The following is a 115,343-nucleotide window of genomic DNA, read 5'->3' on the forward strand; positions in this document are numbered from 1 at the left end:
TCAATCAACTCCTCTGCGCTCATCTGTAATATGGTTTGTGCCGCCTTATTTGATACCTTAACCTGTTCATCAGCATCGAGGATCAGTACCCCTTCTGAGGTGTTACTAAAGGCCTGAGCCAGCAACTTAACGTCATCCTCTAAGCGCCGCTGGGTGGTGATGTCAGTATAAATTCCAGCCACTTTCTTAATCGCACCACTAACAGGGTCAAATTCAAGCGGCTTGCCACTGACACGGGTCCAACCCCAAGTGCCATCGAGACGCCAATATCGATAGTCAACATCTAAACGGTCATCTTGTTGAGTAATTAAGCGTTGCCAGGCTTTAACCACTTTTGCGCGATCATCGTCATGAACAGGAAACTCCTTGATGCTGAGTAACAGCTGCTGTTCATGACTGGGGAAATTGCCACCGTGATTCTCCAAATTGAATAAACCATTATCACTGTGCCATTCCCATAATTCAGAGTCGCTGCCACGCAACGACTGCCGTAGACGGTCTTCACTTTCTCGCAGCGCGCGATTGACTCGTTTAAAGGCCGATAATTGCTTTTGCCTCACCATTAAAAAGCAGAATCCAATGGCGATCGCAGTCATAATAATCAAGGCTTTAAACCAGTCACTGGTCCACCAATAGTCTTGCACACTAAAAGAGTAAGAAAATGGCCTTGGTGACCAGATACCATTTTGCTCACTGAGAATATCTAGGGTGTAATGACCTTCGGGTAAGCCCGCAATATTGACCTGGGACTGCCCTTGCAACAACACATAGTTAGCGGGAGATTGGCCATTATCGCGCCGTAGGCGATACTGCAACTGCAAGGGTAAGTCTGTAAGATAATTTAAACTGGTGAGTTGAAAACTGATCATGTGAGCACCGGGCGCAACAACACTGTTGGGCTCAGGTAAAAGTGACCTTTCGGTGGTTTCATCAAAAAATACCGACATCGACTCCAGCATAATGCCATCAGCAGCCAAACGGTTGCTCAATTTGGAGACATCAATAAGTTCAACCCCATCAGGGCTGCCAATATACAAGCCAATTCCAGGCTCATAAAACGAGGCGCCATCGTTAAGCTCTTCGCTCAAAAGCCCATCTTGCTGCTCGATAACCAAGAGTTTTCCACTGGCTAAATCTTGGCGGATCAATGAAGTGTTGCAGCCCAACACCCGATAATCGGCTAGTTGCTCAATAAAATACACCGAGCCGCATTCAAGTTGCCAATCTTGGGTTAACGTATAATGCTGCCCTGTTTTAGGATAATATTCGACCAACCCATTAGGCGAGGTTCCCAGCCACAATACGTCCGAATCCACTTCACTGATATAACTAATATCGACCGCTCGCTCACCATCATCAATCACATCGCTGCGCGAATAGTAGATCCCCCGATTATCAACATAGCCAAAATGATCACCACCGCCCAACCAGAGCTTACCGTCACTGGCACGAAAAATAGCACGCAGGGGGCTTTGATATTGCTTTCCGTCTATATCTTGTAATGAAAAAGCGTACAGAGCTTGGCTACCTTGATCCCAGTAAAATAATCCTGTCGCCGTGACAAACCACCAACGATGGGTCAACAAGGGATCGTGGTACACCAAATAAATAATCTTATTTTCTAGCGACGATTGACCTCCAGTCCACTGCGCAAAACGTAACATCTGGTTATCATCGCGGTTATAGACAAACAAGCCATTGGTGGTGCCTAGCAAGAGGTGCGCCTCATCAAGTGGCTTAATGCTATATACACTATCACTGACCTCCATCGCATCAATGGAGATCAACTGGCTGCGGCGTTGCTCACGGTTGATTTCAATCAAGCCTTGATCTGTGCCTAGCCATAACCACTCTTGCTGAGCAAAAATACTCCACACCATATCATCGACAAGTTGGTAGGGGGGCTTACGCGTATAGCTCTCTATGACAAACTCGGCGGTATCGGCTAGGATAGCCAGCTCACTTCCTGAGCCACCGACCCAGACAAGATCGTTGCTATCAACCGCGATTTCATGCACATAGTTGAGATCGGCTACTAACTTAATCTGATCATCAAACAGCTTAAATAGCGCGGTATCGGGATGCCATTTTGCCAGTTCATCTCGACCCGCAAGCCACAAAAACCCACTTTTATCTTGGTCAATATCTGAGATATGAAATGAAGCCTGACTCATTTTTTCGACCGTTAACGAATCAGGATGCACACGATATAACCCGTTCGTCGACCCCAACCACACTCGCTGCTGGCTGTCTTCAAATAGGGTATTTATCTGCCCCATCGCTTCGGTCCAGGTAAATACTCCCTTTAGCATGCCTAAGCTGTCTCTTAGTTGCAGTTCTCTTTTCTTGGCAAAAATAAATTGGTTGTTAGCACTGGCCGATAACGTTAACCATCTTGAATCCGGATCGTGAGGAAGAGCGTTGACAAAGGTCAATGTCATGGCTTGATAATCAAAACGATACAGCTCTGCAACGTTATTAAGCAGCAGATAATTGCCGTCGCTTAATAAAGATAGACCACGTAAACCACTGCGACGTACATCGCTAAATAATGCGTCGCTACCAAATAGGCTAAACTCATCGGTGACCATATTGTACAGATAGGTGTTGGCATAGGTACTGACCAACAAGTGGGTGTCACTCAACGACTCTGTCAAAGTGATAAATTCGTCTGACAGGCGGATACCATCGATATTCTTATCGATTCTTCGTGCCTTGATATCGCTAATTCGATAAAGACCCTCTTCGGTCGACAGCCAGGTGTAACCATGCTTATCGAAAGTAATGTCATTAACCTTCGCATTTTGTAAACCATCACGGGCACTAAACACCCGCTGCACCAACTGATCACCATAAGCAGGCAATAGCAAGCCAACCCATAGAATAGGCAGTAAAAGTAGACGCAAGAGTAACGTCATATTCATAAAAAATGCAGCTCAGCCAGACGAACGGTGAACCATAATAGAGGTGTTGTTATCGCACTCAACCTTTTGTAAAAGAAATGATAAAAATAAAGGTGGAATTAGATTAACAAAAAAAAAGCGCTCAATGAGCGCTTTTTTTAATAACTTGAGGTTATTTTTTCTTCTTTGCCTTAGGATTAGGCAAATCAGTGATTGAACCTTCGTAGATTTCAGCGGCAAGACCCACTGACTCATGTAGGGTTGGGTGAGCATGGATCGTTAAGGCTAAATCTTCTGCGTCACAACCCATTTCGATTGCAAGACCAATTTCACCCAGTAGTTCGCCACCGTTAACACCCACGATAGCACCACCAATAACGCGATGAGTCTCTTTATCGAAAATCAGCTTAGTCATGCCGTCAGCGCAGTCTGAAGCGATTGCACGTCCACTGGCCGCCCATGGGAAAGTTGCCGTTTCGTAAGCAATGCCTTGCTCTTTAGCTTCTTTCTCGGTAACACCTACCCAAGCCACTTCTGGGTCTGTGTACGCAATTGATGGGATCACTTTTGGATCGAAGTAGTGCTTCATGCCCGCAATCACTTCAGCGGCAACATGGCCTTCATGCACACCTTTGTGAGCCAGCATTGGTTGACCCACGATATCGCCAATAGCGAAGATGTGCGGCACGTTAGTGCGTAGCTGCTTATCTACATTGATGAAACCACGCTCATCGATGTTAACACCCGCTTTATCAGCGTCGATTAACTTACCGTTTGGCGTACGACCAATGGCAACCAATACTGCGTCATAACGCACAGGCTCAGCCGGGGCTTTTTTGCCTTCCATTGACACATAGATACCATCTTCTTTGGCTTCTACTGCGGTCACTTTAGTTTCAAGAATAAGGTTAAACTTCTTCTTAATCTTCTTCGTGTACACGCGCACGATATCTTTATCGGCAGCAGGGATCACTTGGTCGAACATCTCAACCACGTCAATGTCACTACCCAGTGAAGAGTACACAGTACCCATCTCTAAACCGATGATACCGCCGCCCATAACCAGCAGCTTACCAGGAACTTCTTTCAGCTCTAGCGCGTCAGTTGAGTCCCAAATGCGTGGATCTTCATGAGGAATAAACGGTAACTGGATTGGACGAGAACCCGCAGCGATAATGGCTTTTTCAAAGTGGATCACTTTAACACCATCTTCACCGGCCACTTCAAGCGTGTTAGGACCAGTAAACTTACCTAGGCCATTAACGACGTCGACTTTACGCATCTTAGACATGCCGCCAAGACCGCCAGTCAACTGGCTAATGACGCTTTGCTTAAACTCACGTAGTTTATCAAGATCAATCTGTGGCTCGCCAAAGACCACACCGTGATGAGAAATCGCTTTCGCTTCTTCAATCACTTTAGATACATGCAACAGCGCTTTTGACGGGATACAGCCGACGTTTAGACATACACCACCAAGGGTGCTAAAACGCTCAACGATCACAGTCTCTAGCCCTAAGTCGGCAGCACGAAATGCCGCTGAATAGCCCGCAGGACCCGCCCCTAATACCACTACCTGAGTTTTGATTTCGTTACTCATGTTTTCCTCTATTCTTTTTCATTCCGTTGGGAGGAATCCCGGCCCAACGCTGTATGACGCCAGCTTTTGAACGTATGTTCTTGTAAGGTGGCCGCATTTTAACCTTTCAACGAGTTAAACAAAAGGCTACTCAACCTGAGTAGCCTTAATCATTACAAAATAAGTGTGCGTATGTCGGACAGCATACTTGACAGCGTCACACTGAAGCGTGCGGCCATAGCGCCATCGATAACGCGGTGATCATAAGATAAAGACAGCGGCAACATTAACTTAGGCTCGAAATCTTTACCATTCCACTTAGGTTTAATCTCTGACTTAGACACACCAAGAATCGCCACATCAGGGTAATTCACAATCGGTGTAAATGCTGTGCCACCAATACCGCCAAGGCTAGAGATGGTGAAACAGCTGCCCTGCATGTCGGTCGCTTTTAGCTTACCGTCACGGGCCTTGATAGAGATCTCCATCAGCTCGGCAGATAATTCAAGAATGCCTTTCTTATCGACATCACGTACAACCGGCACGACCAAACCGTTAGGCGTATCGACCGCCACACCGATGTGGTAGTACTTCTTCTTGATCAGCGACTCGCCATCAGGGCTCAAGCTAGCGTTGAACACTGGGAACTGTTGCAGTGTCTTAGCAACGGCTTTCATCATAAACACCAATGGGGTGATCTTGATGCCGCTCTTCTGCTTAGCCGCCAGCTCATTTTGCTGCTTACGGAACGCTTCCATCTCAGTGATATCGGCCTCATCAAACTGTGTCACATGCGGGATCGTGACCCAGTTACGGTGAAGGTTTGGACCCGAGATCTTCTGAATACGGCTCAGTGGTACTTCTTCCACTTCACCAAACTTAGCAAAATCAACCTTAGGTGCGGCAATCACATTCAGCCCACCAGCGCCACCCGCAACGGCTGTCGCCGCAGTGGCTTTTGGACGGCTTAGCTCATACTTGATAAACGCCTGAACGTCTTCCTTAAGAATACGTCCTTTACGTCCAGTACCAGTAACTAGGTTTAAGTCGGCACCAAATTCGCGTGCTAAACGGCGCACTGCAGGTGAGGCATGAACCGCGCCTGTCTTAGGCGTGCTACCGGCACTTGGGTGATGCGGTACTGGCGGCTTACTGGCCGCTGGAGCCTGTACAGGCGCAGCAGGAGCAACTGGCGCGGGCGCTGCGGCTGGTGTAGGTGCTGCAGCTGGCGCAGCAGACTGAGTTTCAACCGTAGCAATCACACTACCTTGAGACACTTTATCGCCCACCTTCACCGTTAACGACACCAGTTTACCGGCAAATGGCGCTGGCACTTCCATGGTCGCTTTATCGGTTTCAAGCGTGATAAGGCCTTGGTCGGCTTCAATCATATCGCCGACAGCCACCAACACTTCAATCACATCGACATCAGATGCATCGCCAATATCTGGCACGGCAATCTCTTTCACTTCAACCCTAGTTGTTGCTTGCGCGGCTGCAGGAGCTGGAGCAGCCTCTGCAACGGGTGCAGGCGCAGCGGCTTCACCACCAGCAACTTGCAGCATCAATACTAGCGAGCCTTGAGACACCTTATCACCCACAGCGACTTTCAGTTCAGTCACCACGCCTGCAGCAGGTGCAGGCACCTCCATGGTAGCTTTATCGGTTTCAAGGGTAATAAGCCCTGTATCCACGTCGATACTGTCGCCCACAGCCACTAATATTTCAATCACATCAACATCTGACGCATCACCGATATCAGGCACGGTCACTTCAATGATTTGTGACGCCGATGGCGCTGCAGCAGCTGGTGCGGCTACAGGAGTAGGCTCAGCAACCGGCGCGGCTGGTGCTGGCGTTTCCGCTGCTGGCGCAGGCGCTGCAGTCTCTGCCCCCGCGGCACTCATCATCGCAATCAAGGTGCCTTCTGACACGGTGTCGCCCACGGCCACTTTCAGCTCAGCAAGGGTACCCGCGAAAGGCGCAGGAATATCCATGGTCGCCTTATCGCTTTCTACTGTAATGATCGACTCTTCTGCTTCGATGCTGTCACCGACAGCAACGCAGATCTCGATAACTTGTACTTCATCCCCACCAATATCGGGGACTAACACTTCTTTTAATTCAGCCATTATCTGTCCCCTTACGCGTACTGTGGGTTGATCTTGTCAACGTCGATGCCATATTCAGCAATCGCTTTAGTCAACACATCCACTGGCAATTCATTGCGGTCAACAAGTGACTTAAGTGCAGCGATAACAATAAACTTAGCGTCCACTTCAAAGTGATGACGTAAGTTTTCGCGGCTGTCACTGCGGCCGAAACCGTCAGTACCGAGTACTTTGTAATCGGTTGGCACATACGCGCGCAGTTGCTCGCCGTATATCTTCATATAGTCGGTGGCCACAATCGCAGGAGCATCACTCGATAGCACTTGGCTAATGTAAGCCTGCTTTGGCGTTTCAGTTGGGTGCAGCATGTTGTAACGCTCGGCAGCCTGACCATCGCGAGTTAGCTCGTTAAAGCTAGTGACGCTAAAGACATCTGACGAAATACCGAAATCTTTTGCCAGCGCTTGCGCCGCTTTACGCACTTGCTCAAGGATGGTGCCACAGCCCATAAGCTGTACCTTACCCTTGCCGCTGCCCGAAACAGACTCAAGCTTGTAGATACCTTTAACGATACCTTCTTCGGCGCCTTCAGGCATTTCTGGCTGAACGTAGTTTTCGTTCATTGTGGTCAAGTAGTAGAAGATATCTTCTTGGTTTTCGCCATACATACGACGGATACCATCTTGAACCACAACCGCAATCTCATAACCGTAAGTTGGATCATAAGAGATACAGTTTGGAATTGTGTTGGCTAATACATGGCTGTGACCATCTTGATGCTGCAGACCTTCGCCGTTAAGCGTGGTACGCCCTGAGGTGCCACCGACCATAAAGCCGCGCGCACGCATATCGCCAGCCGCCCATGCCATATCGCCAATACGTTGGAAACCAAACATAGAGTAATAGATATAGAAAGGGATCGTTGGCATGTCGTTAACCGAATAACTGGTTGCCGCCGCGACCCAAGATGACATAGCACCTAGCTCGTTAATCCCTTCTTGCAGTACTTGGCCCGACTTATCTTCGCGGTAGTAAGCCACTTGATCAGAGTCTTGTGGGATATACTTCTGCCCTTCGTGAGCGTAAATACCCACTTGACGGAACAGGCCTTCCATACCGAAAGTACGTGCTTCATCAGGAATAATTGGCACGATCCGCTTACCGATCTTCTTGTCTTTGAGCAGTGCAGTCAAAATACGCACAAACGCCATGGTGCTTGAAATTTCACGCCCGTTTGAGCCTTTAAGCACTGAATCAAAAATCTTCAGTGATGGCACTTCTAGATCTTCTGAGAATTTAGAGCGACGCGCAGGCATTGCCCCATGCAGCTCTTCACGACGCGCTTTAAGGTACTTAACTTCTTCAGAATCAGCACCGGGATGATAGAAAGGAATCTCTTCTAATTGGTCATCGCTAATCGGAATATTGAAACGATCGCGGAAGTATTTAAGTGATTCAACACCCATCTTCTTCACGTTGTGAGCGATGTTTTTACCTTCACCCGCATCACCCATACCATAACCTTTTACGGTTTTGGCTAGGATAACCGTTGGACGACCTTTGGTGTTTTTAGCATGCTGCAGCGCAGCAAAAATCTTAACAGGATCATGACCACCACGGTTTAGACGCCAAATGTCATCGTCAGACATGTTAGCCACCATCTCGGCAGTCTCTGGGTACTTACCGAAGAAGTGCTCACGCGTGTACGCGCCGCCTTTGGCTTTACAGTTTTGGTATTCACCATCAACGGTTTCTTCCATCAACTGCAGTAGCTTACCGCTAGTATCACGCGCTAATAGTGGATCCCAGTAACGACCCCAAATCACTTTAACCGCTTCCCAGCCGGCGCCGCGGAACTCGCCTTCAAGCTCTTGGATGATCTTACCGTTACCACGCACAGGGCCATCGAGACGCTGTAAGTTACAGTTAACAATAAACACCAAGTTATCCAACTCTTCACGAGCAGCAAGGCCGATAGCACCTAATGTTTCTGGCTCATCACACTCACCATCACCCAAGAAGCAGTATACGGTTTGCTCAGAGCAATCTTTCAGACCACGGTCGGTAAGATACTTAAGGTAACGGGCTTGGTAAATCGCCTGGATAGGACCAAGACCCATAGAAACTGTAGGGAACTGCCAGTAGTCAGGCATTAACTTAGGGTGTGGGTATGAAGAGAGACCTTTACCATCAACTTCTTGACGGAAGTTGTTCATCTGATCTTCGGTAATACGCCCTTCAAGGAATGAACGCGAGTAGATACCCGGTGCAATATGACCTTGGAAATACACCAAATCGCCGCCATCTTTTTCATTAGGCGCACGGAAAAAGTGGTTAAAACACACATCGTAAATCGTGGCACTAGAGGCAAAACTGGAAATGTGACCACCTAGCTCAAGATCTTTTTTCGATCCGCGCAGTACCATAGCCAAGGCATTCCAACGTACGATAGCGCGGATACGACGCTCCATCTCTTGGTTGCCTGGCATGTGTGGCTCTTGGCCAGCAGGAATCGTATTTAAATACGCAGTCGTCGCTTTATAAGGTAGATGGGTGCCGTTACGACGCGCCTTATCGATTAGCTTTTCTAACAGATAGTGCGCGCGCTCTGGGCCTTCCTGCTCTAATACAGCTTGCAGTGAATCTACCCACTCTTGAGTCTCTAACGGATCTAAATCTTGTAGCATATGTTCAGACATTTCGCAGTCCTTCCCTATATACATGAATAATATGAATTAAGTGATAAAAAATGTTGCTAAGGACCTTTGCCTAAACACCACTCTTTAAGCGGCGCAGACTACGCTGCAACCGACTGTCTTCTTCCCGCACAGACAACATCACTTCCTCGATATAACTTAAATGTTCATTCGAGGCTTCTCTTGCTGCGTCGGGATCGCGGCGCACGATAGCGGCGAGTAGATCTCGCCGATGCTCATTTGCCATCTTAGAGGCGTCAGCTCTGCGCTTAAGCAACTCTAAGTTTTGCGCCACATTCTTATGCAGCACGGGAGATAAACTTAATACCAAGTGTAGCATCGCCACATTATGTGATGCCTCGGCAACCGCGCGATAAAAACACACGATTGCTTCAGCCTGCTCCTCAATATTAGGAGCGGCTTCTACCGCTTGGATTTTTTGTTTGATGTTTTGCATATCCGCATCGGTACCCCGAAGCGCCGCAAAATAAGCCATCATGCCTTCAGTGGCGTGACGAAACTCGAGTAGGTCGTATTGACTCTCAGAATCGCTGTGCATCAGCTCCACAATAGGATCTGCCAGGCTCTGCCAAAGTTGTTCTTTGACATAAGTGCCACCGCCTTGACGACGGAGCAACAATCCTTTTGCTTCTAACTTTTGAATGGCTTCACGAAGAGAGGGTCGAGAGACTTCAAATTGCAGTGCCAATTCACGCTCTGGCGGTAATTTTTGTCCCGGTTGCAGACTCCCTTCGAGGATCATCTGCTCCAACTGACCCATGATCACGTCAGAGATTTTTGGCTGGTTGATTTTGCTATAAGCCATATGGGCCTCAGCTCCTATTGTAAATTGGTCTTACCAATTTAATTGACTGAGCGCACTTTATCAAATCACATTTCAGATGTCTAGTTCGTGATCTGCTTCATACTGCCTCAGAATTTGTGAGGATAGCGGAAATTTTACGGCAAGGGGTCAGACCATTTACCACTCACAAGGCCGACCTTCATCCCCCTTTACCTTTCGACGACTATGCCACGACACCAAATATCGTTAACAAAGAAAGGCCCGTGACCAAGAGGATAAAATTACGCTTACTCAACTGTAGCAAAGAGATAGTCGATTGCACGCATATCGGTGTGGTCGATGAAGGCTCGATAGTTTCTGCCGCTAGGGCCACTTCGGTCAGTAGGGTTTTAGCTGGCATTTGCCACTGCAACGCCAAGCGACGCCAGCGACTAAAAGCAGCCGAAAAATGACCGCTCAAAACATAACCAAACGCGATCAAGCGACTCGGTAACCAATCAAGCACAGTCAACGCCGAGCCAACCAGCGGTAAGTGGATTTTTTGGCTAGCGGCCTCATCATAAAAATAACGCACGGTACAATAAAGCACGGCGCCAGCTGGCCCAAAGAAAATCAAATACAGCGCCACAGCGCCATAAAAACGGTAGTTAAGCCAAGCCACAGTCTGGCCGACTTTGGCGCCTAAGTCGGTTTCCGATATCGCATCGAGGCTAACACTGGGATCAAGCGCCTCGGCAAAGTGATAACATGCTTGCGCATCCCCTCGGCAGGCCGCTTGAATATATTGCTTAAAGACTTGCCGCTGCTTGAGATGACTAAAGCATAAAATGGCCACCACAGACCATAATAGTAAACTCACCACGCCCCAAAACACCCCAGTAACCAACCAGCTTAATACCAGCACACTCACTGCAGGCAATAACAGCGCAAGCAGCATCATTGGCTCACTTTTCAGCGATTTAGCTCCAAAGAAAGTTTTACTATATAAAGCCAACAACGTCTCTAGCTGCCAAGCTTGTGGCAACAGCTTTAACCGCTCAATCATAATCGCTATCAATAACGAAAACAGCGCCATCTCAGTCTCCTTACCCTGTCATTAATCGTCTTATTCGGCTTATCCGAGTAAACCCTTTTTATACCTAGACCAGTCAAAACTCGCGCCTCGCATCTGGTTCCGTTTTACGCCCAGGCGCTATATCACCTAAATAACAATACCTTGCCAATCAATCGGCTTATCCGAGTAGCCCCTGCTTATACCTAGACCAGTCAAAACTCGCACCAGGGTCGGTTTTACGCCCAGGCGCGATATCACTTAAATAACAATACCTTGCCAATCAATCGGCTTACCGGCTTACCCGAGTAAACCCTTTTTATACCTAGACCAGTCAAAACTTTCACCAGGGTCGGTTTTACGCCCTGGCGCGATATCACAGTGTCCTACTATTCGCTCGCCATTGAGCATAGGGTAGGCGTCAAACAAAGCTAAGGTTAATTGTTGTAATGTTGCATATTGGGCATCGGTGTAAGCAATATCATCTGTACCCTCTAACTCAATCCCAATGGCAAAATCATTACACCCTTCACGCCCCTGATAACACGACACCCCCGCATGCCAAGCTCTGTCATCACAGCTGACATACTGCACTAATTCCCCATCGCGGCGAATTAAAAAGTGGGCCGATACGGTTAATTGGGCCAACTCACAAAAACTGTCGTCGGCGCTCACATCAATACAGCCCTGAAACAGCTGATCAATATAGGGCAAACCGAATTGTCCTGCCGGTAAGCTAATGTTATGGATCACCAATAAACTCACCTCACCATAAGGACGCAGGTTAAAGTGCGGCGATACACATCGCCTTGCGTGGCTAACCCAGCCATCGCCTTGCATTGTTAGTTTACTCATCTTGCCTCGAATGGGGCTAGTTTGCCTCTCACGACTGTTATCTAAGTTGGCTACCGGCTTATGTCGCCATGGCGCATGCTAAACCAAGCTTAAGCCTAATCTATTAACCCAGCTCTATTAACCACAGGGCTGTATTAACCAAGAGCTCTATTAACTCAGGGCTATTCTCTAAGGACTATTAATTCAGAGCTATTAACACAGAGCTATAAGCGCCGATTAACCGCGCTCAACATAGCAAAAATAAACGCGAAATTCACTTTACCTGCATTTGCCTCACCTCGCTAGTTAAGCCGTCAGCGGAGTGCGGTAAACCCGGTATTAATCACCTCCAACGCTTCCGTTACCCTGCGCCCGCCGCTAGCGAGTCAGTTATTAGCATGATTCTTGATGACAAATCGCTCTTTTAGCGGCCATAAGCACTAAAATTCAATCTACAATTTACGCTGCTTTTTCAGATTCAGATTTGATATCATCGAGATACACAACAAGAGTGCTAGCAACGACTATACGAGTAACGAGTACGAGCCACAGGCATAACATCGCTAGGCATTGACGCCACCCGAATGATTCATCAACGGCACAAATGAGCCTAAGGCCGACAACCGTCACCCAAGACTGCTGCTCACAGAGGACAGAAACATGTTGGAAAATGATATAAGACTCGCGGTTAAAATCGCCCTCGAAGAAGATTTAGGCTACCAAGCGGACAGTAATTTGAGTGCCCAAGAGAAGCTAAGCGCCGACATTACCGCCCAACTGATCCCCAGCGATCGCTACGCACAGGCAACACTGATCACCCGTGAAGAGGGGGTATTTTGCGGTAAGGCGTGGGCAGAACAGGTCTTTAATCAGCTCGGTAGCGAAGTCGCCCTGCATTGGCATGTCGATGACGGCGATCTACTCGTGCCCAATCAAGTATTGTGTGAACTCTCCGGTCCGGCGCGCGCCATCTTAACCGGTGAGCGCACCGCCATGAACTTTATCCAAACCTTATCGGGCGTGGCCACCCTAACGAAACATTATGTCGATAGGATCGCTGGCACTCACTGTAAACTGCTCGATACCCGCAAAACCATCCCAGGGCTGCGCACCGCGCAAAAATACGCGGTCACCTGTGGTGGCGGACAAAATCATCGTATCGGCTTATACGATGCCTTTTTAATCAAAGAAAATCACATCATGGCCTGTGGCTCAATTGCCAACGCCATCAGCGCCGCCCGCCAACTGGCCAGCGATAAACTGGTCGAAGTTGAGGTCGAAAGCCTCGACGAGTTAATCCAAGCCTTAGACGCCCAAAGCGATATCGTGATGCTGGACAATTTCGACGTCACCATGATGTTACAGGCGGTCGAGCTTAATAACCGCTACCCCGAGGCCCTGCGCGCTAAGCTTGAGGTATCGGGTAACGTCACCTTAGACACCATCGGCGACTTTGCCAGCACAGGTGTCGATTACATCTCTGTCGGGGCGCTCACCAAACACCTCAAAGCACTGGATCTCTCCTTAAGATTAAAAGAGTAATCCTCCTTGCCTCGCTCCTAGGCCAAAAACCTAGGAGCAGCTAAAAGCTAAAATCAAGTAGCAAGCAGCTCAAGCCTAGCCCCCAACCCTTAGCCTTAGTACCGTCTCCCCCTTAGTACCAGTGTACGACTTACGACCGACAACAATTTGACTGACCTTTGCATCTGCGCAACAGACCCGCTCATTTAAGCAACACCATTTTTTTGACGGATCTTACCTAAGTGTCATTTCTTTAGGTAACGACAAAAAAATGTTAGAACTATTTTGACAAAACCATCGCCCTATTAGACAAATTTATCGCTAAATTAGTACTTTGTTGTCATAGGGAGTTCCATTTAGATTAACTTTGTAATAACGTTGACAGCAGGCGAGATGGCCATTTCGGCCAGCTCACCGCCAAGCTAGACTAATTACTCAGTCGAAAGTCGTAATTCGGCTAAGATAACGGCTAGCGACAGTGGTGTAGTTTGCCGAAACGACATACGATACACCCATGCAGTACAACTTATTAACATGCTAACTTTCACAAGGTGAACGCTGCAACACAGCAGTTATCGCTCAAGTTAACGGCAGTTAATTTAGGTGCGCTAGCTACCAACTAGTTATAAATAGCTATAAATAGTAAACAATAAGATAAAATTATCGTCCGACGGAGAGCGTAACAATGAAAGGTATCCAATTGAACAAACAAATGAACAACGCCAAGGGTTTCACCCTGATTGAATTGATGATCGTAGTCGCAATCATCGGTATTCTAGCCGCCATCGCACTGCCTGCTTATCAGAAATACACTCAAAAAGCTCAGTTTGCAAATATGAGAACAGCTGCTGGTGCTGCAAAAACTGCAGTAGAATTATGTGCACATAGTCTGAGCACCATTACAGGTTGTACTCAAAACACCAATGGTATACCAGCAACAATAACCGCCGGTGCAAAACTGTACGGCGTTACCACTGCAGATGGGGTTATCGATGTAGTTCCCGCGACAGATAACACCACATTAACTGCTATCAAAGCAACCTACAAATTAACGCCTGTAATAGATGCTTCTGGTGTTATAAAGTGGACACAAGCTTGTGTTCCCACAGACATGTGTCAATAATATTGAATAATAAATTTGAGGGGGCTATGCAACATAGTCCTCTTTATTTTACATCAATAATATAGGTCCAAATACGTGCCTACTTCAGGTCTTCACTTAGGATTATCCACCCTCTTTATTCGCAAGCACCTCCTAAGCGAAGCCCAAATTGCATCCGCAATCACCCGCTCGCGCCAAGCGAAACAATCCTTAGTCTCCACCATAGTCGCCGATAAGCTGATCTCCGCCCGTGAAATAGCCGAGCTCTGTTATGAAGAGTATGGCACGCCACTACTGGACCTGAATGAATTTGACCTAAGCAGCATCCCCGAAGACTTTCTCAATCGTAAACTCATCGAGAAACACCGCTGCCTGCCGCTGTTTAAGCGCGGTAACCGCCTCTATATTGGCACCTCTGATCCCACCAATATTGCCGCCTTAGAGGACTTTCAGTTTAGCGCCGGCCTGCACGCCGAGGCGATATTAGTCGAAGATGACAAACTCAGCAAAGCACTGGATAAAGTGCTCGAAGAGGATATCTCGGCGCTGGATTTAGACGGCATAGATGAAGACTCGCTCTCGGGTATCGAAATTACCGATACCGACAAGCGCCACGATGAGCCCACGGGGGACACCAGTGACGATGCCCCCATTGTTATCTACATCAATAAAATTTTGACCGATGCCATCCGTAAAGGGGCGTCGGACTTACACTTTGAGCCTTACGAGAAGCGCTATCGCATCCGTTTTCGCGTCGATGGCATATTGCATCAAGTCTCCGAGCCGCCGGTGAATCTCTCCGGTCGCATCTCCGCTCGCCTCAAGGTGATGTCAAAGCTGGATATTGCCGAGCGCCGCGTGCCCCAAGATGGCCGCATTAAGATGAAGCTGTCACGCACTAAATCTATCGATTTTCGGGTGAGCACCCTGCCCACCATCTGGGGCGAAAAAATCGTAATGCGTATCCTAGACTCCTCCTCGGCGCAGCTGGGCATCGAAAAGCTCGGCTATGAAGACGATCAGCGCGAGCTGTATGAGCAGATGCTCGCCAAACCCCAAGGCATGATCTTAGTCACCGGCCCCACTGGCTCGGGCAAAACCGTCTCCCTCTATACCGGGTTGAATATTCTCAACACCGAAGAGCGCAATATCTCCACCGCCGAAGATCCGGTCGAGATTAATCTTGAGGGCGTTAATCAGGTTCACATTAATTTAAAAGCCGGTCTCACCTTCGCCTCGGCGCTGCGCTCATTTTTACGCCAAGACCCCGACGTGGTAATGGTAGGGGAGATTCGCGATCTGGAAACCGCCGAAATCGCCATCAAGGCGGCGCAAACCGGTCACTTAGTGCTCTCGACCCTGCACACTAACTCGGCGGCCGAAACCTTAACCCGCTTGATCAATATGGGCGTACCCGGCTATAACATTGCCAGCTCGGTCAACTTGATTATTGCCCAGCGCCTTGCCAGACGCCTGTGCACCGAGTGCCGCGAGCCAGAAGCGGTGCCCGAACACGAGCTATTAAAACTTGGCTTTACCCAGCTGCAAATCGATGAGGGCTTTACCGTGTATAAGCCAGTGGGCTGCGAGCACTGCTCTGGTGGCTATAAAGGCCGCGTCGGTATTTATGAGGTGATGAAGATGTCAGATGAAATTGCCCGCACCATCATGGAAGGCGGTAATTCGCTGCAAATAGCCAGCCAAGCCAAGGAGCAAGGCATGCGTGACCTGCGCGGTTCTGGCCTGCGCAAGGTGATTGCCGGCGTCACCAGCATTGCCGAAATTAACCGTGTAACCAGCTTCTAGTGCCTATTCTCTAGCGCCTAGAAACTTAATCTAACAAGGATAACCCATGGCCAGCCCATCACTTGCCAAGTCAAAAAGCCCATCAAAAAGCAAAAAGAGCAAAACGGCTAAGGCGCAGCCCAAGGTCGTCACCTTCGAGTGGAAAGGCACCAATCGCGATGGAAAAAAAACCGGTGGCGAGCTGCGCGGCACCTCGGCTGCCGAAATTAAAGCCCAGCTAAAGTCCCAAGGGGTCAATCCTAAAGTCGTTAAGAAAAAAGCCGAATCGCTATTTAAGCGCGATCCTAAGATCACCGCCATGGATATCGCCATGATGACCCGCCAGATTGCCACCATGTTGGCTGCTGGCGTGCCCATTGTGACTACCTTGGAGATGCTCGGCCGCGGTCATGAAAAACCTAAAATGCGTGAACTGCTCGCCACCATTGTAGGCGATGTGCAGTCGGGCATCCCGCTGTCGGACTCACTCAGACCCCACCGCACATATTTCGACGACCTGTATGTCGACCTTGTGGCTGCGGGCGAGCACTCAGGCTCCCTCGATGCGGTGTTTGACAGAATCGCCACGTACCGCGAGAAAGCCGAGGCGCTCAAGTCTAAAATCAAAAAAGCGATGTTTTATCCGGCCGCCGTAGTGATAGTGGCAATTTTGGTTACCGCCTTACTGCTACTCTTTGTAGTGCCCCAGTTTGAAGATATCTTTAACGGTTTTGGCGCCGAGCTGCCCGCCTTTACTCAATTAATTATTGGCCTGTCTCGTTGGCTGCAAGGCTCATGGTATTTCTTTGTCATCGCCATCATTGTTGGGGTATGGGCATTCAAACGCGCCCACTTAACTTCAGAAACCTTTCGTAATCGCGTCGACGAGGCAGTATTAAAAATTCCAGCCATTGGTGACATTTTGCATAAAGGCGCCATGGCGCGTTTTGCCAGGACCTTAGCCACCACCTTCGCCGCGGGTGTGCCATTGATCGACGGTTTAGAATCGGCCGCCGGCGCATCGGGCAACTATGTGTATCGCAAGGCCCTGCTGAATGTGCGCCAAGAGGTGATGTCTGGCATGCAGATGAACGTTGCCATGCGCACTACTGGTTTATTTCCCGATATGCTGACCCAGATGGTGATGATTGGTGAAGAGTCTGGCGGCCTCGATGAGATGCTTAATAAGGTGGCTAATATTTACGAGATGCAGGTAGATGATGCCGTCGATGGCTTATCTAGCCTTATCGAACCCGTCATGATGGTAGTGATAGGTACCGTAGTGGGTGGCTTGATTGTCGGCATGTATTTACCCATCTTCGAAATGGGTAACGTGGTTGGCTGATATCATTGACTAAATCATAGGCTGACGACTGAGCATCATAGATGCCATTGGTCGTAACCATTTAATAGCAAGCAGAAATAGCAAGCAGATAAGTATAATAATGACTCAATTTATCGATTTAATGGCGCAGCACCCTTGGCTGTTTGCCGCCCTCAGTTTTGTGTTTGCCGCCAATATTGGCAGCTTTCTCAATGTGGTGATCCACCGTTTACCGGTGATGATGAAACGCGAGTGGCAGCAGGAATGCAACCACTACCTCAAGGAATACCATCAGCCCTTAATTGCCCCCATCGCCGAGAAACTCGATGCACCTATCGATGCCTTTCCGGCCAAATACAATTTGATTGTCCCTGGCTCATCTTGCCCTAAGTGCAATGCCGCCATCAAACCTTGGCATAATCTTCCCATAGTAGGTTGGTTAATGCTTAAAGGTCGCTGCGCCAGCTGCAGCATGCCAATTTCGGCCCGCTACCCGATAATTGAAGCGATAACCGGCCTTGCCGTGGCGTATTTAGCCCTGCACTTTGGTCCCACTTGGCAATTTGCCTTGGCAACATTGCTTACCTTCGCCCTGTTGGCATTGACCTTTATCGATCTCGACGAAATGCTACTGCCCGATCAAATCACCTTACCGCTACTCTGGTTAGGTTTACTCATTAACCTCAACGGTACCTTTGCCACAAGCACCGACGCCCTTATTGGCGCCGCGGCGGGTTATATGAGCCTATGGAGCGTCTTTTGGGGCTTTAAATTACTCACAGGCAAGGAAGGCATGGGCTACGGCGATTTTAAGCTGCTAGCCGTTTTTGGTGCCTGGTTAGGTTGGCAGATGCTGCCCTTGATCATATTGTTATCATCGGTAGTCGGTGCTTTAGTGGGCATAGCGATGATCGTCAATAAGAAAATTAACTCGGGTAACCCTATTCCGTTTGGCCCTTATATCGCTATTGCAGGTTGGATTGCCATGCTGTGGGGCGAACAAATAGTCAGCGCCTACTTGGCCACCCTTTAATCACGTACCTTTGTCTTTTACACTTCGTTGAGGGTTTACAGCCATGGCTAATTTTGTTGTCGGATTAACAGGTGGAATAGGCAGTGGCAAGACGACCGTGGCTAACCTGTTTGCCGAGCTAGGTGTCACCTTGGTTGATGCCGATATTGTCAGCCGAGACGTGGTCGCCAAAGGCAGTGAAGGATTAACTAAAATTGTCGAACACTTTGGCGAAACCATCTTACTCGATAATGGCGAACTTAACCGAGCAGCATTAAGACAACGTATTTTTAGTAACGCTGCCGAACGTGAATGGCTTAACGCACTGTTACACCCGCGAATTAGAGCAGAAATGCTAGCCCAATTAAAAAAAGCCAATTCACCCTACGCTATTTTAGTTGTGCCCTTGCTATTTGAGAACGGTTTAGATAGCTTAGTCAATTGCACCTTAGTGGTTGATATTTCGCCGGAACTACAAACCAAGCGAACCGTCGAGCGCGATGCAGTGAGTGCAGAGCAAGTGCAAAATATAATAAACAGTCAGGCCAGTAGAGCCGAAAAACTGTCAAAAGCTGATGATGTCATCGACAATCATGGAACGATATCAGCATTAAAAGGCAAGGTAGCTGTATTACATAATAAATACCTAACACTAGCCGGCCACACTTGATAATGTCATGAATGAATTGATCTATGAACAGCCACTCAACGAGAAGACTCGCAGCTATTTGCGACTCGAATTTCTTGCCAATCAGCTGCAAAGTAATCTAGATCAAGATCATCAACATCGATGTTTTTACCCATTGTTTTCCTTGTGTGCACTCACCGAGCGTTGTGACTATCGCGGTGAAATCATCAAAGATATCGATAAACAGCTGCAACATTTAAAACAGTGGCAAACGCAAAGCGATATAGATAAACAGCAGCTCACAGACTTTATCGATAGATTACAAGATGCCAGAAAATGTTTAATCCACTGTCAGCGCCCTGGACAAGCACTCAAACAAGACCGCTTTTTATCCGCACTGAGGCAACGATTTGGTATGCCGGGTGCGTGTTGTAACTTTGACCTGCCCCAACTGCATTTTTGGTTAGCAAAACCCTTCGAAACCCGTCAGCAAGAATATCGAGCCTGGATAGCACACTTCGACTGCTTACTGACTCCAATTAAACTACTGCTTGAGTTAACCCGTAAAACCACCCATTACACCACCACCACCGCAGTCGCAGGATTTTATCAAGGCAGTAGCGACCAAGCCCTATCATTGATTAGAGTGAAACTGGACGCCTCGCAAGGGTGCTACCCCACCATTAGCGGTAATCGCAACCGTTACGCTATCCACTTCGTCGGGTTTGAGCAACAAAAACATTCAGACCAAACCATCGACTTTATGTTGGCAACCTGCCGCTAAACTGATTACCATTGGCCTAATGCTAATCGACTGAACAGGATCGATTGGTATATTCAACGAGCGTCAATGGGAGCCTTTATGCCAACTGTAGTAAACTGTCCAACCTGCAAAACCGAGGTAGAATGGACTGCCACATCTAAATTTAAACCCTTCTGCAGCGAACGCTGCAAGTTAATCGATCTAGGCGACTGGGCATCAGAGAAACATGCCATTCCGGTTAAACCAGAATTCGATGCCGACTCCTTAGATGCACTCGGGTATGATGAAGCAGATTTTTTCAAGGACAACTAACCAATGAAACGCGTACATGTCGCCGTAGGTGTTGTCATTAATGCCGCCAACCAAGTATTGCTGGCCAAACGCCCAGACCATCTACATCAGGGCGGAAAATGGGAGTTTCCCGGTGGTAAGGTTGAAAATAACGAAACCACCTCACAAGCACTAATCAGAGAGTTGCAGGAAGAGGTTAACATTACAGTTAGCGATACAACGCCTCTAATGACAATTGCTCACGATTATCCCGACAAACAAGTCCTACTCGACATTCATCTAGTAAAAGCCTTCTCAGGAGAGCCTCGCGGCCTTGAAGGACAAGCTGTCACATGGGCAGAGTTCAATACATTAACAGAATATGACTTCCCCGCCGCTAACAGCCCTATCATAGAAAAACTTCTCTCTTTATAGTGCCATGTAGTCCAATATCTACAGATATTGGACTTTTCAAAGCCCCTACGTGGATGTAGAGAATGCAGCAGCTATTCACTGCCTATCACATGAATTGCAGCATGCTTTGCATGCGCTACTTAACGCCCATGTTCGAGTGGTCATTTCAATAGCGGTTAAACGAAAAAATCCCCAACACAAAATGCTGGGGATTTATCGATTCTCTTACGAGAAGTATTAGGCGCCTGTTATGGCCAGCTACGCTAAAGCTTCGCGCTCATATGCACATCGCTTACTATCACATGGGTTACACCTCACTACGTTCGGACTTTTTATTTCCCCATGTTCGAGTGGTTAGCTCCAGGCTAAAACGAAAAAAGCCCGTTGCATTAGCAACGGGCTTTATCGTATTAGGCGCCTGGAAATGACCTACTCTCACATGGGGAGACCCCACACTACCATCGGCGCGATTGCGTTTCACTTCTGAGTTCGGGATGGGATCAGGTGGTACCACAATGCTATGGTTTCCAGACAAATTTGGAAATTTGAAAAGCTGCTCTCAATCCTGTATTTCAAGAAGCAAGAGAGTTTAAAATTGAGTCACACTAAATCAAGTGGCGGTATTCTTTTACTAAAGTTAACCATTAACTGGAAACCCTTTTGGGTTGTATGGTTAAGCCTCACGGGTCATTAGTACAAGTTAGCTCAACGCCTCACAACGCTTACACACCTTGCCTATCAACGTAGTAGTCTCCTACGGCCCTTTAGAGGACTTAAAGTCCTAGGGATGACTCATCTTAGGGCTCGCTTCCCGCTTAGATGCTTTCAGCGGTTATCGATTCCGAACGTAGCTACCGGGCAATGCCATTGGCATGACAACCCGAACACCAGCGGTTCGTCCACTCCGGTCCTCTCGTACTAGGAGCAGCTCCCTTCAATCATCCAACGCCCACGGCAGATAGGGACCGAACTGTCTCACGACGTTCTGAACCCAGCTCGCGTACCACTTTAAATGGCGAACAGCCATACCCTTGGGACCGACTTCAGCCCCAGGATGTGATGAGCCGACATCGAGGTGCCAAACACCGCCGTCGATATGAACTCTTGGGCGGTATCAGCCTGTTATCCCCGGAGTACCTTTTATCCGTTGAGCGATGGCCCTTCCATTCAGAACCACCGGATCACTATGACCTGCTTTCGCACCTGCTCGACGTGTATGTCTCGCAGTTAAGCTGGCTTATGCCATTGCACTAACCGTACGATGTCCGACCGTACTTAGCCAACCTTCGTGCTCCTCCGTTACTCTTTGGGAGGAGACCGCCCCAGTCAAACTACCCACCAGGCACTGTCCTCAACCCCGATTCAGGGGCCAGAGTTAGAACATCAACACTACAAGGGTGGTATTTCAAGGTTGACTCCACAAGAACTGGCGTTCCTGCTTCAAAGTCTCCCACCTATCCTACACATGTAGGGTCAATGTTCAGTGCCAAGCTATAGTAAAGGTTCACGGGGTCTTTCCGTCTAGCCGCGGGTATACGGCATCTTCACCGCAATTTCAACTTCACTGAGTCTCGGCTGGAGACAGCGTGGCCATCATTACGCCATTCGTGCAGGTCGGAACTTACCCGACAAGGAATTTCGCTACCTTAGGACCGTTATAGTTACGGCCGCCGTTTACCGGGGCTTCGATCATGAGCTTCTCCGAAGATAACCCAATCAATTAACCTTCCGGCACCGGGCAGGCGTCACACCGTATACTTCCTCTTGCGAGTTTGCACAGTGCTGTGTTTTTGATAAACAGTTGCAGCCACCTGGTATCTGCGACTCCCGTCAGCTTAGAGAGCAAGTCTCATCACCAACAGGAGCGTACCTTCTCCCGAAGTTACGGTACCATTTTGCCTAGTTCCTTCAGCCGAGTTCTCTCAAGCGCCTTGGTATTCTCTACCCAACCACCTGTGTCGGTTTGGGGTACGATTCCTGCTAACCTGAAGCTTAGAAGATTTTCCTGGAAGCATGGCATCAACTACTTCAGTTCCGTAGAACCTCGTCGTCAACTCTCAGTGTATGTGCACCCGGATTTGCCTAAGTGCACCACCTACAGCCTTAAACGCGGACAACCAACGCCGCGCTAGCCTAGCCTTCTCCGTCTCTCCATCGCAGTTAGCAGAAGTACAGGAATATTAACCTGTTTCCCATCGACTACGCCTTTCGGCCTCGCCTTAGGGGTCGACTCACCCTGCCCTGATTAACATTGGACAGGAACCCTTGGTCTTTCGGCGAGGGGGTTTTTCACCCCCTTTATCGTTACTCATGTCAGCATTCGCACTTCTGATACCTCCAGCGTGGGTTACCCCTTCACCTTCAACGGCTTACAGAACGCTCCTCTACCGCACTAGCGCAAGCGCTAGTACCCATAGCTTCGGTGTATTGCTTAGCCCCGTTAAATCTTCCGCGCAGGCCGACTCGACTAGTGAGCTATTACGCTTTCTTTAAATGATGGCTGCTTCTAAGCCAACATCCTAGCTGTCTAAGCCTTCCCACATCGTTTCCCACTTAGCAATAACTTTGGGACCTTAGCTGATGGTCTGGGTTGTTTCCCTTTTCACGACGGACGTTAGCACCCGCCGTGTGTCTCCCGAGTAGTACTCATTGGTATTCGGAGTTTGCAAAGGGTTGGTAAGTCGGGATGACCCCCTAGCCTTAACAGTGCTCTACCCCCAATGGTATTCGCTCGAGGCGCTACCTAAATAGCTTTCGAGGAGAACCAGATATCTCCCGGTTTGATTGGCCTTTCACCCCCAGCCACAAGTCATCACCGCATTTTTCAACATACGTGTGTTCGGTCCTCCAGTTGATGTTACTCAACCTTCAACCTGCCCATGGCTAGATCACCGGGTTTCGGGTCTACACCTTGCAACTAAACGCGCAGTTAACACTCGGTTTCCCTACGGCTCCGCTATTCGCTTAACCTCGCTACAAAATGTAAGTCGCTGACCCATTATACAAAAGGTACGCAGTCACGGTCTCAAGAACCGCTCCCACTGCTTGTACGTATACGGTTTCAGGTTCTATTTCACTCCCCTCACAGGGGTTCTTTTCGCCTTTCCCTCACGGTACTGGTTCACTATCGGTCAGTCAGGAGTATTTAGCCTTGGAGGATGGTCCCCCCATGTTCAGACAAGATGTCACGTGTCCCGTCCTACTCGTTTTCACGTAAAGTTAGTTTTCATGTACGGGGCTATCACCCTGTGCCGCTGTGCTTTCCAACACATTCCACTAACACCCTCTACGCTTAAGGGCTAATCCCCGTTCGCTCGCCGCTACTAGGGGAATCTCGGTTGATTTCTTTTCCTCCGGGTACTTAGATGTTTCAGTTCCCCGGGTTCGCCTCACAACACTATGTATTCATGTTGTGATACATGCTTATGCATGTGGGTTTCCCCATTCGGACATCGTTAGCTCAAATGCTTGTTACTAGCTCGCCAACGCTTTTCGCAAGTTACTACGTCCTTCATCGCCTCTGACTGCCAAGGCATCCACCGTATACGCTTAGTCACTTAACCATACAACCCAAATGAGTTTCACAAGGAAACAAACTTTATCAAGCGGGTAAGCTTGATGTTGTATCGCAACTAATGGTGTTTACTTTCGCCAAAAGAATACTCATGAATCATCATTACAATGATTCGGCACTTGATTTAAGTGTTTGAGAACTCAATTTTAATTTTCGCGTCAATGCTACAAATAATCACGTACAAGTACGTCACTATCCCTTTCACATTAACACTATCAGCTTTCCAAATTTTTAAAGAACAAGCATCGCCGTTAAGACGTGCCACCTGCTCTAACAAGAACAAGTTATCTGTGTGAACACTCAACAAACATTAAGTTAGTCGTATAGGTAAGGAGGTGATCCAGCCCCAGGTTCCCCTAGGGCTACCTTGTTACGACTTCACCCCAGTCATGAACCACACCGTGGTAAACGCCCTCCCCGAAAGGTTAAGCTATCTACTTCTGGTGCAGCCCACTCCCATGGTGTGACGGGCGGTGTGTACAAGGCCCGGGAACGTATTCACCGTGGCATTCTGATCCACGATTACTAGCGATTCCGACTTCATGGAGTCGAGTTGCAGACTCCAATCCGGACTACGACAAGCTTTGTGAGATTAGCTCCACCTCGCGGCTTTGCAACCCTCTGTACTTGCCATTGTAGCACGTGTGTAGCCCTACTCGTAAGGGCCATGATGACTTGACGTCGTCCCCACCTTCCTCCGGTTTATCACCGGCAGTCTCCCTAAAGTTCCCACCATTACGTGCTGGCAAATAAGGATAAGGGTTGCGCTCGTTGCGGGACTTAACCCAACATTTCACAACACGAGCTGACGACAGCCATGCAGCACCTGTCTCAGAGTTCCCGAAGGCACTAAGCTATCTCTAGCGAATTCTCTGGATGTCAAGAGTAGGTAAGGTTCTTCGCGTTGCATCGAATTAAACCACATGCTCCACCGCTTGTGCGGGCCCCCGTCAATTCATTTGAGTTTTAACCTTGCGGCCGTACTCCCCAGGCGGTCTACTTAATGCGTTAGCTTGGGAACCCAGTGTTCAAGACACCAAATTCCGAGTAGACATCGTTTACGGCGTGGACTACCAGGGTATCTAATCCTGTTTGCTCCCCACGCTTTCGTACCTGAGCGTCAGTCTTTGTCCAGGGGGCCGCCTTCGCCACCGGTATTCCTTCAGATCTCTACGCATTTCACCGCTACACCTGAAATTCTACCCCCCTCTACAAGACTCTAGTCTGCCAGTTCGAAATGCAATTCCCAGGTTGAGCCCGGGGCTTTCACATCTCGCTTAACAAACCGCCTGCGTACGCTTTACGCCCAGTAATTCCGATTAACGCTTGGACCCCTCGTATTACCGCGGCTGCTGGCACGAAGTTAGCCGGTCCTTCTTCTGCGAGTAACGTCACACCTAAACGCTATTAACGTTTAAGCTTTCCTCCTCGCTGAAAGTGCTTTACAACCCGAAGGCCTTCTTCACACACGCGGCATGGCTGCATCAGGCTTGCGCCCATTGTGCAATATTCCCCACTGCTGCCTCCCGTAGGAGTCTGGGCCGTGTCTCAGTCCCAGTGTGGCTGATCATCCTCTCAGAACAGCTAGGGATCGTAGCCTTGGTGAGCCATTACCTCACCAACTAGCTAATCCCACCTAGGTACATCCAATCGCAGAAGGCCCGAAGGTCCCCTCTTTTCCCCCGTAGGGCGTATGCGGTATTAGCAGTCGTTTCCAACTGTTATCCCCCTCGACTGGGCAGTTCCCTAGGCATTACTCACCCGTCCGCCGCTCGTCAGCAAAGAAAGCAAGCTTTCTTCCTGTTACCGCTCGACTTGCATGTGTTAGGCCTGCCGCCAGCGTTCAATCTGAGCCATGATCAAACTCTTCAATTAAAGTTTTGGTGTTTGACTTACGTCAAACGGCTCAACGAATTCTGTTCGAACTAATCTTGCGATTAATTCTTTGTACATATTGCTATGAACACTCATCACCTCTCCTGAGAGAAAGTGAAAGAATAGGTTGATTTAATTCTTTGATTGCCAACCCGAAAGTTAGGCAATTTCGATTAACTCAACACCTGTGAGTGTCCACACAGATTTCTTGTTTCATCTTGTTAAAGAGCGTTGCTAGCATGAGAGAATCAATCTTTCATTTAGCCGCCGTTGACGCTAGGTCGTTGGCTTAGGGATGCGTATTTTACACTTCCCGTTGTTGGCGTCAAGTGCTTATTTTAAGAAGTTTTCCAAGCGATGTTTTCTTGAACAGAAGTCATCAATCGAAGCCCTTAAAAGCGCTTATCACCTGAGTTAATCTCCGAAGAGTTTAACTCGCCTCTCTTTGTTAAAAGAGAGGCTGACTTAGCTGCAAGTCCCGTACTACCTAGGTAGTTGGCCTGCTGTGCCGTGTCAGTGGATGCGCATTATAGGCAGTTCTCGGATGGGCGCAAGGGCTTTTTTCACTAAAAAAGCAATTAGTTTTTATACCTCACTTAAGCACATAGACCACACTGGTTATGCACAGACTTACCCACAAAATAACAACCTAACGCATAAACTAATCAAACTTATCACTGCTTCACGACGAAACTATCACAGCGAATAAGGTTCGCTTGGAACAACAAAATTACATAATCCCCCTATGGTCTAAACCTTTACGGGCTAACGAAGGTATTTAAAACAGCAGCAGCTTAAATATAGTTACTTATCGGTGCTGTACGAACATGTACAAAATAAAGTGAAGCCATAACATTCCTTTATAAATAATGCAGCAATGACACTTCGCTAATAGCACTTCACTTTAGGCAGATTTCACAAGCATCGCCCAACTGGACGTGACTCACTTGTCAGTACAGACGTACTTACTGGCATATAAGGCGACTCCAGCCCTTTAATCATTTCTCATTGCTCAAGCTTCCGCCCTACCCAGCATAACTAAACCTTAATTGCACAGTGTTGGCAGTGTCTTAACCAGAGTTCCTTATCTAGTAAGGTATTCTAAAATTTTGCTAACAGATTTGAGCAAATATCTGATGTAGAACACTGATATTTCTGTTCGAAATAGAGTCAGCAGCCACCTGTAATTGTCTTAAGCAATGTAGGTAAGTATAAAAACAATAAAGCCCTAGCCACTTCTTTCCATTCGAGATTTGCTAGGGCTTTTTCGAATCTCTTTCGAAAATAATTAGGTATCTGGAAATGGCAGGCTACGAGTAACCTCTTCGCGTTGACTCACATGGATGTGAGCAATGTCATAAACGCATGGATGTAGTTTCTGATCAAGCTCAGCCAGGTGGCGACCATCACTGATGGCGGAAGTGTCGATATTGAACGACGATAAGGATATAGGAAGTAACGTAACGCATGCAGTTGTTACCGAGGAGCTGCTATCGACCGACCTAGGGGTAGTGATTCATGCTTAGTTCGAGGCGGAGAGTTAAACATCTTACACATCCCCAAACGCAAAAAAGCCACCTTATTCAGGTGGCTTCTCTACTACTCTTTACGAGTAAAATAGGCGTCTGTCATGGTCAGCTTCGAGCTAGCTCTCCGCGTTCAGCTCCAGCATCAAGCTGCGCTTGATAAGCGCAGACGCTTCACCCTACTCTACATGGGTTTGAGCCTCACTACGTTCGGACTATTTACTTCCCCATGTTCGAGTGGTCATTTCAAAAACGGTTAAACGAAAAAATCCCCAACACGAAGTGCTGAGGATTTATCGTTTATTAGGCGTCTGGAAATGACCTACTCTCACATGGGGAGACCCCACACTACCATCGGCGCGATTGCGTTTCACTTCTGAGTTCGGGATGGGATCAGGTGGTACCACAATGCTATGGTTTCCAGACAAATTTTGTTGATACTGTGTATTTAAACTCAATATCTAAATAATGGTGCTGATACCCAGAATCGAACTGGGGACCTCATCCTTACCAAGGATGCGCTCTACCGACTGAGCCATATCAGCACAAAACTCTACGTGAATCAGATGTCTTACATAAAATTGCATCTTTCACTTAACTATTTCATTTTCATATCGAAAACAAATTAGGCGTCTGGAAATGACCTACTCTCACATGGGGAGACCCCACACTACCATCGGCGCGATTGCGTTTCACTTCTGAGTTCGGGATGGGATCAGGTGGGACCACAATGCTATGGTTTCCAGACAAATTTGGAAATTTAGAAAGCTGTTTTAAATTTGAGTACACTAAATCAAGTGTCGGTATTCTTTCGCTAAGTATTCACTTAGTTAGAAACCCTTTTGGGTTGTATGGTTAAGCCTCACGGGTCATTAGTACAAGTTAGCTCAACGCCTCACAACGCTTACACACCTTGCCTATCAACGTAGTAGTCTCCTACGGCCCTTTAGAGGACTTAAAGTCCTAGGGATGACTCATCTTAGGGCTCGCTTCCCGCTTAGATGCTTTCAGCGGTTATCGATTCCGAACGTAGCTACCGGGCAATGCCATTGGCATGACAACCCGAACACCAGCGGTTCGTCCACTCCGGTCCTCTCGTACTAGGAGCAGCTCCCTTCAATCATCCAACGCCCACGGCAGATAGGGACCGAACTGTCTCACGACGTTCTGAACCCAGCTCGCGTACCACTTTAAATGGCGAACAGCCATACCCTTGGGACCGACTTCAGCCCCAGGATGTGATGAGCCGACATCGAGGTGCCAAACACCGCCGTCGATATGAACTCTTGGGCGGTATCAGCCTGTTATCCCCGGAGTACCTTTTATCCGTTGAGCGATGGCCCTTCCATTCAGAACCACCGGATCACTATGACCTGCTTTCGCACCTGCTCGACGTGTATGTCTCGCAGTTAAGCTGGCTTATGCCATTGCACTAACCGTACGATGTCCGACCGTACTTAGCCAACCTTCGTGCTCCTCCGTTACTCTTTGGGAGGAGACCGCCCCAGTCAAACTACCCACCAGGCACTGTCCTCAACCCCGATTCAGGGGCCAGAGTTAGAACATCAACACTACAAGGGTGGTATTTCAAGGTTGACTCCACAAGAACTGGCGTTCCTGCTTCAAAGTCTCCCACCTATCCTACACATGTAGGGTCAATGTTCAGTGCCAAGCTATAGTAAAGGTTCACGGGGTCTTTCCGTCTAGCCGCGGGTATACGGCATCTTCACCGCAATTTCAACTTCACTGAGTCTCGGCTGGAGACAGCGTGGCCATCATTACGCCATTCGTGCAGGTCGGAACTTACCCGACAAGGAATTTCGCTACCTTAGGACCGTTATAGTTACGGCCGCCGTTTACCGGGGCTTCGATCATGAGCTTCTCCGAAGATAACCCAATCAATTAACCTTCCGGCACCGGGCAGGCGTCACACCGTATACTTCCTCTTGCGAGTTTGCACAGTGCTGTGTTTTTGATAAACAGTTGCAGCCACCTGGTATCTGCGACTCCCGTCAGCTTAGAGAGCAAGTCTCATCACCAACAGGAGCGTACCTTCTCCCGAAGTTACGGTACCATTTTGCCTAGTTCCTTCAGCCGAGTTCTCTCAAGCGCCTTGGTATTCTCTACCCAACCACCTGTGTCGGTTTGGGGTACGATTCCTGCTAACCTGAAGCTTAGAAGATTTTCCTGGAAGCATGGCATCAACTACTTCAGTTCCGTAGAACCTCGTCATCAACTCTCAGTGTATGTGCACCCGGATTTGCCTAAGTGCACCACCTACAGCCTTAAACGCGGACAACCAACGCCGCGCTAGCCTAGCCTTCTCCGTCTCTCCATCGCAGTTAGCAGAAGTACAGGAATATTAACCTGTTTCCCATCGACTACGCCTTTCGGCCTCGCCTTAGGGGTCGACTCACCCTGCCCTGATTAACATTGGACAGGAACCCTTGGTCTTTCGGCGAGGGGGTTTTTCACCCCCTTTATCGTTACTCATGTCAGCATTCGCACTTCTGATACCTCCAGCGTGGGTTACCCCTTCACCTTCAACGGCTTACAGAACGCTCCTCTACCGCACTAGCGCAAGCGCTAGTACCCATAGCTTCGGTGTATTGCTTAGCCCCGTTAAATCTTCCGCGCAGGCCGACTCGACTAGTGAGCTATTACGCTTTCTTTAAATGATGGCTGCTTCTAAGCCAACATCCTAGCTGTCTAAGCCTTCCCACATCGTTTCCCACTTAGCAATAACTTTGGGACCTTAGCTGATGGTCTGGGTTGTTTCCCTTTTCACGACGGACGTTAGCACCCGCCGTGTGTCTCCCGAGTAGTACTCATTGGTATTCGGAGTTTGCAAAGGGTTGGTAAGTCGGGATGACCCCCTAGCCTTAACAGTGCTCTACCCCCAATGGTATTCGCTCGAGGCGCTACCTAAATAGCTTTCGAGGAGAACCAGATATCTCCCGGTTTGATTGGCCTTTCACCCCCAGCCACAAGTCATCACCGCATTTTTCAACATACGTGTGTTCGGTCCTCCAGTTGATGTTACTCAACCTTCAACCTGCCCATGGCTAGATCACCGGGTTTCGGGTCTACACCTTGCAACTAAACGCGCAGTTAACACTCGGTTTCCCTACGGCTCCGCTATTCGCTTAACCTCGCTACAAAATGTAAGTCGCTGACCCATTATACAAAAGGTACGCAGTCACGGTCTCAAGAACCGCTCCCACTGCTTGTACGTATACGGTTTCAGGTTCTATTTCACTCCCCTCACAGGGGTTCTTTTCGCCTTTCCCTCACGGTACTGGTTCACTATCGGTCAGTCAGGAGTATTTAGCCTTGGAGGATGGTCCCCCCATGTTCAGACAAGATGTCACGTGTCCCGTCCTACTCGTTTTCACGTAAAGTTAGTTTTCATGTACGGGGCTATCACCCTGTGCCGCTGTGCTTTCCAACACATTCCACTAACACCCTCTACGCTTAAGGGCTAATCCCCGTTCGCTCGCCGCTACTAGGGGAATCTCGGTTGATTTCTTTTCCTCCGGGTACTTAGATGTTTCAGTTCCCCGGGTTCGCCTCACAACACTATGTATTCATGTTGTGATACATGCTTATGCATGTGGGTTTCCCCATTCGGACATCGTTAGCTCAAATGCTTGTTACTAGCTCGCCAACGCTTTTCGCAAGTTACTACGTCCTTCATCGCCTCTGACTGCCAAGGCATCCACCGTATACGCTTAGTCACTTAACCATACAACCCAAATGAGTTTCACAAGGAAACAAACTTTATCAAGCGGGTAAGCTTGATGTTGTATCGCAACTAATGGTGTTTACTTTCGCCAAAAGAATACTCATGAATCATCATTACAATGATTCGGCACTTGATTTAAGTGTTTGAGAACTCAATTTTAATTTTCGCGTCAATGCTACAAATAATCACGTACAAGTACGTCACTATCCCTTTCACATTAACACTATCAGCTTTCCAAATTTTTAAAGAGCGGGCTTAAAAAAGCCAAAGATAAATTTTGCATTTATCTTTGGCATCTCTATCCATGTGCAAGTAAATGGTGGAGCTATGCGGGATCGAACCGCAGACCTCCTGCGTGCAAGGCAGGCGCTCTCCCAGCTGAGCTATAGCCCCATTTACATGCAGTCAAACAAATATATCGAATGCCAAATAATTTTGGCGAAGCCAAATCGAGTTTAGTCAAGGTAACTTGTTGCGACGTTTAGTTCACTAAACGAGTAATAAGTTAACATAGAATAAACGAAGATTTGGTGGGTCAGAGTGGACTTGAACCACCGACCTCACCCTTATCAGGGGTGCGCTCTAACCAGCTGAGCTACAGACCCATTCTTTTTGGTTATTTAATTCTAACTGAATCAAATCCCTCAAAAATTATCTTTCGATATTTTGCTCTTTCTTTCTATCAAGTAATCTGTGTGAACACTCAACAAACATTAAGTTAGTCGTATAGGTAAGGAGGTGATCCAGCCCCAGGTTCCCCTAGGGCTACCTTGTTACGACTTCACCCCAGTCATGAACCACACCGTGGTAAACGCCCTCCTCGAAAGGTTAAGCTATCTACTTCTGGTGCAGCCCACTCCCATGGTGTGACGGGCGGTGTGTACAAGGCCCGGGAACGTATTCACCGTGGCATTCTGATCCACGATTACTAGCGATTCCGACTTCATGGAGTCGAGTTGCAGACTCCAATCCGGACTACGACAAGCTTTGTGAGATTAGCTCCACCTCGCGGCTTTGCAACCCTCTGTACTTGCCATTGTAGCACGTGTGTAGCCCTACTCGTAAGGGCCATGATGACTTGACGTCGTCCCCACCTTCCTCCGGTTTATCACCGGCAGTCTCCCTAAAGTTCCCACCATTACGTGCTGGCAAATAAGGATAAGGGTTGCGCTCGTTGCGGGACTTAACCCAACATTTCACAACACGAGCTGACGACAGCCATGCAGCACCTGTCTCAGAGTTCCCGAAGGCACTAAGCTATCTCTAGCGAATTCTCTGGATGTCAAGAGTAGGTAAGGTTCTTCGCGTTGCATCGAATTAAACCACATGCTCCACCGCTTGTGCGGGCCCCCGTCAATTCATTTGAGTTTTAACCTTGCGGCCGTACTCCCCAGGCGGTCTACTTAATGCGTTAGCTTGGGAACCCAGTGTTCAAGACACCAAATTCCGAGTAGACATCGTTTACGGCGTGGACTACCAGGGTATCTAATCCTGTTTGCTCCCCACGCTTTCGTACCTGAGCGTCAGTCTTTGTCCAGGGGGCCGCCTTCGCCACCGGTATTCCTTCAGATCTCTACGCATTTCACCGCTACACCTGAAATTCTACCCCCCTCTACAAGACTCTAGTCTGCCAGTTCGAAATGCAATTCCCAGGTTGAGCCCGGGGCTTTCACATCTCGCTTAACAAACCGCCTGCGTACGCTTTACGCCCAGTAATTCCGATTAACGCTTGGACCCCTCGTATTACCGCGGCTGCTGGCACGAAGTTAGCCGGTCCTTCTTCTGCGAGTAACGTCACACCTAAACGCTATTAACGTTTAAGCTTTCCTCCTCGCTGAAAGTGCTTTACAACCCGAAGGCCTTCTTCACACACGCGGCATGGCTGCATCAGGCTTGCGCCCATTGTGCAATATTCCCCACTGCTGCCTCCCGTAGGAGTCTGGGCCGTGTCTCAGTCCCAGTGTGGCTGATCATCCTCTCAGAACAGCTAGGGATCGTCGCCTTGGTGAGCCATTACCTCACCAACTAGCTAATCCCACCTAGGTACATCCAATCGCAGAAGGCCCGAAGGTCCCCTCTTTTCCCCCGTAGGGCGTATGCGGTATTAGCAGTCGTTTCCAACTGTTATCCCCCTCGACTGGGCAGTTCCCTAGGCATTACTCACCCGTCCGCCGCTCGTCAGCAAAGAAAGCAAGCTTTCTCCCTGTTACCGCTCGACTTGCATGTGTTAGGCCTGCCGCCAGCGTTCAATCTGAGCCATGATCAAACTCTTCAATTAAAGTTTTGTTGAATCTTGCGATTCGGCTCAATGAATTCTGATTCCGTTTAAAAGACTCGGAAGAATCTTAAAAACGTTTGTACATATTGCTATGAACACTCATCGTTACATTGATTTAATTCTTTGATTGCCAACCCGAAGGTTAGGCAATTTCGATTAACTCAACACCTGTGAGTGTCCACACAGATTACTTGATAAATTGTTAAAGAGCGTTAGCACATCTCGGTAGTTCCAAGTGGCTAGGGCTGCGTATTCTACGCAATCCGTGGTTCGCGTCAAGCAGTTTTTGAAAACTTTTTGATGCGGCACTTTTCAGTGCCTGACCACGCTGTAAGCTAGGTGTTTAACCAAGTTACTTAGTGCTTTACGACTTATCTCTGCGAGCTTCGCCGTGTCAGTGGTTGCGCATTATAGGGAGATATCTGGGGGGCGCAAGTTGTTTTTGAAGAAAAATGGCACTTTTTGCGATCTTTTTAGATAGCCACACAATACACACCCCTTACCCCCAACCTTATCCACAGAGCGAAGTTGAGCGAGTAAAAAACACACGATACATTGCACTTCTTTTAGCTATTACTGATTAGCTATTGCTGGCTCGGCCACTTAATAGAACTAACTTATTAGTGGCTCATTGTGCTTACTAGGTTTATAAAGTGATTAATTGCCGATTCTTTATATTGATAGGACTACATAGGGAAGCAATATCGATTTAGACGTTTTATACGTTTATAGAGTTTGGCTAATGCACACTATTGATTAATGCATGCTAAGTGATGCGCTATTGGGCCCCACTTAATGTAAAGCATCATAATCAACGTAAAATACCATTATTCCCACGGCGCAAGTGGAGTAAGATCAAAAAAGCCATCCTCAGGGATGGCTTTTTAATTAGACTGGCAAAATTAGCTTAATTTGCCATGGCACTGTTTATATTTACGACCTGATCCACATGGACAGGGATCGTTACGCCCCACCTTTTCACCTTCGCGCACAACAGGCTGAGTCGCTGCAAGTGCTTGGGCCTCTTCGGCACCAACTAATGCCTCTGCTTCTGCATGTTGATAATCGCGACGGATCTTAGCTTCTTCTTGACGACGACGCTCTTCCATCTCTTCGACATCGGACTGCGCTTGCACTTGTACCTTTGACAACACACTGATCACATCATGCTTTAAGGTATCTAGCATCTGCTGAAACAGCTCAAACGATTCACGCTTGTACTCTTGCTTTGGATTCTTCTGCGCATAACCACGTAAGTGGATACCTTGACGTAGATGATCCATTGCCGCTAGGTGTTCCTTCCACAGGCCATCGAGTGTCTGCAACATGACCGCTTTCTCGAATTGACGTAGCACCTGAGCACCGACCATCTCTTCTTTAGCTTGATAAGCTTTTACCCACGTATCGACGATACGCTCGCGTAACGTTTCTTCGTGTAGATCATCTTCTTTATCTAACCACTCTTGCACAGGCATCTTTAAGCCATACTCTTGCTCAAGACGGGTTTCAAGACCTGGAACATCCCATAACTCTTCTACCGACTGAGGTGGAATGTATTGATCGATAAGTGCATTAACCACATCGCCTTGGATGTTGACGATAGTATCTTGAATACTGTCGGCATCCATCAATTCATTACGCTGTGCGTAAACCACCTGGCGTTGATCGTTGGCCACATCATCGAACTCGAGTAGTTGTTTACGGATATCGAAGTTACGCGCTTCTACTTTACGCTGCGCATTTTCAATCGCACGAGACACCCATGGATGCTCAATCGCTTCGCCTTTCTCCATACCCAATTTCTTCATCATTGAAGAAACACGCTCTGAAGCGAAGATACGCATTAAGCTATCTTCCATCGACAAGTAGAAACGTGAAGAACCGGCGTCGCCCTGACGACCAGAACGACCACGCAACTGATTATCGATACGACGCGATTCATGGCGTTCGGTACCAAGAATATGTAAACCGCCAGCGGTAACTACTTCATCGTGTCTAATTTGCCAATCGGCTTTAATTTTGGCTTTTTGCTCTGGTGTTGGATTATCGAGTGCTTCGATCTCCATATTCCAGTTGCCACCTAACACGATATCGGTACCACGACCTGCCATGTTAGTGGCAATCGTGACGGCACCTTTACGGCCAGCCTGCGCCACAATATCAGCTTCACGTTCATGGAACTTAGCGTTAAGTACTTCGTGAGGGATCTTGGCTTTCTTTAACAAGCTATGCAGCAGTTCAGATTGCTCAATCGAAACGGTACCAACTAATACAGGCTGACCGCGCTCACGGCAATCTATGATGTCTTTGATGATCGCTTCATATTTTTCGGCCGCTGTTAAGTAAACTAAATCGGGATGATCTTTACGCACCATAGGGCGGTTGGTTGGGATCACTACGGTATCGAGACCATAAATATGCTGGAACTCAAACGCCTCGGTATCGGCAGTACCCGTCATACCAGCCAGTTTTTCATACTGACGGAAGAAGTTCTGGAAGGTGATCGATGCCAGCGTTTGGTTTTCATTTTGAATATGCACGCCTTCTTTAGCTTCGACAGCCTGATGCAGACCTTCAGACCAACGACGCCCCGGCATAGTACGACCCGTATGCTCATCGACAATGATCACTTCATTGTCTTGCACGATATAGTCGACATCTTTTTCAAATAATGTGTGTGCACGCAATGCGGCATTCACATGGTGCAATAAAGAAATATTAGCAGCAGAGTAGAGTGAATCACCTTCGGCAAGCATACCGCGCTCGGTAAGCAGTACTTCCACTTTCTCTTGGCCACGCTCGGTCAAATGAACCTGCTTGGCTTTTTCATCGACAGAGTAATCGCCCTCGCCCACTTCCTCTTCGGTATCTTCTTTCTCTTGACGAATAAGATGAGGAATTAGGGTGTTAATCTTTTTATACAGTTCAGAGCTGTCTTCAGCAGCGCCAGAGATGATCAATGGCGTACGCGCTTCGTCGATAAGGATCGAGTCAACTTCATCGATCAATGCATAATGCAGCGGACGCTGTACACGCTCGGCTGGTGAAAACGCCATATTATCGCGCAAGTAATCGAAGCCAAACTCGTTGTTGGTACCGTAGGTAATATCAGCATCGTAAGCCATCTTCTTCTCAACTTGACCTAAGCCGGCAACGTTAATGCCAACAGTCATGCCAAGGAATTCAAAAAGAGGGCGGTTATTTTCGGCATCGCGGCGGCCAAGTAATCGTTTACTGTGATCACGTGAACCCCTTTGCCCGTAAGTGCGTTCAGATAAGCTGGCAGGGTGGCTGTTAAGGTTTTACCTTCACCAGTGCGCATCTCTGCAATACGGTTACTGTCAAGCACCATACCACCGAGCAATTGCACATCGAAATGACGCATATCGAAAACACGTTTCGAGGCTTCTCGCACGACGGCGAACGCTTCAGGCAACACATCATCGAGTGTCTCTCCTGCAGCTAAGCGCGCCTTAAATTCAGCGGTTTTTGCCTTTAATTCTTCATCCGAGAGCTTCTCGAAATCAGCCTCAAGCGCATTAATTTTAATGACAACCTTACTAAGGGCTTTAAGGGTGCGATCGTTACGACTACCAAATATTTTTGTCAGTAATTTACCAAACATCTGAACCACTTTTATGTTATTGGCTTAGTCTCTATGGAAACTGAAAGCCTATTTTTAATTTAACCTGCCTTGCGGTAGACATATTTTTTAGGATCTATCTGCTGCCCATTTCGCAACACTTCATAATGCACATGGGGACCCGTCGAACGACCCGTACTGCCCATTTGGGCAATACTGTCGCCTTTGGCGACCACATCACCTACAGCTACTGACAAAGACTTATTATGTCCATAGCGAGTACGCAGACCATTACCATGGTCAATTTCGACTAACTCACCATAACCAAACATACTGCCTGACCAGGTTACGACACCGCCAGCGGTTGCCACAACATCGGCCCCCTCTTTACCAGCAAAGTCGATACCTTTATGCATCGTTCTTCTGCCATTAAAAGGGTCATTACGTAAACCGTAGTGGGATGATAACCAACCTTTTTGGATCGGACGTCCCGAGATATAACGCTCATCATCTATATGGAGATTAGATGTCACTGTTTCAAGTAGTGCTAATTGAACATTATTGTTATCTATGCGAGAGACTAGCCTATCCATATCTTGGATAAGCTGATCGAGTTCGATGTTGCTGCCTAGTTCACTCAGGCCGCCGACACCGACTTCTGAAGAGAAATCGAATTGATCTTCGAGTTTGTAATCTTTGGCAACTTGTTGCCCCAGCGCCTCTAAACGAGTCACTTTGGCCTGCATGCGGGCGACATGAGTCACCAGCATCGCCAACTGCGATTCTGTGGCACCTTTTAACTCGATGAGTTGATGCAGCTGTTCTTCTCGAGCAACACGTTCGTTATCAACGTTGTTTTGTTGCTGCACAATTTGTTTAGCGTGATGCTGGTATAGCCCGGTACCTGCTGCAATGAGCAAAATAGGGAGTAATAGCCAACGTTTGCCTGGTTGCCAGCGCGTGGCACCATTTCGACCTTGAATAAAAACTGTTACACTCATAGCCTCATTAAGCCATTTTATTATGTGATGAAATGAAAAAGCCCCCGCAGGATCTAAGCCAGTTACTACATCAACAAGGTCAGTTACCTTCACTTGCTGAAAAAGCAGAACTGTTACTTCACTTGGATCACTATGTGAAACAGGTGATGACAGGTCCTGTCACGGAGCAACTTAAAGTTGCCAATTTCCGTCAAGGTGTTCTTGTTATCGAAACCACAACTGCTGCATGGGCCGCTAGAATTAACTTTCAAAAACCCAAAATGTTACAGCAGTTACAAGCCGAAACGCTCCCCATGCTGTCCGCTATCGAGGTTAAAGTCAACCCAGGCTTGAACTTGTATGAAACAAAATCAAAGCCAGCTCACAACCAGATTAGCGAAACTGCAGCGGCCCATATACAGGCCCTAGCTGATCATACCGAAGGTTCACTAGGCGTAAAACTAAAACGGCTGGCTGCTTTAGCCAGCCGTTCAAGGCAATCTTAATATCGAGTTAGGCGAAGGTGGCGCCGCTTGGCACCGCAAAGCTCACAGGAGCCTCTTCTTCTTTCTCGAAACTCACAAGCTCCCAAGCATCTTGTTCAGCCAGCAGCGCACGCACTAATTGATTGTTAAGTGCATGGCCTGTCTTGTAGGCGCAAAACTCACCCACAATCGCATGACCGGCTACATAGAGATCGCCAAACGCATCGAGTATCTTGTGCTTAACAAACTCATCCTCATAACGCAGACCATCGGGGTTGAGGACGCGATATTCATCAAGCACAACGGCGTTCTCCATACTGCCACCTAATGCTAGGTTGTTCGCCCGCAGATATTCAATATCACGCATAAACCCAAAGGTTCTTGCACGACTAATATCACGAACGAAAGCTGATGAAGAAAAATCCATCACCATATGTTGCTGACTTCTGGCGATTTCAGGGTGATCAAAATCGATAGCAAAATCGACTCTAAAACCTTTATATGGACGTAACTCGGCCCACTTATCACCATCTTCAACACGTATGGGACGCTTGATCCTTAAATATTTCTTTGCTGCTGTCTGTTCTTGTATTCCTACTGATTGCAGCAGGAAAACCCATGGACTGGCACTGCCATCCATGATCGGAATCTCGGGCGCATCGACTTCAATGATAGCGTTGTCGATCCCAAGTCCCGCTAATGCGGCAAACAGATGCTCTATCGTTGAAATACGAACACCATCATCATTGACCAGCGCAGTACACATGGTCGTTTCACGCACTTGATCCGCCTTGGCTGCTATCGCAACGTTCGGGGTTAAGTCGGTACGTACCAAGACGATTCCGGTATTGACTGGTGCGGGCTTGATCGTCAAAGTCACCTTATTACCGGAATGCAATCCGACACCGGTGGTTTTAACCATCTCTTTAACAGTTCTTTGAAAAATCATGTAGTTACCCGTTATATCTCAACCAAAGCAATGTATTTTTGCACAACAAAACAGCGCGCATAAGCGCAGCAGGTCGGACATGCTAGCATATGTTTGCCATTTCACCAAAATATACTGGTTAAATCAACTCACCAGTTATCTTGATAATAACCGCAATCCACCCTGCTATACACAGCCGATTAATCAGCTTGCTTGCGCAAAAACGCCGGAATATCTAAGTAATCAAGATCGTTTTTAGGCTGAATTGTCGGCTCAACTTTGTGCACCGGCATGACATTACCACCGACCATAGGTTGCATCGCCTCTTCAACAGGTAACTCAACCTTAACCTCGGTGGCAGCCACTTGCTCTTGACGTGGAGCAGGCTTAGACACCAACTGAATGTCAGGCTTTTTCTCGGCGCCAATACCTGTTGCAACAACCGTTACACGTAGCTCATCGCTCATTTCTGGGTCGATAACCGCGCCCACTACCACAGTCGCGTTGTCAGATGCATAAGCCTTAACATGGTTACCCACGGTTTCGAACTCTTCGATGCTCATGTCCATACCGGCGGTGATGTTAACCAATACACCACGCGCACCAGCAAGATCGATATCTTCTAGCAGCGGACTGGCTACAGCAGCTTCGGCCGCTTCTTCTGCACGGTCTTCGCCACTGGCCACGCCAGTCCCCATCATGGCATTACCCATCTCTGACATGACGGTTTTCACATCCGCGAAATCCACGTTGATAAGACCTGGGCGAGTGATAAGCTCGGCAATACCTTGCACCGCACCAAGCAATACGTTGTTTGCGGCGGCGAATGCGTCGAGTAAAGAGGTGCCACGGCCTAATACTTTAAGCAGCTTCTCGTTGGGAATCGTGATCAAAGAGTCAACATGCTTCGCGAGCAGTTCGATACCTTGGTCCGCATAAGCCATGCGCTTTTTACCTTCGAAAGGAAACGGCTTAGTCACCACTGCAACGGTGAGAATGCCCTCTTCACGGGCGATCTCGGCAACCACTGGCGCAGCGCCAGTACCTGTACCACCGCCCATACCTGCTGCAATAAAGATCATATCTGAGCCTTTAATTGCATTGCGGATATTTTCTCTATCTTCTTCTGCCGCTAAACGACCGATTTCAGGGTTTGCCCCGGCGCCGAGCCCTTTAGTAACATCACGACCCAGTTGGATCGTTGTGCCAGCCGCAGACTTACGTAACGCCTGAGCATCTGTATTTGTGGCAACAAACTCAACACCTTCGATGTTGTGCTTGACCATATGTTCGACAGCGTTGCCGCCACCTCCACCGACGCCGATAACTTTAATCACCGCCTCGTCTGAATGACTATCCATGATCTCAAACATGGTATTATCTCCGTTTAGTCTGCGTTATTAAATTAAAACTCGCCCTTAAACCAGCTCTGGACTCGATTCCAAAGACTGGTGACCCCTTGACGCTCTGGGCGCTCAAACTGACGTTCGATCACCCTTCTTGCGCCGTAATGCAACAACCCAACTCCCGTGGAGTAGATGGGTTGGTTTACATATTCAAATAAGCCTTTTACCGCTAATGGCTCAGCTACACGCACTGGCATACCAAAGGTGGCTTCTGCCACATCTACCGCACCTTCAATCGATGCCGTGCCGCCTGTCAATACAATGCCCGCGGCGACTTGATCTTCCATGCCGCAGTCTCGTAATTCTTTACGGACTAATTCAAACAGCTCTTGGTATCTAGGCTCGACCACTTCAGCCAAGGTGTGGCGCGACATAGTACGCGACGGACGCCCACCGACCGATGGCACTTCGATACTGTCTTCACGGCTGACCATGGAACTACGCGCACTGGCATACTGCACCTTTATCTGCTCAGCATGAGACAAAGGCGTACGGAATATTTTGGCAATATCATTAGTCACTTGATTACCTGCCACTGGTACTACGGCACAATGACGTAGCGCGCCATTGGTATAGATAGTGATATCGGTTGTACCGCCGCCCATATCGACCAGACATACACCTAAATCTTTCTCGTCGTCAGTTAATACCGAATCCGCCGAAGCAATGGCAGAAAACACCAGATCATCAACCTTTAACCCGCAACGCTCGACACTCTTAGTGATATTTTTAGCCATGTCGTTAGCACAAGTAACGATATGCACCTTGGCTTCCATACGCATGCCCGACATACCGATAGGGCTCTTAATACCATCTTGCACATCAATCGCATATTCTTGCGGCAACACATGCAAAATACGGCGCTCAGTTGGGATCTTAACCGAACGAGCAGTGTGGATAACGTTATCGACATCTTCTTGAGTGACTTCTTCGTCGTTAATCGAGACCATGCCATTTTCGTTTTGGCATTGGATATGCTTACCCGAAATGCCTAAATAGACCGAGGCCACTTGGCAGTCGGCCATCAACTCGGCCTGATCCAATGCACGTTGAACACTGCGCACCACAGAGTCGAGATCGTTAACACCGCCTTTATCCATGCCGCGAGAAGGATGACTGCCTAAGCCAACGACACTGATCTCTCCATCAGGTAACACCTCGCCAATGATCACTGCGACCTTCGATGTCCCTATGTCCAATCCAACGATCAGATTTCTATCTTGATTCTTGGTCATTACTTAATGGCTCTCATCTTGTGCATTATCCCAACCTACGGCCAACCCGGTATCGTAGCGCAAATCCACTCTGGCGACAGGTTTGCCTTGCGCAACCAATGTGGGGTACACATCGATAAACCGTTGAACCCGTGCCATTTTATCTTCTCGTCCTAAATTTAACTCTATGCCGCTGTCTAAAACACCCAGCCATGCATGTCGAGGACTCAACTCTAAATGGGTTAATTTAAATCCATTTATGGTGAGTAACTCACCGATCTGGCGATAGTGGGTTAACACCGACATCGCCTGATCGTTTGGGCCAACTAAACTCGGTAATTCATCTATTCCAGGTTTCATTGGTGCCTCAAATACTTGCCCTTGCTCATTAACCCAATCGACTTCATTCCAATGGGCAACAGCTTTTTGCTCTACCAGATAGACCTTAAGCTTTGCCGGCCACTCACGTCGCACCGACGCTTGATACACCCAAGGCAAACTTTCTAGTGCCTCTTGTACCTGATTCACGTCAGCCGAAAAAAAACTACGCTGCATCAAATCTTTCAGTGCCGCTTGGATCTCTGCGTCACTGGTAAATTGTCTATCGCCCTTTACCGCCACCGCCTCAATAGGCAAGGCATCGGCATCGTTGAGCACTAGGTTTAACTTCCACGCTCCCATAAGCAGCGCACTGAATACCAGAAACAGAAAGATCAATCCAAGGCACAGATACCAATCGACCTGTAATAGTCGCTCTCGCCCACGTTTAAACCGTTCGTTCCAGGACACGAATTACCGCCCTAACGCACTTGATTTAGGATGAAAAACAACCACACAACTACACGTGTAACTTATTAAATAACCTGGCATTATAACGACCTCAACCATAGCGTCAAAAGCTTCATCCTCGGCCTACCTTAACCTTGGTAAGACCGTCACACTTCCACAGGTTCAAATAACAAATTGGCATCGGCCAATTGGCGGCTAATTGCCCCAATGTTGCCAGCACCTTGAGTCAGTAATAGGTCACCCTCTTGTAACACCCCAGGTAAAATCGTTTCTAATTGCTGTGGATCGGCGACAAAAATAGGGTCAAGTTGCCCACGTTGACGAATTGAGCGACACAAGGCACGACTATCGGCGCCCGGCACTGGTGCTTCACCAGCGCTATATACATCGAGTAACAACAAGCAGTCGACCTGAGCCAGCACATCGACAAAATCATCATACAAATCGCGAGTACGGCTGTAACGATGGGGCTGATACAGCATCACCAGACGCTTATCCGGCCAGCCAGAGCGAGCCGCCCTAATGGTTGCCGCGACTTCACTGGGGTGATGCCCATAGTCATCGACTAACATCACGCTACCCGCTTGAGTGTTAAATTCACCCAACTGCTGAAAACGACGGCCAATACCCTGAAATTCAGCCAAGGCTTTAACAATGGCATCATCTTCAATTTCATCTTCGGTTGCCACGGCAATAGCCGCCAAGGCATTAAGCACATTGTGTTGCCCAGGTAAGTTAACGCTTAAGTCCAGATCGGCCATCGCCTCACGGCGCACGGTAAAGCTACAACGATAACCTTGCTGTACAAAATTGAGCGCCTGCACATCGGCATCTTCGCTAAAGCCGTAAGTCACCACCTTGCGACTGATGCGAGGCAACAACTCTCTTACCACTGGGTCGTCAATACAGGCCACCGCCACCCCGTAAAAAGGCAGATTGTGCAAAAAGTCGATAAAGGTGGCTTTGAGCTTCTCAAAATCACCGCCATAGGTGTCCATGTGATCGGCTTCAATATTGGTGATCACACTCACCATAGGTTGCAGGTGCAGGAAGCTCGCATCACTCTCGTCCGCTTCGGCTATCAAATAACGGCTCTTACCTAAACGTGCATTGGTGCCGGCGCTATTAAGCAAACCGCCAATGACGAAAGTAGGATCGCGCTCAGCCTGACCATAAATACTGGCAATTAAACTGGTGGTGGTGGTTTTACCATGAGTACCGGCAACGGCAATGCCGTGACGATAGCGCATCAATTCGGCCAGCATTTCTGCCCGGCGAACAATGGGAATGCGCAGATCTTTAGCCGCCAAAATTTCAGGATTAGTGGCATCAATCGCGGTGGACACCACTACCACATCGGCGCCTTGCACTTGTGCAGCCTTATGGCCGATATATACAGTGGCGCCTAAACGACGTAAACGAGTGGTCACAGCATTATCGGCGATATCCGATCCACTTAGACGGTAGCCCTCATTGAGCAACACTTCGGCAATACCCCCCATACCCGCACCACCGATGCCAACAAAATAGATCTGTTTAACCCGGCGCATCTCAGGGATAATGCTTCTTAAAGGGGCGTATTTTTCTTCGGTTTTACTCATCTGAATCCTTATTTGCCAGCGCGGTGCACACGGCCGCCACTCGCTCTGTTGCATCTAACACTGCGACACTTCTCGCCAATTCGCCCATCTCTCTCAGGGCGTTGCGATCACTCGCCAGCATCTGCAGTTTACTGATCAATTTGTCACTATCTAATACGGCTTGCGGCAATAAAAAGGCGCCGCCTGCCTCAACTAATACTTGAGCATTTTTGGTTTGATGATCATCTACCGCATGGGGATAAGGCACCAACATACTCGGTAAGCCAACCGCCGCCACTTCTGACACCGTCAGCGCGCCAGCGCGGCACAACACCACATCGGCCCAGCGATACGCAGCTTCCATATCATCTATAAATTCAGCCACTTTGACTATGCCTGACTGGCCACGTTGTAAATAGTCGTTTTCAACACTCGCCAGGTTGCCTTTGCCCACCTGATGCCACACAGTGATCGAATGATGCTGACTCACCTCAGCCACCACTGCCGGCATTAAGTCGTTAAAGACCTTAGCGCCCAAACTGCCGCCCACCACTAACACACGCAAGGCGTCATCGGTGCTGACTGCGCGGCGCTGGCCTAAGTTAATCAGCTCGCGGCGTATGGGGTTACCCACCACTTCGGCGCCACTCTCAAAGGTGTTATAGAAAGCACACAGCACACGGCTGGCGATACGCGACAACAGTTTATTGGTCATGCCGGGAATTGCATTTTGCTCATGCAACACCAGCGGAATACCACTAAGCCTTGCGGCTATGCCACCAGGACCACTGGCAAAACCGCCCATGCCTAATACCACATCAGGCTTAAATTCGTTAATCACCTCACGGGCTTGCATAATTGAGCGCACAATTTTAAACGGCGCCGCCAACTTACGCAGCACACCATTACCACGCACCCCCTTGATATCGATAAAGTCGATATCAAAGCCATGCTGAGGCACAAGGCGCGCCTCCATCCGCTCTGCGGTGCCCAACCAACGCACCTGCCAGCCTCGTTTGGCTAAATGCTTGGCCACCGCTAACGCCGGGAATACATGCCCTCCCGTGCCGCCAGCCATGATCAAAATACGTTTTTGTAAGACCATTATTTCACCTTGCCTTGCACTGCCTGTATCAGGCTTAATCGCCGTTCATGGTCAATTCTAATTAATATCATCGCGGCCGCGGTCATCACCCAAAGGCTACTGCCGCCATAGCTAATAAAAGGCAGAGTTAACCCTTTTGTCGGCAACATGCCAATGCTAGCCCCCACATTAACCACGGTTTGAAAGCAAAACCAGATGCCAATTGAATAGGCTAAATAGCCTTCAAAAGCCCTGTCTCTGAGTAAGCATAAATTGCCCAGCTTAATCGCCCGAAGCGCCACAAATAATAAAGCCGACAACACAAAAATGATGCCGACAAAACCCAACTCTTCCCCAATCACCGCAAAAATAAAGTCGGTATGAGCCTCGGGGAGGTATTCCAACTTTTGAATACTGTTACCCAATCCTTGACCAAACCAGTCGCCACGACCATAAGCCATTAACGATTGCGTCAATTGGTAGCCGCTACCAAAAGGGTCCTGCCAGGGATCCCTAAACGAAGTGACTCGTGCCATCCGATAAGGCTCTAACATCACCAAGACAACAAATGCCACCGCACCGGTTAAGATCAACGCAAAGAAGTCGAGCAATCTCGCCCCGGCTAAAAACAATAACCCGACCGTGCCCACAAACAGCACCACCACAGTACCTAAGTCCGGTTGCAGTAAGATCAAGAAGGCATAAAGCGCAAATACTGCGATCGGTTTATAGAAGCCTTTAGCGTTCTCACGCACCTCTTGATGTCGCCTGACCAAATACCCCGCCATGTAGATCGCAAAGGCAAACTTAGCGAGCTCAGCCACCTGAATGCGCACCGGCCCAACGGCTAACCAGCGTGTGGCACCATTAACCGTGGTACCGATAAGGGGCACCAAGACCAACATAATGCCAACCAACAACAATAATATCGGACTAAACTGTTGCCAACGGTACATCTCAACTCGCAATACCGCGGCGGCGATAATCACACACCCGCAGATATAGGCGACATGACGCCACACAAAATGAAATGGATTACCGGTTAATGTCTGTGCCTCTGGCATAGAAGCCGACATCACCATAATAAAACCGAAACAAATTAAACCGATAATGGCAAACAGTAACGAGCGATCGTATAGCTGCATGCCCGGCGCATCACGCTGACTAAACAGATTAGGTAGCGACCAATGAAGGCCGCTTCCAAATAGGTTGAGTTGGCGCTCATGGCTACGCATGCCCAGCCTCGGTATCGAGCGCAATGACTTGCGCACGAAAATCGTCGCCACGTTCCATAAAGTTACGATACATGTCGAGGCTAGCGCACGCCGGTGATAGCAGCACTATGTCGCCATCGTTCGCTAAGCGAGCCGCTTGCTCAACCGCTGCGGCCATAGAGTCGACCTTTATTGCGCCGTCAAACAATGCCGCAATATTATCGCCATCTTTGCCTAAGGTGATTAGCTGGCTGACGCCCTGCAGTGCATCTTTAAGCGGCGAAAAGTCTGCGCCTTTATCGTCACCACCTGCGATAAGGACTATCTCGCCTGCATGGCTAGCCAATCCTTGTAATGCCGCCAGGGTAGCGCCCACATTGGTCGCCTTAGAGTCATTAACAAACATCACGCCATTGCGTTTAGTCACTAACTCACAACGGTGAGGTAATCCGGTAAACTGCTGCGCCACTTGCACCATAGCCGCCTTAGGAATACCGGCACTGTCTGCCAGCGCCATCGCGGCTAACAAGTTAGCGTGGTTGTGGCTACCGACAAGGGCAAGCTCGCTTACAGCCACATATGCTGTGGTGCCATGCACCAACATGCCATGTTCAATGCCCCATTCATCACCTTTAGGTGCCGATAAACCAAAGCTTTGCAGGTTCATTGGCTCGCCAGGCATGGTTTGAGCGTCATCGCGATTCACAATCACCAATTTAGCCTGACCATATAGACTCAGCTTGGCCTGACGATACGCCTCTAAATCGGCGTAGCGATCCATATGATCTTCACTGATATTGAGACATGTTGCGCTAATACATTTAAGGCTGTGCGTGGTCTCTAATTGGAAACTAGACAGCTCCAGCACGTACAAGGCAGATTGCTGGTCAAGCAGATCTAAGACCGGCACACCAATATTGCCGCCCAGCACATAATCAAGCCCAGCACTCGCGGCCATCTCTCCCACCAATGTCGTGACGGTTGACTTGCCGTTTGAGCCAGTGATACCAATCACGCAGGCTGAGCGATCGGCTATCGCACGAGCAAACAGCTCCACATCACCGACCACATCAATCCCCATATCGATAGCAACCCTAATTTCCGGGGTATCGAGCGGGATGCCTGGACTAATCACAATTTGGCTCGCTTGCACTAAATAGCGGCAATCAAATCCACCGGTAAGCAACTCGACCTGCGGGAAATCACAGCTCAGAGCTTCACGGCCAGGCGGATGCTCGCGGCTGTCCATCACCAGTGGCGTGATCCCTTGTTTCGTTAAATAACGCACCACCGACAGCCCTGTGGCTCCCAGTCCTAATACTATGTGCGTATAACTACTCGTCATGAGTGTTTACCTTAACTTTAAGGTTGCTAAGCCTAGCAACACTAAAAACAGTGAAATAATCCAGAAACGAACAATCACCCGTGGTTCTGGCCAGCCTTTTAATTCGTAGTGGTGATGGATGGGTGCCATTCTAAAAATGCGTTGGCCGCGCAGCTTGTATGATCCCACCTGCAAGATGACCGACACGGTTTCCATTACAAATACGCCGCCCATGATCACCAGTAAAATCTCTTGGCGTACTAGCACGGCTATGGTTCCGAGCGCCGCGCCTAATGACAAAGAGCCCACATCGCCCATAAAGACTTGTGCTGGGTAAGTGTTAAACCACAAGAAACCCAAGCCTGCGCCCACAATTGCGGTGCAGACAATCACCAACTCACCTGAACCTGGCAGATAGGGAATGTGTAAATAGCTAGCAAACTGCACGTGCCCTGAAAGATAGGCAATCAGAGCAAACGCCGCCGCCACCATCACCGTTGGCATAATCGCCAAGCCATCGAGACCGTCGGTCAAGTTAACCGCGTTACTTGACCCGACAATGGTGAAGTAAGCCAAGACGATAAAGAGCCCACCCAACTGCGGCATCACATCTTTAAAGAACGGGACCACCAACTGGGTTTCGCCCACAGTTTGCGCCGAAGCGTACAAGTAAAAAGCGATGGCCAGTGCTGCTAATGATTGCAAGATATACTTCCAGCGAGCAATCAAGCCCTTGGTATCTTTACGCACCACCTTACGGTAGTCATCAATAAAACCAATCAGACCAAAAGCCGCCAGTACAAACAACATCACCCACACATAACGGCTGCCCAAATCTCCCCACAGCAGCACACTAATAAACACGCCGGCTAAGATCAGCAATCCCCCCATGGTAGGGGTTCCGCGCTTACTAAAGTGTGATTCAGGGCCATCGTTACGCACCACTTGGCCAATTTGCAATAACTGCAAACGTTCAATCATCTTAGGCCCCCACCACAGGCTAAATAGCATGGCAGTTAACAGACCAAGGATCGCCCTAAATGTCACATAAGAAAAAACGTTAAACCCTGAATAATACTGGGTTAAATACTCAGCCAGATAAACCAGCATTAACACAACTCCTTGCGCTCGAAGGCGGCAATTAGGGCTTCGACCACGCGCTCCATTTTGGCACTGCGAGAGCCTTTGACTAACACAGTCACATCTCCATCTAACTGGTTAAAATAATTAATTAAATCGACTACTAACTCATCTAAATGGGTAAAGTGTTGCCCCGAAAATGCGTCACTGCTGTTTCGGCTAAGCTCTCCGAGTGAGAACAGGGCATCGATCCCTTGCAACTTGGCCTTTTCACCGAGCTGCCAATGTAAAAGGGACGCATTGTCACCTAATTCGCCTAAATCGCCCAGCACTAAACAGCGATTTCCGTTAATTTCTTGAAGCCAGTCAATTGCCGCCCCTACCGAGGCAGGATTGGCGTTGTAACTGTCATCGACTAACAAAATTCGTCCCAGCTGTGTGGGCAACATACGGCCTTTTACCGGCATCAATTTGTGTAAGCCATCGACAATCTCGTGCAGCGACAGCCCTAAGGCTAAACAACATGCGGTGGCTGCTAAGGCATTACTCACCTGATGGCGCCCCGACAACGGCAAACTCACCGGATAGCACTGCTGCTGATAGTGCAGGTTAAAGCGATAGCGTCCCACTACATCGGCCTGTAAGTCGCAAGCGACGACATCGGCCCGCTTAGCAAGCTCTGGCTCAGCTTCAGTGCTCTCTTGTATCGAAAAGGTCAGCTGTGCAATGCCTGCGGCCGCAGCATGCATCACATCGGCAAAAGCGTCATCGGCATTGATCACCGCAACGCCTGCTTTTGCCAGATGGTTGAAAATTTCAGACTTGGCCTTAGCCACACCGTCCAGTGAACCAAAACCCTCTAGGTGCGCCGAGGCGACATTATTAACCAGAGCCACATCCGGTTGCACTAAAGATGAAGTGTAATTAATCTCGCCGATATGATTAGCGCCTAATTCGAACACGCCAAATTGATGTTGCGGCTCTACACGCAGCAGGGTTAAGGGCACGCCAATCTCATTATTGAAGTTACCCGCGGTGTAAAGTACCTGATGCCGCTGAGACAAAATCGTCGCGACCATCTCTTTAACACTGGTCTTGCCATTAGAGCCGGTCAGCGCCAGCGACTTAGGCGCAACTTGTTGTTTTACAAAGGCACCTATTTGGCCCATCGCCAGCTGACTATTGCCTACGACCAACTGCGGTACGGGTAATGGCAACACACGCTCGACTAACAAGGCCACGGCTCCGTTATCAACCGCTGTGGCGGCAAAGTCATGGCCGTCGAAACGCTCCCCTTTTAGGGCGACAAATAAGGTCTGCGCATCGACGGCGCGGCTATCGCTAGCCACTTTGCTTACCGTTAAGTCATCACCGACTAATCTGCCACCGAGTTGAGTGGCTAACTGCGTTAAGGTTAAGGGGATCATACGGCTCTCCCAGCAATCGCGGCCGCTAAGGCGCGTTCATCATAATCGATACGGCGCCCAGCTATCTCTTGATAAGCCTCATGGCCTTTACCTGCCAGTAAAATTAGATCGCCTGGGGCTGCATTGGCCACCACTTGCTCAATCGCTTGCTGACGGTCAACACTTGTCAGCGCCATCTCAGGTTGAGCAAGTCCGGCGATAATATCGGCAATAATAGCTTCGGGAATTTCGCTACGGGCATTATCACTGGTGACCATTAGACGATCGGCATGCGCCTCGCCAGCTCGTGCCATCAATGGGCGTTTGCCTTTATCCCTATCGCCACCACAGCCAAACAAACACCACAGCTGCCCTTGACAATGGCCTCTAAGCGCCGTTAATGCTTGGGCGAGTGCATCTGGCGTGTGGGCATAATCCACCACTAACGTCACGCCATTTTGGGTCGTAAAACGCTCCATGCGCCCAGCGACAGGTTGTAACCTTGCCACATGCTTAAGCAGCTCTGTCATGGAGTAACCACACAGATACAAAGCTCCTAATGCGGCGACCAAATTGGCCAGGTTAAATATGCCCAATAATGGGCTATCCACTTGGGCTTGTCCCTCTGGCCAAACTAATGTGGCACTGACGCCATTAGCATGTTGCTTTACCTCTGTGGTGTAAATGGCAGCACGAGGATGAGCGTTAACGCTGTAACCGACAAGGGGTTGGCCATGGCTATCATCGAGCCACTGCTCACCAACAGGATCGTCGATATTAAGTAGCCCATGAGACAAGGAGGCAAAACGAAATAACCGCTGCTTTGCAGCGCCATAGGCGTCCATCGTGCCGTGATAATCGAGGTGATCACGGCTTAAATTAGTAAATATCGCCACATCAAAGGGCACCGCATCGACACGCCCCTGTACCAGCCCATGACTCGATACTTCCATGGCACACACCTGCGCGCCTTGGTGATTAAACTCATGCAGCTGACGCATCACAGTAATAGGATCGGCAGTGGTATTACCGCTATCGACTAACTGCCCCCAAATCCCATTACCTAGGGTGCCCATAACCGCACTGCGACATGCCATGCTCTCACACAACTGGGCAATTAATTGGGTAACCGACGTTTTGCCGTTAGTGCCAGTCACGCCGATGATTTTACAACGCTCGACGCCCAAGTGATAAACTTGCGCCGATAAGGCTGACAACTGACGTGATAGCTGAAAGAAAAAAATCTGTAAGCCACCTTCATGGCTCACTTGCCCATGCAACTCTGGCGAGTCGGTATGCACAATGGCGGCATTCGCACCATTTGCAAAGGCGGTTGCAATATATTGCCGACCATCGACCTGGTGGCCAGGCACGGCAATGAAGACACAGCCAGGCGAAATATCGCGGCTATCTAAACTTAAATGTGTCATCGCTTCTGGGCCCGCATAATGAAACCAGGGCGCCAGTACATCACGCAGTAACATTATTCACCTCTCCTAACATTACCGGCTAATCTCACTTTTTCTGGAGCACTAATAGGCTCAACATTCAACATCTGTAACGCCCCTGACATCACTTTGGCAAACACTGGAGCTGCAATATCACCGCCATAATAACGATCGCCTTTGGGTTCGTTGACCACGACGACAATCGCCAACTTAGGATTATGTACCGGAGCCACACCAGCGAATAACGCCACGTAGTCGTCACCATAGCCACCAGCTACCGCCTTACGTGCTGTGCCCGTTTTACCCGCAACCGGGTAACCATCAATATGGGCTTTCTTGGCGGTGCCACCGGGCTCGGTCACCCCGATCAGCATCTGCATTACGTTTTCGGCCACCTCGGTCGATACCACGCGCTGCCCTTCAGGTGGCTGATTTAATTTAAGAATGGATGAAGGATACAAGATGCCACCACTGCCGAGCATGGCGTACATTCTGGCTATCTGCAGCGGCGTTACTGTTAAGGCATAACCAAAAGAGAGGGTCGCACGTTCAAAATCAGACCAGCGGCGGCGATCATGAATGAGCCCGGCGCTTTCACCCGGAAGGTTAATGCCTGAATAGCTGCCCAGCCCCATCGCTTGGTAATAACCTAATAGCTCTTGCACCGGCATAGAGAGCGCAATTTGGGTCATGCCCACGTTGCTTGAATGCACCAATACATCGGCAAGGCTCATGTCACCGTAGTTACGTCCATCACGCACAATTTTGCCGCCGATGCGAATGCGCCCCGGATGAGTCTTAAAAATCTGATTGGCTTCAATGGTGCCCGCTTCCAATGCCGCCGCGACCACAAACGGCTTAATGGTTGAGCCCGGTTCATAGGCATCAGTAAGGGCACGATTACGCATGCGGTAACTCTGCAAATTTTCGCGAGAGTTAGGGTTGTAAGAGGGTGTATTCGCCATCGCTAGCACTTCACCGGTATGCACATCGAGCACCACAATCGATGCAGACGTGGCTTGGTTAATTTCCGTGGTACGCTTAATCTCGCGGTAGGCTAACTGCTGAATGCGCTGATCGATACTGAGCACTAAATCATTAGAGTTTTCACCCGCTTGCACCATGTCTAACCGTTCAACCACATGACCATCGCGAGACTTACGTACCTGTTGCTTAGTCGGCGTGCCCGTCAGCCAGTCGTTATAGGTATTTTCAATGCCTTCAATACCGATATCATCAATATTGGTCAGCCCCACCAGCTGCGCCGAAATTTCACTGGTTGGATAGTAGCGCCGTGACTCGGCTTTTAGGTACACGCCGGGTAACTTAAGCTGCTTAATGTAATCGGCAACGGCGGGCGTGACTTGGCGCTTAAGGTAGGTAAAGCGTCGCTTAGGGTTTGATTGCACCCGCGCCAGAATCTCGCTTTTAGGTTCGTGCAATACGTCGGCCAACGCTTGCCAGCGACGCATATCGGCAAAACCGTCTTTATCATGCACCACTTTAGGATCGGCATAAACCGCCTTAACCGGCACACTTACGGCAAGCATTTCGCCGTTGCGGTCGGTGATCAAGCCTCGATGTACTTCGCGGCTCGTGGTACGTAACGTGCGCATATCACTCTCGTGACGCAGTCTTTCGGGCTCAATAATCTGAATATACGCCGCGCGTCCCACTAAGCTGGTAAACAACAGACACACAAACGCCACGACGACGTATAGACGCCAGTGGATAAGTTGTGGTTTTTGCTTACGTTTAGCCTGCTTTTTCACGGTATTCTTATCACCACTTCTTCGTTAGGCAAGGGCCTAATCATCTCTAATTCTTTGGTCGCTATACGAGTCACACGGCTGTGCTCAGATTGCGACTGCTCTTCTAACAGCAAATTACGCCACTCAATATCGAGGCGGTCACGCTCTTGCAATAACTCTTCCCACTGACTGGTGTATTTGCGACTGGCATGGCTGGTGTACACCACCAACACGGCATTAGCTAACACGGCCACCGCGAGCAACAGCACCCACTTGTGATGCCATAAATCCAATAACACGATGCGGGTCAAGTTGAGCTGTGTTTTACTCACTAGCGCCCCTTATCTCAAAACGCAACGCGAAGTTAATAATCGAGCCGCTCAGCGATGCGTAATACCGAACTTCGGGCTCTGGCGTTGCGCTCAATCTCTTCTGCTGACGGCTTAATCGCCTTACCTATCGGCTTGAGTAATTTAGTTTTATTGATTTCAGCTTCGGTAATAGGTAAACCGTGAGGCACAGACTCTCCCTGACTGTGGCGGCGAATAAAACGCTTTACCATACGATCTTCTAACGAATGAAAACTGATGACCGATAAGCGCCCTTGTGGTGCAAGCACACTTAAAGCGCCTTCAAGCGCTTGATCTATCTGTTCTAATTCGCTGTTAATGTAGATACGAATCGCTTGAAACACTCGAGTTGCAGGGTGTTTGTTACGCTCTTTACTCTTACTGATACGCGCGATCAAATCCGCTAACTCTTTGGTGCGTAAAAAGGGGGTTTTATCACGATCGGCCGCGATGCAGCGGGCAATATGACGGGCGTTTTTCTCCTCGCCATAGGTTTTAAATACCCAAGCCATATCTTCAATTTCGGCGCGAGCTAGCCATTGTGCTGCGGTTTCGCCTTGTGAGTTATCCATGCGCATATCGAGCGGACCATCGCGCAGAAAGCTAAAGCCACGTTCGGCATCATCAAGTTGCGGAGACGAAACACCAAAATCAAATAAGATGCCGTCTATCTTACCTTTGAGGTTAAGCTCGTTAACATATTGCGCTAACTGACCAAACCCACCATGCACGATAGTAAAACGTTTATCATCAGCAAACTGCTCCGCTGCGGCAATCGCCTGCGGATCGCGATCGATAGCGATGAGGCGACCAGTGGAGCCTAACTGCTTGAGCACTTCTCTAGAGTGCCCACCACGTCCAAAGGTGCCATCAATATAGATGCCATCAGGCTTAATGTTGAGGCCTGCTACTGTTTCGTTTAACAGTACTGATAAGTGCGCAAATTCTTGAGTCATCGCTCTCTTCTATCTATTAGGTTAATCTCTTTATTACAAAGAGAAGTCAGCCAAACGTTCGCTATCCGCAAACGCTTCGCTTTGAATCATTTCATGGCTAAGTTGGATCTGTTGCTGCCATTGCGCTTCATCCCACAGCTCAAATTTATTCAGTTGGCCCACCAACATCGCACGCTTGTCTAAGTTGGCGTACTGACGCAGAGGAGGGGGCAATAGCAGGCGCCCATTGGTGTCTAATTCACATTCGTGGGCATAGCCGAGTAACATTCGTTTCAACGAACGCTCTGACTTTTGGGTGTCTGATAACCGCAATAACTTGGCTTCGATCTTCTGCCAAGCTTCTAGCGGATATAGCAGTAAACAGGGGTCGTCAAAATCGACAGTAATGACCAACTGACGATTAAATTCGGCGTGCAACGTCTCCCGGTATCGCTTTGGAATGGCGATCCGTCCTTTAGTATCAAGGTTTATAGCGCTCGCACCACGAAACACGTCAATTCATCCTTGTTAAAATTAATAGATCCACAAATATCCACAATTTCCCACAGATGCTAAGTTTAGAGATACTATGCAAGTATTGTCAAGGAATGAAACTATTTATAAAGCCAGTATTCAAGCGGCTTAGCGGCATGTTTGTAAATATTTAATAACAGGGATAATTCACTACCTAAAAGTAGTATAGAGGGATTGCTATCCCATTGTTACAGTACAAAATATCATCAAAACTACCTGAATAAGCCATAAAGTGGATCGGCCACCCTTATATTGATCGATCAGGTATTGGTTTATAGCGCTCGGGAGCATGTCCGAGAGTCAACAACTCGCTACTAGGCGAGTAGCACAAGCTTTAGGGCTCAATACCCGCGTTAGCCGTTATTTCGACTTATATAGCTAGCCACACGATTGTACTGGCACTGCATTCGTTAGTTGGCAGCTTCTCGTATCCTTACGGCTTGAGCAAACAAGATTGGTAAAAATAATAAAAACAAAATAGACTAAAAATTAACCACACTTAGCCGATATAGGTTAGGACAAGGAAGATAAAGTGAATACTTAGGCCGGGGGAAACAACATGATTAGTTTAGACAGTGTATACGCCATGCTGGCAAGACCTGTGATTCAAGTCTCCAAACGTAAGCGGATCGTTGAGCAAACTGAACATATTGAGGCTATTCATGCCGACAGCCATGAGGCGCCTCAAGCTCAATTGCCGCCGCATTTAGAGCGACGGAAACAAAAAGAGCGACGCGCTAACCCGCGCGGCGATAGGCGCGGCCGTGCACATCGTAAAGCCCAAGAACAGCGCGCTCAAGATGAGGCCCTGTCATCCCCTTTACCCCGTATTGATATCGAAGTATAGGTTTAGCTTAGCGTAACCAGACAAGCCACAATAACTAGTGTTCAGTCACTTGTGCAACCGCCTGCTTCCACCCCAGATATAACGCTTGGCGCGTATCACAACTGATTGACGGACGAAAACACCTATCTACTCCCGCCTTATGCTTTAACTCTGCTGTAGATTGCCAAAACCCTACAGCAAGCCCCGCCAGAAATGCCGCGCCCATGGCGGTCGTTTCAGTCACTGCCGGACGCTGCACTTCAACATTGGTTATATCAGCTTGAAACTGCATCAAGAAATCATTTGCCACCGCGCCGCCATCGACTTTTATCTGCTTTAATTGCACGCCACTATCTTTAAGCATGGCATCGAGTAGATCCTTACTTTGGTAGGCGATAGCCTCAAGCGCGGCACGGATAATATGATTACGATTAGCCCCACGAGACAGACCCACCAGCGCGCCACGGGCATTGGCATCCCAATAAGGGGCGCCTAATCCCACAAACGCAGGCACCAGATAGACGCCATTAGTGTCACTCACTTTTGAGGCGAAATATTCGGTATCTTGGGCATCACGAATAAGCCCTAATTCATCACGCAGCCATTGGATTGTCGCCCCGCCCATAAATACCGAGCCTTCTAAAGCGTAATTCACTTCACATTCGGCACCAATGGCAATAGTGGTCAATAGCCCATGACGAGATTGCACTGCCTGCAGGCCAGTATTCATCAGTAAGAAACAACCTGTGCCATAGGTATTTTTAGCCATACCTTCATCTATACATAACTGACCAAAAAGCGCCGACTGCTGATCGCCCGCCATGCCTGCAACAGGGATCTCACCGCCCTCGCCGGCAATACGAGTATTACCATAGATGGCACATGAGGGTTTAACCTCGGGTAACATGGATGCGGGGATATCGAGCTCATCAAGCAACAGTGGATCCCACTGTTGCTTGTGAATATCAAACAACATGGTACGCGAAGCATTAGTGGGATCGGTCACATGGACCTTGCCCTCCGTCAGTTTCCAGACTAACCAAGTATCGATAGTACCAAACAGCAAATCGCCTGCTTGGGCCTTCTCCCTCGCTCCTACAACATTGTCTAAAATCCAGCGGATCTTAGTGGCTGAAAAATAGGGATCGAGCAATAAGCCAGTGGTCTGCTGAATATATTCGGTTAGGCCACGCTGCTTAAGTTCCTCACACAGAGGCTGACTGCGACGGCATTGCCACACAATCGCATTGTAAATGGGCTTACCCGTGGTTTTGTCCCACACAACGGTGGTTTCACGCTGATTAGTAATACCAATTGCGGCGACCTCATCGCCATGGATGCCCGCACGTGCTAAAGCTTCGATTAAGGTCGAACTTTGCGATGACCAGATCTCCATCGGATCATGTTCAACCCATCCCGCCTTGGGGTATATCTGTGCAAATTCTCGCTGCGAAACGGCAACAATATTGGCATCATGATCAAAAATCATCGCTCGAGAACTGGTTGTGCCCTGATCCAGTGCGATGACATAACGCTTATCCACTATAACAACTCCATACTCTGACTTAATAGATTAACGCGCTTCATCGGCAGAGTTAACATCTGGCACATCATCACAGGCATGAGCCGGCAAATACCAAAACTCGGCAATTTTGCCCTCTTGCACTCTAAAATTACCAATACTGCATTGACTCAGCTCTTCGCCTTCGTGAGTCCAACTGACTCGCTCGACCGTGCTGACATAATGCGATGAATCGATCATCTGTAAAATAGTGGCCTTGGGATGGGTTAAGGTTTCGAAGTAATCTGTCATCGCCGCACCAAACTGACTCTTATTAGCCGTTTCAATATCGACTTGGCTGCCCGTAATGTGCATCCAGCGTACATCATCGGTCACATACTGCATCATCTGCTCGACACTGTGTTGGTTATAGGCGTCAATAAAGCCTTTAACTACTTCTGTTGACTGGGGGTTGGCAATAGCCGACATCGGCAGTAGCGCTATGCTTGCGGCTAGGAGTAAGGGTTTCATTTTGCACCTCTTATATGAATTAAAGTCAAACCAATAACACCATAACGGCCGACGCAGTAATACGGCAACAATCAAGGATAGTGAATAATAGTTTGATATTGAGAAGAATATAATCGCCTAAGATCCATTTTGCGAATAAAAGTTACTCACCACCTCATACCAAAAGCACCATTGCCCCAATAACTTGCATAAAAAAAGGGTCGAAGCATAACGCTTCAACCCTTTTTAAATTCTGTTAGCCCTTAAAAACGATAGCTGGCCTGAACACCGAATAACATGATGTTACCGCTGGTTGTGCCGCTAAATGTGCCACCAAAAGGAGCTGAAGCAAGATCAGATGCGATACCCGGACGCGGCTCGTTCACTGCTGACTCGTCGGCAAAGATGTAGGTAACGCCGACATCTAGATCCAACTGCTTGCTCATCTTATAACTGTAACCAGCGCTCACCCAAACACGGTCCATTTCAGGGATCGTAAGGGTACGGTTGTCATCCGATACTGCCGATTTGTCATAAGCGATACCAGCACGCAGTGTCGATAACGCCGACAGGTCATAGGTCGCACCTAAAGCGAAGCGATAGCTATCTTGCCAGTTTTCTTGCTTCACCAATTGTGTTGGCTTAGTTAGCGCTGGGATCACGGCTTCTAGCTTTTCAAATGAACTCCAGTCAGTCCAATTGATGCTCGCGTGCACCGCAATATCATTACTTAACTGGTGAAAAGAGGCGATCTCAGCCGTTGCCGGCAACGACAACTCCATAGAGCCAGCTAGCTGCTTGTTTGGATCGAGTGGGTTGAAGGCAAAACCATTGGCTTCACCTTCAAGATTGAAATCGACTGCCGAGCGGTAGTTAACACCGATACGATGCGCATCGTTTAACTGCCAAGTCGCGCCTAACTGCCAACCCCAGGCGACATCATCACCTTCCATATACTTAAGGGTTGTACCTTTAGGCACCGTAAGACTGCCCATTTGCGGCGGCAATGTAACGTCAGCAGAACTTTTAGCACCAATGCTACCTTCACCTAAGACTAAACGCACACCAGCACCAACACTGAACTGGTCATTAATACGGTAAGCCACATTTGGGTTGATTTCCACAGTGGTCACCGAGGCTTCGCTACCAAACTGGGTGCCGCGGAAACTATCATCTAACTCGGTCGCCATACCGAAGTTACTGCCAATACCTAGGCCTACAAACCACTGGTCATTCAACTGATGCGACAGGTAAAAGTTAGGCACTACCGCGTCATCAGCAATATCTTGTGCAGAAGTGGCATTAATACCATCGGTATAAGTGACTTCGCCATTGATATCGATATTTGGCATCACCAAAATCGCACCTGCGGTCATTTGCGTGCCCGCTAAATAGGTCAGCATGGCTGGGTTGCGGTTTTGCACGGCCGCGTTATCCGCTATCGCCGCTTCACCGGCATAGGCGCGGCCTAAACCTGTGGCTGAATATTCTGCAAGCTGAAAACCTGCTGCTTGAACTTGAGTTAAAGGTGCAGTCATGGCTGCAAGTACCGCTAAAGATAAAATACGCTTATTCATCGTGGCTCTCTTATTGTTATCATCTGACTTAGAGTTATCACTCCAGTCTTTTAGTGAGCCGCAGTCTACTTACGCAGAATATCTTTACAAGCAAAGAAATCATTTTAGTGAATTATGCTAAAAGTGACTCTCTATAGCAGTTAAATACACAGTAAGTTGCCGATAAAAGGGGTGCGTAACGGGCTAAAAGTGTGATCAATGTTCACTTAATCAACCTTAAAAACACACTATAAAAACAAAAAGAACACATTAATCAGAAACTTAAAATCATAAGATTAATAATACAAGTGTTCACTATAATCATTGAAAAATAGCAGCATAAATCACTACCCTTGCTTATACAGTATATAAAACCATCACTCAAAAAGAGTAAGCTATTGTAAAGAAAGGTTATTACTGTATTTGCAAGCGACTAATAGCACAAAGCCAGCACAACATAATGTTGAACTGGCTCAAATTTAAACAGGTGTAGTACAACTGTACGCTAAAAATTTAAGGTAACATTAAGCTCGCCAAGCGGGACTCTGCGCCTCATAAGCAGCAATAGCCTCGCTGTAGGTTAAACTAATGCCGATGGCATCTAATCCATTGAGTAGGTTGTGCCTCGCCGATTCGGCAATCGTAAAGGCAAACTCGGCACCTGAGGGCGCAATAACTTGCTGGCGTTGCAGATCAACCGTCACCTGGGCACCTTGCTGTGCGCTGACCTCATCCATCAACTGTTGTACTTGCGCCTCAGTCAAACAGACAGGCAACAGGCCATTGTTGATTGAATTGCCATAAAAGATATCGGCAAAACTTGGGGCGATTATCACCTTAAAGCCAAAATCGGCTAAGGCCCATGGCGCATGCTCGCGGCTTGAGCCACAACCAAAATTCTCTTTGGCGAGCAACACTGATGCGCCGGCATAGCGCGCTTGGTTTAAGCTAAATGCAGGATTAGGTGTATCCCCAGCGTTATCGAGATAACGCCAGTCATGAAAAAGATGCACTCCAAAACCATCACGAGTCACCTTAGATAGAAACTGCTTAGGAATGATTTGATCGGTATCGATATTAGCGCTATCAATCATGGTTGCTAGGCCAGTATGAGTGGTAAATGCTTGCATAATGCTCTCCTAATAGGCTTTGCGAATATCGACGAAACGACCAGCAACAGCTGCTGCAGCCGCCATCGCCGGACTCACCAAATGGGTGCGACTGCCGCGCCCTTGGCGCCCTTCAAAATTACGGTTACTGGTGGAGGCGCAGCGATCGCCCGCTTCTAACCTGTCGTCATTCATCGCCAAACACATAGAGCAACCGGGCAAGCGCCACTCGAAACCTGCATCAATAAAGATTTTATCTAACCCTTCGGCCTCGGCCTGTTCTTTCACTAGGCCTGAGCCTGGTACCACTATGGCGGTAACGCCCGCAGCCACCTTGCGCCCTTTGGCCTGATGTGCCGCTGAGCGCAGATCTTCGATACGCGAATTGGTGCACGAGCCGATAAACACTTTATTAATTGAGACGTCAGTCATGCGGGTGCCTGCTGTAAGCGCTACATACTCAAGGGCTTTTTCGATACTGCTGCGGGAGGTAGGATTGGTTTCATCCAGCGGATTAGGTACCGGCTGATCGATAGCCACCACTTGACCAGGATTGGTGCCCCAAGTCAGTTGCGGTGCGATGTCCGCAGCCTGTAACACCACATAAGCATCAAAAACAGCATCATCATCGCTGCGTAATTCACGCCATGCAGCAACGGCACTCTCCCAATCGGCCCCTTTTGGCGCAAATTCACGCCCTTTGACATAATCGATAGTCGTCGCATCGGGCGCCACCATCCCCGCCTTGGCGCCCATTTCAATCGCCATGTTACACACAGTCATACGGCCTTCCATCGACAGGGCTTCAATCGCCTCACCACAGAACTCAACCACATAACCCGTACCGCCATCCATGCCGATTTTACCGATAATGGCCAGCACGATATCTTTAGCGGTAATGCCATCGGCAACGTGACCACGCACCTCAATCTTCATGGTTTTGGCTTTAAGCTGGCGCAAAGTCTGCGTCGCCATCACATGCTCAACCTCAGAGGTACCAATACCAAATGCCAGTGCGCCAAAAGCGCCATGGGTCGCGGTATGGGAATCACCACACACAATGACAGTGCCGGGCAAGGTGATCCCCAGCTCTGGGCCCATCACATGCACTATGCCTTGGTTTTTATGGTGAATGTCATAAAGACGAATACCAAACTCTTCGCAGTTTTGCGCCAAGGTTTCTACTTGGATGCGAGCCATTGGGCTTAGGGCATCTAAGCTGGCACTCTTGGTGGAGGTATTGTGATCCATGGTGGCAAAGGTTTTTTCAGGGGCGCGCAATTTACGACCCGCCACCTTTAAGCCACTAAACGCTTGAGGTGATGTCACCTCGTGCACCAAATGTCGGTCAACATAGATCAGTGGCGCTTCGCCTTGGGGTGCGGCAACAATATGGCTGTCCCATACTTTTTCATAGAGTGTCTTCGCCATTAGTTTGCCTCTCTGACTGCTTGAGCGATGTAGTCGCCCATTTCACGGGTTGATTTGGCATTACCGCGCTTGCTAGCGGGCAATAATTCTGCGGTTAAATAACCGTCGCTAAGCGCCTTAGCCACAGCGACCTCGATAGCCTCTGCGGCCTGTTCTAACTTAAGACTGTGGCGCAATAATAAGGCGGCAGAAAGGATTTGAGCTACGGGATTGGCAATGCCTTGGCCTGCAATATCCGGTGCACTGCCACCAGCGGGTTCATACAAACCAAAGCCATCACTATTAAGGCTGACCGATGATAGCAAGCCCATTGAGCCAGTTAACATGGCGATTTCATCGGAGATAATGTCGCCAAATAGGTTGGAACACAGCATCACGTCAAAATCGAACGGACGACGTAGCAGCTGCATGGTGGCGTTATCGATATAGATATGTTCAAGCTCAACATCGGGAAAATCGGCAGCCACCTCTTCAACCACTTCACGCCATAACACCGAGCAGGCTAACACATTGGCCTTATCGACCGAGGTCACTTTTTTGCGGCGCCCTTGGGCGGCTTGGAAGGCGATTTTGGCAATGCGGCGGATCTCTTTGCGGCTGTAACGCATAGTGTCGAAGGCTTCTTCGTTTTCGCCTTCACCTTGGCGCCCTTTAGGTTTACCAAAGTAAATACCACCAGTGAGCTCTCGTACACATAACACATCAAAACCTTGTGCTGATATGTCGCTGCGCAGCGGCGACATGTGCTCTAAACCTAGGTGTAATTTGGCTGGGCGGATATTACAAAATAGCTCAAAGTGGCCTCTAAGTGGCAGTAACGCGCCGCGCTCGGGTTGCTCATTAGGAGGCAAGTGTTCCCATTTTGGCCCTCCCACAGAGCCAAATAATATGGCATCGGCAGTTTCACACCCCTTGAGTGTCGCCTTAGGTAATGGACAACCGTGATTGTCGATGGCCGCGCCGCCCACATCGTATTCGCTGTATTCGATATCTAAGTTAAACCGCTCTTCAACGGCGCTCAGTACCTTGCGTGCTTCGGCCATAACTTCTGGCCCAATACCATCTCCGGCGAGCACTGCTATTTGATAACTCATTAATCACCCACTCCCTGCTTATTTACTCAATTATGGTCAAAAAGGTCCGCTCATGTTGGCGTTACACACCACCCAATACCGCCCGGCCTTGTTGAATTTTAGTTTTATTCTCAGCGACCTTATCGGCACGCCATGTTAGGTTCATCACATGGATAAGGGCTTGTACAGAGGCCTCAACCACATCGGTTGCCAGCCCCACCCCATGGAAATTCTGCTCATGGTACTTAGCGGTAATGTCGACTTGGCCTAGGGCATCTTGGCCTTCGCCTTTGGCGCTTAATTTATAGCTAGAGATATTGATTTGGCAGTCACTGGCGCGGGTAATGGCGTTGTACGCAGCATCGACCGGACCATTGCCCGTAGCGGCTTCGGTGACCACTTGCTCGCCCACCTCTAACGTCACCGTCGCGGTGGCCTGTCCTTGGGTGGAGTCAGAATGCACCACTAACTGTTGCAATTTATATTGATTTTCATCATCGGCCTGCGCCTCTATAAAGACCAAGGCTTCAAGATCATAATCGAACACTTGGCCTTTTTTGTCCGCCAGCTTTAAGAAAGCCTCATAGAGGGTATCCATATCATAATCGTGCTCGGCATAACCCATCTCTTGCATGCGATGCTTAATCACATGACGGCCTGAACGCGAGGTCATATTTAAATTATTACGATTTAGCCCTATGCTCTCGGGTGTCATGATCTCATAGGTATTTTGCGCCTTAAGCATGCCATCTTGATGGATACCCGAAGAGTGAGTAAACGCATTCGCCCCCACAATCGCCTTATTGGCTTGCACTGGCATATTACAAAGCTGACTGACGAGGTTAGAGGTGCGGTGGATCTCTTTGGCATTAATGCCCGTTTCTAACCCTAATGCCGCTTTTCGAGTGGCTAAGATCATGGCGATCTCCTCTAGCGAGCAGTTGCCGGCACGCTCGCCGATACCATTGACGGTACATTCAATCTGCCTAGCACCATGCTGCACTGCGGTAATTGAGTTAGCCACAGATAGCCCTAAGTCATCGTGGCAATGTACAGAGATCACCGCTTGATCGATATTGGGGACACGGTTGAACAGGGTTTCGATGATGCCGCCAAACTCGCTGGGAATGGTATAACCCACAGTATCAGGAATATTGATGGTCTTAGCGCCCGCCTTAATGGCTTCTTCCACCATTCGGCAAAGATTATCGATTGGCGTGCGCCCTGCATCTTCGCAGGAAAACTCGACATCATCGGTAAAACGACGGGCGTATTTGACTGCCGCCACCGCCATCTCAAGCACTTGGTCGAAAGAGCGTTTTAACTTACTTTCTACATGGATGGTCGAGGTAGAGATAAAGGTGTGAATACGAAATTGCTCCGCGACCGATAACGACTGAGCAGCGGCGTCAATGTCTTTCTCTAGCGCACGGGCTAAGGCGCAGACTCGACTATTTTTAATCGTGCGAGCAATGGTTTGCACCGAGTCAAAATCTCCTGGAGAAGAGACAGGAAAGCCCACCTCCATCACATCTACACCGAGTCGTTCCAGTGATAGTGCTATCTGTAATTTTTCCTTCACGGTTAAACTGGCCGCCAGCGCTTGCTCGCCGTCACGTAAGGTTGTATCAAATATTATCACTCGGTTAGACATCTCGTTTCTCCGTGAACGACTAGGTTCTTTGTTGCGTGTTTATCCAATCCATATACAAAAAAACCCCGCGGTGTTGAGCGCGGGGTTTATGAATGCTGTTGGTGTTATTAAGCGTGCAACACTACATTCTCCGCGCAGGTTCTGCGAGAAGGAGAATAATGAGGCTGAGTAATGCACGGTTAGTAATCATCTTCTATCTATTCAAAAAAAATAAGTATTTATTCGATATTTTCGAGGTAACACTTAACTTTTTAACGTGTGCAGCCTAAATAGTCAACCCCATATTTTTCACATTTAATGAAACATAACCATAACAACGTCGATTTACCGTACAGATCGTGGCGATAAAACAGCATATTCGGCCAACAAGCGGCCTCCTTACAATATGATAAATGTAAACCCAGCGAGATCACGCTTTACAAGTGAAGGCGTTAATTTTTATGCAATCACTGATGAAAACTCAGTATAATGCGACCAATGGAGTATTTTTAACGGTTTGGTCTCGGAGTTTTAAAAATGGATTTTCGTCTCATAGTGTTCAGCTTCAGCCTATGGCTGTTGCCCTCTTGGGCAGACACTGTGACAGAGTTAGATGAACTCTCCGCCATTGTTTATCAATACCCTAGTGACGCGCTGTCGAATATTGCCATCTTAGAGCAGCGCCTAAATGACAAGAATAGTACGCCTGTACCACAGCTAAGATTGTCACTGCTTAAATGCCATGCCTTAGTGCAGTTAGGCGACAATGAAGCCGCCATCAACTTAGCACGCATGGGCGATGCCCAAGCAAAATCACTGGATATACCACAAGCCAGCCCCTATTTTTTAAACTGCATGGCAGAAGCTTATATTGATTACGGCGATCTACGCCAAGCCCTCACCTTACTCGATACGGCTATCTATCAATCTCGAGAATTTGAACAGCCTCAATCCTTAGTCAATGGTCTATTGCTGCGTGGACAAATCGATACCCACATTGAAAGTGACAGCAGTGCATTAGAAGACTTTCGTTTGGCACAAGATATCTATCCAGCAGCCTTACGCCAACCCATCCAGTGGATCACCCCACCACAGGCTTACCTGCAATTGGCAAGGGCCAAATTATTTAGAAAAAAGGGACAGCTGAATCTGGCTTTTACAATGGCAAAACAGGCGTTAACTTACCCGCAAACCATAGGTAAAGTTAGGCTTAACACATTACTAACAATTGCTAGAATCGCGCATGAAAATCAAGAGGTAAAGTTTAGGGATGATATGATTTTAGAAGCAAAAATCTTAATGCCTGAACTCGCCACCGCTACCGAACTTGCCGAAAGCTATACTGAGCTCGCCGAGGTGGAGTTTTTAAGAAACAATGACAAGAATGCCATTCAGCTACTCAACATCGCCCTTAACACCTTCGATAAACACAAAAAAATCAACGATAGCTTGCGCGCTAGTCGTTTATTGGCGCAAATTTACTTAACCAAAGGCGACGAGCAACAAGGGTTAGACTTGATGCAACAAGCCATCGCAATAGGCCAACGCACTAATCAATATGATGAATTGGTGTACTGCTATCAATTATTAAGTGAATACTTCGCAGGGATGCGCGACTATCGCCAAGCTTATAACTACCAACTACAGCGCGTCGATAACATTAAAAACAGCTATGAGTTCTTAAAAAATACCCGCCTATTACAAATGAAGGCCCAGCTTGGGCACTATCAAAAACTGGCCCAAGGCCACAAGCCCAAACCTATCGAACTCGACACGCGTATCGATGATAACTATGGCCTGATTGTCATTATCGTGTCGGCACTATTGCTGCCATTACTGATGTTAATATCACGCTTGCGCAAACAACAAAACGCCCCCCAGATGCAAGAGGTGCCATTAACCGCCCATGAAAAGATGCAGGCATTAATTGCCAGCGCTAAACAAATTGGATATCCAATAACGATTTTATTGATTAATCCAAGCCATCTTGCGCCTCGCGATATGGCCACGCTATTAGATGAGATACGGCAGAAATTGCGCCAACAAGATATTATGCTCGATAAAGCCAGCGACCAACTGCTTATCATGCTGCCCTTTACCTCACTTTCCGGGGCGAAAGAGATAGTCAAACAGTTAAACACCGTCATTGCGTCATTGCCGGGCGGTGACAAAGTTAGGATAGGTATGGCAGAGATGCAATATTACGACACCTTGTTATCACTGACCAAGCGTGCAGGCATCGATCAGCTCAGTCGATACAACGATCAATTAGGGCGCTAACTCCGGGTTACTAACCTTCGGCTAGGTAATCGCTGATCTCATCGAGAAACTCATCGCCAAAACGCTTGAGCTTAGTTTCACCTATGCCATTGACCGCTAACATCTCACCTGGGCTTGTGGGTAACATCGCCGCCATCTCGGCTAATGTCGCATCGTTAAACACCAGGTAGGGTGGCACATCGAGCTCTTCGGCCAAACTGCGACGCAGTAACTTTAGGCGAGCAAACAATTTTCGGTCGTAATTTAACGGCGCCCGACTGTTGCCGCGACGTTTGACATCTGTGGTTAAGGTGATGCGTGGTTCGGCTAATAACAAAGGCAATTCGCCTTTGAGCACCGCCCGCGCTTGAGGGTTGAGCTTAATCGATGAGCCACGGGTGATATCTTGGCTCGCAAAACCTAAATGAATGATCTGCCTGATAATACTAAGCCAAAATTCATGGCTCTTATCTTTACCTATACCCCAGGTTGAGAGTTTATCGTGCCCTCTATCGACCACGCCAGCCGACTTTGAGCCCCGTAGCACTTCGATCAAATGGTTAATACCAAATTTCTGTTGCAGTCTAAAAATGCACGACAATACTTTTTGTGCATCTTCAACCCCATCGTAGCGTTTAGGGGGATCTAAACAGATGTCACAGTTACCACAGGGTTCAGACGCACTCTCATCAAAATAATGCAGTAACACCTGACGTCGACACGTTTGCGCCTCGGCAAACGCGGCCATGGTATTAAGCTTATGAAATTCGACCTGTTGTTGTGGCCCAGGTTCAGCCTGTTCAATTAGATGCCTTACCCGGCCAATATCGGCTGGATCAAACAGCATTAATGCTTCGGCATCGAGGCCGTCACGTCCGGCGCGGCCGGTTTCTTGGTAATAGGCCTCGACACTCTTAGGGATGTCGTAATGCACCACAAAACGCACATTAGACTTGTTGATCCCCATACCAAAGGCCACGGTTGCCACCACAATATCTAACTGATCTTTTAAGAAACGCTCTTGAATATCGCCACGCTCTTCTTGGGTTTTACCCGCATGATAACCATCGGCTTTATAACCTTGCAGACGCAACCGCTCTGCGACTTCATCGACGCGGCGACGACTGCCGCAATAGATAATACCGCTATTACCGTTTTGCGTCTGGATAAATTGCCGAAGCTGATTGGCGGCATTGAGCTTTTCGGCAACGGTATAACGAATATTAGGCCGGTCGAAACTGGTTAATAACACATAGGGACTAATCCCAAGGCGCTGACAAATATCTTGGCGGGTCGCCTGATCCGCCGTGGCGGTCAATGCCATAATAGGCACATGGGCAAACAGTTGCCTAAGACGACCTAATGCCGCGTATTCCGGCCTAAAGTCATGCCCCCATTGAGAAATACAATGCGCCTCATCGATGGCAAATAGCGAAATATGCAAGGCTTGCATACGATCAACAAAACTGTCCATTAACAGCCGCTCTGGCGACACATAGAGCAACTTAAGTTCGCCGCGGTGCATCTGCTGGAAAATCTGTTGCGATGTTTCACGGGATTGCGATGAGTTTAAATAAGCCGCAGCCACGCCCATCTGCTTGAGGCTATCAACCTGATCTTTCATCAAAGAGATCAAGGGAGACACCACCACAGTTAACCCGGGAAAGAGCAACGCTGGCAGTTGATAACACAGACTTTTACCGCCACCCGTTGGCATAATCACCAACGCATCATGACCGAGAAAGACTTGATCGATAACCTCTCTCTGACCCAGCCTAAAGGTGCGATAACCAAATACCGCCTGCAAACTACTGGCGAGCGGATCTGTGTTATGGGGTTCAACTTGGGTTACTGCAGAATCCATTGGGCATCATAGTCATCAATCGGGCCGCCTATTCTAATCAAGCTCATCGCACTTGTCTCGGTTACGCTGACAATTGCGCCATTTTTTATTGCCATCACTCACGCCAGCTTAGCCATGGTGGTGATGTTTTAAGCAAAAGCTTGCTTCAGAGTATTGTTTAGATATAGGTTATTTACCCTACACCAAGCCGATGATTAACGGAGTAATCGCTTAATGACAACCGCAATTCAAGCACAGGTTTTAGCCAGCGTCGCCGAGATATTTGACCAACAAGTACCGTTTCATAATCTGCTCGACCTGCATATTCAGCATTACGATATCCACGGTGTCGAAGTAGTAGTAAAAATGAAGCCTCAATTAATTGGCAATATCCATCAACAAATTTTACATGGCGGCGTAACCGCCACCGTGCTCGACGTGGTGGGTGGGCTGACGGCATTTTCTGGGCTTGTAGCCAGCCGGGATGATTGGAGCCTAGATGCCTTGCAACAACGTCTAACCACCCTTGGCACTATCGATCTACGTGTCGATTACTTACGCCCAGGCAGAGGGGAGATATTTACCGGCACAGGCACGGTGATTCGCGCTGGCAACCGTGTTTCCGTGTGCCGCATGGAACTGCATAACGAGCAGGGCTCTCACATCGCTTTTGGTACTGGCACTTACATGATGGGTTGATCCTAATAAAACCGTGGCGTATTGGCGCCACGCAACTGATGTGAGGATGACCATAATACGTGACTTACGACTAGCTCAGGCCTGCAAATAACCTGCTTGAGTCCAAACCGCTAGCGCCCTACAATGCGTCTCCTTGTTACGACTAGAATCCTACGTTATGGCCGATACTGAATATCGTAAAGGGGTGGTGTTGGCGCTTTGCGCATACTGCCTTTGGGGCTTCGCCCCTTTATATTTCAAACAATTACACAATGTTTCTGCGACAGAAATACTGACCCACCGCGTGATTTGGTCTTTTGTCTTTATGATCATCCTCATGCAATTTATCGGCGGTTTTTCTAAGCTTAGAGCCCTATTTCGACGCCCCAAACAGCTGGGCGTATTGGCCATCACCTCGATATTAATTGCCGGCAACTGGTTATTGTTTATTTGGGCGGTGAATAATGATCACATGCTCGATGCCAGCCTAGGCTACTTTATCAACCCCTTGTTTAATGTATTGCTTGGAATGATATTTCTTGGTGAGCGGTTACGTAAACTGCAATGGTTTGCGGTGAGCCTCGCCTGTACAGGAGTACTGATCCAGCTGATCTCTTTTGGCTCGATCCCACTGGTGTCATTGGCACTGGCATCCTCATTTGGCTTTTATGGTTTACTGCGTAAAAAGGTCAATGTCGATGCTAAAACAGGGTTATTGGTTGAAACCGCGCTATTGCTTCCTGTCGCGGTGATCTATCTATTTTCAACTTTAGATTCGGCCACTGCAAATATATTGACCAACGACATCAATATGAACTTATTGCTTATTGCAGCTGGTGTGATCACCTCGGTACCGCTGCTGTGTTTTGCCGGAGCAGCAACACGTATTCCGTTGTCAATATTAGGTTTCTTCCAATACATTGGCCCCAGTATTATGTTCGTTTTGGCCGTTAGTCTATTTAATGAACCGTTCGATTTAGAAAAAGGCATCACCTTCGCCTTCATCTGGAGCGCACTGGTTATCTTTAGCATAGATATGCTATTAAAAAGGCGCCAACACTGATTAAATGACGGACGATACCAGTCTAAATAACACAAAAAACCACGTCAAAGCGTGGTTTTTTTGTGGATATACTGACTATAAATCGAGTGCCAATATCTTAGACTTACGTTGATAATTATACAGTTGCTTCTTCTTATTGGGCAGCGCATCGACCTCGACAATCTCGAAACCATGCTCTAAAAACCAATGAATGCTGCGAGTCGTCAAAGCAAACAAACGAGAATAACCGCGAACCTTAGCCTGACCAATAATATTTTTTAGCAGTACGCTCCCCCTGTCGGCATCACGATAGTCAGGATGCACCACCAAACACGCAAATTCTCCGGCATTATCTTCCTCAAACGGGTACAGCGCGGCGCAACCAATCACTAAGCCGTCACGCTCAATCAGCATAAACTGCTCAATCTCCATCTCAAGCTGTTCACGGGAGCGACGCACTAAAATACCGCTTTGCTCCAGTGGGCGGATTAAATCTAGCACCCCACCAATATCAGAGATCGTCGCTCTACGTAAACGCTCTGCACTCTCTGTCACGATTTGCGTGCCGATGCCATCGCGTGAAAACAACTCCTGCAACAGTGCGCCATCATCGAGATAACTGACAAAGTGACAACGGGCTACTCCGTTACGACAGGCATCAATACTCGCCTGTAAAAAAGCCCGAGTGGCCACACACCAATCATCGTTTTCGCTCTGCTCAGATAAGATGCGCTGTGCATCGGTTGGCATTAACTCCGCCAGCACTTCGCCATCACTATCTAAGATGCCTTTTTCGGCGCTAAAACCAATCATCTTATCGGCTTTGAGCTTCACGGCAATTTGGGTGGCAACCTCTTCGGCGGTGAGGTTAAAACTCTCACCCGTCACCGATGCTGCCACAGGGCCTAATAAGACGATGCCATGGTTGTCTAATTGACGCCGTAGGCCCTGAACATCAATCCTTCTCACTTTGCCACTTAGGCAGTAATCGACACCGTTATCGACGCCCAGCGGCTGAGCAATAACAAAATTACCGCTAACCACGTTAATCTGCGCACCTTGCATAGGGGTATTACTTAAACTCATCGACAGCCGCGCGGTAATATCGAGCTGCAAACCACCGACCACCTGTTTAATCACTTTAAACGAGTCTTCATCGGTAATACGTACCCCGTTATAGTATTCGGGCATCAACTGCTGTTGCTTTAAGGCGGCATCAATTTGTGGTCGCGCGCCATGCACCAACACGATCTTGATCCCAAGACTATGCAGTAACGCGATATCATTGATGATGGAGCGAAATTGGTTTTGCGCCAATGCTTCTCCACCCAACATCACCACAAATGTTTTGCCCCTATGTGCATTGACATAAGATGCAGAATGACGAAATCCATCGACCAGTTCAGTAGTGCGCACGTATGACCTCTAAATAACAATAAATGGGTAAGCAATCTTGACCACATTAGAATAACAACCCGATAATATTGCATTTAAATTCACTTTAAAAGCATTTGTTTTCATTTTATACAATTAGCTCATCTCCCCCCCTTTAAGTAGATAGTAGACTCATTGTTGAACTGCTCAATGGAATAGCAAAAATATATAAGCATTGGAGTCAGACTATCAATAAGGTGAGGTAAAGCTTAAGCGAATCGATGAATTTGAAGATGATGTTGGGGAGTTTTGTATGCAGGGAGAGCTAAACAACGACAGTGGCGAGTCGGGATACTGGAAGGTAAAAGGGCAAAAAAAAGCCCCTACAAGTAGGGGCTTTTCAAAAAAACGTTATCAAGAGTTACTTGATTTTCGCTTCTTTATACATAACGTGCTGGCGAATAACTGGATCAAATTTCTTGATTTCCATTTTTTCTGGCATGTTACGTTTGTTTTTCTCAGTCGTGTAGAAATGACCAGTTTTAGCGCTAGAAACTAGCTTGATCTTCTCACGGTTACCTTTAGCTTTAGCCATGGTTTATTACACCTTCTCGCCGCGGGCACGAAGTTCTTTAACAACAACTTCGATACCTTTCTTATCGATAATACGCATACCTTTAGTAGATACACGTAGTTGAACGAAACGCTTTTCGTCTTCTAACCAGAAACGATGGTTCTGTAGGTTAGGTAAAAAACGACGACGAGTCGCGTTCTTAGCGTGCGAACGGTTGTTACCAACCATCGGCTTCTTGCCAGTAACTTGGCATACTCTTGACATGTCAATCTTCTCCAAAAACAATTTAACGCTCGAGCATTAATGTACCTCGAATATGGCCGTCGCCCGAGGCACACAAAGAGGGCGCATTTTATACAGCATCTAAAATCAAAGATCAAGGGATATTCAATCTATCCATCCCCTCTCTGCGAACGACACTATCTCATGATCGCCTATAACCATATGGTCTAACAGCGAAACATCGATAGTTGCTAGCGCGTATTTCAATCGCTCAGTAATTCGCCGATCGGCATGACTTGGTTCCGCAACCCCCGAAGGATGATTGTGGCAAACAATGACGGCCGCGGCTTTTTTCTCAAGCACTAGGCTGACCACTTCACGTGGATAAACCGAGGCTGAATCTATGGTACCACGGAACAATTCAACGAACTGAATCACTCTATGTTGGCTATCGAGTAATAAGATGGCAAACACTTCATAGGCACGATCCCCTAATTGTCTCATTAAATAGTCTCGAGTTAAATCAGGATCTGTTAAAATCTTGCCTCTTTGTAGATTTTCTTTCGAAATTCGCTTACTTATTTCGATTGCAGCCTGCAATTGGGCGTATTTTACCGGTCCAATACCGTTAATCACGCACATTTCACTCTGCTTCGCCGACATCAAGGCTCGTAATCCACCAAAATGACCTATCATGGTGCGAGCTAACGACACCGCACTTTGGCCCGGCAAGCCATTTCTAAGCAACACGGCTAATAACTCAGCATCTGACAGTTGCGCCGCGCCTTGATGCAATAACTTTTCTCTTGGGCCCTCACCGCTGGGCCAATCCTTGATGGTCATACAACCTCCATGTTGCAGCGCTAGGCTGGCAATTATGTTTGCCACATTTTTATTTGAGTTATTGAGTATGGCTCAGTTTTTACAAACTTGTTTGCTCTACTTTACTCTGATTGTGGTATGGTTAGCCGGATGCGAAGCAAGGCAAATTAACGCGATTAGTGATCAATATGAGTCTGACAAATAAAAAGATATTACTGGGCATTGGTGGTGGTATTGCTGCCTATAAATCGGCTGATTTAGTGCGCCGACTCAAAGAGCGTGGCGCCGATGTAAGAGTGGTGATGAGCCAGAGTGCTCAAGAATTTATAACGCCGCTGACACTACAGGCCTTATCTGGTCACCCTGTTGCAAGCGATCTGCTTGACCCCGCAGCCGAAGCGGCTATGGGGCATATTGAACTAGCCCGCTGGGCCGATATGGTGCTGATTGCTCCTGCAACCGCCAATCTTATTGCTCGTATCAATGCCGGCATGGCTGATGAGCTGATCACCACCACTTGCTTAGCCACCGAGGCTCCCGTGGTATTGTGCCCCGCGATGAATCAACAGATGTATCGCAATGCGGCAACTCAAGCCAACTTAGACTCGCTACGTGACAGAGATATCACCATCTGGGGACCCGCTTCAGGCAATCAAGCCTGTGGTGAAGTGGGCCCTGGGCGCATGGAGGAACCGCTGGTGATTGCCGAGCGAGTCGAACAGTTTTTTGCCCCTAAAATCTTACAAGGTCTATCACTATTACTCACGGCAGGACCCACGCGCGAAGCCATCGATCCGGTGCGATATATTTCCAATCATAGCTCAGGCAAGATGGGCTTTGCCCTTGCTAAAGCCGCCGTCGAAATGGGCGCTAAAGTCACCATAGTGACAGGGCCGGTCAATATTGAAACCCCGCTAAACATCAATCGCATCAACGTAGAGTCGACCCAAGAGATGCTCGACGCCGTTATGCAGCAAGTGCATCATAGCGATATATTTATCGGCTGCGCCGCCGTTTGTGACTACCGCGTTGCCGATATTGCCACCGATAAAATCAAAAAATCAGCACACGAGATGGCACTTGCGCTAGTGCGTAATCCTGATATCTTAGCCAGCGTTGCCGCCCACCCACAGCGGCCGTTTACTGTTGGTTTTGCCGCAGAAACCCAAGACGTGGCGCATTATGCAAAAGACAAGCTTAAGCGTAAAAATTTGGATATGATTGCCGCTAACGATGTATCAGATCCATCGCAGGGTTTTAATAGTGATACCAATGCGCTAACCGTCTTCTGGTCTCATGGTCAGTATGAGTTACCCGCAACCGATAAGCTGACCTTAGCCAGACAGTTACTCACCTTAATTGCACAGCAGATGAAAACAGCATGAAGACGCCAATTGAACTAAAAATTTTAGATTCACGTATAGGTTCACAGTTTCCACTGCCCGCTTATGCCACCCCTGGCAGTGCTGGCATGGATCTTCGTGCCATGCTTGACAACACCTTAGTGATTGCACCGGGTGAAACCCAGTTAATCCCAACAGGTATTGCGGTACATGTTGCTGACCCAAGTCTCGCGGCGATCATTTTACCTCGCTCAGGTTTAGGCCATAAACACGGCATAGTGTTGGGCAACTTAGTCGGCCTTATCGACTCAGATTATCAGGGGCCATTAATGGTCTCCTGCTGGAATCGCAGCAGTGAACCTTTCAGCCTAGAAATTGGCGACCGACTGGCACAACTGGTGTTTGTGCCTGTGGTGCAAGCTGAGTTTAAGCTGGTTGATGAGTTTGATAGTTCAGATAGAGGTGAAGGTGGTTTCGGCCACTCAGGCACCCAATAATCTGCCACGCCAGACAAGTATAATTAGAGAGCCATGGTGATTAACTTATACCATCGGCTCCTGTAGTAATTGAGTAAAGGAAACTTAAATGGCTGCAAGCCCTAAAATCAATCGTCGTGAACACATTCTGCAATGCCTCGCCACCATGTTAGAAACCAGCCCGGGCCAACGTATCACCACGGCTAAACTCGCCGCAGAAGTGGGCGTGTCAGAAGCGGCGCTGTATCGTCACTTTCCCAGTAAAGCCAGAATGTTTGAAGGGCTTATCGACTTTATTGAAGAGTCATTATTGTCGCGCATCAATCTGATCATGGACGATGAAAAAGACACCATGAAGCGCTGCCAGCTATTACTGCAGCTGCTACTGGTCTTCGCCGAGCGTAACCCTGGCATCTCACGCGTACTCAATGGCGATGCACTGCTTGGCGAAAATGAGCGTCTACGCAGCCGCACCAGCCAAATATTTTCAAAAGTCGAAACCCACTTAAAACAGATTTTACGCGAAAAGACCCTGCGCGAAGGCAAAGGCTTTCAGTTAGACGAAGCCATTTTGGCTAACTTATTATTAGCCGTTGCTGAAGGCCGCATCGCCCAGTTTGTTCGCAGCGATTTTAAGCAAAAACCCACCACACATTTTGTCGAACAGTGGAACTTTATTCAGCTGCAATTACTACAAAGCTAACCGAGACAAAGCTGATGGCGGTTAGCAACATCCTATGCCGCTGTAGCATGTCTATCACCTAAGCATTTGATGGTTCAATCCGCTTCATCCCTCAGCTCCGAATTAAAAAGCCGATTATCAACATCGGCTTTTTTGCTATTCCCCTACGGTTTCTGGGTATAAATTGGCCGTCATTCAGGGTATTCTCCTTGCCCGCCTATTAGCCTTTAACTAGATAGGCGATCTATAATCATTACTTTGAAGCGGCAAAATATTCATATTATTGATAATTTACCGCAATTGAACTAACCACTATCAATATGGTGGAGGATCCAATGGCATTAAGTGAAGCAGCACAACAGGTGCAAACCGCATTATTAGCGCGGGGGTTAGAGACCCCCATGGTACCTTGTGGACTCAGCGCCAATGAGCGCAAAGAAAAGATAGAACACCATATGCGTGAGATCTTAACCTTAATGTCTCTGGATTTACGTGACGACAGCTTAGTCGACACCCCAAAACGCATTGCCAAGATGTATGTTGACGAGATTTTCTCTGGTCTCGACTATGCTAACTTCCCCAAGATCACTGTTATCGAAAATAAAATGGGGTTTGATGAGATGGTTAAGGTGAAGGATATCAGCCTCACCAGTACCTGCGAGCATCACTTAGTGACCATAGACGGCGTCGCGACCGTGGCCTACCTGCCACGCAAAAACATTATTGGCTTATCGAAAATCAACCGTATCGTACGCTTCTTTGCTCAGCGCCCCCAAGTGCAAGAACGCCTAACCCAGCAGGTACTCGTAGCACTGCAAACGCTACTTGAGACCCAAGATGTGGCAGTAAAGATGGACGCGGTGCACTACTGCGTTAAGTCACGTGGTGTAATGGACTCCACCAGCTCCACCACCACTACGGCACTGGGCGGTATTTTTAAATCTAACCCAGCCACCCGCGCCGAATTTCTACATCAATAAAGCTTATCAAACTACTCATGCTGCGGCCTCGGCCGCAACATTTAAGCAACAAAATCTTGACTTCACTAATTGACTATCTTACTTTTCAAAAATTACTGCTCAAATATCATGCAATGCGGGTTATCTATAATTAAGGATTTATACCCTAGTCAAGGAAGATATAAACATGAAACACACTCTCACGTTACTTGTTTTCGTAATACTAACTAGCTTTATTACTATGTCTAATGCTTACGCAAGGATAACCTATACCACCTGTAATGATTGTGGTATCGCCCAACAAGGGTTAGCCGCAACGCAAATTCCTATGCTTAATAATAATGACAGGGTATTTGTTTTTAATTATATCAACCGAACGGTTAATGAATTCAAAATTATTCAACGTGAAGGAGAAGAACATCCAGATACTAATATTCCGAGAATATTCAATGTATCTGAGCTACAACCTAAAACGGCCGCAACTATAGAGTTAGAAAGAGCCTATGAAAATGCAATAATCCAGCTAGGACCCAACGGGGAAAACCTTTATAACTCTGCAGAAGAGTTACCAGATGATTTTATTATCCCAAGCACTGCAGATATAGTAATGAACCCCGCAGTGACTGTAACTATTGCTGACTACATCAATCAATATTTAAACAGACAAACAACGATTAACAGAACTTTATCTCTCCTCGAAATTCAAGCCAGAAACTTAAACCTTTCAATCGGCCCATTTAGTCATATCCTGCCAAGTAGTAATACTTTTTATGTTAAATTTCCTGATGGTACATTATCTAGAGTAAATATTTCTTTGGTCAAAATAGGGACTAATTTCGAGGTTAAAATCACTTACGATGGCGTTGCAGTTTTTGCTGATGGGACGCCTATTCCACAAAGTACACATCAGTTTAAAAACTTAATGCAATCAGCTACCAAGATATATCTGCCATCATTGATCCAGCTTGGGGCGTCCCTCGGTGTCCCCATTAGTTTCTCAGGTAGCCAAACTTGTGAACCCACCGAGATGGTCTGTGATGATAATATCCGTTGCACTGTAAGCACCGTTTGCAATTAAGATTAATCCATAGAATGCGGTAATGATGAAAAGCAAAATGCTGCAACCTTTTACTAGAGAGTAAAAAAAACAAAAAGCAAAATCTTATATTAAGATTTTGCCTTTTTTAACCGAGAGCTAACATACAGCTTTAACCTGAGCTCTCGAGCGCACTAACTCTTTACGTTATCGCTTAAATCCCGTACTGGGCGCGATAAGCACTCACCGCGGCCAACTCGGTTTCCATGCCTGGCTTTTCACTTAAATAATCAACTAAGTCAGCAAGCTTAATAATCGCGATCACCGCGCAGCCATAGTCACGTTCCACTTCTTGGATCGCCGACAACTCACCCTTGCCTTTTTCTTGGCGATCGAGCGCAATCAAGACGCCCGCTAAACTAGCATCATGAGCCTGAATAATATCCATCGACTCACGGATCGCTGTACCTGCTGTGATCACATCATCGACCAACATCACCTTGCCCGTCAGCTCACTGCCCACTAACGACCCACCTTCGCCGTGATCTTTTTTCTCTTTGCGGTTAAAGCAATACGGCATATCGACATTATGATGATCACAAAGTGCTACCGCAGTTGTCGTGGCAATCGGGATGCCTTTGTATGCAGGGCCAAACAGCAGATCATATTCGATGCCAGCATCCATCAGCGCCGATGCATAAAAACGTCCAAGACGCGCTAAATCACGGCCTGTGTTAAAAAGGCCCGCATTAAAAAAGTAAGGGCTAGTGCGGCCTGACTTTAACGTAAATTCGCCAAATCGTAATACCTGACGCTCAAGGGCAAACTCAATAAACTCACGTTGATAGGCTTTCACAATCTCTCCTTAAAAATGTAGGGTAACGTATAATGTGTAAAATTTTACTCAAAAAAAGGACCCCTTCGGGGCCCTAATAACAAACGAATGATTTAGCTCAATGCGGCTTTCTGCACATCGACGATTTCACGAATACCGTGCTTGGCCAGTTCAAGTAGATTGAGCAACTCTTCGTGGCTAAACGGCTCGCCTTCTGCGGTGCCTTGGATCTCAATGATCTTGCCCGTTTCGGTCATTACCACGTTCATGTCGGTTTCAGCGGCACTATCTTCGATATATTCAAGGTCACAAATTGGCTCACCTTTATAGATGCCCACGCTAACCGCTGCGATAAGGAACTTAAGCGGATTGCTCTTAATGATCCCTTTACCACGAGCCCAGTTCAGCGCGTCAACCAATGCCACACATGCACCAGTGATAGCAGCGGTACGCGTGCCACCATCGGCCTGAATCACGTCACAATCGATAACTATGGTGTTCTCGCCAAGTGCTTTCATATCAACCGCAGCACGTAGTGCGCGACCAATAAGACGCTGGATCTCCTGCGTACGACCAGATTGCTTACCACGGGCCGCTTCACGATCCATACGGCTATGAGTAGAACGTGGCAACATACCGTATTCAGCCGTTACCCAACCTTGGCCTTGGCCTTTTAGAAAACGCGGCACGCCTTCGGTGAAGCTGGCTGTACAAAGTACTTTGGTTTCACCAAATTCAACCAAAACAGAACCTTCTGCGTGAGCGGTAAACTGTCGAGTAATAGTTACTGGACGAGATTGAGCGGGCGTTCTGTCACTTGGGCGCATAGGAAATTCCTGTTTTGAAATATGAAAAGCTAAATTGGCTGCATATTATAGGGGCTTGAGACGACGGATGCCATGATATTCACGACCAAAACCCGAAACAGACAGAGTTTACTTTAACCCATGAGGTCATCGGACTATAATCGAGGCTAACTTTATCGATTTAAACTATTGGAATAACCATGATCCAAAGCATGACAGCCTACGCTCGCATCGAGCACAAAGCACAATGGGGCACCGCCTCTTGGGAGATCCGCTCGGTTAATCAGCGTTATCTAGAAACCTACCTACGCCTACCAGAGCAACTTCGCAGCCTAGAGCCTGTGCTAAGAGACCGTCTGCGCAAACGTTTAAATCGCGGTAAAATCGAAGTTAATCTACGCTATGACCTAGGTGAAAATAAAGACAGCGACTTGCAACTCAACCAAGCCTTAGCAGCGCAAATTATTCAAGCCGCTAACTGGGTAAAGCAAGAGGCCGGTCAAGGCGAAATCAACGTCGTCGACGTACTACGTTGGCCAGGAGTGATGTCGGGTAGCGAGCAAGATATGGACGCTATCAGTAAAGAGTTATTAGTTGCATTCGATGATGCCGTTGCGCAGTTTATCGAAGCACGCGGTCGTGAAGGTGATGCCATCAACACCATGCTACAAACTCGCCTTGATCAAATTGTCGAACAAGTCGCTATCGTGCGTGAACACATGCCAAGCGTTATGCAATGGCAGCGCGATAAAATCACCAATCGTTTAAGCGAAATTCAGGGCGAGCTCGATCCCGCTCGTATAGAACAAGAAATGGTACTCCTCGCCCAGAAAATGGACGTCGCCGAAGAGATGGACCGACTCGACGCCCACGTGGCCGAAACGCGTCGCATCCTTAAAAAAGGCGGCGCTCAGGGTCGCAGACTCGACTTCATGATGCAAGAATTCAACCGTGAATCTAACACCCTCGCCTCTAAATCTATCAGTAGCGAGGTCACCGCCGCAGCCGTCGAGCTAAAAGTACTCATCGAGCAGATGCGCGAGCAGATCCAAAACGTGGAATGATGTTTTAGACTGTACCAGCAAGTAAGAAAATCCGTTATAACACAGGTTATTACGGATTTTTTTGTTTTTACAGGTTCGTCATTGTTTGCTATTGTTTGATAAAAAGTGGGACTAAAGTGGTGACTAAATTGATTAGTCACCACTTTAAAATAAGTTAGTCACCAATTTGGACTTAAGCCAATGAATGATAAGCAGATAAAATCTTTTTTAAAAAGCAAAGAGCTGGGGCGTAAAGCTATTGGGGATGGATTGTATATCAGAGTACAAACTGAGGGCGTCGCATATTGGGAGGTCCGATACAGCATTAACGGTAAGCGACGCTCTATGATGTTAGAAGGTGGCATTTATCCGGCCATGCCACTAGTTGAGGCTAGAGCGGAAGCTGCAAAGGTCAAGTTACTAGTCAAACAAGGTGTCGATGTCCTGGCTGAACGAGAGCGTCAACAAGAGGAAACGATTGTTACCGTTAATGATCTATTTGACGATTGGTACCAAACCATTAGTGCTCGCTTGAAACATCCCGAAATTCCAATGCGCATGTACACGAAAGATATTAAGCCGACTATCGGTCAATTGCGGATTGCTGATGTAAATGCACGAGATATCAGAGCTATCATTCATAAAGTCGCTACCAGTAACCGCCCAACGGTTTCCAACAAGACCCTACTGTGCTGTAAACAGCTCTTCAATCATGCCTGTAAGTTAGACCTCATAGCTGGTAATCCTGCTACACCATTTAAACCCATCGATGCTGGTGGAGTCGAAAAGAGCAGAGATAGAGCTCTAAAATTGCCTGAGCTTGTTAGCCTTTTCAAAGTATTAAGAGATAACAGTCAAATCTTTACCAGAGACAACTATCTAGCAGTCGCTCTATTGCTTGCTCTAGGGGTACGTAAAGGAGAACTGATTGCTGCCAAATGGAGTGAGTTTGATTTTGAAAAGCAGCTTTGGCATATGCCAAAAGAGCGAAGTAAAACTGGTGTAGCGATAACTATCCCTCTACCAGCTCCAACTATCGACTGGTTTCAAGAACTTCATGCACGAGCTGGTGGTTCCGAGTTTGTGTTTCCATCACGCCGCACAAGTAAACGTCATGGTCATATCTCCAGCGATACACTTAACCATGCCTTGGCAAAGCTCTTCGGAAAAAAGGTTGATAGTCACAAACAACCCTATGACAACTTACTAGGACAAGCTGGCATCGAGCATTTCACCGTGCATGACTTACGTCGAACCTGTCGCAGTTTGTTAGCTGAATTAAAAGTACTCCCTCATATTGCTGAGCGCTGCCTCAATCACAAACTAAGAGGCATTGAAGGAGTTTACAATCAACATGACTATCTACAGGAGCGTAAAGAGGCATTAAATAAATTAGCCCACCTACTCAGTCCAATAATCGACAATCAAGAAAATGTAATACCTTTTCTTCCAATGAAAAACGCATAAATTTTTATTAAAGGTTGCTAAATGAGTCTTCCAGAAACAGATAAAAAATTCCGAATCAATGACATCAGTAAAATGATCTTGCCTGAAATGGTGCCTGAACAACTTCAACTTTTGGGAATTACGAAGAATGATATTAGTAACGGCTGCTTTGAAGAAGCCAGCCAAAAGGAAGCTCCTGGTCTTGAGAAAATCAAGCTAATTAATGAGCGAGCTAGATCTATAAAAGCTAAAAATAACGATTTATATGCCGAGTTCAGTACTAAGGAGAAGCCTTCCCAGCTCTGCCTTGTGATTGAAAATTCAGATATCTTCATGTATCAAGCCAAACAGTTATTAGGCCTACTACCAAACACACCTAAAAATGAACCAATCTATAAAATCGTGGATCAGCTGATAGAGACAGCTACCATGGTTGGTTATTCCACAGGTAGCAATGACTCTTTCGCTCTCACTGATAGATCAGGGTGAGAGCATGAATGCTTAAATATCACCCAACGTCTTTAAGCCTGCTGTTAGTACCTGCTCCAGATAATCAGTGCTGCCGTGTGCACGCTTCTGTTTGCGTGGGATACTGATTTTTCGAGTTGTTTCCGCTCGGAGCATATTCAACGCTATCTTCCTTGCTCCGGACAATACCTCCGCCGCATTGCCTCTATATATTTGACATTGGTCTTCCTTCATCGACGCGTCCAATACCCAATGCAGGCTATTTTCAACCGCCCAGTGGCTGCGTACTGCATTGGCAAAACGAGCCTTACTCAGTTTGGCTGAACTGATGTAATAACGGTACTCAAGGGATTCATTGCCGCTTTTCGTTCGACGATAGCTTAACGCAACACCAATACTTTTAAGCCCTTTCCATTCAGGGAAAGCGTCGGCTAAGCTGCCTGCGTCCATTACACAATAGGCTCTAGCTTCGTTACGTCCGTGCTGCTTCTCTAAGCAAAGCACTTCTTCGTCAATCTCGCTGCCAAGCGCCTTACGAACGGCATTATGCAGTGTTTTTTGATTACCTTTTACGGCAAGTAAATAATCTCCACCCCGCTCAATAATTTGTTCGGCGATATCTGTCTGACATCCCATGGCATCTATTGATATCAGACAACCTTTTATATCCAACAGCGCCAGTAATGCGGGAATGGCGGTAATTTCATTCGACTTACTTTCGGTTTTAACTTGCCCAAGCACGACGTTATTTTCTGTTGCGAAGGCATTTACCATGTGGATGGCTGACAGTCTGTTCTCGCGATTATATGAACCACATAGCCGTTTACCATCTATCGCAATAAGCTGACCGTCGGATAACTCAGCAACAGACTTCATCCAGTCGATAAAGCAATACTGAAACTGCTCGCTATCTATTCTCGATATGACTCGAGCAATAGTGTCATGAACAGGTAACCCATTCTTAAAAAGTCCTTTTTTGGCAAACCAGTTAAAGTGGAGATCGCCAAAATCTTCGATATCTTCCCAACCTTGTGCCCCAGCTATTGAGGCACAAACCACGAGGAATAAAATATCAGTAAATAGATGCTCGACTTTGGCTGACTGACGAGGATCTTCTAAGGAACTAAAGAACTGTTGAAATGCACCGGAGTTCATAGGGCTCTCCACAAAAGAGAGTATAAGATCACAGCCAATATGGCCCGTCCAGCTATTTGAGCGAATATCACCCTAATAGCTCAAATTATGTTCGCGATCTCGCCCTGACTGATAGATATACCAACTCTGGTTATAATACTAGCGTGACTAAACCACAAAGCGGTGGCAAGTCGAAAGCGCAAAAATCAGAAAACGTTAAAACCTTAGTCAATGAAATGGCTCGCCATATTTACCAAGATGAAAATTTATGTGCCGCACCCAAAAAAATGCTGGCGGAGGCCATTCAAAAAAGATTGGCTGATTTTTCAATCCAAGGTAATAACAAGGCCATTCCAGCCTTGTTGCAGTTCACTAATCGCACCCCTGAATACAACTCAATCATGAAATGGCTTAAACCAATGAAACAACCAAAAAACGCTATCCCTACCCCAAAACCGAGTTTGGAAAGAATCATCGTTGAGTTAAAAACAGCATTTAAACCCCAGAGAATCAAAAAGCATTTAAATATTTAAATGATTAAAAACATATAATTAACTAATTTTTTAGATACCTCTGCTCAGTAGAGCGACTTTGCTTTACTGAGTAACAAGCCAAAATCACTCCCGAACAAACTTAAACGGGAGTGACCCATGACCACATCAGCTAATACATCAAAAACCACCGCACCGGACCGCATAGTTCGTGAGGCAGAACGTAAAACCATCACTGCTATTTCAAGAACCACTGCATGGTCACTTGAACGTAAAGGGTTATTTCCGAAACGTAGACAACTCTATCCGCAAAGTACCTCTGTAGGTTGGTTACTATCTGAGCTCAATGAATGGGTCGCCTCTCGTCAATCTATCAATTAAGGGTTAGTTAAAATGACCCACATTACAAAAGACTACCTAGCACAGTACTTAGACGAGAATCGACTAGTGAAAAAACCAGAGCTGCAAAGACTTTTGGGGATAAGTCGTTCAACCTTAGGTCGGTGGATCAAGTCTAGACAGTTTCCTCCACCAGTACTAATTCAGAGCGGTCGCTCATTTTGGCGGTTTAAGGATATTGATCAGTGGCTCTCTAACAAGTAACCAATAAAGCAGGTTTAGGCCTGCTTTTTTATCAAGGGCGATGACACACTTTGAATCATGAATAACACACTGCATAACAAGCTAAAAAGCCGTCAACCCCTTACGTACAGCATAATTCAGCCTCAAACCGACAATGTATTACGGCGGATATTAAATAATATATCCCCTGCAAACTAAACAGATGTCAAACAACTAGAAAATGACAATGCCTAAGAATAAATGTAAAACTAAACACCGTAAGCCATTCTTTATAGCCAAGCACAACTCCATCTTGTTTGCCTACAAGAACCATGCTTACAGTATTTTCAAGCCTCAACAGAAATGCTTTAAAAACAGCGTAATCAACACCATTATCTCTGATTACGAAATTATGCTTAGCCATTACAGCCGAGTATTCGTTGTTAGAATCGATCTACATCCAAAGCACTACTCAGCAGATAACCAAGCCATCAAGCGATTCTTAAAACAACTAACAACAACCTTAACCAACCAATACAAAAGCAAAGTTATTTATCATTGCGCCAGAGAGCAAAACACTTCTGATCGCGAACACTACCATCTTGCCCTCATGCTCAGTGCACATAAGATTAAGCACTCAGAACGCTTGCAATCACTCATTAAAGCAATGTGGGAAAAGCACTCTGGCGGTACTGTGGCAAAAGTCGATAATCCATACTGCATTGTATTTAGAGGCAACAAAGCCTCTCTAAAACATGCTATTTACCGTTCAAGCTATTTAGCTAAGGAACACACTAAAGAGCTGAACGGTAAAGCTAAAGGCTTTATAAGCAATAAGCTACAAGCAGCCAAAACCTTTGATCCCACGAATGACTTCATGCTGGTTGATCCCAAGATTACCTTCGCTAAGAAACAACATCAGCAGTCATTTTAAGCAGCTCAGGCTTCTAAAGGTTCTCACTGCACCAAAACACATAAATCTGCAAAATATAGTTGGTTCAACATCCAGTCCCACGCCTTACAACTCGAAGAATGTATAAGCTCAAGGGCAACCAGCTTAAATCACTTAACAAAAAATCATCCAAGAATTTATCAATATAAGGAAACAAAAAATTTACTCTCAGGTTGATTTAACGCCTCTCAATGGTAGTGGATCACTAACACGTAATGGATCTATATCAATGGTTGTTTTTCGCCAGTGCAGCACTCCTTAAACCGGAAAATTTATATACGAATAGTCTCAATAGTGATCCACTTACCGGGCTTCATTTAATAAATCAAAAACAAACTAAAACAACCTCAACCTTGTGCTTCAGGGGGAGAAGTGGATCTCTTGCATGCTTTAACTTTAAGTCGATTGGCAGAAATGCAAAACAAAGCCCATGAACCGAAAAATATCGAACAACAACTAATGAAGTGATCCAAAAAATAAGGAGCGATTATGGCTAAATTTAACTTAGCAAACCTGCCTAAATGCGGGGCTAAAACTAGAAGTGGAAAACCATGTCAACGCTTTGGCAACAAGGTTAATGGGCGATGCAAATTACATGGAGGACGCTCGACAGGTGCAAAAACCAAAGAGGGAAAACTAGCCGTGCGAGTTAATGCACTGCTCAATCACTTTGTTTGGTTCTTTGATAATCGATTTTATATGAAAATCAAGAATACAGACCTTAAAATGGCACTCACTGCTTACTTAAGTTTAATTGAGTTAAGTAGCCTGAAATCAAATCAACTTGATAATAAGGTTATTGACATTGTCAGCCAGTACCGAGTTGAGTTAGAAATGTGCAAGTTCTACATTGTCAAATATGAAGGCTCAGATGCTCTACTTCTTATTCAATCAGCACTTGATCATTACTACAAAGACACAGCAAGCCAACATTTACAATTTCATGTATACACCCCAATTTACCCTACACCTTTTTACAACAGAGAGTTTGGTTCACAGGCAGAGAAAGAAAAAATAATGCAAATACAGGATAATACAACACGTAAAAAAGGATGTTTTTATTCCCCTAGGGTATACCCAAGCCCAGAGCAAAAAGCACTTAAGGAATATTTTAAGGGGCTAAAAGGATGAGACAAAGTTATTTAAACTAAAGTACTAAGATTCGATTTCGGTAGTACCAGGATAAAAAAGGTGTAGCAATGCCACACCTTTTTAAGAAACTTAACTTAAGATTAATTAAATACTTACTGGTTAATCATCGCCCAAGTAAGCATCATTATTGGGGTTATGGGCATCAGCCCAATCATCCATATCTGCGTCATTGTTGGGATTGTTAATATCTGACCAAGTATCTAACTCATCTTGCGACATTTCAGATGTATCTGGCATACAAATCTCCTTATTTTTTGCCATTGTAGTTAGGGTTGTTAGGGTTCAACTGATTACTGCGATTATCCTGCGATTTCTGGTAAGCAGGATTAGTACCTGATGTGCCCTTATTCGAATTGCTTTGGTTAGCCTTGTGATTATTATTAGACATATTTTTTCTCCTAAAAATTAATGTGTTATCGATTACCCAGGGGCTTCAACATCTAAAATCAAAGCCCCTGCAATCGGCGAACATCGAGTTTAAAGTTCAAAAAAGGCCCTGCGATCACTTGGCGTACTGGGAACGGTAAGCCTTTTACCACTAGGGGCAGTCAACACGGGATGACGCCCTCGCCGTATGTGCCACACTCCACTCTGTAGCAGTTGATGCACCAAAACATTAATATTTTTATCATTACTGTATTTCTTCATAGAGCAACTCCAAAAGGGCCCGTCACCACACAATCTCAAAGGGGAAAGCGAACTCCTTTATTGGGATTTATTAAGCCGTAGTGGTCGCTGACCCATTGGATTGATAGCGTCTTACAAAAGACTCAGCATTGAAGTCAACATGTGCAATAGCGCTCTCAACGCCCACATCCAATACCGCAGGGCTTTGCACCACTCCTTGGCACGCATCCGAATTTTGATAGAAACGACCTTCAGGATTCAGCATCAGATAGGACTGCCACATATCCTGGTTATCTTCTAGAGAGACTATCTCTGAAAAACCCTTATGCCTTTCAATGTAGGCACAATACTGGGCCGATGAAATAGTTAGTTGATGGGAGTAAACTGGCAGCACCCGTAGAAGCTTCCATTTATCTGGCTGTATTTGCTCTATGGCATGAGACATATCTTCACGCCAGTTAAAAGCGTTGACGACCGTATTGATTTTAACCTTGCCATTACGGTTTAGGGTTCTATACACAGCCACAATCTCAATGACTCGAGACGGTGATAGCCAGGCACTTTTACGATCTACTCGCCCAATACTCTGAGCTAATAAAAAATCTGCAGTATCAAAACTCAAGCCCAGCATATCCAAATGCGGACCAATACGATCCATCATTTTGGCTGATAGAAGATGGCCATTGGTAATAATTGAGGTGCGAAATCCGAGTGACTTAGCCAACAGTAAAGCACTAATAAAGCGCCCACCAAGCATCACAGGTTCTCCACCAGCAAAATTAATTCTGACCGATGTATACCCCAACGCTTTGCGTATTGGATTTTCAGAAAAAAAGTAATCGGCAAGCTTTATAAGCAGAGATTGAATATCTCCAGATGAGTGATGTAACTCCGCTTGCGAATCATTGCTTTCCCAAGTGGCATAACAATATCCGCAGCGGTAATTACAGGTTTCGGTCATATGAAAATTGATGACCATTTCACTTATACTTGTCATTTAGCTAGCTCCGTTTGTTGAGGACAAACGCAGAATCACCTAGTGCAATGCACTAACAAGCCTTTAAATTAAAAAATTACATATTTTTGAATTTATCTAGCAAATCATCAAATTCGACGGCCTCTCTTACCTCTTTTTCTACATGCCGCTTCAATTGATTTACCGCTTCATTGTCAGAACACATCATAGATGCCATCTGAGCAGCCTTATCAAAATCACCTTGTAAATATGCTAACAGCATATTATCGGCGGGCGCCATAGCTGCTGATTGCGCTAATAAGGCATGCAGTAAGTTTAAGTTTTTTCCCAAAGCTAGCTGGGGCAACATGGTAAAAGGATTGGGTAACTTGTCCTTATATAAATCGAAACTGCCAGCCAAAGCACCTGCAAACTTAGAGGCCAATCCATTACTTATGGCTATTCCCATCAGAGAGTTACTTTCTCCAAACATAACCTTTACCGCTTTAGCGCACTCTTGCCGATAAGCATTATCCTCAAAGATACGCTTCACATCCTTAGGATCATGAAACACGGCATTGAGCAGCAGCGCATTAAATAACACTGTCATTTGGCCAGGCGCTAAGTACTTAGCCTTCCGCTGTACTTTTTGTTCGGTTTCAACTTTGATTAGCTTATTTCGGACAAGCGAATCTGCCTTGGTTTTAAGCAACTGACTTTGGCTTGCGACATCGATATCAAATAGCTGACGTATCGCCTCAGGTACGGTTATTCCGCTAGCCATTGCAATATGCCTTCTCTAACAAAGTACTTACCTGAATTCGATGGAACTCTTCCTGCCCAATAGAGAAGCTTGCGATAGCTTTAGCCATATCAAACCAGTTACTTCTTTGGTACTTAGAGGAATAACAACGGTGTGATTGCTGACTATACTGCTGCAATACACCAATACAGTAACCAGCTCGCATAGCTTCAGCCATAGAGGTATGTAAGGCTGCATACGAACCAGGCTGACCTTTACGATCAAAAATCTCTACAACATCGCGACATGCGTTTTGCAAAAACTCAGCATCATTACCATTAAATGGAGCTTCTTTTGCCTGCAACGAAGCACTGACGATTAAGCAGATACAAATCAAGCTAGTAAACATCACCTTCATAACTTTCCCTCGACTGGAGCTGTAGTTGGAATCGTTTTAACTTCAATAGAAACAGAAGAAGGTGTTATAACTTCAGGTTGCCCCTGCGCCTCTGGCACAAATGGGGAAGATATTGATTCAGATACATTTTCAGATGGTCTAACTGATTGCTCATCAGCTTTCTCTGCTGCACTTTTCTTGGACCATAGCTTTGGTAAAGGTGCTGAGGCATAAATGGCTAAAATGATAAGCAGGCTTGAGACATAATTTCCAACTTCCTCATAACTATTAAAAAACTCAATTTCTAATCGTCCTTTATCCATAACTTCCCCCCATACAGCAACGAGTTCTATGAACGAAATAAGCAGAACCATACTTGAAACGGCATATACAAAGCGCCGCAGCTTCTGCCACCAGCTCCACTGCAATTGAGAGCTTCGACGATAAAAACGCCAAATTACGCCAGCCAACAAGATGAACAGACCTAACTCCATAGCATCCAACTCGCTGATGCTATTACTTTCCTCTAAAAATTCGAAAGGAATGGCAACCAAACAAAATACGGTGATAGAACCTAGGCTAAGATAAAGCAAGAAGGTCATAATCCCTGCAGCAAGATGCCCCAGAAGAATATCTAGAGTATTAAAAATCGATTTCATTGTTCATCCTTGATAATACGGAGATGATGGCAAGGAGTGCCATTTCCAAACGGCCAATATCATTGCGTTTTACACTCTACGAATCAAGTGGATCACGCCCAAGTTGATCACTAACTTTAAAAAAGTATATTCAAATGATTGCCAGCGGGTAAGCATTTGCTTCAGTTTGGTAAAGACAGCTTAGCTTTATCGACAGTATTACTACAGCTAGGCTTGTTTTTGCCTCGATAATTACAGCACCCCCAGAATTCACTATAAGGGCCTTTTTTTAGTTTCATATCACTACCACAAGCGCTGCAAAGTGGTGCTATATGACCGCAACCATCATTCAAGCAGACCTTTAAGCCGGTAAAGCGTTTACGTGTCATTGGGCCACCGCAAAGCTCACACCCCTCCTCTTTATGATCACACAAAGGGAAATGGGAGCATGAAAAGAACGATTTGAAGTTGCCAACTCTGGGCTTCAGCGTACCTGTAGTACAGCGCACACAGCTTATGTCTTCAAAAATTTGTTGCACCAAAGATGTGTTGAATTCATCTTGCTCGATGGCATAGTTTTCTTTAAGCAATTCGATCACAAATGGACTCACGTCAGTCATATCAGCAAGCACGTATGCTCGATGTTTTGCCCGAGTTAATGCCACGTAAAATAAGCGACGCTCTTCTGCAAATTCAAATGCCTCAGTCTTAGGTAAAAACGCATCAAGTATTGGGGGAGTGACTTTCATCGACGGGAAACCATGTTTTCCCTTTTGCATCCCCATGATCACCACGTAATCAGCCTCTTTACCTTTTGATGCATGAAAAGACTGGCATTCGATAGTCAGCTTTGGGTATTGCCTGTTTAACTGCTTTAGTTCAACTTTATCGGGTAGTTGAAACCAGAAGCGCGCCAGCAGATACACTACAGGCTGGGCTTTTGACTTAGTGCTAAGTTCATCCTCAACCTTTTCAACACGCTTGTTAATCGCATTCAAAGCCTGTTCAAGTGCATTGGGGCTTGGTTCATCTTGATTGGCAGGCTCTTGTGCGCCTCGTCGTATCAATGACACCGCAGGGTAATCAACCTCTGAATTGGAGCGAATGTCTTTTTTAAGCTGTACAGGGTTCTTGGTCACAAACTGTGTGGCGACGTCACCAATGCTATTGTTAAATCGGAATGTTTCGTCTAAATACGTTTTAGCTGTCGGACCGAAATATTCAGTAAACTGAGTGGTTAAACTAACATCAGCCCCGCTAAAACGATAAATTGCCTGCCAATCATCACCCACGCAAAACAATGATGCTTTGGGTTTGCTCCCAGGTAAGCAAGAGTCCCTTAACGCTTTGACTAGCCGAGCCCTAGGCTCTGAGATATCTTGAAATTCATCCACCATGATATAGCGCCATGGACTAAGAAATTGCCCTTGTTGGATATAGCCTAACGCTTTGCCTATCATGTCTTCAAAATCGATATCGCCAGAGGCTGACAATTGCTGTTGGTAACGACTTAATATGGGCTCCAATAACTCAAATGCCTTACGGGTCTGCTTCGCATCTGCGGCATGGCTAAACACCATTTCTAGTCCGTGACTATCGAGACAAGCTGATTTATACAAGCCAATAAGCTTACTAAATAACTTGGCTAACTCAGTAACGCGACCCAGTTCATTCAGTGTCGCTAATATGGCCTCATCGGGTAGCGGAGACTCTTTGATCTCTAGCGTTTTAATCTGGTCTTCTAGCTGCTTTGTAAGCAGACCTTTTTTATGCTGGTGGTAGAAAAGCTCAAGGCAAACTGTTTCGTGCTCTCTATGCAATTGGCGCTTCCACTCCATCGACTCCAGATATTGCTGGTTATCGATATAAGGGGCTGTACGATCATCTTCATCAATGCCGTAATACTCAATATACACACCGTAGTCAGGTAGGTAGAAGTCGGGTTGATACTGGCGGAAATCAACACTACTTACATCATGCTCATACTTAGCTTCATACTGGTATTCAATACCATTACTGAATAGCCAATTAGCGATGTATAGCTCGCCGAAACTCTTTACTCGCTCCCCTTTTAAGGTGCGAATATCGTTATCAGTTAAGTACTGGAAATACTCACCCTCTGATTCAAAATCAAAAGGGCTTTTTTCAACATAATAGTATTGGCTGAAGTACTCAAACAGCTGTTTACGATAGGCCTCATCCTTAATGAAGGTTTCAAGGGTATCTTGTACCCATTTATCTTTAGCTTTTTCATCCTCAGCCCAAGGAGACAAGCTAGGTGCCTTGCCTTCAACCTTAGCAATAATCCTTAAACCTAAGCTATGGAAGGTGCTAGCTTTGATATCGTCGGAACCAAGCTTCTCTTTAATGCGTTCGTCCATCTCATCAGCAGCTTTTCTGCCATAGGCGAGCAGCAAAATATCATCAACTTGTGCCTGACCACTTTTGATCAAGTAGCCAGCGCGACCCACCATAACGCTGGTCTTTCCTGTACCTGCACCCGCTAATAACAAGTTATTGTTATCATCAATCACGCAGGCTCGTCGCTGCTTATCGGTCAGAGGATTAGACTCAACATGCTCAAAGAAATCGGCAAACTTGATCAGCTGTGCTTGAACATAGTTTTCACGTAGCCTTTCTATATCGCCTTGGCTCCAGCTATGCATCTGCTTTAACTTGGTTAGCGCTGTTTTTATATCCTTGACCAGTGGTGCATTCTCGCACCAGGGAAACCAGCGTTTATACTCACGCTTAACTCTGGCCTGTATCATCTCTAAGCGTGATTGGCGCAGGTACTCCGTAGTAATGGTGCGCTCAACTCGAGCCACCAGCTCACAGATTCGCTGTCCATTTGCATTAGCCCAACGCTGCGTCACTTCATTACCAAAGCGGTAGTCAGCTAAATAGGTTAAATAGGGAAGCTGATAAGCTTTACCAGATACCGTAAAGCCAAGCAGATAACCTAGGGGACTAAAGTTAAAAGTGGGTGGGGTATCCAGTTGCTGCCATGTAAACATCATTTCAGCTGGTGGCACTGTAACTGAGCGATACTTGGCTAAAAACAGGCCTTGTTCACGGTGGAACCTAATGCCTTTCTCGGTCAGCTCTACCGCCTTTAGCTTGCCCAAATAAAGATAGCCAAACCAACTGTGTTTAATATTTTTATCAGACTGCTTTGATGACAATGAGGATTACCCTGTTAATCGATAACTTTAATAATTCAGTCTCTTTAAGGCTGAATTATATAGCAGCTACCAGTTACTTTGGACTATCTATTTAACTTTTTAAATATCAATTGATCATTGTTTAAAATACGGGTCTACTTGCCATTATGTTTTATCTCCTACTGCATCACCTAGCAATCGCTCAATCTCTGCAGCTGTAATTGCTGCTGGTAAAAGCAGGTTTCGACTTAGCTCTCTCTTTCGCTCTAGCAGCTCATTCAACCTTATATCAAAAGATGCTTCGCCATATTTTGGATGTACTGCCATCGGGTAGTGAATATGTACCGTTTTTTGTTGTCCGATTCTATAGATACGATCAGAGCACTGATCCTCAACAGCTGGGTTCCACCAGCGAGATAAATGAATTACATGGTTAGCTTGAGTCAATGTAAGCCCTACCCCCCCCGCTTTAGGTGATAACAACATGACATTAAACTCGCCTTCCGGGGTAAGCTGGAAAACATCAACTAACTGTTTTCGTTTTGCTCCATTTATAGAGCCATTTATTCGAGCAGGTGGATGCTGCATTTGGTAGCGCTGCTGAAGATAAGGTACCAATAAAGCCTGAAGTTTCAATGATTCAATGAATATGAGAACTCGCTCTCCTGCTGCATGAATAGTATCTAAAATATCTATAGTTTCTTTGAGCCTAGCGGAGCTTTCAATATGGCAGTTAGTTAATCCCTCTGCTCCAACTTCAACAGCAAACAAACTCACTTTACGGAGTTGTTGAATCACTTCTAGCACTCGCCCTTTTTCGGTATTAACTTGCGCATTACTGACGACAACCGAGTAATCTTGTGCCTGCTGAGGTGTCATCTCTCTTTTGTAGTGCTTAGTAAACTTCTTAGGCAGCCCTTGTAAATGCTCCTCTTTCATGCGCCGCATCAAAATAGAAGGAGATACTTCATCAACTAATCTAGATTTTAAAGCTTCTGCAGCAGCAATCGGATCATCTGTCTTAACATAATTATCATGGAACTCTGATAGCGCCCCTAAATAACCAGGCTCTACTGCATCAATAATACTCCACAGATCTTTCAACTCATTTTCTACTGGTGTGCCAGTGACGGCTACTGAAAAGTCGCATGACAACGATTTAGCCATTTCAGTCATTCTCGATACAGGATTTTTAATTTTCTGAACTTCATCAAAAGTGACGCATGCCCATTGGATAGGCAGGAAATATAATATCTTATCTCTTAACGTTTCATAGGTAGTCAATACCCAGTCCGCATCTTCAAAAGCACGTTTACGGTCTAATGCAGACATGCCACTAAGTGACTTCATTCCGGGGCCATATGCCTCGAAAACACGGCCTAGACCAGGCTTGTTTAAATGCACAGCCTCTTCATCTTTCCAATTCTTTAACAAGCCTGAAGGAGCAACTATTAACATAGGCTTATTGGGGTAAACATTTTCATTCATTGCTTCTTTTATCCAAGCCATAAAAGCTAGACTTTGCAATGTTTTACCTAACCCCATGTCATCTGCTAGAAGAACCCCATTACTACCTTGCTTCCAATGCTCTTGTAGCCATGACAGACCCACTTTTTGATGTGGATATAAAGATACTGTTTGAAGTAGTTCGGGAAACTCACCATTTAAACTTGCTCTTGGCGTTTTGCAAATCTGATACTCAAGTTCTTCAATATTATCCGTAGTTATAGGAACCAATGTATCGTTGGTTCTACCTTCTCCTTCAAGGCTATTATCTTTATCCAAATCACCGGAGACTGCTTGAGCCACTCTTTGAACTGCAGCTAAAGTTTCAGGGGTTGCAGGGAGCTCTTGATTACCGTGCTGAACGGTAGAATTACCTTTCGCGATTGCGTCTTCTATTTGTTCGCTTAAGCCAACAGCGTCCTCAGGAGTAATTTCAACCACCTGCTCACCAAGAATAAGAGTCAAAATTTCATCATCAGGTACCCAGCTAGTCGAATTTTCCAGCCTATAAGCACAGAGCTTTGGCTCCCAAACTCCCAATTGTTGTATTCGAAGGCTTAAAAACTCTGGAGTTTCGACAAAGAACTGCTCAACCTCCTCTTCACTATATTGTAGCTCGAGTGCTTGAGTTATTTTTCCTGCTGGATTGGCAATAAAAGCAAGTTTATCTTGTATAGTTCCCTTCTGAACATCTCTTACTACGTTCATCGCCTCGACCATACTTGGGGACAATATGACATATTGTCCTTGCCCTAGAGCATAATGAGGAACACAATTTTTCTTACCAGAAAACTGCTTAGAAAAATTTTTTTCATATTGTCTAGGAAGTAGTGGGCTGTAATCGGTAATATCACCATCAAAATCAGTGACAGGCGTAACCAGTACAGGGTGCACTTGACCTTTTGAGTCAATATCTAAAGTAAACCTATTAGCAGAAGATACTGTTATGGTGCTGAGTTGACCATCCACGACAGCATCTGAAGGTAAAAACTGCTGCAGTAATCCCCAAGCCAACATCTTATTGTCAATATCTTCAAAATTACTCTGTTGGAAATCTTCTATATGCTTGATTAAAGAAAATAAAGGTTCATTTATCAGGTAACGCTTAGCCCCCTGATGCAACATTATGCCATCTCGTTTCAAGCCCATCATAGGTCGAGAGCGCGTATCTAACCATATTGAAGTCAATTTAAACGTAGGTATATGTATTGGACCACTACCCGATATTTTTATCTTAAACGGAACAACTGCAGGTAACCCAAGCTGCAATACTTCGGTGGCGTCACATTGAGCAACTACTTCCTCAGCAACATCTATATAGCTATTTTTATCCTCGGCACTATCTTGTTCAAGCCAACTAAGTAGAGGAGCAACTGAGCCTAAACCATGAGATGTATGGCAAACAAAATTCCCCCACTTTTTGGTTGGTATCACGGTACCATCAGACTCTAGATGGAAACGTAATTTACCCTCAATAAGTTGCCAACTTAAATTTGCCATACCCATAATTATACCCGCATGTAATTGTTATATTTAATCTTTATATTTGTGTGATTTGCAATGGAGTCACTTAACTGTCTCTGCCATGTACCATTTTCTGAGTTATAATGACTGTCTTCATGATACGGTAAGTTTACTAACATCTTTCTGTTGTATTCAGTTAGGTAGAATCGAGGCGCGAACTGACTCGTATCTAGCCAATATCTATATTTTCCCGAGTGACTCCACTCTGTAATGATTAAATTACCAATTCTTAATATCAAAGCTGAATGCCTATGATTAACACCAGAACCTCGAACAAAATAACCATAGCTAGTTTCACCTTTTAAAAAGTGGTTCGACATTGATTTAGCATGCGGTCCCAATACTAACCAAGCCTCATCGATTGCCTCTATATCTAGATACGCCTTCCAGAATGCCTTTCTGTATCGCCAGTGCCTATCGGCGGTATCATCTCCATGAGAAACATAGTCAAGTAAAGAAAAAAAGTCTTCTAATGTACTTTCCACCATCCAAGACAAAAATATCTTCTTTGCTTCAATATTCACGTTAACCCACAATGCATTGTTAACTCTCGGGTCCTTGAAAAAGCTAAGCACAAAACCTTTGATGGTTTCCTTAACTTCTTTAAGTGGTTTTTGGTTTTGAAAAGGAAGTAATAACGCTTCTATTAAATGCGAACGATAAGAAGGATATTTCAGCGTCCTTTGCTGAGTAATAGATTCTCGGAGTATTTGACCGATAGTTTGCTTTTGCCACTCACGTGAGGCTAATAATGGCTGGGTTTTGTTTAAAAACTCTAAGTAAGTAAGCTGAGCTAGTCTCCCTGTCGCAAGAGCCCCTGTCAGCCCTGCTCGCTCATACAGTTCATCAAGTGATTCGCCATCATCTAGGTAATTAAGTAAAACTCTGTGCCCATTTTGCTCGAGTAGGTCAAAATCCTCGCATCGTGCCCATATTGTCATTGATTTATGATCGACTGCATAGCGTAATGCGTAGGTTAACGATTGACGTACGGCTTCAAATCCTTTGTTTTGATATGGATAAGTTAGCATTAAGACATAGTAAATAGTCAACCAACCACGTTTGTATTGCCTCCTTGCTAGCTCTTGCGAATAAGGCTGCCAGAACCCACCAATATCCATCAAGCTTTCGCTACCTTTAACTGGAGAAGAGAACAACATCCACGCAAATGTGCGTAAGCTACGCTTACTTAGTTTTGGCCACAGTGAAGGTTCAGTGATAGCGGCTATAGCCTTCCGATATTCACTTTGTAGTTCAAATTCAGATGGCTCTACAGCATCAAATTCCCCAAGGGTAATTAAGGCTCTTTGTGTGGCTATATGGAGTCGACTATGTTCTAGCTCTAGGCGTTTGAGATTAAAAACAATCGGGAGTTGGTTAAGCTTGGCCTTAAGCGACATAATTTATCCCTTAAAACCTTTAATTAATAGCTCCTTCTCTGCATCAGTAAACTCTGGCGGTGTCATTATGAACCTTAAATCTATGCGGCGGTTTGCTTGATCATCAGTAGGCACATGATGACGATGCCCCGATATAGGACGCTCTTCACCATAACCAGACACACTAAAAATAGCTTCATTGTTATCATTATCCATTGACTTCAATAGTTCGGAAGCACTAACTAATTCCATATAAGTTTTAATTGCTCTATTAACGGATAGCTGCCAGTTGAGTTTGCCCGTATCATCACCTCTATAACGAGTATTATCAGTGTGTCCCTCAATGAAGATAGCCTCTAAATAAGCGTGATCTTTTTTTTCACCTTCACAGGAAGAAAGTGATGCCGCTAGATTTATTGCAAAACAAGGTAAAACATCTTCTAAAACATTACGGATGGCTTTTAATTTTATCAAATTATCGTCGTTTAACTGTGCGGATCCTGATGCAAAAGTGATAGCATTTTCCGTTAACCGAAGTACACCATGAGCCTCGTCTACATTAACGATAATGCCATGTTCTTCTTCTAATCTTCGTTGCAATTCTTGAAGCAATTTAGCACGGATATAATCATTACTTTCCATGCGCTTTTTAACAGTATTAAGCCGTTCAATTTCAGTTTCCATCTTTTCCTGAACACGAGCAGTTCTTTGTGCTGCATCTTGGAAATTAAGAATAAATGCCACCAACGTGATGATAAATATGAATACCAATCCGGACATTAAGTCACTCACAGATACAAGGTAACCTGAGCCTTCATCAAGCTCTAGTTCATTATCAATACTCATAAGTCACCCTATGCCGTAGCAGACCATTCTTCGACAACATCTGCAAGTTCTCTTACTGCACCAGATAACTTCTCCACTATTTGTGCAGCATTACTATCTAACCCCGTTAAGTAACTTGTTGTCGACTCTGCGAAGGTTGCATAACCCTGATTAAGGCTTTCAAGAGTTTTCCCTAATGACTCATCAACGTCCACAAATCGATTATGATAACTTTCCCAGTAGCTTCGTAATTCATCTTGCATCTCTTTTATTTGGGTAACTGCTTGTTGATTAGCTTTAGCTGAATCTGAAAGAGTATTTATCCCGGTATTCAGTGACTCACTACTACCATTTAAATCCTCAGCAAGATCAGCTATCGGCTGTACGACAGAGGCAATACGCTGGTGGACATCAGAAAGAGATACAACAACAAGGCGAATTTCTTCGGCCAAGGCCTTATTATTTGATGTAATGTCAGCGATATCGTTTGTACTATCACGAAGTTTGGCTATAGAAGAATCGAACTCTGTTGCTATTTTCCTCATATTAGCTGCAGACTCTTGTGTGGCTTCTTTTAACATGGTTGTCATTTCACCTACTGATTGCGTGACGCCATTTACCATGCTTGCTACTCCAGAGCTAATTTCCTCTCGCATCTGATTGGAACCTTCAGTGAATGCTTTGCTTAAATCTCCAATCGTATCTTTGGTACTCCGCTGCATATTTTCATGGTTCTCATTCATCGCCTTCATTTGCTCACGTAGATCACCAGATAACGACTGCATGGTAGTCGCAAACGCTTCCATCTCTTTACCTGCTGCACCAGAAATACTTTGGCTAAATTCAGAAATCAGACGTTCAATGGTCTCATCGGCAGCTTTAGATTGGTTTTGATTGAGTTGTTCTAATGCTAATTGAATATTACCAAGCGTTTCGTTTAAAGGTTGCGATACTTGCTCGTTAAGTACTTGCCCCAAACTAACGGCTAAATCAGTCGAAAAACTGTTTAGAGCTTGAGTCTGGCTACGAGACTCTTTTAATATCTCAGTATTTATACGCTCACTACTTACAAACTCTAACCGCTCTTCCAATAAATCATTCCACTGGTTTAACAAGCCCTTCAGCTTATGGCTATTTTTTTTCTCACGCCAAGAGAAAATCATTGAGGTGATCAAACCAGCAATTGAAGTTAAAAAGGCTAGCGAAGCGCCATCTAATAGATGCGAGAGTGCTTCCTTGGCTTCATCTATATCGTTGGAACCAATGCCTGACGAGGCTAAGTAAATACCCGCGACCAGTCCTAAAAAGGTACCTAAAATACCTAAACCTGTTAATTTATTTGGTACTGAATTGAAGTAACGGACATCGAGATGTGGGCGAATAATTGTCTGGTCTGAAAAAAATTGCTGCGGTCTACGAGTATTAACTATGACATCTCTTTCTGTAAGGTGGTGTTCTCCAGGTAAAAGTAAGACTTCATTGAATTCACGCCAAGGATTTCTCATCACTGGAGACTCTGTAATAGTCTCTTCAAGCTCATAAAACTCGGCAGGCATTGCGTCAGCATTTTCTATACGGCTTAAATGATCAATAGCAGGTTGCAGCTGCTTTGTCAGGACACGACATTTTTGCCTAAACTGATGCCAATTAGTTGCAGCAAGGGCAATGATGATCAATATTTGAATGGAAATACCAATTCCTGATGTAAACAGTAAGGCAAACATATTTAGAGTATTATTCATTTTTTCACTCGTTTAATCCTTCCGTGGAGCTGGATAGTACTATTACATTATTTATGGTTATTAGTCACCAACATGACTCGATGCTTTAGCAAATGATCCCAGTGGTTACCAACTCAAACATAGAGTTGGTAACCTCATTACATTGTTTGGTAGAACTTCACCAACTATTATGGACAAATTTCGTTCTGTACTGGTGATAGTCCATCATTGCTTGTCTAATTTCAGGTCATACAGCCCTTAGCCTTGAAACAGTTAATACATCAAAGTTCATTAAAACAGTACAGATAAAAATACAGCACTTTATTTAAAATAATCTTTATTATTAAAAGGCTTAAGCCATCACTTACTTATTGAATAAGCAGTTGAACTTCTACTCGACGATTTCTTGGATCTGAAGGTTCCATTCCTGAGAGGGGTTTAGACTCTCCATACCCAGCGACGATAATTCGCTTTGAAGTATCAACATCTAATGTTCCAATAAGTTCACGTCTGGCCTCTCTTGCTCTAGCTGCTGATAGCGTAAAATTATCATCATACACAGTACAGAACCGTTTATAGTCCGTCACAGGTCTACTTACAGGGATATTATCCGTATAACCTTCAACTAAAATCATAGCCTTAGGATTATCGATTAAGAATCTCACTAATTCACTTTGGATAGCATGTACTGCAGCAGCTGCTTCAGGGTTTAAACATGCACTCCCTCTTTCAAACACACCATCTCGTAGTGTCAGTCTGTTGGTATATTTATCCAAAGCAATTAAATTTGAAGTATCTGTGTTTTTCAACATTTCACCTAATAGCTTGGTCACCTTAAGTACTGGATCGTCTTTTTGTTCAAGTGCCTTAGCTAATTCTTCTTGATAACGAAGATCACTCACACTCTTTTGTAACACTGCAACGACCAGCAGTAGCATGACTACCGCCATAACCCCTGCCATCAGATCAGAAATGGCAATCCATTCACTTGGTTTTTCTTTCATGTCAGCTCATCATGTTAGGTTAATCATGCAACTTCTGAATTAATTCCAGGATCTTTCGTAAAAAGATCAAGCTTTAGATCTTCCAGCGCACCTAGTAATAACTGTTGATTTATCGGTATTTCAGAAATTGGGCTCAATATGGACAGAAGCTGTTGCTGTGAATCTGGGTATTCTTTCAAATATGCTAATAAGGATGATAACTCGGAAACATAACTAACGATCTGATCTGCCCGTTGAACAGACATATCCAGCGTATCACTTAAGATTAACTGGTTAGCTTTTACACTCGCACTATGCTCTGCAGCATCTTGCCTTAATAATTTAACCTCATTAATAAACTCATGTTGTTGCACCAATAATGTATCCAAAGGTTTCAGACTAGAGAGTAAATGACTTTGATGACTACTCAGTAACTGCAATGGTTCTAATGCTGCCGGTAAATTAGCCAAGTTGCCGATGACCTGCTCTAAAGCAGTTTCATTTCTTTTAAGTGACTCGCCTATACTCCGCATTTGTTGCCCAGAGGTTGAAATAGCACTTAACCCTGCTTCAATAGGCTTACCAAGTTTACTTACAATCTCTGTCGACATTGCAATGCTTTCATTAAGCACGTTACTTGATAGCGTAAATTCAACAGCGGCTTTTTTCTGGATATGAAGCGCTTCATCAATCGATGTTTTCACATCTCCCATTGTTTCTTTTACATCTGTTGATAACACACCAAGTGCAGTTGATATTTCAAGTGTAGCTTTGCCCAATTGTGTACTACCGCGCTCAAGAGTTAACGACGCTTCACTGCTCATATCCTTAATAGCAGAAGACAGATCACTACGGACATTATCGAGCACTTCAGTAAATTGACTATTGAATGAATCAACAGCATTCACTAAGTCACTTGCAGCAAGTCCTACTTTATCTGCTCCTTGAGCCATCCTTTGAGCGGCACCAGCCATGTTTTCAATAACTGATTGGCTATTATCAGTAAAAGACTGCATTGCTTCTTTAGTCGCTTGCGTTTCAATGCGTACAGACTCAATTGTTTCTTGTAGACCATTGATACTATTATTTATAGATTTTTGAGTTTGTTGATGAACCTGAGTCAGTCTATTTTTTATATCGTTGAGGCCAGCTCTAAGTGTTTCGCTTGTATGCTTTTGCACTTCAGTCGATTTGTTCACTAGAGTTAAAATACCAGTTTCTATGCATGTGCGCGTCTGGTCATTAGTATTTTTCAATACCTCTTGCAACTGTAAGCTATTATTCTTTGATTCATTCTGTGTTGATAAATGAGCTTGGTTAATACATTGCTCTAATGAATCAAAATTATCACTCAATAGTTGGCTATTTTGACTGTTATTTTGTTTATTTTGCTCAAGCAATTGATCTAACTTGTTGGAAAAAGCGCTAGCCATATTTACAGAGACACTACTTATTTGAGAAAACAATGCGGCTTGCTTTTCATCTTCCATGGCAAGTTGAATACTCTTGCGATGCTCTATCTCATTTTTAACTTTATCAATGACCCAAGTAAGACGTTTCTCATCGAAACGAGCAAATTCACTCCAAATTTTAAGCAGAATAAAACCACTTATTCCCCATGTTGATGTTTTAAATTTAGTGCCGAGACCATTAAGAAGTCCAAGCAGATGCTGCATACTATCTGCAGCACTACTCGCATCTAGCGCATTAGGCTGACTAAGAATATTAGAAGCATGATTAAGTGCCATGCCCAGTCCTAGAAATGTACCGAGTAAACCAATGATTAATAGTAACCCTGGCATGAGTTCGACCAGTTTTTCAGGAGCTGTAGCAACGGCATGCCACAGATCCGTCACGCTACCATGCTCAATATCTAAATCATCAGTCGTATCATTCGGTGTACCTCTATGCCACTTTTTCTCCCAAGATTTAGGTTTAGCGATTAGGTGGGCACTCACAATGGTACAAAGCATCATAAAAAGAATGATGGACAAAAAAAACGCTTGCAGTGGGTCACTAATATCCGGTATTAAAAAGTCTAATATTGCATCTAAATTCATACAGCAACCTTAAGAATAGTATCCATGCGCACTTTTGATTCTTGTTTGAATATATTGGCATAGTCGTTTAAAAGCGATTGCTCATCAGGAGTTAACTCATTGAATGACTTACTATGCTCGGCACAATCTATCAGCAATACACCTATTTTATGACCGTCCTCAAGTAAATAACTACGATCTTCTAATTCAATCTGCTCTTCTGTTTTCTCGAGTAATTGTAGGAACCCCTCTGCAGCTCCAACATAACGTTCAATATCTAATTGTTCTTCAGATAATTTATCAAGTGATAACTTATTTTTAGGTACATTTATCTCTAGTAGCGCTAACTCACTTGCCTCTTCACTAGAAAGTTCATCTTGAATTTTACATGCCAGAGTCAAACGCTGTAATAGCATTTTGTCTTTCGCATAAGCTCTGTTAGCAATATTCCACTCTTCCTCAAGAACCTCTGCATTTTTCGCCCAAGACACAATGAGCTCTTCAAAAACAAAAGGAGCAAGTTTTTTACCATGCTGCCTTGTCAATACACGGTCTAAGCGCTCTGCAGCATTTTTATTTAACTCTGGATTAGCCTTGATGAGATCTGAAGCTATTCTAATTAAAAATAAATCATCAGAGTTCAGATCATCAACAGTCATTGATGTACGAAGCTTTTTATCCGCAATAGTCAGCAATTTTTGTGTTGCACGTAGGCGTAAATAATGTTCGAAATCTGTGGGTTCGGCATCGATTGCTAACGATAATTCCGCTTTTGCAATTTCAAAGTCATTGATTGCAGAAGCTAATTCAAGGTTGTGTCTTTGTTCCTCGGGTATCACCTCGTCCTCTGCAAAACGAAACTCTTGTTGATGTGTTTTAGCTTCTTTCAATTCTTCAGCGTTGAGTACATCATTTTGTTGGTTAGTTGATTCGCTCCGTTCATTTTTATCTGCATCAACCGTTTGGGCCTTGTGCCATCGTTGAGCAAGTTTAATTGACCATTTAATTGCAGCATCTATTTTCTTTGCAATTGGGGATTTTTCAAATGCGGTTAATGCCCCCAAGCCTTTTTCTAACGACAGTAATGCCGTTTTTAACCAAGGATGCGACACTGATTGTGCGGCTGAACGTAGTACTCCACGTATTTGTTCAACATAAGGTTTAACGGCCTTCCAGGCTTTTTTTACGCTACCCACAAAAACGTCTGCTTTCTCTGCCATCCAACCGATTGCTTTGCTTGCAACACTTTTAACTGTTTCATATGCAGAACTAGCTGCACTTTTTACTGTGCTAACTGCAGAGCTAACAAAGTTACCCACTGAACTACAAGCATTACTGAACCAACCCATTTTATTTCCCCTTTAAAATTAAACGCTTATTCCATAATTCCGAGTAACCGCCGACTAACCTCGGTATTAGTCACATTATTGGCTGCTTTTGTTATTACATCTTTTCTACTTTTACCCACATTCCTATTTGCAGAACAAACATCTTCTATTGCTGTTTCAAAGTGATGCCACTTAACCCTTGGGTCTTTATCACATTCGACTAATGCACGAGGAAAAGCTGTACGTAAAACAGTTCTTATTTCACGACCTGATAAACCATCAGATGCAACAGCACAACGTTCAATTATCATATCGCGCTCTTCGTCTAACGGGACGCCAGGAACCAGCATTCGCTGCCACAATTGTTTACGTCCTTCTATATCAGGGAGTTTAAACTCAATGTGATAGCGAATCCTGCTGACAAAAGCGCTATCGTAATTTTTAGCAAAATTGGTTGCAAAAATTACGATGCCATCAAAGCGCTCTAATTCCATTAATAATGTTGACCGCATAGCATTAATTTCATTATCGATGCCTTGAGTAACCGAAGAGAGTCGAGCCCCAAGTAATGTATCTGCTTCATCAAAAAAAATGACCGCACCTTCCAACGCTGCCGTTTTAAATGTTGCAGCTATATTTTTGGCCGTCTCTCCAACATATTTACTTTCAAGTTCAGATATACCGATGTGAAAATACTGGCGCTCTAAAGTTCCTGCGAGGGCTTCGGCAGCAAGAGTTTTACCTGTTCCCGGTGGACCATATAAATTGAGGATCATATTACGGCCCATAGGGTCAACCGCTTCAAAACCCCAATCTGTATAGATTGTTTTATGATGACGCATAGCACCAATAGCCTCTTCAAACATTCTGCGCGTCTCTGGTGCAAGAACGACATCCTCCTCTAAACGAATCCGTGGAGTACGTAATTCGTAACTAGATGAGGTATCGCCACTTTTTCTTGGTTGCTCGTACATTAACTAATTGTTCCCTAATGCTCTTCGGATGACCGATGATATAGTCTTTCCAACTATTCCCGATGAATAATAAACATCTGATTGGTAATGACTTATACAGGATTCGAATGTAAAACAGATTGACGTTTGTAAGTGATTGGAGAGTACAAATCACCAGAAAAGGCTATCCCTAATATATTCATAACGTTCCTTATTATTTTTGTGCTGACCAAACGTTTTAGTTTGACTTGTGAATGGTTAGTACTGCTCACGCTTTTTATCCAATACATAATTAAAGCGCTAGTATCTACTGCTTAAACACACGATGCTTACTGGCCAACTGTCTGTCAGCATTAGTAACGGTATTCAACACTTTTACTAATACCAAAATCACAGGCAATATTAATCTATTGATTTATATGAAACAATGTAATAAATCACACCTCGCAAGGTAAGTTCACTTCTGAAAGCTTTAGCGAATATCGATTTTCTCCCTATACAGGCGCTAAAGCGGAGCAAAATGCTCCTGACATTTTGTGGGTGAGCTTGTTAACCACTATTTGTGCAATATTGACCTGCGCTTCAACTTTAACCTGCGAAGGCGAATAGTTCTTCAACACGAATGCTCCTTGCCTATTCTCTACTCCCGCCTTCCTTGGCGGCCGGATGATACGAGCCTGATTATGTGAAAGAGTGGTTTGTTCTGCGCCACCAGCTAAACTCACACTATAAATTACACCCATTATGCTTTTGCCTTTTTAGTGCTGGGCTTTTTCTTAGCGGCTTTGGCTGCTAATGCAAGCGCTTCCCGTTCGGCTTTAATGCGCTCAAGCAAGGCCTGTGCGCTGTTATCACCACTAATAAGTTCAGGGTTAGCGGCGCGCCAGTCGGCGGTGAGTTCTCCTCTGAAGGCTTTAGCGAGTATCGACTGAGTGAGATTGTTAACCCGCGCTTGTGCGGCATTGACCTGCGCTTCAACTTTATAGGCGAAAGCGAATAGCTCTTCGACACGACGGACACAAAATCGTCGGGAACGATTTTGGACTGCAGAAAGCAGGGCCGAAGGCTGAGTATCAGGGATGATACGAGCAATTTCGGTTTGCTCTGCACCACCAGCTAAATTCAAACAATAGATAGCACCCATCATACCTTAGCCTTTTTAGCTCGCGCATTCTTTGCGGGCTTGAGCTTTTTTCTTTCCGCTTTTATACGCTCAAGCAAAGCCTGTGCGCTGTTTTCGCCGCAAATGAGTTCAGGGTTCGCAGTGCGCCACTCTTGAGTTAATTCGCCCCTGAAGGCTTTAGCCAGTATCGACTGGGTGAGGTTATTAACTCGTGTTTGTGCTGCATTAACCTGCGCTTCGACTTTATCGGCGAAGGCGAATAGCTCTTCGATACGACGGACGATTTCGGTTTGTTCGGTTTTCGCTAAGACTGGTATCGGACATCTAGCGAAAGCCTTATGAGTTAGATCAGGTTGAGTAGAGCGTCCAGAATTTTCCCTGACGTAAGTTTGACAGATAGGAGACGATAAAAAGAAAATTAGAAATTCACGAATGATTACATTTGTATCATAATTAATTCTGAAGGAATTATTATGCATAATGCCTCTATATCCAGTAAGCACCCTACCGACAGTTCCTGTTCTTGATAAAACTATATCTTCAGGTTCAGCAATAATTGATTTGCTGTCTATAAATGCATAATGTACATCTTTAGTGAATGAGTTTTCATAATTAACGGTTCTTAGTATTGGAAGAACTCCATCATCAGTCTCTTTTCCTCTCGACGATTTAGCTATCTGTAATCCTTGCTGAAAATTAGCTATGTTACCAATAGCTGTTAACATCCAACTAGTCGGAATATCAAAAGCATATTTGTCTTCAATAGAATATGTATTTTCAATGCTTTTTCTTCCTTCTTCAATAGCGTATGTCTCACCACGCCACTCTTCTGTCAATTTGCCACTAACTGCCGCAGCCAAGAGCGATTGGCGGAATGATTTTAAGATGGCGGGGATGGCATCGAGGCGGGCTTTGGTGCTTTCTACCTGCGCCAGCAGTTCATCCAGCTTGTCGGCTATAACTTTTTGTTCGGCTAGTGGGGGGAGATTAATTTCTATGGGGTATACTTTAGATCCTGAGATAACAGGTTGTGCCGTGCTCGAATCATTCTGCCTTAAATCAGTATTAGTCAACAATTGATAAAGAAACTTTTTGTTTATTAAGCCCTCATCAAAACTAGTAACAAAAGCGTTATCGGTAATCCAAGCTTTAGCTGGTGTCAGATGGACTGAACCACAATAAAAACCGACACGACCGATAGCTATAGTCTCTTTATTTATGTTGCTGTCGTTGTGCCAACCAGTAATACCATTACCCCCAAATACAGGGGTATCACCTTCTACCATCTTGGATTTAGTTAACCCTTTTCCTGAAGAGATGCTAATAACACCACCAAGGTTAGTGAGAGCCCAACCCTCAGGCAATAAACCTAATTCACTCATCCCTTCACCCCACCCGCTAATGACGCAACCAAAGCCTCAAGATCAGCCAATGCACCTTTCAGTTCTGTCATGGCTTCGCCTGCCAGCTCTTCTGGTGTACCTAAATCGGCCGCATCGACACTGTTAGCATCTTTAAGCCATGAAATATCCAGTGAATCTGATTTGGTGTCACGAATGAATTCACGACTAAACACCCGCCAGCGACTGTGAGCTAAGCGTGGGTCTACGCCCTTGTTGACCTCAGTGCTTTCAACTTCCACTTCTTCGGCATTAAAGCTCCACTCACCTTCTTTACGTTCTGCTAGTGGCGCGTTATACACGGTCTCAAATGGGCTTAAGTGTTGCTGACCAAACGGGGTACGTTTGCCAAAGTTAGGCATATTGGTACGTAGGTCGTATACCCAAGTGTTAGTGGTGCAGTTTTCTTCTTGGTGCTTGTCGGCCTCAGAGCCTTTGGTAAAAAACAGCACATTGGTTTTAACCCCTGCGGCGTAGAAGATGCCAGTTGGCAGCCTTAGGATGGTATGCAGGTTGCACTTGTTCATTAAGTCGCGGCGAATATCGGTACCGACGCCCGCTTCAAACAACACGTTATCTGGCAATACTACGGCGGCGCGGCCACCCGCCTTTAAGTTACGGTAGATGTGCTGCAAGAAGGCTAGCTGCTTGTTGCTGGTGGGATAGGTTAAATCGTCACGAGTAATAGAGGCATCACCGCCTTTGCTGGTACCAAAGGGCGGATTAGCCAGAATGATATCGGCTTTTGGTAATTCAGCGCCCACTTGGCCGAGTGAGTTACCTAGATGCACTACGCCTTCATCGTCGCCTTCCATGCCATGCAGTAGGCAGTTCATCAGGGCTAAGCGGCGGGTTGATGGCACCAACTCGACACCGACAAAGGCGTTGTTTTTTTGAAATGCCACTTGCTTGGCATCGAGGTCAAAGTGGTCATCGGTTTGCGCTTTAATGTAAGTATCGGCGGCAATTAAAAAGCCTGCGGTACCTGCGGCTGGATCTTGAATGACTTCACCTGCTTGTGGGTTAATCACCCGTACCATAGAGTCAATTAATGCGCGCGGAGTAAAGTACTGGTGCCTGCGCCTGATTTGGTCTCGTTGGCGTTTTTTTCTAACAAGCCTTCATACAAGTCGCCTAAGCCGTCTTTCTGGGCGCTAAACCAGTCGATAGAGTCTAATGACTTGATGAGTTGCTTTAAATGACGTGGCTCACGCAGGCGGGTTTGGGCATCGGCATAAATGGCTAGAATCAATGGGTCGGCGTGTAGGGTGTTACCCTCACTGTCTTTACCTGTCGATAGGGTCAGTAACATACGCTTATAGTCATCAAGCAGGTTTAAGCCGTCTTTATCGCTTAAGTCTGTCCAGCGGCAGCCTGTTGGTAAGGTGTGCTTATTGAGTAAGCCCGCTTCACTGTTCTCATGAACCATTTTAATGAATAGCAGCAAGACGAGCTCGGTTACGTAGTCAGAATAGTTAATGCCGTCGTCGCGCAGTACGTCACAGAGGTTCCACAGTTTTTGTACGATGTCGTTGTTGTTCATTGGGTTCTCAATGTTTAGTTTGGCTAATGATTGCTGCAGGCTAATTTGCTGCAAACTTTACATTAGTTGGTTTAATTACTTGTTGTTACTCGCATCAAAGTACGGGCTAAACTGATTACTGTCTTTGGTCATCAGGGTGACAAATTTAGGGTGAACAAATAGCTTCTCTTTGCCCGATTGCACCTCTTGCAATACTCCAATGTCGCACAGCTGTTTTAAGTAAACTGAGGCGGTTTGGCGCTTTGCTATGTCGTTTTCAACTAGGTTTTGAATACGACAATAGGGCTGTTCAAAAATCACTTGTACTAGCTCATGGCTATAGATTTTAGGTAACTGCTGACGCACATATTCCGTGGTGTGCTCGATTAGTTCACGGGCGGCGGCAATTTTGTGGGTAGTCCACTTAGCGGTTTGTTCAACGGCATTAAGCATGAAAATGATCCACGCTTGCCATTCTTGCTTGGTGGTCACGTTAAGTAGCAAGCGATAGTAATCTTGCTTGTTAGCCACGATATAACGGCTTAAATACAAGATAGGTGCGCTAAGCAGTTGTTGGTCAATCAGGTAAAGAATATTAAGTACACGTCCTGTACGGCCATTACCATCGATAAAAGGGTGAATCGCTTCAAACTGATAGTGGGCCATGGCCATCTTAATCAGTGGGTCTACATCATCTTGATTATGTAAAAAGGCTTCCCAGTTACTTAGCAAGTCACGAATGACAGCTTCGCCTGCTGGTGGGGTATAGATAACTTGACCTGTGGCCTGATTGGTTAAGCTAGTACCTGGCACTTTACGCACATCCATTTGCACCGATTTAATGGTACTGCAAATTTCTAATGCGGTGGTGACACACAATGGCCTGCTGGTTAGCTCGGTAAAGCCTTGGTAAAGGGCGGTGCGATAGCGAAGCGCCTCTTTGGTCATCGGGTCGGCTTGGCTGTCTTCTTGGGCGTACTGAAATAGCTTGTCGGTAGTAGTGACAATGTTTTCAATCTCGCTACTGCCTTGGGCTTCAAGTAATGGTAATAAGTTGATCAGCAAGCCTTGGTTAGGCAATAGCTCACCCGCTTGCTTTAATTCAGCAAGCGCGGCACGGGCTGGAATACAGGCTTTGAGTATGGGTAAGGTTTCGGCCATTTCCCCTAGCTCAGTGTCTAGCGGTAAGGGCGGCAAATGGTTATATGCTTGGTCAGCTTGCCATTCCATGTTTAAAAAACCTTCTTTTTTCGACATAAACAAATAGTGCAGTGAGCTTATGTCGATTCAATCGACATGTAAAGCAAACATGTTTATAAAATCTGATTAAATCGACATGTGTTACGTATTTTGAGTGGTTATGTCGATTGCATCGACATTACTGGTAACATGTATAGAAAATACGAATATCTATACATATCTCAGTGGCTACCCCCTAAAAATATGCCCTGAAAATTAAGCGCTAACCGACCTGCCAAAGGTATTTGTTCAGCTCGTCGATAATGGTATCGAGCTGATCATCAAGTACATTGTTAAAGCGTTTAGCACCACCTTGATCGGCAAAACGTTGGTTGACAAATGCCTTATCAATCACAGCTTCATGCACTAATTGTTTTGCTAAGCGCTGAAGCCACTTACGTTGGTTAGGGTTCCACTCATGCTCGCTGTATATACGTTGCATCGCTTTGGTGACTCGTTGCTCAAAGGGGATGAGGGCTTCATCAAGCGCTGCCTGACGAATATAACCGATAATACTGGCTGCAATATCTTGGTTGGTATTTTTACGCCATGCGCTTTGCAGATGGGCCTCACTATAACCTGCTGCATCAAGTAAAAGTTTAACTTCTTTAAGTTGTTCTCGGGTTAGGTCTTTAGGGCGATTAACCACCACGGACAAGGCTGCCGATTGGTTAATATTCTGCTTAATAAAATGGTTAAAGCTTTCAAGATAGTCAGCCGGTTTTTCATGTACGCCATAGTTTTGCTGACGACTTATGAATTCATCGCGGCCTTCATAGATAATCGGCATCTTATCGCTACCAACAAGATAACGAACTTCGGCTAACTGATTAAGCAGGCCTTGATGCTGCTTAAAAAACTGCGCAGCCGCTTTAGGGCCAATTTGATGTAAATGCTGGTGGAGCTTATCAGGCGCAACGCCCCATAGACCCTCAAGTTGATCGAGTTTGGCTTTTAACTCTGGCTTATTCTCCGCCTTTTTAACTGCTGTACGCATGACTCGCATGACTTTTTGGCCAAGCTGATTAAGTACATCATCGGCGTGGCTAGTGCCAGCCTGTTCACCTGGAGCATCTAATGCTTGTGTTAACTGGTTATCATCGCTTAATTCTTCCACCAGCTGTTCAAGGGTGATGCTAGGGTCTTTGACGATCGGCTTCATGGTGTTGACGGCTTCGAGCGCACTATAAATATCTACAGGGTCATAAATCTTAAATGCAGTTTTACCAATGTCATCACAACGACGGGTCGCACGGCCCATCATTTGTTCATACAGGATGCGCGATTTAACACGGCGCAAAAACACCAGATGACAAATCTTAGGGACATCGATACCCGTTGATAATAGGTCAACGGTAATGGCGATATTAGGATATCGCTCATTTTTATACTGGCGAATAAGCTGGCTTACTTTGTCACTTTGACCTGTTATTTTAGCCACTGCAGCTTGATTGTAGTCATCACCATATATACCAATGAATGCTGTATCTAACAGACGCTTCACCATGTCAGCATGAACGTCTGTGGCGCAGAAAATTAAGGTTTTTTCATCGCCTAATGGATCTAATTCTTTAGTTAACTCTTGGCAAATAACCTCATTAAATGACTCGGTTATCACCCGCTTATTAAATGATTCAACTTCGAACTTTAACTCATCTTCTAAATCGGCAGTCTCGATTTCACCTGTTTGCGTATTAATAGCACTGATGGTTTCCCCTTTTTCGAACTTGATGCCATTTTTGTTTAATAAGGTTTCATATCGAATGGGTGGTTCATGGTCGATTAGCCAATCATCTGCCACCGCTTCACGGTAGCTATAGGTGTATACGGGCTTACCAAAGATCTCGCTGGTATGCTTAGCCGGAGTTGCGGTTAAGCCAATACGCACTGCATCGAAATAATCGAGCACACGACGGTAACTAGACAGGTATTGGCTAGCGTCTCGTGTTGCCAATTCACCTTCTGTCATTTGCTGGTCAAGCGCATAACCACGGTGGGCTTCGTCAACAATAATACAGTCAAATTCATCAAGTGGCGGCGGTGTGTCAGACATAAAAATGCGCTTTACCATGGCTTGCACGGTAGCGACTTGAATACGGGTTTCGGCTTCACTGGCCATATCGCCTAATTCGGCAATATTGTAGATCGACGACAGCACTTTATTTTGTTCAAGCTTCGCTTCATCAAATGAATCACAAGCCTGCTCGCCCAATGCGGTTCTATCAACGAGAAATAAAATACGTCTAAAACGTTCGGCTTTTAAAAATCGGTACATTAAACCGATAATGGTACGGGTTTTACCTGTGCCCGTTGCCATAGCCAGCAGACATTGGGTTTTATCTTGCGCTAATTCTGACTCAACAGCAGCAATGGCTTTTTGTTGGTAATCGCGTAGGCCAAGGTAATCAAAGCCCTCTTGCTGCAGTAACTTCTCTGCATCTTCACGACTACGTTTTAATTTATCGAGTAAGCCATCAGGCGAATGAAACTGCTGTAGCGCCTTCTTTGCATTGCTGGGTTTACGGACATCTCGAAACCAAGTGCCTGATAACTCTGCCAGTTGCTTATTAAACTCTCGGCCATTAGATGAATAAATAAAGGGGATATGGTAATGACCATCTTCCTCATCAGCCCATGCTACCGTGCGACCTTCTAATTCCCATGCGCCTTGTTGAGGGGAAGTAAGTTTGTATCCTTTAGAGTAACGTTCCGCTTGAGTTATCTTACCCGCGACGTTGGTGTTCTCTTTTTTAGCCTCGACGACTGCCACAGGGGTTAAGCCACAGAATAGTAGATAATCAGCTCGGCCTTGTAGGCCCTTATGCTGGGTAGGCCATTCTGCAATGGCGATATTTTTGCCTTTTTTAGGCCGAGTGCCTTTGCGAAAATCTAATCTTTCAGAGTCAGCAATCCATCCTGCATCTCTTAACTGTTGATCGATAAGTACCCGCGTTAGCTCTTCACTGAGCTCAATATGACTGCCTGCTTTGCTCGCTTGCTTGCTAATTTGCTTCTTATTTTTTGTCGCAGCTTGGCTATCAGCTTCAGCAAGTTGTGCTAATTCAGTTTGTAGTGCTTTGATACGTGATTCGAATTGCTGCTTTTGCTCGGCGAGTGCTTGCTCATGTTCAGCCGCTTGCTGAGATAAAGCTCGGGCCTCAGCATCCATTTGTTCAGCAAGCACCACATATTCTTCTTTTTCCCGCGCGATTAACTCAGTTAACTGCTGGCTATCTGCTAGCTGCTGGTGGTTATCATTAAGTTCGCTGCGCAGCTGCTCGATCTGTGTTTGTAAATCTTGTAGCTGCTTACTTGGATCTTCAGGAGAGACAAATGGGCCTGCTTTAAAGGGAGACTTGAGTTCGCCAAAGGCATGATGAAACCAAATAGCTAAGCTTCGAGCCAGCTTTAGCCCTTCTAATGCTTCTTTATGCTGGGTTCTAAACTGATGAGTCGCTTTATTGCCTTCAATTCTTAAAGAATGAAATAGCTGACGAACGACAGGTTCTAGGTTTAACTCTCGGTGAATTTTATAAAGCAGATCCGCTTGCGTC

General features: G+C 46.3%; 85 protein-coding genes, 3 tRNA genes, 7 rRNA genes and 2 pseudogenes (2 of these 97 cut by a window edge). 27 read left to right on the top strand and 70 right to left on the bottom strand.

Annotated elements, in window-relative coordinates; genetic code table 11:
- The 7 genes from AC5YBZ_RS15535 to ampD form a co-directional block, all read right to left on the bottom strand.
- On the bottom strand, positions 1–2,924 hold the 5' portion of the coding sequence (locus AC5YBZ_RS15535) for an EAL domain-containing protein (RefSeq protein ID WP_494543158.1). It extends 1,564 nt beyond the left edge of the window; only the first 2,924 of its 4,488 coding nucleotides appear in the window; it begins with the start codon at positions 2,922–2,924; the stop codon falls past the left edge of the window.
- Between the two features lie 151 nt (positions 2,925–3,075).
- Positions 3,076–4,503: a dihydrolipoyl dehydrogenase gene (lpdA, locus tag AC5YBZ_RS15540; RefSeq protein WP_494520764.1), complete on the bottom strand. Its 1,428-nt coding sequence runs from the start codon at positions 4,501–4,503 to the stop codon at positions 3,076–3,078.
- Positions 4,504–4,655: 152 nt separating this feature from the next.
- Entirely contained in the window at positions 4,656–6,614 is a 1,959-nt protein-coding gene (gene aceF, locus AC5YBZ_RS15545; RefSeq protein ID WP_494543159.1) for a pyruvate dehydrogenase complex dihydrolipoyllysine-residue acetyltransferase, read from the bottom strand.
- Between the two features lie 11 nt (positions 6,615–6,625).
- Positions 6,626–9,292, bottom strand: coding sequence for a pyruvate dehydrogenase (acetyl-transferring), homodimeric type (aceE, locus tag AC5YBZ_RS15550; protein WP_494523998.1), 2,667 nt, complete (start codon positions 9,290–9,292; stop codon positions 6,626–6,628).
- A 70-nt stretch (positions 9,293–9,362) separates the two neighbouring features.
- Positions 9,363–10,115, bottom strand: a complete 753-nt coding sequence (gene pdhR, locus AC5YBZ_RS15555; RefSeq protein WP_494520761.1) for a pyruvate dehydrogenase complex transcriptional repressor PdhR — start codon at positions 10,113–10,115, stop codon at positions 9,363–9,365.
- A 202-nt stretch (positions 10,116–10,317) separates the two neighbouring features.
- Entirely contained in the window at positions 10,318–11,169 is an 852-nt protein-coding gene (ampE, locus tag AC5YBZ_RS15560; RefSeq protein ID WP_494543160.1) for a beta-lactamase regulator AmpE, read from the bottom strand.
- 276 nt (positions 11,170–11,445) lie between these two features.
- Positions 11,446–12,000 (bottom strand): 1,6-anhydro-N-acetylmuramyl-L-alanine amidase AmpD, encoded by a 555-nt coding sequence (gene ampD, locus AC5YBZ_RS15565; protein WP_494543161.1) that lies wholly within the window; start codon positions 11,998–12,000, stop codon positions 11,446–11,448.
- 639 nt (positions 12,001–12,639) lie between these two features.
- Here ampD and nadC point away from each other — a divergent pair.
- From nadC to mutT, 9 genes are all read left to right on the top strand, one after another.
- Positions 12,640–13,521 (top strand): carboxylating nicotinate-nucleotide diphosphorylase, encoded by an 882-nt coding sequence (gene nadC, locus AC5YBZ_RS15570; protein ID WP_494520758.1) that lies wholly within the window; start codon positions 12,640–12,642, stop codon positions 13,519–13,521.
- A 664-nt stretch (positions 13,522–14,185) separates the two neighbouring features.
- Positions 14,186–14,623, top strand: a complete 438-nt coding sequence (locus AC5YBZ_RS15575) for a pilin (RefSeq protein WP_494543162.1) — start codon at positions 14,186–14,188, stop codon at positions 14,621–14,623.
- A gap of 75 nt (positions 14,624–14,698) precedes the next feature.
- On the top strand, positions 14,699–16,408 hold the full coding sequence (pilB, locus tag AC5YBZ_RS15580; protein WP_494543163.1) for a type IV-A pilus assembly ATPase PilB: 1,710 nt from the start codon (positions 14,699–14,701) through the stop codon (positions 16,406–16,408).
- 46 nt (positions 16,409–16,454) lie between these two features.
- Entirely contained in the window at positions 16,455–17,732 is a 1,278-nt protein-coding gene (locus AC5YBZ_RS15585; RefSeq protein ID WP_494543164.1) for a type II secretion system F family protein, read from the top strand.
- A 100-nt stretch (positions 17,733–17,832) separates the two neighbouring features.
- Complete coding sequence (locus AC5YBZ_RS15590; protein WP_494520755.1) at positions 17,833–18,744, top strand: prepilin peptidase; 912 nt, start codon at positions 17,833–17,835, stop codon at positions 18,742–18,744.
- Positions 18,745–18,787: 43 nt separating this feature from the next.
- Positions 18,788–19,393 (top strand): dephospho-CoA kinase, encoded by a 606-nt coding sequence (coaE, locus tag AC5YBZ_RS15595; protein WP_494520754.1) that lies wholly within the window; start codon positions 18,788–18,790, stop codon positions 19,391–19,393.
- Between the two features lie 7 nt (positions 19,394–19,400).
- A complete protein-coding gene (zapD, locus tag AC5YBZ_RS15600; protein WP_494543165.1) occupies positions 19,401–20,135 on the top strand; it encodes a cell division protein ZapD in 735 nt (244 codons plus the stop codon).
- A gap of 78 nt (positions 20,136–20,213) precedes the next feature.
- Positions 20,214–20,426, top strand: coding sequence for a DNA gyrase inhibitor YacG (gene yacG / locus AC5YBZ_RS15605; protein ID WP_494520752.1), 213 nt, complete (start codon positions 20,214–20,216; stop codon positions 20,424–20,426).
- A 3-nt stretch (positions 20,427–20,429) separates the two neighbouring features.
- Positions 20,430–20,819, top strand: coding sequence for an 8-oxo-dGTP diphosphatase MutT (gene mutT, locus AC5YBZ_RS15610; protein ID WP_494524007.1), 390 nt, complete (start codon positions 20,430–20,432; stop codon positions 20,817–20,819).
- A 395-nt stretch (positions 20,820–21,214) separates the two neighbouring features.
- Here mutT and rrf (AC5YBZ_RS15615) read toward each other — a convergent pair.
- The 12 genes and pseudogenes from rrf (AC5YBZ_RS15615) to AC5YBZ_RS15670 form a co-directional block, all read right to left on the bottom strand.
- Positions 21,215–21,330 (bottom strand): 5S ribosomal RNA (gene rrf, locus AC5YBZ_RS15615).
- Positions 21,331–21,467: 137 nt separating this feature from the next.
- A 23S ribosomal RNA gene (locus AC5YBZ_RS15620) occupies positions 21,468–24,361 on the bottom strand.
- 339 nt (positions 24,362–24,700) lie between these two features.
- A 16S ribosomal RNA gene (locus AC5YBZ_RS15625) occupies positions 24,701–26,247 on the bottom strand.
- Between the two features lie 1,835 nt (positions 26,248–28,082).
- Positions 28,083–28,198: ribosomal RNA gene (gene rrf, locus AC5YBZ_RS15630) — 5S ribosomal RNA — on the bottom strand.
- 44 nt (positions 28,199–28,242) lie between these two features.
- Positions 28,243–28,318 (bottom strand) — tRNA-Thr (locus tag AC5YBZ_RS15635).
- An 86-nt stretch (positions 28,319–28,404) separates the two neighbouring features.
- Positions 28,405–28,520: ribosomal RNA gene (rrf, locus tag AC5YBZ_RS15640) — 5S ribosomal RNA — on the bottom strand.
- A 104-nt stretch (positions 28,521–28,624) separates the two neighbouring features.
- Positions 28,625–31,518: ribosomal RNA gene (locus tag AC5YBZ_RS15645) — 23S ribosomal RNA — on the bottom strand.
- 317 nt (positions 31,519–31,835) lie between these two features.
- A tRNA-Ala gene (locus tag AC5YBZ_RS15650) sits at positions 31,836–31,911 on the bottom strand.
- Positions 31,912–32,046: 135 nt separating this feature from the next.
- A tRNA-Ile gene (locus AC5YBZ_RS15655) sits at positions 32,047–32,123 on the bottom strand.
- Positions 32,124–32,249: 126 nt separating this feature from the next.
- Positions 32,250–33,796, bottom strand: a 16S ribosomal RNA gene (locus tag AC5YBZ_RS15660).
- The 16S, 23S and 5S rRNA genes sit together here with 3 tRNA genes alongside, the layout of an rRNA operon.
- 902 nt (positions 33,797–34,698) lie before the next feature.
- Positions 34,699–37,421, bottom strand: a pseudogene (secA, locus tag AC5YBZ_RS15665) (preprotein translocase subunit SecA).
- A gap of 59 nt (positions 37,422–37,480) precedes the next feature.
- Positions 37,481–38,380: a peptidoglycan DD-metalloendopeptidase family protein gene (locus tag AC5YBZ_RS15670; protein ID WP_494520749.1), complete on the bottom strand. Its 900-nt coding sequence runs from the start codon at positions 38,378–38,380 to the stop codon at positions 37,481–37,483.
- Positions 38,381–38,412: 32 nt separating this feature from the next.
- Between AC5YBZ_RS15670 and AC5YBZ_RS15675 the strand changes: the two genes are divergently transcribed.
- Positions 38,413–38,865, top strand: a complete 453-nt coding sequence (locus AC5YBZ_RS15675; protein ID WP_494520748.1) for a DUF721 domain-containing protein — start codon at positions 38,413–38,415, stop codon at positions 38,863–38,865.
- A 7-nt stretch (positions 38,866–38,872) separates the two neighbouring features.
- On the opposite strand, the gene lpxC is transcribed toward AC5YBZ_RS15675, so the two are convergent.
- The 15 genes from lpxC to mraZ all read right to left on the bottom strand — a co-directional run bounded on the left by lpxC (position 38,873) and on the right by mraZ (position 55,866).
- On the bottom strand, positions 38,873–39,793 hold the full coding sequence (gene lpxC, locus AC5YBZ_RS15680) for a UDP-3-O-acyl-N-acetylglucosamine deacetylase (protein WP_494520747.1): 921 nt from the start codon (positions 39,791–39,793) through the stop codon (positions 38,873–38,875).
- A 179-nt stretch (positions 39,794–39,972) separates the two neighbouring features.
- Complete coding sequence (gene ftsZ, locus AC5YBZ_RS15685; protein WP_494520746.1) at positions 39,973–41,145, bottom strand: cell division protein FtsZ; 1,173 nt, start codon at positions 41,143–41,145, stop codon at positions 39,973–39,975.
- Between the two features lie 32 nt (positions 41,146–41,177).
- Positions 41,178–42,413, bottom strand: coding sequence for a cell division protein FtsA (gene ftsA, locus AC5YBZ_RS15690; protein ID WP_110457551.1), 1,236 nt, complete (start codon positions 42,411–42,413; stop codon positions 41,178–41,180).
- A 3-nt stretch (positions 42,414–42,416) separates the two neighbouring features.
- Positions 42,417–43,181 (bottom strand): cell division protein FtsQ/DivIB, encoded by a 765-nt coding sequence (locus AC5YBZ_RS15695; RefSeq protein ID WP_494524008.1) that lies wholly within the window; start codon positions 43,179–43,181, stop codon positions 42,417–42,419.
- A 146-nt stretch (positions 43,182–43,327) separates the two neighbouring features.
- Complete coding sequence (murC, locus tag AC5YBZ_RS15700) at positions 43,328–44,782, bottom strand: UDP-N-acetylmuramate--L-alanine ligase (RefSeq protein WP_494524009.1); 1,455 nt, start codon at positions 44,780–44,782, stop codon at positions 43,328–43,330.
- The gene (gene murG / locus AC5YBZ_RS15705; RefSeq protein WP_494543166.1) at positions 44,775–45,866 is read right to left on the bottom strand and encodes an undecaprenyldiphospho-muramoylpentapeptide beta-N-acetylglucosaminyltransferase; all 1,092 of its coding nucleotides are present in this window, start codon (positions 45,864–45,866) and stop codon (positions 44,775–44,777) included. Before murG ends, murC begins: the two co-directional genes overlap by 8 nt.
- The gene (gene ftsW / locus AC5YBZ_RS15710) at positions 45,866–47,080 is read right to left on the bottom strand and encodes a cell division protein FtsW (protein ID WP_475515048.1); all 1,215 of its coding nucleotides are present in this window, start codon (positions 47,078–47,080) and stop codon (positions 45,866–45,868) included. Before ftsW ends, murG begins: the two co-directional genes overlap by 1 nt.
- Positions 47,073–48,404, bottom strand: coding sequence for a UDP-N-acetylmuramoyl-L-alanine--D-glutamate ligase (murD, locus tag AC5YBZ_RS15715; RefSeq protein WP_494543167.1), 1,332 nt, complete (start codon positions 48,402–48,404; stop codon positions 47,073–47,075). Before murD ends, ftsW begins: the two co-directional genes overlap by 8 nt.
- A gap of 6 nt (positions 48,405–48,410) precedes the next feature.
- A complete protein-coding gene (mraY, locus tag AC5YBZ_RS15720; RefSeq protein WP_494520740.1) occupies positions 48,411–49,493 on the bottom strand; it encodes a phospho-N-acetylmuramoyl-pentapeptide-transferase in 1,083 nt (360 codons plus the stop codon).
- Positions 49,493–50,890 carry a UDP-N-acetylmuramoyl-tripeptide--D-alanyl-D-alanine ligase gene (locus AC5YBZ_RS15725; RefSeq protein ID WP_494520739.1) on the bottom strand — a complete coding sequence of 466 codons (1,398 nt, stop codon included), beginning with the start codon at positions 50,888–50,890 and terminating at the stop codon, positions 49,493–49,495. The genes mraY and AC5YBZ_RS15725 overlap by 1 nt, the downstream gene beginning before the upstream one ends.
- Positions 50,887–52,356: a UDP-N-acetylmuramoyl-L-alanyl-D-glutamate--2,6-diaminopimelate ligase gene (gene murE, locus AC5YBZ_RS15730; protein ID WP_494543734.1), complete on the bottom strand. Its 1,470-nt coding sequence runs from the start codon at positions 52,354–52,356 to the stop codon at positions 50,887–50,889. The genes AC5YBZ_RS15725 and murE overlap by 4 nt, the downstream gene beginning before the upstream one ends.
- Complete coding sequence (locus AC5YBZ_RS15735; RefSeq protein WP_494524012.1) at positions 52,353–54,089, bottom strand: peptidoglycan D,D-transpeptidase FtsI family protein; 1,737 nt, start codon at positions 54,087–54,089, stop codon at positions 52,353–52,355. The genes murE and AC5YBZ_RS15735 overlap by 4 nt, the downstream gene beginning before the upstream one ends.
- Entirely contained in the window at positions 54,086–54,400 is a 315-nt protein-coding gene (gene ftsL / locus AC5YBZ_RS15740) for a cell division protein FtsL (RefSeq protein WP_494520737.1), read from the bottom strand. The genes AC5YBZ_RS15735 and ftsL overlap by 4 nt, the downstream gene beginning before the upstream one ends.
- A 32-nt stretch (positions 54,401–54,432) precedes the next feature.
- Complete coding sequence (rsmH, locus tag AC5YBZ_RS15745) at positions 54,433–55,374, bottom strand: 16S rRNA (cytosine(1402)-N(4))-methyltransferase RsmH (protein WP_494520736.1); 942 nt, start codon at positions 55,372–55,374, stop codon at positions 54,433–54,435.
- A gap of 33 nt (positions 55,375–55,407) precedes the next feature.
- Positions 55,408–55,866: a division/cell wall cluster transcriptional repressor MraZ gene (gene mraZ, locus AC5YBZ_RS15750; RefSeq protein ID WP_494520735.1), complete on the bottom strand. Its 459-nt coding sequence runs from the start codon at positions 55,864–55,866 to the stop codon at positions 55,408–55,410.
- 580 nt (positions 55,867–56,446) lie between these two features.
- Here mraZ and AC5YBZ_RS15755 point away from each other — a divergent pair.
- On the top strand, positions 56,447–56,734 hold the full coding sequence (locus tag AC5YBZ_RS15755) for a hypothetical protein (protein ID WP_494520734.1): 288 nt from the start codon (positions 56,447–56,449) through the stop codon (positions 56,732–56,734).
- A 34-nt stretch (positions 56,735–56,768) separates the two neighbouring features.
- On the opposite strand, the gene glpK is transcribed toward AC5YBZ_RS15755, so the two are convergent.
- From glpK to leuA, 7 genes are all read right to left on the bottom strand, one after another.
- Complete coding sequence (gene glpK, locus AC5YBZ_RS15760; protein ID WP_494543168.1) at positions 56,769–58,256, bottom strand: glycerol kinase GlpK; 1,488 nt, start codon at positions 58,254–58,256, stop codon at positions 56,769–56,771.
- Positions 58,257–58,286: 30 nt separating this feature from the next.
- Positions 58,287–58,745 carry a nuclear transport factor 2 family protein gene (locus AC5YBZ_RS15765; RefSeq protein WP_494524014.1) on the bottom strand — a complete coding sequence of 153 codons (459 nt, stop codon included), beginning with the start codon at positions 58,743–58,745 and terminating at the stop codon, positions 58,287–58,289.
- A 242-nt stretch (positions 58,746–58,987) separates the two neighbouring features.
- Complete coding sequence (locus tag AC5YBZ_RS15770) at positions 58,988–60,301, bottom strand: outer membrane protein transport protein (RefSeq protein ID WP_494543169.1); 1,314 nt, start codon at positions 60,299–60,301, stop codon at positions 58,988–58,990.
- A gap of 503 nt (positions 60,302–60,804) precedes the next feature.
- The gene (gene leuD / locus AC5YBZ_RS15775; RefSeq protein ID WP_494543170.1) at positions 60,805–61,410 is read right to left on the bottom strand and encodes a 3-isopropylmalate dehydratase small subunit; all 606 of its coding nucleotides are present in this window, start codon (positions 61,408–61,410) and stop codon (positions 60,805–60,807) included.
- 9 nt (positions 61,411–61,419) lie between these two features.
- The gene (gene leuC / locus AC5YBZ_RS15780; RefSeq protein ID WP_494543171.1) at positions 61,420–62,820 is read right to left on the bottom strand and encodes a 3-isopropylmalate dehydratase large subunit; all 1,401 of its coding nucleotides are present in this window, start codon (positions 62,818–62,820) and stop codon (positions 61,420–61,422) included.
- On the bottom strand, positions 62,820–63,914 hold the full coding sequence (leuB, locus tag AC5YBZ_RS15785) for a 3-isopropylmalate dehydrogenase (protein WP_494520728.1): 1,095 nt from the start codon (positions 63,912–63,914) through the stop codon (positions 62,820–62,822). The genes leuC and leuB overlap by 1 nt, the downstream gene beginning before the upstream one ends.
- 61 nt (positions 63,915–63,975) lie before the next feature.
- Positions 63,976–65,547 (bottom strand): 2-isopropylmalate synthase, encoded by a 1,572-nt coding sequence (gene leuA / locus AC5YBZ_RS15790; protein ID WP_475515062.1) that lies wholly within the window; start codon positions 65,545–65,547, stop codon positions 63,976–63,978.
- 516 nt (positions 65,548–66,063) lie between these two features.
- On the opposite strand from leuA, the gene AC5YBZ_RS15795 reads away from it, so the two are divergent.
- Complete coding sequence (locus AC5YBZ_RS15795) at positions 66,064–67,806, top strand: tetratricopeptide repeat protein (RefSeq protein WP_494543172.1); 1,743 nt, start codon at positions 66,064–66,066, stop codon at positions 67,804–67,806.
- 10 nt (positions 67,807–67,816) lie between these two features.
- On the opposite strand, the gene recQ is transcribed toward AC5YBZ_RS15795, so the two are convergent.
- On the bottom strand, positions 67,817–69,649 hold the full coding sequence (gene recQ, locus AC5YBZ_RS15800; protein WP_494520726.1) for a DNA helicase RecQ: 1,833 nt from the start codon (positions 69,647–69,649) through the stop codon (positions 67,817–67,819).
- Between the two features lie 213 nt (positions 69,650–69,862).
- Here recQ and AC5YBZ_RS15805 point away from each other — a divergent pair, with 213 nt between their 5' ends.
- Both AC5YBZ_RS15805 and rarD read left to right on the top strand, forming a co-directional pair.
- On the top strand, positions 69,863–70,327 hold the full coding sequence (locus AC5YBZ_RS15805; RefSeq protein WP_494520725.1) for a thioesterase family protein: 465 nt from the start codon (positions 69,863–69,865) through the stop codon (positions 70,325–70,327).
- 157 nt (positions 70,328–70,484) lie between these two features.
- The gene (rarD, locus tag AC5YBZ_RS15810; protein WP_494543735.1) at positions 70,485–71,369 is read left to right on the top strand and encodes an EamA family transporter RarD; all 885 of its coding nucleotides are present in this window, start codon (positions 70,485–70,487) and stop codon (positions 71,367–71,369) included.
- A 75-nt stretch (positions 71,370–71,444) separates the two neighbouring features.
- On the opposite strand, the gene argA is transcribed toward rarD, so the two are convergent.
- The 4 genes from argA to radC form a co-directional block, all read right to left on the bottom strand.
- The gene (gene argA, locus AC5YBZ_RS15815; RefSeq protein ID WP_494543173.1) at positions 71,445–72,764 is read right to left on the bottom strand and encodes an amino-acid N-acetyltransferase; all 1,320 of its coding nucleotides are present in this window, start codon (positions 72,762–72,764) and stop codon (positions 71,445–71,447) included.
- Between the two features lie 379 nt (positions 72,765–73,143).
- The gene (gene rpmG / locus AC5YBZ_RS15820; protein WP_028773492.1) at positions 73,144–73,317 is read right to left on the bottom strand and encodes a 50S ribosomal protein L33; all 174 of its coding nucleotides are present in this window, start codon (positions 73,315–73,317) and stop codon (positions 73,144–73,146) included.
- Between the two features lie 6 nt (positions 73,318–73,323).
- The gene (gene rpmB, locus AC5YBZ_RS15825; RefSeq protein ID WP_110457577.1) at positions 73,324–73,560 is read right to left on the bottom strand and encodes a 50S ribosomal protein L28; all 237 of its coding nucleotides are present in this window, start codon (positions 73,558–73,560) and stop codon (positions 73,324–73,326) included.
- A 123-nt stretch (positions 73,561–73,683) separates the two neighbouring features.
- Complete coding sequence (radC, locus tag AC5YBZ_RS15830; protein WP_110457578.1) at positions 73,684–74,361, bottom strand: RadC family protein; 678 nt, start codon at positions 74,359–74,361, stop codon at positions 73,684–73,686.
- Positions 74,362–74,528: 167 nt separating this feature from the next.
- On the opposite strand from radC, the gene coaBC reads away from it, so the two are divergent.
- From coaBC to AC5YBZ_RS15855, 5 genes are all read left to right on the top strand, one after another.
- The gene (gene coaBC / locus AC5YBZ_RS15835) at positions 74,529–75,725 is read left to right on the top strand and encodes a bifunctional phosphopantothenoylcysteine decarboxylase/phosphopantothenate--cysteine ligase CoaBC (RefSeq protein ID WP_494543174.1); all 1,197 of its coding nucleotides are present in this window, start codon (positions 74,529–74,531) and stop codon (positions 75,723–75,725) included.
- Positions 75,722–76,180: a dUTP diphosphatase gene (gene dut / locus AC5YBZ_RS15840; protein WP_494543175.1), complete on the top strand. Its 459-nt coding sequence runs from the start codon at positions 75,722–75,724 to the stop codon at positions 76,178–76,180. Before coaBC ends, dut begins: the two co-directional genes overlap by 4 nt.
- Positions 76,181–76,268: 88 nt before the next feature.
- Positions 76,269–76,862: a nucleoid occlusion factor SlmA gene (gene slmA, locus AC5YBZ_RS15845; protein ID WP_110457581.1), complete on the top strand. Its 594-nt coding sequence runs from the start codon at positions 76,269–76,271 to the stop codon at positions 76,860–76,862.
- Between the two features lie 314 nt (positions 76,863–77,176).
- Positions 77,177–77,821, top strand: coding sequence for a GTP cyclohydrolase I FolE (gene folE / locus AC5YBZ_RS15850; protein WP_110457582.1), 645 nt, complete (start codon positions 77,177–77,179; stop codon positions 77,819–77,821).
- A 166-nt stretch (positions 77,822–77,987) separates the two neighbouring features.
- Positions 77,988–78,878 carry a hypothetical protein gene (locus AC5YBZ_RS15855; protein ID WP_494520720.1) on the top strand — a complete coding sequence of 297 codons (891 nt, stop codon included), beginning with the start codon at positions 77,988–77,990 and terminating at the stop codon, positions 78,876–78,878.
- 172 nt (positions 78,879–79,050) lie between these two features.
- Here AC5YBZ_RS15855 and pyrE read toward each other — a convergent pair whose 3' ends face one another.
- Positions 79,051–79,692 (bottom strand): orotate phosphoribosyltransferase, encoded by a 642-nt coding sequence (gene pyrE / locus AC5YBZ_RS15860; protein ID WP_475515071.1) that lies wholly within the window; start codon positions 79,690–79,692, stop codon positions 79,051–79,053.
- Positions 79,693–79,784: 92 nt separating this feature from the next.
- Positions 79,785–80,498: a ribonuclease PH gene (gene rph, locus AC5YBZ_RS15865; protein ID WP_494520719.1), complete on the bottom strand. Its 714-nt coding sequence runs from the start codon at positions 80,496–80,498 to the stop codon at positions 79,785–79,787.
- A 179-nt stretch (positions 80,499–80,677) separates the two neighbouring features.
- Between rph and AC5YBZ_RS15870 the strand changes: the two genes are divergently transcribed.
- The 3 genes from AC5YBZ_RS15870 (at position 80,678) to AC5YBZ_RS15880 (ending at position 83,455) form a co-directional block, all read left to right on the top strand.
- Positions 80,678–81,541 carry a YicC/YloC family endoribonuclease gene (locus AC5YBZ_RS15870; RefSeq protein ID WP_475515072.1) on the top strand — a complete coding sequence of 288 codons (864 nt, stop codon included), beginning with the start codon at positions 80,678–80,680 and terminating at the stop codon, positions 81,539–81,541.
- A 180-nt stretch (positions 81,542–81,721) separates the two neighbouring features.
- Positions 81,722–82,987 (top strand): tyrosine-type recombinase/integrase, encoded by a 1,266-nt coding sequence (locus tag AC5YBZ_RS15875; protein WP_475515073.1) that lies wholly within the window; start codon positions 81,722–81,724, stop codon positions 82,985–82,987.
- A 21-nt stretch (positions 82,988–83,008) separates the two neighbouring features.
- Positions 83,009–83,455 (top strand): hypothetical protein, encoded by a 447-nt coding sequence (locus AC5YBZ_RS15880; RefSeq protein ID WP_494543176.1) that lies wholly within the window; start codon positions 83,009–83,011, stop codon positions 83,453–83,455.
- 12 nt (positions 83,456–83,467) lie between these two features.
- Here AC5YBZ_RS15880 and AC5YBZ_RS15885 read toward each other — a convergent pair whose 3' ends face one another.
- Positions 83,468–84,589 carry an ISAs1 family transposase gene (locus AC5YBZ_RS15885; protein ID WP_096035922.1) on the bottom strand — a complete coding sequence of 374 codons (1,122 nt, stop codon included), beginning with the start codon at positions 84,587–84,589 and terminating at the stop codon, positions 83,468–83,470.
- 56 nt (positions 84,590–84,645) lie between these two features.
- Here AC5YBZ_RS15885 and AC5YBZ_RS15890 point away from each other — a divergent pair, with 56 nt between their 5' ends.
- The 5 genes from AC5YBZ_RS15890 (at position 84,646) to AC5YBZ_RS15910 (ending at position 87,703) form a co-directional block, all read left to right on the top strand.
- Positions 84,646–85,101 (top strand): hypothetical protein, encoded by a 456-nt coding sequence (locus AC5YBZ_RS15890; RefSeq protein ID WP_494543177.1) that lies wholly within the window; start codon positions 84,646–84,648, stop codon positions 85,099–85,101.
- 117 nt (positions 85,102–85,218) lie between these two features.
- Positions 85,219–85,440 (top strand): helix-turn-helix transcriptional regulator, encoded by a 222-nt coding sequence (locus AC5YBZ_RS15895; RefSeq protein ID WP_119978588.1) that lies wholly within the window; start codon positions 85,219–85,221, stop codon positions 85,438–85,440.
- A gap of 12 nt (positions 85,441–85,452) precedes the next feature.
- On the top strand, positions 85,453–85,662 hold the full coding sequence (locus tag AC5YBZ_RS15900; protein ID WP_494524026.1) for a helix-turn-helix transcriptional regulator: 210 nt from the start codon (positions 85,453–85,455) through the stop codon (positions 85,660–85,662).
- A gap of 205 nt (positions 85,663–85,867) precedes the next feature.
- On the top strand, positions 85,868–86,554 hold the full coding sequence (locus tag AC5YBZ_RS15905) for a YagK/YfjJ domain-containing protein (RefSeq protein WP_494543178.1): 687 nt from the start codon (positions 85,868–85,870) through the stop codon (positions 86,552–86,554).
- Between the two features lie 507 nt (positions 86,555–87,061).
- Positions 87,062–87,703, top strand: coding sequence for an HGGxSTG domain-containing protein (locus AC5YBZ_RS15910; protein ID WP_494524028.1), 642 nt, complete (start codon positions 87,062–87,064; stop codon positions 87,701–87,703).
- Positions 87,704–87,823: 120 nt separating this feature from the next.
- On the opposite strand, the gene AC5YBZ_RS15915 is transcribed toward AC5YBZ_RS15910, so the two are convergent.
- From AC5YBZ_RS15915 to hsdR, 21 genes and pseudogenes are all read right to left on the bottom strand, one after another.
- Entirely contained in the window at positions 87,824–87,961 is a 138-nt protein-coding gene (locus AC5YBZ_RS15915; RefSeq protein ID WP_162924190.1) for a hypothetical protein, read from the bottom strand.
- Between the two features lie 10 nt (positions 87,962–87,971).
- The gene (locus tag AC5YBZ_RS15920; RefSeq protein WP_119978584.1) at positions 87,972–88,112 is read right to left on the bottom strand and encodes an alpha-amylase; all 141 of its coding nucleotides are present in this window, start codon (positions 88,110–88,112) and stop codon (positions 87,972–87,974) included.
- A gap of 330 nt (positions 88,113–88,442) precedes the next feature.
- Positions 88,443–89,348 carry a viperin family antiviral radical SAM protein gene (locus AC5YBZ_RS15925; protein WP_494524029.1) on the bottom strand — a complete coding sequence of 302 codons (906 nt, stop codon included), beginning with the start codon at positions 89,346–89,348 and terminating at the stop codon, positions 88,443–88,445.
- Between the two features lie 76 nt (positions 89,349–89,424).
- Complete coding sequence (locus AC5YBZ_RS15930) at positions 89,425–90,090, bottom strand: hypothetical protein (protein WP_494524030.1); 666 nt, start codon at positions 90,088–90,090, stop codon at positions 89,425–89,427.
- Positions 90,083–90,466: a hypothetical protein gene (locus AC5YBZ_RS15935; RefSeq protein ID WP_119978580.1), complete on the bottom strand. Its 384-nt coding sequence runs from the start codon at positions 90,464–90,466 to the stop codon at positions 90,083–90,085. Before AC5YBZ_RS15935 ends, AC5YBZ_RS15930 begins: the two co-directional genes overlap by 8 nt.
- Positions 90,463–91,104: a hypothetical protein gene (locus tag AC5YBZ_RS15940; protein ID WP_119978579.1), complete on the bottom strand. Its 642-nt coding sequence runs from the start codon at positions 91,102–91,104 to the stop codon at positions 90,463–90,465. The genes AC5YBZ_RS15935 and AC5YBZ_RS15940 overlap by 4 nt, the downstream gene beginning before the upstream one ends.
- A 161-nt stretch (positions 91,105–91,265) precedes the next feature.
- Positions 91,266–94,268 (bottom strand): UvrD-helicase domain-containing protein, encoded by a 3,003-nt coding sequence (locus AC5YBZ_RS15945; RefSeq protein WP_494524031.1) that lies wholly within the window; start codon positions 94,266–94,268, stop codon positions 91,266–91,268.
- A gap of 144 nt (positions 94,269–94,412) precedes the next feature.
- Positions 94,413–97,259, bottom strand: a complete 2,847-nt coding sequence (locus AC5YBZ_RS15950; protein WP_494524032.1) for a DEAD/DEAH box helicase — start codon at positions 97,257–97,259, stop codon at positions 94,413–94,415.
- A gap of 2 nt (positions 97,260–97,261) precedes the next feature.
- Complete coding sequence (locus AC5YBZ_RS15955; protein WP_119978576.1) at positions 97,262–98,677, bottom strand: EH signature domain-containing protein; 1,416 nt, start codon at positions 98,675–98,677, stop codon at positions 97,262–97,264.
- A gap of 3 nt (positions 98,678–98,680) precedes the next feature.
- On the bottom strand, positions 98,681–99,502 hold the full coding sequence (locus AC5YBZ_RS15960; RefSeq protein ID WP_119978575.1) for an OmpA/MotB family protein: 822 nt from the start codon (positions 99,500–99,502) through the stop codon (positions 98,681–98,683).
- 8 nt (positions 99,503–99,510) lie between these two features.
- Positions 99,511–101,223, bottom strand: a complete 1,713-nt coding sequence (locus tag AC5YBZ_RS15965) for a hypothetical protein (protein WP_494543179.1) — start codon at positions 101,221–101,223, stop codon at positions 99,511–99,513.
- Positions 101,224–101,570: 347 nt separating this feature from the next.
- The gene (locus tag AC5YBZ_RS15970) at positions 101,571–102,206 is read right to left on the bottom strand and encodes an OmpA/MotB family protein (RefSeq protein WP_119978573.1); all 636 of its coding nucleotides are present in this window, start codon (positions 102,204–102,206) and stop codon (positions 101,571–101,573) included.
- Between the two features lie 23 nt (positions 102,207–102,229).
- Entirely contained in the window at positions 102,230–104,245 is a 2,016-nt protein-coding gene (locus AC5YBZ_RS15975) for a hypothetical protein (RefSeq protein ID WP_494543180.1), read from the bottom strand.
- Positions 104,242–105,573 (bottom strand): hypothetical protein, encoded by a 1,332-nt coding sequence (locus AC5YBZ_RS15980; protein ID WP_119978571.1) that lies wholly within the window; start codon positions 105,571–105,573, stop codon positions 104,242–104,244. Before AC5YBZ_RS15980 ends, AC5YBZ_RS15975 begins: the two co-directional genes overlap by 4 nt.
- 26 nt (positions 105,574–105,599) lie before the next feature.
- Complete coding sequence (locus tag AC5YBZ_RS15985; RefSeq protein WP_494543181.1) at positions 105,600–106,526, bottom strand: ATP-binding protein; 927 nt, start codon at positions 106,524–106,526, stop codon at positions 105,600–105,602.
- A gap of 473 nt (positions 106,527–106,999) precedes the next feature.
- On the bottom strand, positions 107,000–107,248 hold the full coding sequence (locus tag AC5YBZ_RS15990; protein ID WP_119978569.1) for a hypothetical protein: 249 nt from the start codon (positions 107,246–107,248) through the stop codon (positions 107,000–107,002).
- Entirely contained in the window at positions 107,248–107,652 is a 405-nt protein-coding gene (locus tag AC5YBZ_RS15995) for a hypothetical protein (RefSeq protein ID WP_494543182.1), read from the bottom strand. Before AC5YBZ_RS15995 ends, AC5YBZ_RS15990 begins: the two co-directional genes overlap by 1 nt.
- Entirely contained in the window at positions 107,649–109,010 is a 1,362-nt protein-coding gene (locus tag AC5YBZ_RS16000; protein WP_494543183.1) for a restriction endonuclease subunit S, read from the bottom strand. The genes AC5YBZ_RS15995 and AC5YBZ_RS16000 overlap by 4 nt, the downstream gene beginning before the upstream one ends.
- Positions 109,007–110,571: pseudogene (locus AC5YBZ_RS16005) on the bottom strand (class I SAM-dependent DNA methyltransferase). Before AC5YBZ_RS16005 ends, AC5YBZ_RS16000 begins: the two are co-directional and overlap by 4 nt.
- A gap of 75 nt (positions 110,572–110,646) precedes the next feature.
- Positions 110,647–111,780 carry a protein adenylyltransferase Fic gene (fic, locus tag AC5YBZ_RS16010; protein WP_494543184.1) on the bottom strand — a complete coding sequence of 378 codons (1,134 nt, stop codon included), beginning with the start codon at positions 111,778–111,780 and terminating at the stop codon, positions 110,647–110,649.
- Positions 111,781–112,012: 232 nt separating this feature from the next.
- Positions 112,013–115,343, bottom strand: the 3' portion of a protein-coding gene (gene hsdR, locus AC5YBZ_RS16015; protein ID WP_494543736.1) for a type I restriction-modification system endonuclease. It continues 215 nt past the right edge of the window; only the last 3,331 of its 3,546 coding nucleotides appear in the window; its start codon lies off the right edge, out of view — the gene reads right to left on this strand; the stop codon is at positions 112,013–112,015.

The sequence above is a fragment of the Shewanella sp. 553 genome (assembly GCF_059338375.1).

What these genes read in the sequence shown, in the direction of transcription:
- lpdA (WP_494520764.1), bottom strand. Translation starts at nt 4,503, where the DNA reads ATGAGTAACGAAATCAAAACTCAGGTAGTGGTATTAGGGGCGGGTCCT.
- aceF (WP_494543159.1), bottom strand. Translation starts at nt 6,614, where the DNA reads ATGGCTGAATTAAAAGAAGTGTTAGTCCCCGATATTGGTGGGGATGAA.
- aceE (WP_494523998.1), bottom strand. Translation starts at nt 9,292, where the DNA reads ATGTCTGAACATATGCTACAAGATTTAGATCCGTTAGAGACTCAAGAG.
- pdhR (WP_494520761.1), bottom strand. Translation starts at nt 10,115, where the DNA reads ATGGCTTATAGCAAAATCAACCAGCCAAAAATCTCTGACGTGATCATG.
- ampE (WP_494543160.1), bottom strand. Translation starts at nt 11,169, where the DNA reads ATGGCGCTGTTTTCGTTATTGATAGCGATTATGATTGAGCGGTTAAAG.
- ampD (WP_494543161.1), bottom strand. Translation starts at nt 12,000, where the DNA reads ATGAGTAAACTAACAATGCAAGGCGATGGCTGGGTTAGCCACGCAAGG.
- nadC (WP_494520758.1), top strand. Translation starts at nt 12,640, where the DNA reads ATGTTGGAAAATGATATAAGACTCGCGGTTAAAATCGCCCTCGAAGAA.
- AC5YBZ_RS15575 (WP_494543162.1), top strand. Translation starts at nt 14,186, where the DNA reads ATGAAAGGTATCCAATTGAACAAACAAATGAACAACGCCAAGGGTTTC.
- AC5YBZ_RS15585 (WP_494543164.1), top strand. Translation starts at nt 16,455, where the DNA reads ATGGCCAGCCCATCACTTGCCAAGTCAAAAAGCCCATCAAAAAGCAAA.
- AC5YBZ_RS15590 (WP_494520755.1), top strand. Translation starts at nt 17,833, where the DNA reads ATGACTCAATTTATCGATTTAATGGCGCAGCACCCTTGGCTGTTTGCC.
- coaE (WP_494520754.1), top strand. Translation starts at nt 18,788, where the DNA reads ATGGCTAATTTTGTTGTCGGATTAACAGGTGGAATAGGCAGTGGCAAG.
- zapD (WP_494543165.1), top strand. Translation starts at nt 19,401, where the DNA reads ATGAATGAATTGATCTATGAACAGCCACTCAACGAGAAGACTCGCAGC.
- yacG (WP_494520752.1), top strand. Translation starts at nt 20,214, where the DNA reads ATGCCAACTGTAGTAAACTGTCCAACCTGCAAAACCGAGGTAGAATGG.
- mutT (WP_494524007.1), top strand. Translation starts at nt 20,430, where the DNA reads ATGAAACGCGTACATGTCGCCGTAGGTGTTGTCATTAATGCCGCCAAC.
- AC5YBZ_RS15670 (WP_494520749.1), bottom strand. Translation starts at nt 38,380, where the DNA reads ATGAGTGTAACAGTTTTTATTCAAGGTCGAAATGGTGCCACGCGCTGG.
- AC5YBZ_RS15675 (WP_494520748.1), top strand. Translation starts at nt 38,413, where the DNA reads ATGAAAAAGCCCCCGCAGGATCTAAGCCAGTTACTACATCAACAAGGT.
- lpxC (WP_494520747.1), bottom strand. Translation starts at nt 39,793, where the DNA reads ATGATTTTTCAAAGAACTGTTAAAGAGATGGTTAAAACCACCGGTGTC.
- ftsZ (WP_494520746.1), bottom strand. Translation starts at nt 41,145, where the DNA reads ATGTTTGAGATCATGGATAGTCATTCAGACGAGGCGGTGATTAAAGTT.
- ftsA (WP_110457551.1), bottom strand. Translation starts at nt 42,413, where the DNA reads ATGACCAAGAATCAAGATAGAAATCTGATCGTTGGATTGGACATAGGG.
- murC (WP_494524009.1), bottom strand. Translation starts at nt 44,782, where the DNA reads ATGAGTAAAACCGAAGAAAAATACGCCCCTTTAAGAAGCATTATCCCT.
- murG (WP_494543166.1), bottom strand. Translation starts at nt 45,866, where the DNA reads ATGGTCTTACAAAAACGTATTTTGATCATGGCTGGCGGCACGGGAGGG.
- ftsW (WP_475515048.1), bottom strand. Translation starts at nt 47,080, where the DNA reads ATGCGTAGCCATGAGCGCCAACTCAACCTATTTGGAAGCGGCCTTCAT.
- murD (WP_494543167.1), bottom strand. Translation starts at nt 48,404, where the DNA reads ATGACGAGTAGTTATACGCACATAGTATTAGGACTGGGAGCCACAGGG.
- mraY (WP_494520740.1), bottom strand. Translation starts at nt 49,493, where the DNA reads ATGCTGGTTTATCTGGCTGAGTATTTAACCCAGTATTATTCAGGGTTT.
- AC5YBZ_RS15725 (WP_494520739.1), bottom strand. Translation starts at nt 50,890, where the DNA reads ATGATCCCCTTAACCTTAACGCAGTTAGCCACTCAACTCGGTGGCAGA.
- rsmH (WP_494520736.1), bottom strand. Translation starts at nt 55,374, where the DNA reads ATGACTCAAGAATTTGCGCACTTATCAGTACTGTTAAACGAAACAGTA.
- AC5YBZ_RS15755 (WP_494520734.1), top strand. Translation starts at nt 56,447, where the DNA reads ATGATTAGTTTAGACAGTGTATACGCCATGCTGGCAAGACCTGTGATT.
- AC5YBZ_RS15765 (WP_494524014.1), bottom strand. Translation starts at nt 58,745, where the DNA reads ATGAAACCCTTACTCCTAGCCGCAAGCATAGCGCTACTGCCGATGTCG.
- AC5YBZ_RS15770 (WP_494543169.1), bottom strand. Translation starts at nt 60,301, where the DNA reads ATGAATAAGCGTATTTTATCTTTAGCGGTACTTGCAGCCATGACTGCA.
- leuD (WP_494543170.1), bottom strand. Translation starts at nt 61,410, where the DNA reads ATGCAAGCATTTACCACTCATACTGGCCTAGCAACCATGATTGATAGC.
- leuC (WP_494543171.1), bottom strand. Translation starts at nt 62,820, where the DNA reads ATGGCGAAGACACTCTATGAAAAAGTATGGGACAGCCATATTGTTGCC.
- leuB (WP_494520728.1), bottom strand. Translation starts at nt 63,914, where the DNA reads ATGAGTTATCAAATAGCAGTGCTCGCCGGAGATGGTATTGGGCCAGAA.
- leuA (WP_475515062.1), bottom strand. Translation starts at nt 65,547, where the DNA reads ATGTCTAACCGAGTGATAATATTTGATACAACCTTACGTGACGGCGAG.
- AC5YBZ_RS15795 (WP_494543172.1), top strand. Translation starts at nt 66,064, where the DNA reads ATGGATTTTCGTCTCATAGTGTTCAGCTTCAGCCTATGGCTGTTGCCC.
- recQ (WP_494520726.1), bottom strand. Translation starts at nt 69,649, where the DNA reads ATGGATTCTGCAGTAACCCAAGTTGAACCCCATAACACAGATCCGCTC.
- AC5YBZ_RS15805 (WP_494520725.1), top strand. Translation starts at nt 69,863, where the DNA reads ATGACAACCGCAATTCAAGCACAGGTTTTAGCCAGCGTCGCCGAGATA.
- rarD (WP_494543735.1), top strand. Translation starts at nt 70,485, where the DNA reads ATGGCCGATACTGAATATCGTAAAGGGGTGGTGTTGGCGCTTTGCGCA.
- rpmG (WP_028773492.1), bottom strand. Translation starts at nt 73,317, where the DNA reads ATGGCTAAAGCTAAAGGTAACCGTGAGAAGATCAAGCTAGTTTCTAGC.
- rpmB (WP_110457577.1), bottom strand. Translation starts at nt 73,560, where the DNA reads ATGTCAAGAGTATGCCAAGTTACTGGCAAGAAGCCGATGGTTGGTAAC.
- radC (WP_110457578.1), bottom strand. Translation starts at nt 74,361, where the DNA reads ATGACCATCAAGGATTGGCCCAGCGGTGAGGGCCCAAGAGAAAAGTTA.
- coaBC (WP_494543174.1), top strand. Translation starts at nt 74,529, where the DNA reads ATGAGTCTGACAAATAAAAAGATATTACTGGGCATTGGTGGTGGTATT.
- dut (WP_494543175.1), top strand. Translation starts at nt 75,722, where the DNA reads ATGAAGACGCCAATTGAACTAAAAATTTTAGATTCACGTATAGGTTCA.
- slmA (WP_110457581.1), top strand. Translation starts at nt 76,269, where the DNA reads ATGGCTGCAAGCCCTAAAATCAATCGTCGTGAACACATTCTGCAATGC.
- folE (WP_110457582.1), top strand. Translation starts at nt 77,177, where the DNA reads ATGGCATTAAGTGAAGCAGCACAACAGGTGCAAACCGCATTATTAGCG.
- AC5YBZ_RS15855 (WP_494520720.1), top strand. Translation starts at nt 77,988, where the DNA reads ATGAAACACACTCTCACGTTACTTGTTTTCGTAATACTAACTAGCTTT.
- rph (WP_494520719.1), bottom strand. Translation starts at nt 80,498, where the DNA reads ATGCGCCCAAGTGACAGAACGCCCGCTCAATCTCGTCCAGTAACTATT.
- AC5YBZ_RS15870 (WP_475515072.1), top strand. Translation starts at nt 80,678, where the DNA reads ATGATCCAAAGCATGACAGCCTACGCTCGCATCGAGCACAAAGCACAA.
- AC5YBZ_RS15875 (WP_475515073.1), top strand. Translation starts at nt 81,722, where the DNA reads ATGAATGATAAGCAGATAAAATCTTTTTTAAAAAGCAAAGAGCTGGGG.
- AC5YBZ_RS15880 (WP_494543176.1), top strand. Translation starts at nt 83,009, where the DNA reads ATGAGTCTTCCAGAAACAGATAAAAAATTCCGAATCAATGACATCAGT.
- AC5YBZ_RS15885 (WP_096035922.1), bottom strand. Translation starts at nt 84,589, where the DNA reads ATGAACTCCGGTGCATTTCAACAGTTCTTTAGTTCCTTAGAAGATCCT.
- AC5YBZ_RS15895 (WP_119978588.1), top strand. Translation starts at nt 85,219, where the DNA reads ATGACCACATCAGCTAATACATCAAAAACCACCGCACCGGACCGCATA.
- AC5YBZ_RS15900 (WP_494524026.1), top strand. Translation starts at nt 85,453, where the DNA reads ATGACCCACATTACAAAAGACTACCTAGCACAGTACTTAGACGAGAAT.
- AC5YBZ_RS15905 (WP_494543178.1), top strand. Translation starts at nt 85,868, where the DNA reads ATGCCTAAGAATAAATGTAAAACTAAACACCGTAAGCCATTCTTTATA.
- AC5YBZ_RS15910 (WP_494524028.1), top strand. Translation starts at nt 87,062, where the DNA reads ATGGCTAAATTTAACTTAGCAAACCTGCCTAAATGCGGGGCTAAAACT.
- AC5YBZ_RS15915 (WP_162924190.1), bottom strand. Translation starts at nt 87,961, where the DNA reads ATGCCAGATACATCTGAAATGTCGCAAGATGAGTTAGATACTTGGTCA.
- AC5YBZ_RS15920 (WP_119978584.1), bottom strand. Translation starts at nt 88,112, where the DNA reads ATGTCTAATAATAATCACAAGGCTAACCAAAGCAATTCGAATAAGGGC.
- AC5YBZ_RS15925 (WP_494524029.1), bottom strand. Translation starts at nt 89,348, where the DNA reads ATGACAAGTATAAGTGAAATGGTCATCAATTTTCATATGACCGAAACC.
- AC5YBZ_RS15930 (WP_494524030.1), bottom strand. Translation starts at nt 90,090, where the DNA reads ATGGCTAGCGGAATAACCGTACCTGAGGCGATACGTCAGCTATTTGAT.
- AC5YBZ_RS15935 (WP_119978580.1), bottom strand. Translation starts at nt 90,466, where the DNA reads ATGAAGGTGATGTTTACTAGCTTGATTTGTATCTGCTTAATCGTCAGT.
- AC5YBZ_RS15940 (WP_119978579.1), bottom strand. Translation starts at nt 91,104, where the DNA reads ATGAAATCGATTTTTAATACTCTAGATATTCTTCTGGGGCATCTTGCT.
- AC5YBZ_RS15950 (WP_494524032.1), bottom strand. Translation starts at nt 97,259, where the DNA reads ATGGGTATGGCAAATTTAAGTTGGCAACTTATTGAGGGTAAATTACGT.
- AC5YBZ_RS15955 (WP_119978576.1), bottom strand. Translation starts at nt 98,677, where the DNA reads ATGTCGCTTAAGGCCAAGCTTAACCAACTCCCGATTGTTTTTAATCTC.
- AC5YBZ_RS15960 (WP_119978575.1), bottom strand. Translation starts at nt 99,502, where the DNA reads ATGAGTATTGATAATGAACTAGAGCTTGATGAAGGCTCAGGTTACCTT.
- AC5YBZ_RS15965 (WP_494543179.1), bottom strand. Translation starts at nt 101,223, where the DNA reads ATGAATAATACTCTAAATATGTTTGCCTTACTGTTTACATCAGGAATT.
- AC5YBZ_RS15970 (WP_119978573.1), bottom strand. Translation starts at nt 102,206, where the DNA reads ATGAAAGAAAAACCAAGTGAATGGATTGCCATTTCTGATCTGATGGCA.
- AC5YBZ_RS15975 (WP_494543180.1), bottom strand. Translation starts at nt 104,245, where the DNA reads ATGAATTTAGATGCAATATTAGACTTTTTAATACCGGATATTAGTGAC.
- AC5YBZ_RS15980 (WP_119978571.1), bottom strand. Translation starts at nt 105,573, where the DNA reads ATGGGTTGGTTCAGTAATGCTTGTAGTTCAGTGGGTAACTTTGTTAGC.
- AC5YBZ_RS15985 (WP_494543181.1), bottom strand. Translation starts at nt 106,526, where the DNA reads ATGTACGAGCAACCAAGAAAAAGTGGCGATACCTCATCTAGTTACGAA.
- AC5YBZ_RS15990 (WP_119978569.1), bottom strand. Translation starts at nt 107,248, where the DNA reads ATGGGTGTAATTTATAGTGTGAGTTTAGCTGGTGGCGCAGAACAAACC.
- AC5YBZ_RS15995 (WP_494543182.1), bottom strand. Translation starts at nt 107,652, where the DNA reads ATGATGGGTGCTATCTATTGTTTGAATTTAGCTGGTGGTGCAGAGCAA.
- AC5YBZ_RS16000 (WP_494543183.1), bottom strand. Translation starts at nt 109,010, where the DNA reads ATGAGTGAATTAGGTTTATTGCCTGAGGGTTGGGCTCTCACTAACCTT.
- fic (WP_494543184.1), bottom strand. Translation starts at nt 111,780, where the DNA reads ATGGAATGGCAAGCTGACCAAGCATATAACCATTTGCCGCCCTTACCG.